We start from the raw sequence: 107,707 nt of genomic DNA, 5'->3' as shown, positions 1-107,707 counted from the left end.
GAGGCCGGTCCCCGTTGGGGGACCGGCCTCGCGCCGTTGCTCAGCCGGCGGGAGCCGGCAGCCGCTGCGTCAGGCGCGGACGCGGGTGCGGGACTGACGGCGCTTGAGAGCACGCCGCTCGTCCTCGGACAGCCCGCCCCACACGCCGGAGTCCTGACCCGAGCGCAGAGCCCAGTCGAGGCAGGACTCGACGACCGAGCAGCGGCGGCAGACCGCCTTCGCCTGCTCGATCTGCACGAGGGCGGGGCCGGTCGTCCCGATGGGGAAGAACAGCTCCGGGTCCTCGTCCCGGCAGAGCGCGCGGTGGCGCCAGTCCATGTCTGTGCACTCCTCGGTGTCGACTACATTGCTTGCGAATCGCTGACATCGGGCCGCTCGCGCGGGCGCGACACCGGTTGCCCAGCGCCTCGTTCCAGCGACCGCCCACCGCTTGTTACCGGCAGGTTGCGTTCCTCTCGCGATGTTTTCACCTGAGGAACTCGTGTCAAGCGCACCGGGGCCCTGGGTCGACCCCTCGTGAGCAAGCTCACCACGGGCGTGCTAGGGCCGCCACTCGGCGGCGTAGTGGTGCTTGACACGGGCCCCCGGGCGTGTCCTCGGGCCCGACGATCCGGCCTCGGCCCCGCTGCAGGGGCCCGCCCCGAGCGTGCGAGGGGTGGAGGGGCAGTGGGGTCCTGACCTAGGCGATGACGGACAGCGCCGACGGCACCGACCGCACGCGCAGCCCGGTCGCCGTCCCGAGGTGGTCGCCGTCGAGCTGCCAGCCCTGCGGGCGGGACGCCCGCAGCTCGAATCCGGCGAGATCGTGCAGGCGGTGCACGCCGCGGCCGCGCGCGTCGGGGCGGCGGGCCAGCACCTGCCGGGTGGTGTGCAGCATCCGCAGCACGCCCATCCGGCCGAGCGCGAACACGTCGAGGCCGGCCTCGAAGGAGGCCTCCGGGCTCGGGTTGACCGGCCGGGAGCCCAGGTAGGTCCACGGGCTGACGTTGGAGACCAGGCAGAGGAAGAGCCCGTCGAGGTCCGGGGAGCCCGGGACGCACAGCGTCACGGCGGGCCGGCGGCGCTCGCGGCCGAGGACGAACGCCCGGGTGGCCTCCCGGACGTAGAGCGCGCCGGTGGAGCGACGACCGCGCGCCCGCTGGGCCTCCACCCGCGCGATGACGTCGGCGTCGAAGCCCAGGCCGGCGGCGAAGACGAACCAGCGCGGGTCGGTCCAGCCTCGGTCGGCCGCGGCGTCGACCTCGGCGACGGTGGTCGCGGCGGCCGGGTCCACCCCCTCCGCGGGCGCGGTGCTGGTGCCGGTGGCGCTGGCGGTGCCGAGCGAGACGCGGCGGGTGCGCCCGGCGCGCAGCGCGTCGAGGATCTCGCCGGTGGCCTCGACCGGGTCGCGGGAGCGGCCCAGGGCCCGGGAGAACACGTTGGTCGAGCCGCCGGGGACGACCGCCAGCGTCGGCACGTGCTCGCCGGGCCCGTCGGCCAGCAGGCCGTTGACCACCTCGTTGACCGTGCCGTCCCCGCCGAGCGCGACGACGACGTCGAACCCGTCGGCCAGCGCGTGCCGGCCCAGCTCGCGGGCGTGGCCGCGGTGGGTGGTCTCGGCGAGGTCCACCTTGAGCTCGCTGGCCAGCGCGCCGACGAGCACGTCCCGGACCCGGCCGGTGGTCGTCGTCGCCGCGGGGTTGGCCACCACGAGCGCACGCATGCGGCCAGGCTAGCCAGCACCCGGGCGTCCGACGGGCACGGACGGGACCTGGCGTGACCGGTGACGCGTAGCCTCGCTCCTGTGACGGACGAGGACGCGACCCGCCGCCCCAGCCGGGCCGAGCGGCTCCTCGGCGGCGCCGCGCAGCCCTCCGCCCGCCCGCCGCGGCCAGCGCGGCCCGAGGCCCCGCCGGCGGTCGTCCGGGCGGCGCTGGTGGCCGCGATCGAGGCGGCCCTGCTGATCGGCGGGGCGCTGGTCCTCCTGTGGCTGACCCTCACCAGCGACCCCGACAGCGTGGCCCGCGCGCTGGCCGAGGTGGTCTACGTCGGCATCTTCGGCGCCGTCCTGGCCGCCGCCGCCGTCGGCCTGCGGCGGGTGTCGGGGTGGGCGCGGGGGCCGGTCGTCGTCCTGCAGATCCTGCTGGGGCTGTTCGGCTACAGCACCGCGTTCCCCGGCGGCCAGCCGCTGCTGGGCATCCCGCTGATCGTGCTGGCGGTCGCGGAGCTGTACCTGCTGTTCACGCCCGAGGCGCGGCTGGCCTTCCTGGACCGCTAGACGACCGGTCGCTGGACGACCAGCCGCTGGACGACCGGCCGCTGGACGACCGGCCGCTAGACGACGAGGTCGACGACGTCGGCGATCGAGTCCAGGACCCGGCTGGGCCGGAACGGGAAGCGGCCGACGTCGGCGGCGGTGGTCGAGCCGGTGAGCACGAGGATCGTCTCCAGGCCCGCCTCGATGCCGGCGACGACGTCGGTGTCCATCCGGTCGCCGATCATCACCGTGCTCTCCGAGTGCGCGTCGATCCGGTTCATCGCGCTGCGGAACATCATCGGGTTGGGCTTGCCGACGAAGTAGGGCTTGGCGCCGGTGGCCTCGGTGATCATCGCGGCGACCGACCCGGTGGCCGGCAGCGGTCCCTCCGGCGAGGGCCCGGTGACGTCGGGGTTGGTGGCGATGAACCGCGCGCCGGTGCCGATCAGCCGGATCGCCCGGGTGATCGCCTCGAACGAGTAGGTGCGGGTCTCGCCGAGGACGACGAAGTCCGGGTCGGTGTCGGTCAGGGTGTAGCCGGCCTCGTACAGCGCCGTGGTCAGCCCCGCCTCGCCGATGACGTAGGCCGAGCCCCCGGGCAGCTGGGTGGACAGGAAGTCCGCCGTCGCCAGGGCCGAGGTCCAGATCGAGGTCTCGGGCACCTGCAGGCCCGAGCGGGACAGCCGGGCGGACAGGTCGCGCGGGGTGAAGATCGAGTTGTTGGTCAGGACGAGGAACCGGCGGTCCTTGTCGACCAGGCGCGCGAGGAACTCGGCGGCGCCCGGGAGGGCCTGCCCCTCGTGCACGAGGACGCCGTCCATGTCGGTCAGCCAGCACTCCGCGGTGCCCCGCTCGATGGTCACCGCGTCAGCCTGCCGCATCGCGCCGGCCGGCCGCGAAACCGGCCAGAGCCCGATCGGTGAGCCGGAACACCGTCCACTCGTCCATCGGGACCGCGCCGGCGGCCCGGTAGAACGCGATCGACGGCTCGTTCCAGTCGAGCACCGACCACTCCAGCCGGTCGTAGCCGCGCTCGACGCAGGTGGCGGCCAGCGTGCGCAGCAGCTCCCGGCCCAGGCCACCGCCGCGGTGCTGCGGCTGGACGTAGAGGTCCTCGAGGTAGATGCCGTGGGTGCCGCGCCAGGTGGAGAAGTTGAGGAACCACAGCGCCGTGCCGACGACGGCGCCGTCGCGCTCGGCCACGTGCCCGAACAGCGCGGGGGAGTCGCCGAACAGGGCGGTGTGCAGCTGCTCCTCGGTCAGCCGCACCTCGTGCGCGGCCTTCTCGTACTCGGCGAGCTCGCGGACCAGGCCGACCACGGCCGGGACGTCGTCGGGACGGATCGGGCGGACGCTCACGTCAGCACCTCACGGAGGCGGGCCGGCACCAGCCGGGCGAGGGGGGACAGCAGGGGGACCAGGACCGGCGCCAGCAGGTAGCCGTAGGCGAGCACGCAGCCGGTGACGACGGGGACGGTGGCGAAGCCGATCACCAGCGCGACCGCCGCGGCGACCAGGCCGTAGGGCCGGCCGCTCTTCGGGCTGACCAGCGAGCGGAACGAGCGGAACCGGATGGTGCTGACCATGAGCAGCGCCGGGACGGCCACGATGAGCAGCACCCACAGCCGGTCGCGGCCCTGCATCTGGTCACCGAACGCGAACACCGAGGCCAGCACGACGCCGGCCGCGCCGGGGCTGGGCATGCCGGTGAAGTACCGCTTGTCCGCCGTCGGGTCGATGGTGGTGTTGAAGCGGGCCAGCCGGATCGCGGCGCACGCCACCCAGAGGAAGCACACGACCCAGCCCAGCGGGTCCCACTCGTCGCGGCCCTCGGAGAACAGCGTGAACGCCAGCAGCGCGGGGGCCAGCCCGAAGGACACCAGGTCGGCGAGCGAGTCGAACTGCAGGCCGAAGGCGCTCACCGCGCCGACCAGCCGGGCGACGGCGCCGTCGGTGATGTCGAACAGCACCGACAGGCCGATGAGCACCGCGGCGAGCGTGTACTGGCCGCGGATCGACACGAGGATGGCGGCGAAGCCGCACATCATGTTGCCGAGGGTGAACAGGCTGGGCAGGGTCGCCAGCGCGCGCCGGCGGCTGCCGCGCACCGACCCGCGGACGAACTCGACCGTGGCCGTGCGCCGCGTGGGGGCCGGCCGCCCCTCTCCCGAGGCGGTACTGGGCACCGCGGGCCCCTCAGCCCGCGGCGGGCCAGCGGGCGATGACGGTCTCCCCGCCGCGCACCCGCTGCCCCTTCTGCACGGTGAGCGTGCACCCGGCCGGGACGAAGACGTCCATCCGCGAGCCGAACTTCATCAGACCGAAGCGCTCGCCGGTGGCCAGCCGCCGGCCGACGCCGGTGCGCGTGACGATGCGGCGGGCCAGCACCCCGACCAGCTGCCGGAAGACGACGGTGCGCTCGCCGTCGCGCAGCCACAGCTCGCTGCGCTCGTTCCGGTGCGCCGACTCCGCGCGGTAGGCCGCCAGGAAGCTGCCCTTGCGGTAGGAGCTCTGCACCACCTCGCCGCGGTAGGGCGAGCGGTTGACGTGCACGTCGACCACGGAGAGGAAGACGCTGACCTGCTGCCAGCCGCCCTCGGGCGCGGGCTCGGGGGCGACCCCCTGCTGCGGCTCGCCGGCGACCATCACCATGCCGTCGGCGGGGGAGAGGACGACGTCGGCCGGCGGCTCCTCGCGGTCGCAGGCGCGCTCGGGGTCGCGGAAGAACAGGACCATGTAGGCCGACAGGGCGAGGAACGGCCACGCGGCGAGCCGCGCCCAGCGGCGCCCGCGGGCCACGCCGGCGGCGGCCAGCAGGGCGGCCGGGGCCAGGGGTCCGGTGATGAAGGGCCACCCGGCCCGGTCGATGCGCATCAGGGTCCGACGGTACCGGGGGCGGCCGCGCGCCCCGCCCACCCGCCGGGGAGGCCGGGGGGCGGGTCGCGGCGTCAGCTCGCGGGGGTCGCGACGTTCACCAGCCAGCGGATCCCGAACCGGTCGGTGACCTGGCCGAAGGTGTCGCCCCACACCTGCTTCTCGAGCGGGACGTCGACCTGGCCGCCCTCGGCGAGCTGCTCGAACCAGCGGGTCATGGTCTCCGTCTCGTCCCCGGACAGCGATACCGACACCTTGTCCGGCCCGCCGGCGTCGGGGTCGTGGCCGTCGGAGGCCATGAGCTCCAGGCCGTGGTCGGTGCGCAGGAAGGCGTGCATGACGCCGTCGTCGGGGAACCGGTCACCGCCCCCGCCGACGTCGCCGAAGGTCATGACCTCGAGGTGCCCGCCGAAGACGGACCGGTAGAGCTCCATCGCCTCGCGGGCGTTGCCGGAGAAGTGCAGGTAGGGGTTGAGCCGGACGGCCATCGGGTCTCCTCGGGGCTGGGGGTGGCGGGGTGCAGACCGGCCGGGGCGGCGGGACTCATCGGTCCCGGGGACGCCGACGGCCGGTGGGCGAGGTGCCCACCGGCCGTCTGGACGTCGTCCGCGCTCAGGCCGCGGCCTTGGTCTCCCAGAAGATCTTGTCGATCTCGGCGATGTAGTCGAGGAGCTTCTGGCCCTCGGCCGGGTCCATGCTGCCCTTGCCGCCGGCGGCGCCGGCCTGCTTGGTGGCCTTGTTGAACAGCTCGTGCAGCTGCGGGTACTTCTCGAAGTGCGGCGGCTTGAAGTAGTCGGTCCACAGCACCCACAGGTGGTGCTTGACCAGGTCCGAGCGCTGCTCCTTGATGAGCACGCAGCGCTGCTTGAAGACCTCGTCGTCGCTGCCCTGGTACTTCTCCTGGATGGCCTTGACCGACTCCGCCTCGATGCGGGCCTGGGCCGGGTCGTACACGCCGCACGGGAGGTCGCAGTGCGCGGTGGCCTCGACGGCGGAGAACACGCGGCTGAACAGCATGCTTGCTCCTTCGTGTGTCGATCGATCGGGTCGTCTGCGACCCTACTCGCGGTGATCAGCCCCCGTCCCGCCGAGCGACCGTTCCCACCGCTGCCCTCGGGGTGGGTCCTGGCCCGGGTGACCGGCCCGTCGATGTCGCCCACGGTCCGCCACGGCGACCGGCTGCTGGTGCGGCGGGTGCGTCCGGGCGGGGTGGCGGTCGGCGACGTCGTCCTGGCCCGCTTCCCGGCCCGCCCGGACCTGCTGGTGGTCAAGCGGGTGCACCGGCTGCTCGGCGACGGCGCGGTCGACGTCCGCGGGGACAACCCGCTGGTCACCGACGACAGCCGGGCCTACGGGCCCGCGGTCGCCGTGGGCCGGGTGGTGCTCCGGCTGCAGCCGCGCCCCGGCCGGCTGCCCGCGGCCCCCGCCCTCTAGGCCCCGGCGCGCTGCTGGGCGTACCAGGCGCGGCACTCCGCCATCGTCGGCAGGACGCCCTGCTCGCGGGCCTGCGCCAGGGTGGGGGCGGCCCGGTCCTTGTCCGAGAGCCGGACCTCGACGTCGCCCGGCCACGGCAGGTCGAGCTCGGGGTCCAGCGGCGAGACGCCGAACTCGCGACCGGGGGAGTAGCCCGTGGAGACCAGGTAGGTGACCGACGAGCCGTCCTCGAGGGAGAGGAAGGCGTGGCCGAGGCCCTCGGCGAGGAAGACCGCGCGCGGCCGCTCCGCCTCGAGCAGCACGGCGTCGGAGACGCCGAAGGTGGGCGAGCCGACCCGCACGTCGACGACGACGTCGAGCACCCGCCCCGCCGGGCAGTAGACGTACTTGGCCTGCCCGGGCGGCACGAGCGCGAAGTGCACGCCGCGCAGCACGCCGCGCGCCGAGACGCTGTGGTTGGCCTGGGCCAGCGGCAGCGCCCGCCCGGTGGCCCCGGCGAGCACGTCGGCGCGGTACCACTCGGTGAACCGGCCACGGTCGTCCCCGTGCGGCACCAGGTCGAGGACGTAGCTGTCCGGGACGGCGAGTTCTCGGATCTCCACGGCCGCACGGTAACGAGGCGGGTGCCACGGGTGCGGGGTCGGCGGCCCGGCGACGGAGGTCACAGCACTACCCTGTCGAGGCCATGAGCGCAGCGACGGGCTCCGCCGGGGACAGTGCCGACCGCTTCAGCGGGGACGCGGCGTTCGCCGTGCACGAGGGCGGCAAGCTGGTGGTCCGGCCGACCCGGCCGATCGAGTCCCGCGAGGACCTCGCGCTCACCTACACCCCGGGCGTGGCGCGCGTCTCCAGTGCGATCGCCGCGGAGCCCGCGCTCGCCCGCCGGTTCACCTGGGCCCCGCGGGTCGTCGCGGTCGTCTCCGACGGGACCGCCGTCCTGGGCCTGGGCGACATCGGCCCCGCCGCGGCGCTGCCGGTGATGGAGGGCAAGGCCTGCCTGTTCAGCGAGTTCGCCGGGCTGTCGTCGGTGCCGATCGTGCTGTCGACCACCGACGTCGACGAGATCGTCGAGGCGGTCGTCGCGATCGCGCCGTCCTTCGGCGGGATCAACCTCGAGGACATCAGCGCCCCGCGCTGCTTCGAGGTCGAGGAGCGGCTGCGCGCGCGGCTGGACGTCCCGGTCATGCACGACGACCAGCACGGGACGGCGATCGTCGTCCTCGCGGCGCTGCGCAACGCGGCGCGGGTGACCGGGCGCGCGCTCGGCGACCTGCGGGTGGTCGTCTCCGGCGCCGGGGCGGCGGGGGTCGCCTGCACGAAGATCCTGCTGGGGGCCGGCGTCGGGGACATCGCCGTCGCGGACTCCCGCGGGGTGCTGCACACCGGGCGCGAGGACCTGACGCCGGTCAAGCGGTGGGTCGCCGAGAACACGAACCGGGCCGGCCACGCGGGCACGATGACAGGCGCGCTCGAGGGCGCCGACGTGTACCTGGGCCTGTCCGGCGGCTCGGTGCCGGAGGCGGCGATCGCGTCGATGGCGGCGGACTGCATCGTGTTCTCGCTGGCCAACCCGACGCCCGAGGTGGACCCGGAGATGGCGGCGCGGTACGCGGCCGTCGTCGCCACCGGGCGCAGCGACCTGCCCAACCAGATCAACAACGTGCTGGCGTTCCCCGGGGTGTTCCGCGGCGCCATCGACGCCGGCGCCACGGCGATCACCGAGGAGATGAAGCTCGCGGCGGCCGAGGCGATCGCGGGCGTCGTCGGCGAGGACCTCGCGCCGGGGTACGTCGTGCCGAGCCCGCTGGACCGGCGGGTGGCCACCGCGGTCGCCGAGGCCGTGGCCGCCTGCGCCCGCGAGCAGGGCGTCACGAGGTAGCCGCCGCCTCCCGGCGCGGCCGGTAGACCAGGTCGAGGACGCCGGCGAGCAGCCGCTCGGCCACCGGGCGGGGGAGCGCGGCCACCAGGGCGTGCACCGGCGCCATCCGCTCGGGCAGCCGGCCGCCGCCGACGCCGGCGACCTCCAGCAGCGCGTCGACCTCGGCCACGGTGAGCGCCGCGGGGTCGATCGTCGCGGCCGCCGCGACCAGGTCCGGGTCGGCCACCGGCGGGGGCAGCGCGGCGGCCGCGCGGGCGGCGTCGGCGAGGTCGGCGAGCAGGACGTCCACCCGGCCGGCCGTGGCGCCGGTGACGGTGAGGTGCAGCGTGGCGGGCAGGCCGGCGCCGCCGGGCTGGGCGAACGGCGGCTGGGGCTGCAGCAGCCAGCCGCGGGCGGTGGCCTCGTCGGCGAGGTTGAGCACGTCGACGCCGGCCGGGCCGTCCTGCGCCAGCGCGACCAGGGTGGCGACCGGCGTCCCGACCACCCGCAGGCCGGGGATCGCCGCCGCGCCCTCGGCGAGGGCGACCGTGGCCGCCCGCGTGGCCCGCGCCAGCTCGGCGTAGCCGTCCCGGCCCAGCCACCGGTGCACGGCCCAGGCGGCGGCCATCGGCCCGGCCGGGCGGGTGCCGGCCAGCGTCGGGTTGACCACCGGGTAGCCAGGCCAGCCGGCGGTGCTGAACCAGTGCCCCTGCCGCAGCTCCGGCTCCGCGGTGAGCAGCACGGAGACGCCCTTGGGCGCGTAGCCGTACTTGTGCAGGTCCACCGACAGCGAGGTCACGCCGGGCACCGACAGGTCGAAGGGCTCGGGGACGTCGTCGAGGAAGGGCAGCACCCAGCCGCCGATGCAGGCGTCGACGTGGCAGGGGACGCCCGCGGCGGCGGCCAGCGCGGCCACCTCGCCGACCGGGTCGAGGACGCCGTGCGGGTAGGACGGCGCGCTGACCACCACCAGCGCGGCACGGGCGTCCAGCGTGGCCGCCACCGACGAGGGCAGCGCCCGGCAGGTGTCCGGGTCGACGGCGACGTCGGCGACCTCGAGGTCGAACAGGTGCGCGGCCTTGCGGAACGCGGCGTGCGCGGTGACCGGCAGCAGCAGCCGCGCCCGCCCGGTGCCGCCGCGTGCCCGCCAGCGCTCGCGGGCGGCCAGCACCGCCAGCAGGCAGCTCTCGGTGCCGCCGCTGGTCACCGTGCCGACCGTCGCCGGCCCGCCGCCGAGCAGGTCGGCCGCCGCGCCCACCAGGTCGTCCTCGATGCGGGCGACGCTGGGGAAGGCGGTCGGGTCCAGCGCGTTGGTCCACTGGAACGCGGCCTGCGCGGCGGCGGCGAGGTCCTCGACGCCGGCGAGCCCGGAGTCGTAGACGTAGGCCATCGTCGAGCCCCCGTGGGTGGGCACGTCGCCGGCCTGCAGCGCGGTGAGCTCGGCCAGCACCTCCTGCGGCGTCACGCGGGGACCTCCTGGGGCCGGGCGGGGACGGGGTGGAGCCGGTAGCGGGCCAGCACCGGCAGGCTGGCCAGCACGAGCAGCGCCGGGACGACGGTGAAGCCCAGCCGGACGGCGAGCACCGCGCCGCCGGACTGGACGGCGTCGCCGCCGGCGGAGGAGACGTAGCCGGCCGCGGCGAGCAGCAGCCCGAGCAGGCCCGGCCCCACGGCGAGGCCGAGCGTCTCGGCGGCCGTCCAGACGCCGGTGAAGACGCCGGCCCGCCGCCGCCCGGAGGCGGCCTCGTCGGCGGCGACGACGTCGGGCAGCATCGCCAGCGGGAACATCTGCATGCCCGCGTAACCGACGCCGACCAGCACCACGAGCGCGACGGCCGCCCCCGTGCCGTCGGTGCCGACCAGCGCCAGCGCCCCGGTGCCCACCGCGAACAGCGCCGAGGACGCCAGCAGCCCGGTCCGCTTGCCCAGCCGCCGGCTCACCCGCAGCCACAGCGGCATGACGAGGATCGCCGGGCCGACCAGCGCGGCGAACAGCAGCGAGCCGGCCGCGGCGTCGCCGAGCACGTGCTCGGAGAAGTAGGGCACGCCGGCGAGCATCACGCCGATCCCCAGCGCCTGGACGACGAACCCGGTGAGCAGCACCCGGAACGGCCGGGACCGCCAGGCGACGACGAGCGTCGCGCCCAGCCGGCCCTCGCTCGTCACCCGGGTGAGCGTGGGCGCCCGCCGCGTGCCGGCCACCGCGCCGAGCATCCCGGCGGCCAGCAGCACCGCCACGAACACCGCCATGGCCAGGTGCCCGGCGCGCCCGCCGCCGAACGCGTCGACCACCGCCGGCGCGCCGGCGCCGGCCAGCAGGATGCCCACCGCCAGCGCCGCCACCCGCCACGACACGAGCGTGGCCCGCTCGCCGGGGTCGTCGGTGATCTCGGCCGGCTGCGCGACGTAGGGCACCTGGAAGCAGCCGTAGGCGGTCGCCGCGAGCAGGAAGGCCACCGCCACCCACGCCGCGGCCGCCGCCGGCGGGGCGCCCGGCCCGGTGAACACGAGGACGAACAGCGGCGGCAGGGCGAGCCCGCCGGCCAGCATCCACGGCCGGCGCGGCCCCCAGCGGCCCGTCGTCCGGTCCGAGCGGCTGCCGATCCACGGGTTGAGCAGCACGTCCCAGGCCTTGGGAGCGAACACCACCAGCCCGGCCAGCCCGGCGGCGACGCCCAGCTCGTCGGTCAGGTAGTGGAGCAGCAGCAGGCCGGGCACCGTGCCGAACGCCGCCGTCCCGATCGAGCCGAGGGCGTAGCCGAGGTGGGTCCCCCGGGACAGGCGCGGTGCGACGGCGGTCACAGCGGGGGACCGTAGCCGCCGTCGGCGCGGCACGGTCCCGGAGACCTCCGCGGGGTCCACCGATGAGGGAGGCGCCGCCGGGCGGTCTCCCCGGTGTGGCCCCGCGACGGCGCCGGGCCCCGCCCGCCCAGGAGGCGACCATGGACCCCGACCCGAGCACCCCGGCCGCTCCCGAGGCCCGCGCGGCGGCGCTGCGCACCCTCGACCGGCTCGTCGGCACCTGGACCGTCTCGGGCCCCGGCGGCCCGCGCGGCCAGGTCCGCTACGAGTGGATGGACGGCGGCAACTGGCTGGTCCAGCACGTGGACCTGCGCGGCGACGACGCCACCCGCGGGGTGGAGTACATCGGCTGGGACGAGGCCGCCGGCGAGCTGCGGTCGCACTACTTCGGCGCCGGTGGGGAGCTGCTCGAGTACACCTACCGGGTCGAGGACGACGTCCTCCGGATCTGGTTCGGCGGCACCGACTCCCCGGCCCGCTACGAGGGGCGCTTCAGCCCCGACGGCACGGTCAACGAGGGCGCGTGGCGGTGGCCCGGCGGCGGCTACGAGTCCACGATGACCCGGGCCGGCTGACCTCAGCCCAGCACGGTCTCCGCGCAGTCCCCGAGGTCCTCGGGGGAGGTCGCCGCGGGGCAGTCCAGCCGCAGCCAGTCACCGGTGCCGAACCGGTCGCGGCTGCCGTCGACGAACACCTCCAGGCCGGGGAGGCCGGGCCGGGCGCGGTACCAGCTCGTCACGGGGTCGCCCTCGGTGGTCGGGCGGGTGACCTCCAGCTCGGCCTCGCCGGCGGCCAGGCACGCCAGGGCGTCCGCCGCGACCGGCTCGCCCTGGCCGAGGTCCTGGGCGGGGCAGGCGGGCAGCGCATCGCGGTCGGTGAACGCGGCCGGGGCGCCGGCCGACGGGGCGCACGCGGCACACGCCAGGGCGGTGAGCAGCACGACGGCGCGGGTCACGCGGCGAGCATGGCGCGCCCGGGTCTCGGCGCGGTCTCAGCCGCCGAGGGTGACCAGGTCGGCCAGGTAGGGGTCCAGGGCCTCGCGGACACCGGTGTTGGCGTAGACGAACCAGACCGCGACCCCGAGGAACAGGGGGGCCAGCACCGCCTTCTCCAGCGTCGTCCCGGTGCGCATCGGGGTGAGCGCGAGCCGCCGCCGCTTGGCCAGCCACAGCACCGGCAGGGGCACGCCCTGCTTGGTGATCAGGTCGCCCGCGATGTGCGTGAGGACGCCCAGCCCGACCGCGAGAGGCAGCCACGTCGGCTGCGGGATGTGCGCCAGCAGCAGCCAGGCGCCGCCGAAGGAGAGCACCAGGTTGCCGACGACGGTGTTCTCCGCGCGGCCGGGGATGACGAAGTGCAGCGCCCGCAGCGCCAGCCCGATCCCCAGCGCCATGACCACGAGGCTGGACCAGAACAGGTTGGCCGCGGCGAGCGCGAGCGCGCCGAAGGCCAGCGGCGCCAGGACGGCGTCGTGGGTGCCCCAGCGGTGCCCGCCGGCCAGCCGGCCGATCGCGCCGGAGGGCACGTCGGTGACCGGCCCCCACATGTCCGAGACCGTGGAGCCGGTGTGGTCGAGGTCGGGCAGCATGGCGAACCCGCCGACGGCGGCGACCCACGCGACCTGGGCGACGGGGCCCTCGACGGGCGCCCAGGGCAGGGCCGCCGCGCCGGCCGCGAGTCCGGACAGGGCGTGCGAGTGACCGAGCACGGACACAGCGTGCCGTCGTGCGCGGCCCGGCCGGTGCAGGCGCGCTCCACGGACGACGAGATCGGCGATCTCGCGCACTCCGGGTGGCCGGAGCGGGCGGGATCACCGATCTCGTCGTCGTGTGGTCGGGCTAGTCGAGGTCCTCGACGTCGTCGGTGCCGCCGCGCGCCAGCCACGTGGCCAGCCGCTCGATCGGCACCTCGAAGTCGGGGTGCTGGTCGACGAAGGCCTGCAGCTGGTCGGCCAGCCAGGCGAGGGTCACCTGCTCCTCGCCCCGCCGGTCGGCCAGCTCCTCCAGGCCCCGGTCGGTGAAGTACACGCTCAGTCGGCGAAGGCGCTCGCGACGAGCTCCTTCTGCTCCACCTCGTGGACCTTCGCCGAGCCGACCGCGGGGCTGGCCGAGGCCTTCCGGCTGACCCGCCGCAGCGTCCGGCCGCCGAGGTGCTCGGGGAGGTTGAGCGCCATGAACGACCAGGCGCCCATGTTCGCCGGCTCCTCCTGCACCCAGACGAGGTCCTGCGCGTTCGGGTAGCGGCCGACCGCCTCGGCGATCTGCTCGGCCGGCAGCGGGTAGAGCTGCTCGACCCGCAGGATCGCGGTGTCCGTGCGGCCCTCGTTCTCCCGCTGCGCGACCAGGTCGTAGGCGACCTTGCCGCTGCACAGCAGCACCCGGCGCACCGCGGCGTCGTCGAGCGGCTCGCCGCCGACACCGGGGTCGCCGAGCACCGGGCGGAAGCCCTCGTCGGTGAAGTCCGCGACCGGGCTGACCGCCGCCTTGGCCCGCAGCAGCGACTTCGGCGTGAACACGACCAGCGGCCGGTGCACGTCGGAGAGCGCCTGCCGGCGCAGCAGGTGGAAGTAGTTGCCCGGGGTCGAGCAGTTGGCGACGGTCATGTTGTTCTCGGCGCACAGCTGCAGGAACCGCTCGATGCGGCCGCTGGAGTGGTCCGGGCCCTGACCCTCGAGACCGTGCGGCAGCAGCATGGTCACGCCGGAACGCTGGCCCCACTTGGCCTCGCCCGAGGAGATGAACTCGTCGATGACCATCTGCGCGCCGTCGACGAAGTCGCCGAACTGGGCCTCCCAGAGGACCAGCGCCCTGGGGTTGGCCACCGAGTAGCCGTACTCGAACCCGAGGGCGGCGTACTCGGACAGCAGCGAGTCGTAGACGAAGAACTTCGCCTGGTCCTCGGCCAGGTGCGCCAGCGGCGTGTACTCGGCGGCGGTCTCCCGGTCGATGAGCACCGAGTGGCGCTGCACGAACGTGCCGCGGCGGGAGTCCTGACCGGCCAGCCGCACCGGGATGCCCTGCATGAGCAGCGACCCGAAGGCCAGCAGCTCGCCCATCGCCCAGTCGATGCCGCCCTCGCTGATCATCGCCGCGCGCCGCTCGAGCAGCCGCTTGAGCTTCGGGTGCGGGGTGAAGTCCGGCGGCAGCGAGACGTGCGCGTCGCCGATCGCCTTCATCACCTCGGGGGTGATGGCGGTGGCGACGGGGGAGACCTGCTGGGCCGGCTGGTCCATGACCGGCTGCGGCTTGGGGGTCTCGGTGACGTCGTGGGTCTCGGCGAAGGCCCGCTCCAGCTGGTCGCGGTAGTCCTTCAGCGCCTCCTCGGCCTCGGCCAGCGTGATGTCGCCGCGGCCGACCAGCGCCTCGGTGTACAGCTTCCGGACCGAGCGCTTGCGGTCGATGATGTCGTACATCAGCGGCTGGGTCATCGACGGGTCGTCGCCCTCGTTGTGCCCGCGGCGGCGGTAGCAGACCAGGTCGATGACGACGTCCTTCTTGAACGCCTGCCGGTACTCGACGGCCAGCCGGGCCACGCGGACGCACGCCTCGGGGTCGTCGCCGTTGACGTGGAAGACCGGCGCGTTGACCATCCGCGCGACGTCGGTCGAGTAGAGGCTCGAGCGCGCCGCGGCCGGGCTGGTGGTGAAGCCGACCTGGTTGTTGATGACCACGTGCACGGTGCCGCCGGTGCGGTAGCCGCGCAGCTGGGACAGGTTCAGCGTCTCCTGGACGACGCCCTGGCCGGCGAACGCGGAGTCGCCGTGCAGCAGGACCGGCAGGACGGTGAAGCCCTGCTCGCCCTTGTCGATCATGTCCTGCTTGGCGCGGGTGATGCCCTCGAGGACGGGGTTGACCGTCTCCAGGTGCGAGGGGTTGCTCGCCAGCGAGACGGCGATCTCGGCACCCGGCTTGAACGGGTTCTCGAAGGTGCCCTCGGCGCCGAGGTGGTACTTCACGTCGCCCGAACCCTGGACCGTGCCGGGGTCGATGTTGCCCTCGAACTCGCCGAAGATCTTCGAGTAGCTCTTGCCGAGGACGTTGGCCAGCACGTTGAGCCGGCCACGGTGGGCCATGCCGATCGCGACCTCGTCCAGGCCGTGGTCGGTGCCCGCGATGAGGACCTCGTCGAGGATCGGGATGACCGACTCGCCGCCCTCGAGGCTGAACCGCTTCTGGCCGACGTACTTGGTCTGCAGGAAGGTCTCGAACGCCTCAGCGGCGTTGAGCCGGCCGAGGATGTGCTTCTGCTTCTCCCGGTCGGGCTGCTCGGCCTTGAGCTCGATGCGCTTCTGCAGCCACTCGCGCTCCTCGGGGTCGGTGATGTGCATGTACTCCACGCCGACGGTGCGGCAGTAGGAGTTGCGCAGCACGCCGAGGATGTCGCGCAGCGGCATGACCTTCTCGCCGACGAACCCGCCGACGGGGAAGGGCCGGTCGAGGTCCCACAGCGTGAGGCCGTGCTGGAGGATGTCCAGGTCGGGGTGGCTGCGGACCTTGAACTCGAGCGGGTCGGTGTCGGCCATGAGGTGGCCGTTGCGCCGGTAGGACTCGATGACCTCGATGACCCGGGCTTCCTTGTCGATCTGCCCCTCGCGGCTGACCCGCACGTCCGGCATCCAGCGCACCGGCTCGTAGGGGAGGCGCAGCGACCGGAAGACCTCGTCGTAGAAGCCGTCCTCGCCGAGCAGCAGCTGGTGCAGCCGGCGCAGGAAGTCGCCGGACTCGGCGCCCTGGATGATCCGGTGGTCGTAGGTCGAGGTCAGCGTGATGATCTTCGAGACGCCGAGCTCGGTCAGCGCCTCGGGGCTCATCCCCTGGAACTCGGCCGGGTACTCCATCGCGCCGACGCCGATGATCGCGCCCTGGCCGGCGGTCAGCCGCGGCACCGAGTGGACGGTGCCGATCGTGCCCGGGTTGGTCAGGCTGATCGTCGTCCCGGAGAAGTCCTCGAGGGTCAGCTTGCCGGCGCGGGCGCGGCGGATGACGTCCTCGTAGGCGCCCCAGAACTGGGCGAAGTCCATCTGCTCGGCGGCCTTGATCGAGGCGACGACGAGCGAGCGGGAGCCGTCGGCCTTGGGCAGGTCGATGGCCAGGCCGAAGTTGACGTGCTCGGGCTGCACCAGGGTCGGCTTGCCGTCGACCTCGGCGAAGGCCGCGTTCATGTTCGGGAAGTCGTCCAGCGCCCGGACCAGCGCGTAGCCGATCAGGTGCGTGAAGGAGACCTTCCCGCCGCGCGAGCGCTTCAGGTGGTTGTTGATGACGATGCGGTTGTCGGCCAGCAGCTTGGCCGGCACCGCGCGCACGCTCGTCGCCGTCGGCACGGTGAGCGAGGCGTTCATGTTCTTGACGACGCTGGCGGCGGCGCCTCGCAGCGGCGTCCGCTTCGGGCCGTCGGCGGCGGGGGCGGGCTTCGCGGCGGCCGGGGCGGGCTTGGCCGGCGCGGTCTTCGCCGGCGCGGCCTTCTCCGTCCGGTCGGCGCGGTCGGCGGCCTGGTCGACCACGGTGGCCTCCGTGCGCTCGGGGACCGGGGTGGAGCGCGCCGGGGCCGGGGACGGCGCCACGGGGGCGGCGGTCGCGGGAGCCGAGGCGGCGGCGTCGGCGGCGGCCGGGCGCTCGGGGGAGGGCGCGGCGGCCGCGGGCGCCGGCTGGGCGGCGGCACCGTTGCCGGCTGCGGGGGCCGGCGCCTGCTCGCGGTCGTCGCTGGCGGCGACCGGGCTGCCCGGCCGGTAGTCGGCGAAGAACTCGTGCCAGGCCTGGTCCACGCTGGACGGGTCGGCGAGGTACTGCTGGTACATCTCCTCGACCAGCCACTCGTTGGTGCCGAAGCCCGCCACCGCGGAGGAGGACGAGGTGGCGGACGGCCGGGATGAGTTGTCGCGTGACACGGGGCGAGTGCCTTCTTCGTCGTCGGTGGACGTCGCTGGACCGGGGTTGGAGTCTACGCCCGTCCGGTTCTCCGGAACCGCCCGGAGCAGGCCGTCCGCGTCGCGGGAGCCGCTGGTCGGGGGCCGGTCAGTCGGCGGCGCCGGAGGCGACGAGCAGGTCGACGAGCGCGTCCCGGGCGCCCGCCTGACCTGCGTCGCGCCGGTGGCGGGCCGCCGCGATGCGGCTGATGTCGAGCGCGCTGGCGCCGTCGCTGGTGGTGGCGTTGACGTCCGCCCCGGCGGCCAGCAGCAGCCGCACGACCTCGGGCGCGTCGTCGCCCCGGCCGGCCTCGACGGCCTCGTGCAGCGCGGTGCGGCCGGTGTCGGGGTCCCGGCGGCCGACGGTAGCGCCGGCGTCGAGCAGGACGCGGACCAGGTCCGCCCGGCCGACGGCGGCCGCGGCGGCCAGCGCGCCGCCGTCGGGGTCGGCACCGCGGTCGAGCAGCAGGCGCAGCGTGCCCGGGGCGCCGCCGGCGGCGGCGAGCGTGAGCAGGTCCCAGCCGCCGGCGACGTCGGTCAGGGGCGCGCCGGCGTCGAGCTCGGCGGCGAGCCGGCCGGAGTCGTCGAGGTAGGCCGCGGCCGCGGCGTCGACGGCGGCGCCGAGCCCGGTGAGCACGGGGACCAGCTGCGGGGCGTGCTCGACGGCGACGTGCAGCGGCGTGCGGCCGGACTCGGTGCGCGCCCCCAGGTCGGCGCCGGCGTCGACCAGCACGCGCACGACGTCCTCCCGGCCCTGCGCGACGGCCAGGTGCAGCGGCGTCCAGCCGCCGTCGCCGGCGCGCTCGACCGTGCCGGTGAGCAGCCGCGGCGCCTCGGTGACGGCGCTGCGGACGGCCTCGGCGTCGCCGTCGGCCACGAGCCGGCCCAGGCGCTGCAGGGTCATGCGGGTGGTCATGCGAGGGGGACCTCTCGGTGCGGGTGCGGGGAGGCCGGCGCGGGCTAGCCGACGTCGCGGCGGACGGCCAGGAAGGTGCCGAGCAGCGCCGCCAGCAGACCGTATCCGAGCAGCAGCAGGCCGCCCTGCCACGGCTCCAGGAGGTCCGGGGCCTGGAAGTCGGAGGTGACCGCCTGCACCGCGCCGCCGGGCAGCCACTTGTACGCGCCCTGGATCGCGCCGATCGAGGAGATGATCGGCTCGGCCACGTACAGGTAGACCAGCGCGCCGACGATCGCGCCGACCTGGTTGCGCAGCAGCGCGCCGACGCCGACGCCGATGACCGCGAAGACGACGAGCACCAGCCCGGCCGCGCCCAGCGTCCGCAGGTTGTCCGCGTCCAGCGCCGGCGCCGCTCCGCGGGCACCGGCGTAGACCAGGACGACGACGGTGACGACGGCCAGCACGAGCAGCGCGAACGGGACCGCCGCGGCGGCGAAGGCGAGCAGCTTGCCGGCGACCACCCGCCCGCGGCGCGGGGTGGTGAGGAAGGTCGGCGTCGCGGTGCGGTGCCGGTACTCGGCGGTCATCCCGATGATGCCGAGGATCAGGAAGAACACGCTGGCGTTGGCCGCGACGGAGAAGACGACCTCCTCGTACTCCGGCGTCCCCACCGCGGGCAGCCCCGGCTGGCCGTCCTGCTCGACGCCGGCCAGGCCGGTGAACAGCGCGGCGAAGCCGCCGGCCATGAGGCAGGCGCCGGCCAGCAGGCCGATCCACACGCGCGTGGTGAACAGCTTGGTCCACTCGGCGCGCACCAACGCGGTCATCGGGCGGCTCCCTCGGCGGTCACGGCGGCCGGGTCGGCGGCGAACTGCTCCTGGCCGGCGGTGAGCCGGAAGTACAGGTCCTCGAGGCCGGTGGTCTCGGCGCGCAGCTCGTGCAGCTCCACCCCGGCGGCGAAGGCGCGGGCGCCGACGTCGGCCGGCGTCGTCCCGCGCACGGTGACCAGGCCGTCCTCGCCGCGGGTGGCGACGACGCCCGCCTCGGTGAGGACGGCGGCCAGCCGGTCGGCCTCGGGGCTGCGGGCCAGCACGCCGCCCCCGGACGCCCCGGCGCGCAGCTCGGCGATCGAGCCCTGCCGCACCAGCCGGCCGGCGCCGACGATGACCACGCGGTCGGCGGTCTGCTCGACCTCGGCGAGCAGGTGGCTGGAGACGAGGATCGTGCGCCCCTCGTCGTGGGCGAGGTGCCGCAGGAACCCGCGCAGCCAGAGGATGCCCTCGGGGTCCAGGCCGTTGGCCGGCTCGTCGAGCACGAGCACCGGCGGGTCGCCGAGCAGGGCGGTGGCCAGTGCCAGCCGCTGCCGCATGCCGAGGGAGTAGCCGCCGGCGCGGCGGCGCCCGGCGGCGGTCAGCCCGACCCGCTCGAGCACCTCGTCGGCGCGGGAGACGGGCAGACCGGCGGCGCGGCAGTACACGCGCAGGTGGTCGCGGCCGGAGCGGGCGGGGTGGAACGCGGTCTCCAGGACGGCACCGACGGTGCGCACCGGCTCCCGCAGGGCCGCGTAGGGCACGCCGTCGAAGGTCGCGGTGCCGGCGTCGGGCGTGACCAGCCCGAGCACCATCCGCAGCGTCGTCGTCTTGCCCGCGCCGTTGGGGCCGAGGAAGCCGGTCACCGAGCCCGGCTCCACGGTGAAGCCCAGGTCGGAGACGGCCCGCACCGTGCCGAAGGTCTTGCTCAGACCGGACACCTCGACCCGCACCGGTCCCGCGCGTCCGGGAGTCGCGCTGGTCATGGTCCTCCTCAGCCGTCGGTCCCCGTGCGGTCGCCATCCTGGCCCACGCCGGGGACGCTGCCGAGGTCGCGGGGGGACGGCGCGCCGTCCCGTCGTGCTCCGGCAACCCGCCGTCCACCAGCCGTTTCCCGCCGGCCCGATCGGGTGCCCGGCCCGTGACCGGCGGCACAGCGGCGCGGCGCGATCACTACAGTGCGCGCCGTGAGCGCCTATCGGACGGTCGTGGTCGGGACCGACGGCTCGGAGTCCTCGCTGCGCGCGGTCGCGCGGGCCGGTGCCCTCGCCGGCGCCTGCGGGGCGACCCTCGTCGTGGCCTGCGCCTACCTGCCCACCGAGGAGGACGACCGGGAGCTGTCCCGGGCCCGGGACGTGCTGGGGGAGGAGGCCTACCAGGTGGTGGGCTCGAACCCCGCCGAGGAGACCGTCCGGCAGGCCGGCGAGGTGGCGTCGGAGGCGGGCGCCGGCGACGTCCGCACGGTCGCCGTCCTCGGGTCCCCGGTGGAGGCGCTGCTCGACGTCGTCCGGCGCGAGGACGCCGACCTGCTGGTGGTCGGCAACCGCGGGCTCAACGGCATCCGGGGCCGGCTGCTGGGCTCGGTCCCGGCCGACGCCACGCGCCGCTCGGCCTGCGACGTGCTCGTCGTCCACACGACGGGCTGACCCGGGGGCGGACGTGGACCCCGGACCCGGCCCGGACCGCGACGCCGTCCGGGAGGCGCTGGAGCGGCTGCTGCTCGGCGGCCCGCGCCGGCTGACCCGGCTGCAGGTGGCCGCGGCGGCGGGCATGCCGCCCGAGCGCACCCAGCGGCTGTGGCGCGCGCTGGGCTTCCCGGACGTCGCCGACGACGACCCGGCCTTCACCCTCGCCGACGTGGGTGCGCTGGCCACCCTGTCGGCGCTCATCGACTCCGGCTTCGTCGACCCCGACACCGAGGCCTCCATCGCCCGGGCCACCGGCCAGGCGCTGTCGCGGCTGGCGGACTGGCAGACCGACCTGCTCGCCGACGTCCTCACCCGGCAGGCCCGCGAGCTCGGTCCCGAGGCCGTCGACCCGGTCGCCGCGGCCGAGGTGCTGCTGCCCCTGCTCGCCCGCACGCAGGACTACGTGTGGCGCCGGCACCTCGCGGCCAACATCGACCGGGTGCTGGCCACCGGCGAGCCCGGCGACCGCCGCGAGCTCGCCGTCGGCTTCGCCGACCTGGTCGGCTACACCACCCGCTCCCGCGGCATGGCCGGCCGCGAGCTCGGCGCGATGGTCGAGGCGTTCGAGGCGACCGCGACCGAGGTCATCGCCCGCTCGCACGGCCGGGTGGTCAAGACCGTCGGCGACGGCGTCCTCTACACCGCGGTCTCCGCCGTGGACGCGGTCGAGATCGGGCTGACCCTGCCCGAGGCCTGGGACGCCCCCGACCGGCCGCCGCTGCGGGTCGGCGCCGCCTACGGCACGGTGCTCACCCGGCTCGGCGACGTCTACTCGCCGGTGGTCAACCTGGCCAGCCGGCTGACCTCGGTGGCACACGCCGGGACGATGCTGGTCGACCGCGAGCTCGCCCGCCGCCTGCGCGGGCAGCCGCGGTACCGGGTGCGGCCGCTGCGCCGGGTGTCGGTGCGCGGCTACGACCACCTCCAGCCGTGGCTGGTCCGCCGCCGGCCGGAGGGGGAGGAGGACAACGCGCTCGAGGACATGCTCGACGACATGGCCGACGACGTCCTCGGCGAGGACCCCGACGAGGACGCCGGCGAGGACCCCGATGAGGACCTCGACGAGGACCACGACGAGGACCACGACGAGGACCACGGCGAGGACCACGGCGACGGGCCGGGCGACGGGAACGCGCGCGACGCCTGACCGGCCCGCGCGCTACGGTGGGTGCGTGCTGTGACCCCCGGAACGACGTCGACCCGACCGATCCGTCCTCCCGGGAGCACCTCCATGAGCGCCACCCTCCTCGCGCGCGGCCTGGCCGCCGGCCACGGCGCCCGCGTCCTCTTCTCCGGCCTCGACCTCGTCGTCGCGCCCGGTGACGTCGTGGGCCTGGTCGGCGTCAACGGCGCCGGCAAGTCCACGCTGCTGCGCACGCTGGCCGGTGAGCTGCCGGCCGGCTCCGGCTCGGTCACGCTGAGCCCGCCGACGGCCACCGTCGGGCACCTGCCGCAGGAGCGCGACCGCCGCGAGGGCGAGACCGTCGCCGCCGCGCTGGCCCGCCGCACCGGCGTCGCCGCCGCGCAGGCCGCGCTCGACGCCGCCACCGCCGACCTCGCCGAGGGCCGCCCCGGCGCCGACGACGCCTACGCCGAGGCGCTGGAGCGCTGGCTGGCCCTGGGCGGCGCCGACCTCGACGAGCGGCTCGAGCAGGTCCTCGCCGAGGTCGCCCCCGGTGTCGACCCGGACGCCGCGATGCCGGCGCTGTCCGGGGGCCAGGCGGCGCGGGTCGGGCTGGCCGCGCTGCTGCTGTCCCGCTACGACGTGCTGCTGCTCGACGAGCCGACCAACGACCTCGACCTGGCCGGGCTCGACCAGCTGGAGGCCTTCGTCGCCGGCACCCGCAGCGGCATCGTCGTCGTCAGCCACGACCGCGAGTTCCTCGCCCGCACCGTCACCCGCGTCGTCGAGCTCGACCTCGCCCAGCAGCTGGTGCGGGTGCACGACGGCGGCTACGACAGCTACCTGGTCGAGCGCGAGGTGGCCCGCCGGCACGCGCGCGAGGAGTACGAGGAGTACGCCGAGACGAAGGCCGAGCTGGAGGCCCGGGCGCGGATGCAGCGCAACTGGCTGGCCAAGGGCGTGCGCGACGCGGTCAAGAAGCAGAAGGACCCCGACAAGTTCATCAAGGCGCACAACCGGTCGACGGCGGAGAAGCAGGGCGCCAAGGCGAAGCAGACCGAGCGGCGGATCGAGCGGCTGGAGGTGGTCGAGGAGCCCCGCAAGGAGTGGGAGCTGCGGATGACCATCGCCGCCGCCCCGCGCGCCGGGGCCGTCGTCGCCACGCTGCGCGACGCCGTGGTGCGCCGCGGGGGCTTCACCCTCGGCCCGGTGAGCCTGCAGGTCGACTGGGGCGACCGGGTGGCGATCACCGGGCCCAACGGCGCCGGCAAGACGACGCTGCTCGGCGCGCTGCTGGGCCGGGTGCCGCTGGACTCCGGCGCGGCCTCGATGGGCCCGGCGGTGCGGCTCGGCGAGGTCGACCAGGCCCGCGGGCTGTTCACCGGCGACCGGCGGCTGCTCGACGCCTTCGCCGCCGAGGTGCCCGACTGGCCGACCGCCGAGGTGCGCACCCTGCTGGCCAAGTTCGGCCTCACCGCCGAGCACGTCCTGCGCCCGGCGGCCACCCTCTCGCCGGGGGAGCGGACCCGCGCGGCGCTGGCGCTGCTGCAGGCCCGCGGGGTGAACGTGCTCGTGCTCGACGAGCCGACCAACCACCTCGACCTGCCGGCGATCGAGCAGCTGGAGTCGGCGCTGGCCGCCTACCCGGGCACGCTGCTGCTGGTCACCCACGACCGCCGGATGCTCGAGGCGGTGGCCACCACCCGGCGGCTCACCGTCGACGGCGGCCGGGTCACGGGATGAAGGACCTCCCTGCCCCCCACTGCTCGCACGCTCGCAGCGGGGCCCTGCAGGGAGGCCGGAACAGCGGCAGGTGCTGCGCGCCGACCGTCAGCTGAGGTCCTGGCCCAGCGCCTCGTCCAGGCCGACGGTGGCCATGCCCGACCAGGTGTCGTCGACGTGGTGGGCCAGCACCATGAGGTCGCGCAGGTTCCCCTCGCGGTCCCGGACGTGGTCGCGCAGCAGCGCCTCCCCGGTGAAGCCCAGGTCGGTGAACAGCGCCAGCGCCGCGCCCTGCTCGGCGACGACCTCCACGACCAGCTTCGCCAGCCCGTCCCCGACCGCCGTCACCAGCGCCTGCCGGGCGAGCTGCCGGCCCAGGCCCTCGCCGCGCCGGGTGGGGGAGACGACCAGCCGCACCTCCCCGACGTGCGAGGACCAGCCGGGCAGCGGGCGCACCGCGACGTACCCGGCGACCTCGTCCCCGTCCAGCGCCACGAACCGCCGCCCGCCCGCGCTGCCCGACGCCCAGGACCGGACGACGTCGGGGTCGGTGACCTCCTCCTCGATGAAGGTCAGGTCGCCCTCGGGCAGGCTCCCGAAGAAGCGCAGCAGCGCGTCGCAGTGCGCCGACCCGAGCTCGACGACGTCCACGCTCAGTCCTCCCCGACCTCGTCGCTGCGCTTCCTCAGGAAGCCGATGATCTCCGGCACCGTGGTCTTCGCCGCCGTCCGGCCGACGACCAGGCCCATGTGCCCCGCGTTGAGCCGCAGCTCGTGCTTGTCCTCCGAGCCGACCAGGTCGATCAGCGGCGCGGTCGCGTCCGGCGGGACGATGTGGTCGCGGTCGGCGCGCACGGTGAGGAACGGCAGCCGGATGTCGGACAGGTGCACCGGGTCCCCGGCGACGGTCAGCCGGTCGGTGACCATCCCGTTGTCACGCACCAGCATCTGCACCGTCTCGCGGGCGGCCGCGCCGGGGAACGGGATGTGGTCGTCGGACCAGCCGGTCATCGCCTGGTAGGCCGCCACGTACTCGTCGTTCCAGAGGCGCTCCCACAGCGTCACGTACCGGGTGACCTCGGAGGTGGGGGTGAGGGTGCGGAACCCCTGGACGACGACCCGCGGCGGCACGTTGCCGTCCTCGTCGACCACGTCGTCGACGTCGAGGCCGCCGCGGAAGACGTCCGCCATCGGCCCCATCTGCGTGAAGTCGACCGGGGTGGCCAGCACGGTGAGGCTGCGGACCGGGGCGTCCGGGTGGTGGGCGGCGTAGAGCAGGGTCAGGTTGCCGCCGAAGCAGTAGCCGAACAGGTTGACCTCGTCGGCGCCGGACAGCTCGCGCACCCGTTCGACGGCGGCGGGGATGTAGTCGTCGACGTAGTCCTCGAGCCGGTTCTGCGCGTCCCGCGCGTCGGGCTCGCCCCAGTCGACCATGTAGACGTCGAACCCCGCGTCGAGCAGCTGCTCGACGAAGGAGTTCCCCGGCGTGAGGTCGAGGATGTAGCTGCGGCTGATCAGGCTGAACACGATCAGCAGCGGCGGCGAGTACCGGACCTTGTCGCTGCGGTAGTGCCACAGCTGGGTGCGGCCGCGCTCCCAGACGACGTCCTTGGGCGTCAGCCCCACGCCGGGCCGGTCGACGCCGGCGACGAGCTTGATGCCGTTACGCGCGCGGAGGGCGTTGCGCTCCACGTCGCGGCGGACGCGGTCGAGGACCGCCTGGGGACTGGGCACCGTCGGCATCGGCTTCCTCCGAGGTCGAGGGGGGCGGGACGTCCGCCGTCCGGGGACGGCGGCGCTCGTTGTCCAGCTGCACGGTCAGTCGCCGGACCTCGCGGTCAAGCGCGCCGACCTGGGCGCGCAGCCGGGCGAGATCGGTGCCGGCGGGCAGGTTGACCAGGTGCCAGGCGCGCGCGGAGACGCCGCGGGCGGTGTCCTTCGCCAGCGTCTGCGCGCGGCGCAGCAGGCCCACCCCGACGGCGAAGTACGGCGTGCGCACCAGGTTCTCCGCGTGCGGGGTCACCCGCTTCTCGGCGGCGTCGTACGCCTGCCGCCACAGCGGGGGCCCCGGCGGTGTCGGTGACGACATCGAGTTCCTCCTCAGCGGGACCGGCTACCCGCCGGGCCTCCTACCCGCCCGCGCGGTGATCTACCGCACAGCGCCGTTACGGTCCTGGGGACGGTGCGGCGCGGGAGAGGAGACCACGGTGGCGGACAGGACGATCCTGGACATGTTCCGGCTCGACGGGAAGGTGGCGATCATCACGGGGGCGTCGTCGGGGCTGGGCGTGGTGTTCGCCCGGGCGCTGGCCCAGGCCGGGGCGGACGTGGCGCTGGGCGCCCGCCGCGAGGACCGGATGGCCGCCACGAAGGAGGCCGTCGAGGCCGAGGGCCGGCGGGCGATCACCGTGCGCACCGACGTCGCCGAGGTGGAGGACTGCCAGGCGCTGGTCGACGCCACGATGGCCGAGTTCGGCCGGGTCGACGTCCTGGTCAACAACGCCGGCATCGGCACCGCGGTCCCGGCCACCCGGGAGAAGCCCGAGGAGTTCCGGTCGGTCATCGACGTCAACCTCAACGGCTGCTACTGGATGGCCCAGGCCTGCGGGCGGGTGATGAAGCCGGGCAGCTCCATCGTGAACATCTCCAGCATCCTGGGCCTGACCACCGCCGGGCTGCCGCAGGCCGCCTACGCGGCGAGCAAGGCCGGCCTCATCGGGCTGACCCGCGACCTCGCCCAGCAGTGGACCGGCCGCAAGGGCATCCGGGTCAACGCGCTGGCACCGGGCTTCTTCGCCTCGGAGATGACCGACCAGTACCCCGAGGGCTACCTCGACCAGCAGATGGGCCGGGTGCTGGCCGGCCGCGCCGGCGACCCGATGGAGCTCGCGGCCGCCCTGGTCTTCCTGGTCAGCGACGCCGGCGGCTACGTCACCGGGACGACGATCCCGGTGGAAGGCGGCATGCTCACCAGCTGACCGGGTCCCGGGGCCCCGCCCCGTGCGGCGGGGCCCCGGTCGCACTCAGCGGCCGTCCGCGCGCGCGGCGAGCTCGGTGATCCGGTCGACCAGCTGCGGCCACACCTCGCGCGGCAGGTCGTGGCCCATCCCGTCGACGACGAGCAGCTCGGCGCCGGGGATCGCGGCCGCCGTCGCCCGGCCGCCGGACACGTTGACCAGCGCGTCGTGCTCGCCGTGGACGACGAGGGTGGGGACGGCGACCCGTGCGAGGTCGGCGGTGCGGTCGGGGCTGGCCAGGATCGCGGCGAGCTGGCGGGCGACGCCGGCCGGGTTGTGGGCGCGGTCGAACGACAGCCCGGCCCGCTCCCGCAGCCCGTGCTCGTCGAACTCGAAGCCGGGGGAGCCGATGACCCGGTAGGTGTCGACCGCACGCTGCACGGCGCTCTCCCGGTCGGTGGCCGGCGGGGCGAGCAGGACGCCGATGGCGGCCTCGGCGGGCGCGCCGACGGCGGGGTCGCCCGTCGTCGACATGATCGAGGTGAGGCTGCGGACCCTCTCCGGGTGCCGGACGGCCAGCGACTGGGCGATCATCCCGCCCATCGAGGCGCCGACGACGTGGGCGCTGTCGATGCCCAGCGCGTCGAGGAGGGCGGCGGTGTCGTCGGCCATGTCGGCGAGGCGGTAGGGCACCTTCGAGTGGTCGCCGCCCATGACGGCGAGGACGTCGGGCGCCCCGGCGTCGTCGAGGTGGGTGGACAGGCCGATGTCCCGGTTGTCGAACCGGACGACGTACAGGCCGCGCTCGGCCAGCATCCGGCAGAACTCGTCGGGCCAGCCGATCATCTGCGTGGCCAGTCCCATGACCAGCAGCAGCGGCGGGTCCCCGGCCGAGCCGAAGGTCTCGTAGGCCAGCTCGACGTCGCCGGCGCGGGTGGTCTGCACCCCGGTGTGCTCCATGCTCCGCACGCTAGCCCCGGACGCGCGACCGCCCGGCACCGGACGGGACCGGTGCCGGGCGGCGCGAGGGGGCGGGACGGTCAGCGCTCGGTGACCTGCCGGCCGGGCCGGGCCTCGGCCAGCAGCTCCTGCAGGCGCTCGTAGGCCGGCTTGGGCGCGTACTCCTCGTCCATCACGGTCGCCTCGCCCTCGGCGGGGAAGAACACCGGCACCCAGGAGTACTTGTCGGTGAAGCCCCAGAGGGTGAAGGAGTTGCAGTCCTCGACGGCGAGGCACGCCTCCAGGGTCCGGCCGTAGTAGTCGGCCTGCTGCTCCAGCTGCCCGGCGGTGGGCTCGCCGCCGGGCGGCAGCACCATGCGGACGTCGAGCTCGGTGATGGCGGTCTCCAGGCCCAGGTCGTCGAAGCGCTGCAGGTTCCGCTGCAGGTCGCCCGGGAACCCGTACTGGATGCTCAGGTGCGCCTGTGCGGAGAAGCCGTCGACGGGCACGCCCTGGGCCTGCAGCTGCTGGATCAGCGCGTGGTAGGCGTTGCTCTTGGCGTTGACGCTCTCCACGCCGTAGTCGTTGAAGAACAGCTTGGCGTGCGGGTCGGCCTCGTGTGCCCAGCGGAAGGCGTCGGCGATGATCCCCGGGCCGAGCTCGCGGATCCAGATGTTCTCCTCGGTCCGGAGGTTCCCGGCCCCGTCGAAGATCTCGTTCGCGACGTCCCACTGCTGGATCTGGCCCTTGTAGCGGCCGACCACCGTCTGGATGTGCTCGCGCAGGATCTCGCGCAACTCCTCGGCCGAGAAGTCGCCCTGCTCCAGCCAGGCCGGGTTCTGGCTGTGCCACAGCAGCGTGTGGCCGCGCACGACCTGGTTGTTCTGGCGGGCGAAGGCGACGATCTCGTCGGCCGGCCCGAAGTTCCAGCGGTCGCGCTCGGGGTGGATGAACTCCCACTTCATCTGGTTCTCGGGCGACAGCGAGCTGAACTCCTCGCCCAGGATCTCGGTGTACTCCGCGTCGTCCGGGAACGGCGGGGGGTAGTCCATCGTCTCGTGGTGGCCGCCACCGGCGACGGCGCTGCCGATCACGAGGTCCTGCGGCGCGAGGCGGCGCAGGCTGTCCTGCTTGTCGTAACCGGGTGCGGCCGCGGTGCCCCCGCCCGTCGGCGCGGCCCAGGCCTGGGCGCCGGTGGACAGCAGGGCAGAGGCGGCGCACGTGGCGGCGGCCAGTCGGAGAACTCGCTTCACGGTGTCCCTCCAAGGACGTCCGGTGCGCGGGCACGGCCCTGTGGCCCGCGTCACTTCCGGAAGTTACCGGAACTCAACCGGTCATCCGCAAGGGGGGTGGGCGGAACGGGAGCGCCCGTGTTGGCCGCTCCACGGCCGTAGGCTGATCGTCGGCCCGGAGGAGGGGACGTGACGGACACCCAGCGCCATGCCGTGACGATCTCCGAGATCGCCGCGAAGGCCGGCGTGTCCGTGCCCACCGTCTCCCGGGTGCTCAACCACCGGTCCGACGTCGCGCCGCACACCCGGGAGCGGGTGGAGCGGCTGCTGCGCGAGCACGGCTACCAGCGCCGCGGCCCGCACCGGGAGGAGCGGGCGGGGCTGGTCGACCTGGTCTTCGACGACCTCGACAGCCCGTGGGCGCTGGAGGTCATCCGCGGCGTCGAGCAGGTCGCGCACGCCGCCGGGGTGGGCACCGTCGTCTCCGCCGTGCACCGGCGGCGCAGCTCGGCCCGGCAGTGGCTGGACAACGTCCGGGCGCGGGCCAGCGACGGCGTCATCCTGGTCACCACCGCGCTCGACCCGGACCTGCACACCGAGCTGCGCGGGCTGCACCTGCCGGCGGTCGTCGTCGACCCGGCCGGGCTGCCCGACCTCGACGTCCCCACGATCGGTGCGACCAACTGGGCCGGCGGGGTCGCCGCCACCGAGCACCTCACCGCCCTCGGCCACCGGCGGATCGCCCACGTCGCGGGCCGCCCGGGGCTGTGGTGCACCCGCGCGCGGCTGGACGGGTACCGGGCCGCGCTGGACGACGCGGGTCTGGCCGCGGACCCGCAGCTGGTCGTCCCCGGCGAGTTCGACTACGCCTCGGGCGCCCGGGCCGCCGCGCAGCTGCTCGAGCTGGCCGACCCGCCCACCGCGGTCTTCGCCGCCAGCGACCAGATGGCGCTCGGCGTCTACGAGGCGGTGCGCCGGCGGGGGCTGCGGGTCCCCGACGACGTGAGCGTCGTCGGCTTCGACGACCTGCCGCAGGCCGCGTGGTCCTCACCGCCGCTGACCACCGTGCACCAGCCCCTCGGGCAGATGGGGGAGCTGGCCGCCCGCACGGTGCTGCGGCTGGTCAACGGCGAGCGGCTCGAGGGACCGAAGGTCGAGTTGGCCACCCGGCTCGTCGTGCGCGACAGCACCGCGCTCCGCTGACCCGCCCCGCCCCGCCCCGCCCCGCCTCGCTGACCCGCCCCGCCGCGACTCGCCGTCCCGACCTCGCCGGACGCCTCCCACCGTCCGGCCGCGCTTGCTGATGGGTGTGACGGGTGCCACGCTCGGCCGGGTTCGTTTCCGGAAGTTCCCGGAAACGAGCCGCCCCCCGACCGTCGACAGGAGTTCCCGTGCGCCGTCCCGCCCGCCTGGTCCGCCTCGCCGTCCCCGTTCTCACCGCCGGTCTCCTCCTGGCCGCCGCGCCGCCGGCGCAGGCCGGGCAGCCCACGACCGACGTCGTGACGACGACCCGGCACGACGACCGGTCGGTCGCCCTGACCTTCGACGACGGGCCCAACCCGCCGGACACCTACCGCCTGCTCGAGGTCCTGCGCGAGCACCACGTGAAGGCGACGTTCTGCCTGTGGGGCGACCACGTCCGCGAGTACCCCGAGGTCGCCCGGGCGATCGCCCGCGACGGGCACACGCTGTGCAACCACACGATGCACCACGACGACATGGCCTCCTGGACGCCCGAGCAGGTCCGCGCCGACCTCGAGGCCACCTCGGCGGTCATCCGCGATGCGGTGCCCGGCGCCTCCATCCCGTTCTTCCGCGCGCCCTACGGCAGCTGGGGGCAGACGCCGGAGGTCGCCGCGGAGCTGGGCATGCAGCCGCTCGGCTGGGCGCTGGCCGTCGGCGACTGGGAGCCGCCGGGCACCGCCGAGCTGGTCCGCCGCGTCGTGGACGGGGTCACCCCGGGCGCCGTCGTCCTGGTGCACGACGGCGGCGGCGACCGCAGCCAGACCGTCGACGCCGTCGACCGGCTGGTCCCGCTGCTGCGCGAGCAGGGCTGGCGCTTCGACCGCCCGGCCAGGACCGCCTGAGCGCGAGCCGGCCCGGGTTTCCCGGCGACACGCCGGGCCGGCCGTCGCTACGCTCCGCCGCCACGTGGGTCGAGGAGAGCGGGGTCGCGGTGGCGGGAGCGTCGGAGGACGAGGTCAGGGAGTTCGCCGCGGGGCTTCGGTCCCTGCTCGACTGGCTGCAGCTGTCCGCGCACGGGACGGGCAACGAGGTCGTCGCGCTGGTGCAGCGGACGCTCGGCCCGGCCGGCCTCGGCCAGTCGGTCGTCGCCCGGGAGCTGCCGCCCTTCGAGCACGTCAACCTGCAGACCGCGCTCGACGCGTGGAGCGCCGCACCCGGGCGCTCCGTGGAGGTGCGCGGCGTCGTGCTCCCGCCGCACTACGTCGGCATCGACCTGCAGCAGCTGATGACCGGTGAGGCGCTGCCGCCGGTCCGGCTGAGCGCGCCCGCGGTGGTCGACCTGCCGAACGGGCCGGGGTCGACGCTGGCCTGCCTGCGCCTGGCGCTGCTGCTCGTCACCGACGACGACGGCCGCTACGTCCTGCTGGTGCAGGAGGCGGGGGAGCACCGGCCGACGATGAGCGTCGAGGTGGCCGGCCTGCCGGTGCAGCGGGCGCAGGCCGTCCTGGCCGAGCTCGACCGGCTGCGCCGCGAGCTCAACGTCTACCGGGGCCGGCTGGTGGAGGTCACCCCGACGCCGACGGGCCAGGTCGCGCTCACCTTCCTGGACCCGCCGGACCTCACCCGCGACGACGTCGTGCTGCCCGCGGCCGTCCTCGACCGCGTCGAGCGGCACGCCGTCGGGGTGGCCGGGCACCGCGCCGGCCTGCGGGCCGCCGGCCAGCACCTCAAGCGCGGGCTGCTGCTCTACGGCCCGCCGGGCACCGGCAAGACGCACACCGTCCGCTACCTGCTCGGCCGCATGGGCGACTACACCCGGCTGCTGCTCACCGGTCGCTCGCTCGGCGTCGTCGGCTCGGTCGCCGAGCTCGCCCGCGAGCTGCAGCCGGCCGTGGTGGTGCTCGAGGACGTCGACCTCGTCGCCGCCGACCGCTCCTTCGGCCCCGGCGGCAGCCCGGTCCTGTTCGACCTGCTCGACGCGATGGACGGCGCCGCGCCGGACGCCGACCTGCTGTTCGTGCTCACCACCAACCGGGCCGACCTGCTGGAGCCGGCGCTGGCGGCGCGCCCGGGCCGCATCGACGTCGCCGTCCAGGTCGACCTCCCCGACGCCGCGGCCCGCCGGCAGCTGCTGCTCCTCTACGGCCGGGCGGTGCCGTTGCGGCTGACCGACGACGACGTGACGCGCGCCGTCGACCGCAGCGAGGGCGTGACGGCGTCGTTCCTCAAGGAACTGCTGCGCCGCGCCGTGCTCGAGGCGCTGCACGAGCAGGACCCGCTCGTCGCGGTCACCGCGCAGCACCTCGACCGCGCCCTCGACGACCTGCTCGACTCCACCCAGCAGGTCACCCGCACCCTGCTCGGCGTGGGCGCCGAGGGTGCGGTGGCGGACGGCGGCGGCGCGCAGCCCGGCCTCGCGCCCGTGCACCTCGGAGGCGGCTACCGCCCCTTCCGCCCGCGCTGACCCGGGCTCCGGCGCGTCCCCGCCCCGGGGCGCACGGAACGGTTCCGGATCTGCCTCGTCACCGCTACTGTGCGTCGGGCCACCGCGACATCGCGTGGCGCAGGCACGGGGGCCGGCGTGATGGGGGACCTCGTGGGCATCACCGGTGACGGCTCGTGCGGGAACTGAGCCGACGGGCACTGTTCGGCTGGGCGGGGGCGTCCGTGCTCGCCGCCACCGGCTGCGGTGCGGGAGTGCGTTCCTTCACGGCGGCCACGGAGAGGGCGTCCGCGCCCGCCACGTCGGCTCCTCCGCGTCCCGGACCCCCGCCGGCCAGGGCACCCGCGGTGCGGCTGATCGGCGACGGGTCGACGGCCGACACCGGACCGCAGCCCCACCAGCCGGTCCCGTGGCGGCTGTCGCCCGGCGAGCGCCCGCCCCAGTTCGTCGTCTTCTCCTGGGACGGCGCGGCCAACCTGTCCACCGGTCAGTTCCCCCGGTTCCGGCGGCTGGCGCAGGAGCTCGGCGCGTCAATGACCTTCTTCCTCACGGGGCTGTACGCGCTGCCGGCCGACCAGCGGATGCAGTACGCCCCGCCGCGGCACCCGGTCGGCTCCTCCGACATCGGCTTCCTCTCGACCCAGGAGGTGCTCGACACCGTGGCCGAGGTCCGCCTCGCCTGGCTGGACGGGCACGAGATCGGCACCCACTTCAACGGCCACTTCTGCGGTGAGACCGGCGTCCGGCTGTGGTCCCCGGAGGACTGGACCAGCGAGATCACCCAGGCCAAGCGGTTCGTGCAGACCTGGAAGACCACCACCGGCCGCAGCGACCTGCCGCCGCTCCCCTTCGACTACGACGTCGAGCTGATCGGGGGCCGCACCCCGTGCCTGGAGGGCCAGGACGGGCTGCTGCCCGCCGCCGGGGCGCTGGGGTGGCGGTACGACGCCAGCTCACCCGGCGGGCAGCAGGTCTGGCCCGGGAAGAAGCTCGGCCTCTGGGACTTCCCGCTGCCGTCGGTGCCCTTCCCGGGCACCGATCCGGGCTCGAGCGGCAGCGTGCTCGCCATGGACTACAACGTCATGTACCGGCAGACCCAGGGCGACGTGTCCGGCGACCCGGCGATGTACGGCACCTGGCGGCAGCAGGCCCGGGACGCCTACCTGGCCGGGTTCGAGCGGGCCTACACGACCAACCGCGCGCCGTTCTTCGTCGGCAACCACTTCGAGCAGTGGAACGGCGGGATCTACATGGACGCCGTGGAGGACGCCCTGCGGGCCGTCGCCGGCCGGCCCGAGGTGCGGCTGGTGTCCTTCCGCCAGCTGGTCGACTGGCTGGACGCCCAGGACCCCGCCGTCCTCGACCGGCTGCGGACCCTGCCCGTGGGCACGGCTCCGGCCGGCGGCTGGGAGACCTTCCTGGCCTGAGCCCGTCCCCGGCGTCCACCGGAGTGGACCGGGCCCGGACACGACGGAGGCCCCGCAGCGACTCGCTGCGGGGCCTCCGACCCGGTGTGCCCCCGGCAGGATTCGAACCTGCGCACCCGCCTCCGGAGGGCGGTGCTCTATCCCCTGAGCTACGGGGGCTCGGGGCAGGGGAGAAGTTACCAGCCCTCCCCGCCCGTCCCGGCGGCGGGTCAGGGCGCCGGCAGCGGCGTCCCGCCCCGCGCGGTCAGCATGCCGACCATCGTCGTCACCTCGGCGGTCTGCGTCTCGGCGATCGAGCGGGCCAGCCTCCGCACGGCCGGCTCGGCGGCGTTCTCCGCGGCGTACTGCGCCATGTCGAAGCCGCCCTGGTGGTGGCGGATCATCAGCCGCAGGAACTCGACGTCGAACGCCGGCCCCGACAGCGACCGCAGGGCGGCGAGCTCGTCCTCGGTGGCCATGCCGGGCATCAGCGCGCCGCCTGAACCGGACGTCGAGGACGTGTCGTGGCCGGCGTGCCCGCCGCCCATCCACGCCATGTGCTCACCGCCGGAGCGGGGGAGACCCCACAGCGCGAGCCAGCCCTCCATCTGCCCGGCCTGGTTGGTCTGGGTGCTGGAGATGTCGAAGGCGATCTGCCGGATCTCGGGGTCGGTGCTGCGCTCGAGGGCCAGGTTGGCCATCTCCACGCCCTGCCGGTGGTGCACCGCCATGTCCCGCGAGAAGCCGGCGTCGACGGAGTCCGCCGTCGGCGTCGCCTCCTGCCCGATGCCGAGCCCCACCGCCAGCCCGCCGCCGAGCGCGACCAGCGCGACGGCGATGACGGCCAGGAGCGCGGCCCGCAGGCCGCGGCCGCGCGGGCGGGGGGCCGGCGCGGGGGTCTCCTGCCCGGGGCGGACGGCGGTGGCGGTCACGGCGCGGTCACTCCGTCGGGGACTCGGTGGAGCCGTCGGCACCCATGGTCGGCGTGGTCGGCGCGTCGGTGGTCGCGCCCGCGCCGCGGCTCGCGTCGCCGACGACGAGCGGGTCGCTGATGAAGGTCGGGTTCTCGCAGCTGGCGCCGACCTCGGGGTAGGCGCCCTCGACCTCGGAGTTGAAGGTGAGGAAGTCGGCGAACTGCTCGATCCGCGGGTCGTCGACGGAGTCGACCTTCAGCTGGTGGTTCCAGGACTGCAGGCTGACCGCGGAGTCCAGGCCGGCGTAGGGCGACAGCAGCCGGCCGGAGACGCCGTCGACCAGCTCGGCGAGCTTCTCGACGTCGTCGCCTGTGACCGCGTCCGGGTCGTACGTGATCCACACGGCGCCGTGCTCCATCGAGTGGACGGCGTTCTCGTGCCGGATGTCGACGTCGTAGACGGTGCCGGTGCAGTCGGCCCACTCGCCGTCGTGCGGCCCGCCGACCGGCGGCGTCTGCTCGTACTCCACCGGGGTGGTGACGTGCTCCTGGCCGGCGGCGTAGTCGAAGCTCTGGATGCCGGAGATCTCGTCGAGGGCGTCGATCTCCGCGGCGTCGGACTGCCGCACCTGGACGACGGCGTAGGTGATGGCCGCGGCGGCGAACACCACGACGGCGACGGCGGCGGCGATCAGGCCCCACGGCCGCTGCTGCGTCACCACCTGCGTCGGCGGGCGGGTGCGACCGCGGCCCCCCGGGCGGCCGGCGGGCGGGCGGGCCGACGACCCGCTGCCCGACTTCGCCGTCGACACCGGACGTGCGCCGGACCCGGACCGGCTCGACCCGCCTCCGGCGCGGCCGGCCTCGGGCTTGCGGTCCTTCGCCACGTGCTCTCCTCAGTGATCGTCGAGTGGTGCGTCCGCCGGTCGTGGCGCACGATGGGCGCTCCGGCGCGGCAGGCCTCGCGCCTGCCCCGGCACGCGAGTCTAGGTCGCCCGGCTGTGCGCTCCCTGGCAACGCGGGTGCGGCGGGGAACCGGGTCGCGGCCGCTGCCTACGATGACGCGGTGACACCCGAGCAGCTGCGCGACCTCGTCCGGACCGCGGTCGCGGCGGTCGTCGAGCGCGGCACGCTCGCCGTCGCCGTCCCCGACGACGTCCTCGTCGAGCGTCCCAAGAACCCCGAGCACGGCGACTACGCGACCAACGTCGCCCTGCGCCTGGCCAAGCCCGCCGGCATGCCGCCGCGCGCCGTGGCCGACCTGCTGGCCGAGGAGCTGCGCGCGCAGCCGGGCGTCGAGCGGGTCGACGTCGCCGGTCCCGGCTTCCTCAACGTCACCCTCGCGCAGGGCGCGCTGGGGCGGATCGCCGTGCAGGCGGTCACCGCGGGGGAGGCCTACGGCCGGACCGCCACGCTGGCCGGTCAGCGGCTGGACCTCGAGTTCGTCTCCGCCAACCCGACCGGCCCGGTGCACATCGGTGGCAGCCGGTGGGCCGCCGTCGGCGACGCGATCGGCCGGCTGCTGCAGGCCGGCGGCGCCGACGTGACCCGCGAGTACTACATCAACGACGCCGGCGCGCAGATCGACCGCTTCGCCCGCAGCCTGCAGGCCGCCGCGAAGGGCGAGCCGGTGCCCGAGGACGGCTACGGCGGCGCCTACATCGCCGACATCGCCGCCGCCGTCGTCGCCGAGGTCCCCGACGTGCTCGACCGGGACGACGAGGCGCAGCGGCAGGCCTTCCGCGACCGCGGCGTCGCGCTGATGCTCGACGAGATCCGCCGGTCGATGGAGGGCTTCGGCGTCGACTTCGACGTCTGGTTCTCCGAGAAGTCGCTGTACGACACCGGCGCGGTGGACAAGGCGCTGGCCCGGCTGCGGGAGCAGGGGCACGTCTACGAGTCCGACGGCGCGGTGTGGCTGCGCACCACCGACTTCGGCGACGACAAGGACCGGGTGCTGGTCAAGGCCGACGGCGAGACGACGTACTTCGCCTCCGACTGCGCCTACTACCTGGACAAGCGGGCCCGCGGCTTCGACCGGGTCGTGATCATGCTCGGCGCCGACCACTCCGGCTACGTCGGCCGGTACAAGGCGCTGGTGGCCGCGACCGGCGACGACCCGGACACCCACCTCGAGATCCTCATCGGCCAGCTGGTGAACCTGCTGCGCGACGGCGAGCCGGTCCGGATGAGCAAGCGGGCGGGCACGATCGTGCTGCTGTCCGACCTCACCGACGCGATCGGCGTCGACGCCGCCCGGTACGCCCTGGCCCGCGCCTCGGTGGACCAGACCATCGACATCGACGTCGAGCTGTGGAGCCGGCGCACCAACGACAACCCGGTCTTCTACGTCCAGTACGCGCACGCCCGGATCTCCTCGGTGCTGCGCAACGCCGCCGACCTCGGCCTCGGGCTGGGGGACGCGGACGGCGTCGACCCCGGGCTGCTCACCCACGAACGGGAGAACGACCTGCTCCGGGCGATCGGCGAGTTCCCGCGGGTGGTGTCCTCGGCCGCCGAACTGCGCGCGCCGCACCGGGTGGCCCGCTACCTCGAGGAACTGGCCGGCACCTACCACCGCTTCTACGACGTCTGCCGGGTCCTGCCCCGCGGCGACGAGGAGGCGACGCCACTGACCACCGCGCGGCTGTGGCTGTGCGCGGCCACCGCGGTGGTGCTGCGCAACGGCCTGGGCGTGCTCGGCGTCTCCGCGCCGGAGCGGATGTGAGGGCCCACCCGGCGGGGCCGCTCCACGGCGCCTTCGCCCCGGAGCCCTCGGCCGGGATGCCCCCGGCCGACCTCGGCGCACTCGACCCGCAGGTCTGGCCGCGCACGGCCCGCCGGGTCGACGGCGTGCTGCACCTGGGCGGGAAGCCGGTCACCGAGCTCGCCCGCACCCACGGCACCCCGCTGTTCGTCCTCGACGAGGAGGACTTCCGCGGCCGCGCCGCCGACTTCGCCGCCGCCTTCGACGGCGCCGACGTGCACTACGCCTCCAAGGCGTTCCTCTGCGGCCAGGTGGCCCGCTGGATCGCCGACGACGGCCTGCACCTGGACGCCTGCAGCGGCAACGAGCTCGCCGTCGCGCTGGCCGCCGGCTTCCCCGCCGAGCGGATCGCGCTGCACGGCAACAACAAGTCGCTGGTCGAGCTGCAGCTGGCCGTCGACTCCGGCATCGGCCACGTCGTGCTCGACTCCTTCGACGAGATCGACCGGCTGGTGCCCATGGCCGCGGCGAGGGTGGCCGCCGGCGGCGACCCGGTGCCGGTGCTGGTGCGCACCACGGTCGGCATCGAGGCGCACACCCACGAGTTCATCGCCACCGCCCACGAGGACCAGAAGTTCGGCTTCTCGCTGGCCACCGGCGACGCGCTGACCGCCGCGGTGCGGGTCATCCGCGAGCCCGCGCTGCACCTGGCCGGGCTGCACAGCCACATCGGCTCGCAGATCTTCGACACCGCGGGCTTCGAGGCCGCCGCGCACCGCGTCGTCGGGCTGATGGGGCAGGTCCACCAGGCCACCGGCGAGGTGCTGGAGGAGTTGAACCTCGGCGGCGGGTTCGGCATCGCCTACCTGTCCGACGACGACCCGGTCACCCCCGCCGACGTCGCCCGCCGGCTGCGCACCGTCGTCGCCGCCGAGTGCGCCGCGCTGGACCTGCCGGTGCCGCGGCTGGCCGTCGAGCCCGGCCGCGCGATCGCCGGGCCCGGCACGGTCACGCTGTACGAGATCGGCACGATCAAGCCGGTCCGGCTGGGCGGCGGCCACGGCGGCCCACAGGTCCGCAACTACGTCTCCGTCGACGGCGGGATGAGCGACAACATCCGCACCGCGCTCTACGACGCGAGCTACACCTGCGTGCTGGCCAACCGCACCTCCGACGCCGCGCCGGCGCTGTGCCGCGTCGTCGGCAAGCACTGCGAGAGCGGCGACGTGCTGGTCCGCGACCTGTGGCTGCCCTCGGACGTGCAGCCCGGCGACCTGCTCGCCGTCGCCGCCACCGGCGCCTACTGCTGGTCGATGGCCAGCAACTACAACTACCTGCTCAAGCCGCCGGTGGTGGCCGTGCGGGACGGCGCCGCCACCGAGATCGTGCGGCGTCAGACACTGTCCGACGTGTTCGCCCTGGACGCCGTGCTGGCCGCGACGCCGGCCCCGTCCCCGGCGATCGACCAGCCCGCGCCCGAGCACCCCGTGGGAGCCCGCTCGTGAAACCGCTCAAGGTCGCCCTGCTCGGCTGCGGCACCGTCGGCAGCGCGGTACTGCGGCTGGTCGACGAGCAGGCCGCCGACCTCACCGCCCGGGTCGGCCGCCCGGTGCAGGTCGCCGGGGTCGCCGTCCGCCGGCTCGACCGGCACCCCGACGTGCCCGCGGACCTGCTCACCACCGACGCGCTCGGCCTGGTCACCCGCGACGACGTCGACCTGGTCGTCGAGGTCATCGGCGGGATCGAGCCGGCCCGCACGCTGGTCCAGGCGGCCATCGAGGCCGGCAAGTCGGTGGTCAGCGCGAACAAGGCGCTGCTGGCCGAGGACGGCGTCGCGCTGCACGCCGCGGCCGCGAAGGCCGGCGTCGACCTGTACTACGAGGCCGCGGTGGCCGGGGCGATCCCGCTGCTGCGCCCGCTGCGCGAGTCGCTGGCCGGCGACCAGATCCGCCGGGTGGTCGGCATCGTCAACGGCACGACCAACTACATCCTGTCCCGGATGGCCGAGACCGGGCACGGCTTCGCCGAGGCACTGGCCGAGGCCACCGAGCTCGGCTACGCCGAGGCCGACCCGACCGCCGACGTCGACGGCTTCGACGCCGCCGCGAAGGCCGCGATCCTCGCGTCGCTGGGGTTCCACACCGCGGTCACCGCCGCCGACGTGCACCGCGAGGGCATCTCGTCGGTCACCGCCACCGACGTCGCCCGCGCCGCCGAGATCGGCTGCACGGTGAAGCTGCTGGCCATCTGCGAGCGGGTGCCGGGCAACGGGGACGGGGAGGGCGAGTCGGTCGCCGTCCGCGTGCACCCGGCGATGATCCCGACGTCGCACCCGCTGGCCGCCGTCGGCGGGGCGTTCAACGCCGTGTTCGTCGAGGCCGAGGCCGCCGGGCAGCTGATGTTCTACGGGCAGGGCGCCGGCGGCGAGCCCACCGCGAGCGCCGTGCTCGGGGACCTGGTCGCCGTCGCCCGCAACCTGGTGGCCGGCGCCGCCGGGGCCGGGCCCACCGCCTACGCCGACCTGCCGGCGCGGCCGATCGCCGAGACGCCCACCCGGTACCACGTCAGCCTCGACGTGGCCGACGTCCCCGGTGTGCTGGCGACCGTCGCGACCGCCTTCGCCGAGCACGGGGTGAGCATCGCCACCGTCCGCCAGGACGGGCACGGCGACGCCGCCACGCTGGTCATCGTCACGCACAGCGCCCCCGACGCGGCGCTGTCGGCGACGATCGCCGCGCTCCGGGAGGTCCCCGCGGTCCGCGGGGTCACCAGCGTGCTGAGGGTGGAGGGTCTGTCATGACGGGGACGCTGCGCGGTGCCGTCTCGCCGTTCTGGCCCGGGCTGATCGAGGCCTACCGGTCGCGGCTGCCGGTCAGCGACACCACGCCGGTGGTCACCCTCCACGAGGGCGCGACCCCGCTGGTGCCCGCCGTCGAGCTGTCCCGGCGCACCGGCTGCGAGGTGTTCCTCAAGGTCGAGGGCGCGAACCCGACCGGGTCGTTCAAGGACCGCGGCATGACCATGGCCATCACCAAGGCGCGCGAGGAGGGCTCGCAGGCGGTCATCTGCGCGTCCACCGGCAACACCAGCGCCAGCGCCGCGGCCTACGCCGCGCGTGCCGGGATGGTCTGCGCCGTCCTCGTGCCGCAGGGCAAGATCGCGCTCGGCAAGCTCGCCCAGGCGCTGGTGCACGGCGCCAAGCTGCTGCAGGTCGAGGGCAACTTCGACGACTGCCTCGCGCTGGCCAGCAAGCTGGCGATCGACTACCCGGTCAGCCTGGTCAACAGCGTCAACCAGTACCGCATCGAGGGGCAGAAGACCGCCTCGTTCGAGGTCGTCGACGTCCTCGGCGACGCCCCCGACGTGCACTGCCTCCCGGTGGGCAACGCCGGCAACATCACCGCCTACTGGCAGGGCTACCGCGAGTACGCCGACGACGGCACCGCGACCAGGCGCCCGCGGATGTTCGGCTTCCAGGCCGCCGGCGCCGCGCCCATCGTCACCGGCCAGGTGGTCGAGAACCCGAGCACCATCGCGACGGCGATCCGCATCGGCAACCCAGCGTCGTGGACGAAGGCGCTGGCCGCCCGCGACGAGTCCGGCGGCCGCATCGACGCCGTCACCGACCGCGAGATCCTCGCCGCCTACCGGCTGCTCGCCCGCGGCGAGGCGGTCTTCGTCGAGCCCGCCTCGGCCGCGTCGGTCGCCGGGCTGCTCAAGGTGGCCGCGGCCGGGGAGCTGGAGCCGGGGCAGCGCGTCGTGTGCACCGTCACCGGCAACGGGCTCAAGGACCCGGAGTGGGCCATCTCCGGCGCGCCCGCCCCGGTCACCGTGCCGGTCGACGCCGCCGCGGCCGCCGCGCAGCTGGGCCTCTGAGTGGCCGCTCGGTCCTCCGTGCGGGTCCGCGTGCCCGCGACCAGCGCCAACCTCGGTCCCGCGTTCGACTGCGCCGGCCTCGCGCTGACCCTGCACGACGTCGTCGAGTTCGCCGTCGCCGACTCGGGGCTCACCGTCGAGGTGTCCGGCGTCGGCGCGGGGGAGCTGCCCACCGACGAGCGGCACCTGGTCGTGCGGGCCTTCCGCGCCGCGTGCGAGCGGCTCGGCTGGACGCCGCCGGGCCTGTGCGTGCGCGCGGAGAACGCGATCCCTCAGGGGCGGGGGATGGGCTCGTCGGCCGCGGCCGTCGTCGCGGGCGTGGTCGGCGCGTTCGAGCTCTGCCCCGACGTCGACGTCCGGGACGACGACGCCGTGCTGCGGCTGGCCGACGAGCTCGAGGGGCACCCGGACAACGTCGCCGCCTGCCTGCTCGGCGGCGCGACGCTCTCCTGGACGACACCCGAGGGCGCGCGGGCCGACCGGCTGCCGGTGAGCGAGGACGTCGTGCCGGTGGTGCTGGTGCCCGGTGCGACGCTGTCGACGCACACCGCGCGCACACTGCTGCCGGCGTCGGTGCCGCACGCCGACGCCGCGTTCACCGCCGCCCGCGCCGCGCTGCTGGTGCACGCGCTCACCGCGGAGCCCGGGCTGCTGCTCGAGGCCACCGACGACCGGCTGCACCAGCGGCAGCGCGCGGCCGCGATGCCGGACACGATCGCGCTGGTCGACCGGCTGCGCACCGCCGGCCACGCCGCCGTCGTCTCCGGGGCGGGGCCCAGCGTCCTCGTGCTCGCGCGGCGGCGCCCCGGCGACGTCCCCGGCGACCCGGCGGCCGTGCGCGAGGTGACCGGGATCACCCCGGACGGGTGGCGCGTGTACCCCCTCGAGGTGGACCACGACGGCGCCTGCGTGGTGGGAGTGGCGCCTGGGGTATCGTCTTCGTAACGAGGAACACTCCGCTGGTCAGCGGTGTTGTCCCGTCCGTGGGGCGAGTCCTAGGCTTGCTGCGTAGCCGCCCCTCGGGCGAGCCTCGCGCGGAACGTGCAGACGACCTTCCTGTCGACGCTGATCCCCGCTCCGCACCCACTGGATCCGCCGTCCCCCCTGTCCCGAAACAGACGGACGGGGCGGCGCCGGGTCACCTCCTGCGCTGGTAGGCGCAGGTCACCGCAGGGAAGGACCTGTACGTGAGCGAAACCACCGACCTCGCCACCACCGGCGTCCCCGAGGGCGCTGCGGGCGAGGCACCTGCGGCCTCCGGCACGGCGGGCCGCTCCCGCCGCCGCGGCAGCGGGCTCGCCGGCATGCTGCTCCCCGAGCTGCAGCGGCTCGCGGCCGAGCTGGGCATCCCCGGCACCGGCCGCATGCGCAAGGGCGACCTCGTCGCCGCCATCTCCGCCCGCCAGGTCGGCGGCGCGGCGCCGGGCAGCGTCCCGGCGCCCGGCGCTCCGGCCGACGCGGCCCCGAACGTCCCGGCCTCGCGGGGCGCCGACACCGTCGCCGCCACCGCCACGCCGGTCGAGGCCCCCGTCTCCGGGGGCGCCAACGGCGGTCCGGTGACCGCACCGGCCACCGACGCCCCGGCCGAGGGCGCCCCGCGCCGCCGGCGCGCCTCCAGCCGCCCGGCCGGTGCCCCCACCGCGGAGGCCCCCACCGCGGAGGCGCCCGCCGCCGAGGCTCCGGCCGCCGAGGCCCCGGCCGCCGAGGCTCCTGCTGTCGCCGCGCCGGTCGCCCCGCCCGCGGAGCGGACCGAGGGCGAGCGTCCCGCCGGTGACCGCACCGACGGTGACCGCGGCGACGGCGACCGCACCGACGGCGACCGCCCGGCCCGCAACCGGGACCGCAACCGCACCCGGGACGGCCGCGACACCCGCGACGGCGACCGCGCCGAGCGCGGCACCCGCGACGGCAACCGGGACGGGCAGCGCGACGGCACCCGGGACGGCGACCGCGCCGAGCGCGGCAACCGGGACGGGCAGCGCGACGGCACCCGTGACGGCGACCGCGCCGAGCGCGGCAACCGGGACGGGCAGCGCGACGGTGCCCGCGACGGCCAGCGCGACGGCCAGCGGGACGGGCAGCGCGACGGGCGCGGCCCCGACCGCGGCGAGCGCACCGACCGCAACGCCCGGCCGGACCGCGACCGGAACGACCGCGCCGACAACCGCAACGACGAGGACGACGACGACTTCGAGGGCGGCCGCGGCCGCCGCGGGCGCCGCTACCGGGACCGCAACCGCCGCAACGGCCGGGACCGCTTCGACCAGCCGAGCGAGCCGACGGTCAGCGAGGACGACGTCCTGCTGCCGGTCGCCGGCATCCTCGACGTCCTCGACAACTACGCGTTCGTCCGGACCTCCGGCTACCTGACCGGCCCCAACGACGTGTACGTCTCGCTGTCCCAGGTGCGCCGGCACGGCCTGCGCCGCGGTGACGCCATCACCGGCGCCGTCCGCCAGCCGCGCGAGGGCGAGCGCAAGGACAAGTACAACGCGCTGGTCCGCCTCGACTCGGTCAACGGGCTGGACCCCGAGCAGGCCCGCAACCGGCCGGAGTTCACCAAGCTGACCCCGCTCTACCCGCAGGAGCGCCTGCGGCTGGAGACCGACCCGCACCAGCTGACCACCCGGGTCATCGACCTGGTCATGCCGATCGGCAAGGGGCAGCGCGCGCTCATCGTGTCGCCGCCCAAGGCCGGCAAGACGATGGTGCTGCAGGCGATCGCCAACGCGATCACCACGAACAACCCCGAGTGCCACCTCATGGTCGTCCTCGTCGACGAGCGGCCCGAGGAGGTCACCGACATGCAGCGCTCGGTGAAGGGCGAGGTCATCGCCTCGACCTTCGACCGGCCGCCGTCGGACCACACCACCGTCGCGGAGCTGTCGATCGAGCGCGCCAAGCGCCTGGTCGAGATGGGCCACGACGTCGTCGTCCTGCTGGACTCGATCACCCGCCTGGGCCGCGCCTACAACCTGGCCGCCCCCGCCAGCGGGCGCATCCTGTCCGGCGGTGTCGACTCGACGGCGCTCTACCCGCCCAAGCGCTTCCTCGGGGCCGCCCGCAACATCGAGAACGGCGGCTCGCTGACCATCCTCGCGTCGGCGCTGGTCGAGACCGGCTCGACGATGGACACGGTCATCTTCGAGGAGTTCAAGGGCACCGGTAACGCGGAGATCAAGCTCGACCGTCGGCTGGCGGACAAGCGGGTCTTCCCGGCCGTCGACGTCAACGCGTCGGGTACCCGCAAGGAGGAGATCCTCCTCTCGCCCGACGAGCTGGCCATCGTCATCAAGCTGCGCCGGGTGCTCGCCGCGCTCGAGCCGCAGCAGGCGCTGGAGCTGCTGCTCGACAAGCTGCGCAAGACGCGCACCAACGTCGAGTTCCTCATGCAGATCCAGAAGACGACGCTCGGTCCCGAGCGCGACTAGTTGAAGGACCCGCTGCCCCCCACCGCTCGCACGCTCGCGGCGGGACCCTGCAGCGGGGCCACCGTGGCAGCGGCGGCCGGCCGTCTGGGACACTGGACGGCCGAGCCCTGCTGCGCGCCCGGAATGACCGGCCGGCCGCCGGCGTTCACGACAACAGCACCGAGACGTCCCCGGAAGAGGCCCGCATCATGAAGTCCGGTATCCACCCCGACTACCACACCACCACGGTGACCTGTGGGTGTGGGAACACCTTCACCACCCGCAGCACCGCCCCCGGCGGCACGCTGACCGTCGAGACCTGCTCCGCCTGCCACCCCTTCTACACGGGCAAGCAGCGGATCCTCGACACCGGTGGCCGCGTGGCCCGCTTCGAGAAGCGGTTCGGCAAGCGCGGCGCCACCGCCGGCAAGTAGCACCCCCGACGGCGCCCGTCCCACCTCGCGTGGGGCGGGCGCCGTCGTCGTGTCCGCCCCACCCCTCCGGCAGAGATGGCCATTTCTGCCGCTCCCGCCAGGAGGCACCTCCCCGTGAGCAGCCCGACCGACGCCGCGCCCGACCGGCTGCGCGGGCTGCTCGAGGAGCACGCCGCGCTGGAGACCGAGCTGGCCGACCCCGCGGTGCACGCCGACGCCGGCCGCGCCCGGCGCCTGGGCCGCCGCTACGCCCAGCTCGCGCCCGTCGTGGAGACCGCCCGTGCGCTCGACACCGCCCGGGACGACCTCGACGCCGCCCGCGAGCTGGCCGCCGAGGACCCCTCGTTCGCCGAGGAGGCCCGCGGCCTCGAGACCCACATCGACGAGCTCACCGACCGGCTGCGCGAACTGCTGCTGCCGAAGGACCCCGACGACGACAAGGACGTCATCCTCGAGATCAAGGCGGGGGAGGGCGGCGCGGAGTCCGCGCTGTTCGCCGGCGACCTGCTGCGCATGTACCTGCGCTACGCCGAGCGCCGCGGCTGGGCCACCGAGGTCCTCGACGCCGTCCCCGCCGAGCTCGGCGGCTACAAGGACGTCTCGATCGCGGTGAAGTCCCGCACCGACGAGGGCATCTGGTCCCGGCTGAAGTTCGAGGGCGGCGTCCACCGGGTGCAGCGGGTGCCGGTCACCGAGTCGCAGGGCCGCATCCACACCTCCGCCGTCGGTGTCCTCGTGCTGCCCGAGGCCGAGGAGGTCGACGTCACCGTGGACCCGAACGACCTGCGCATCGACGTCTTCCGCTCCTCCGGCCCCGGCGGGCAGAGCGTGAACACCACCGACTCCGCCGTGCGCGTCACCCACCTGCCCACCGGCATCGTGGTCAGCTCGCAGAACGAGAAGAGCCAGCTGCAGAACCGCGAGTCGGCGCTGCGCGTGCTGCGCTCCCGGCTGCTGGCCGCCGCCCGCGAGGAGGCCGCGGCCACCGCCAGCGACCAGCGCCGCAGCCAGGTCCGCACCGTCGACCGCAGCGAGCGGGTCCGCACCTACAACTTCCCGGAGAGCCGCATCTCCGACCACCGGGTCGGCTTCAAGGCGCACAACCTCGACCAGGTCCTCGACGGCGAGCTCGACCCGGTCATCGACGCACTCACCCGCGCGCACACCGCCGAGCTGCTGGCGGCCGGGTCCTGAACACGCGCACGCTGCTCGCCGACGCCGCCCGCCGCCTGGCCGACGCCGGCGTCGAGTCGCCACGCGTGGACGCCGAGCTGCTGCTCGCCTCCGTCCTCGGGGCGTCCCGGACGGCCCTGCTCACCCGCGACGACGTCGACGACGCCGCCGCCGCCCGGTTCGCCGCGCTGCTCGACCAGCGTGCCGAGCGCGTCCCGCTGCAGCACCTCACCGGCCGGGCGCCGTTCCGCCACCTCGAGCTGGCCGTCGGCCCGGGCGTGTTCGTGCCCCGGCCGGAGACCGAGCAGCTCGTCGAGTGGGCGCTCACCCGGCTGGCGGGCGTCGACGAGCCGGTCGTCGTCGACCTGGGCGCCGGCTCGGGCGCGATCGCGCTGTCCCTCGCGCACGAGCACCCCGGGGCGCGGGTCACCGCCGTCGAGCGCGACCCGCAGGCGATCGAGTGGACCCGCCACAACGCGGGCCTGCGCGCCGCGGCGGGGGACCGGCCGGTTCCCGTGCTCGCCGGGGACATGACCGACCCGGGCCTGCTGCGCGACCTCGACGGCACCGTCGACCTCGTCGTCTCCAACCCGCCCTACGTCCCCGACGGCGCCCGGGTGCCGCGCGAGGTCGCCGACCACGACCCGCCGCTCGCGCTGTGGGGCGGCCCGGACGGTCTCGACGTCGTCCGCGGGCTGCTGCGCACCGCCGCCCGGCTGCTGCGCCCCGGCGGCGGGCTGGGCATCGAGCACGCCGACCAGCAGGGGAGTGCGCTGCCCGCGCTGGTGCGCGGCACCGGAGACTTCACCGACGTCGCGGACCACCCCGACCTCGCCGGGAGGCCGCGGTTCACGACCGCAGTCCGGGCTGGGGGAGACTGACCGCTCGTGGCCGACCTCTACGACTGCACCGACCCCGAGCAGCGCGCCGCGGGCCTCGACGCCGCCGCTGCCGCGATCGCCCGCGGCGAGCTGGTGCTGCTGCCCACCGACACCGTCTACGGCGTCGGTGCGGACGCCTTCTCGCCCGCGGCGGTCGCCGGCCTGCTGGCCGCGAAGAACCGCGGCCGGGCCATGCCGGTCCCCGTGCTGATCGGCGAGGCGTCGACGATGGCCGGGCTGACGATGAGCGTGCCGCGGGTGGCGCAGCGGCTGGCCGAGGCCTTCTGGCCGGGCGGGCTGACCCTCGTCGTCGAGCACGCGCCGTCGCTGGCCTGGGACCTCGGCGACGCCGAGGGGACGGTCGCCGTCCGCCTCCCCGACGACGACGTCGCCCGCGACCTGCTGCGCCGCACCGGCCCGCTGGCCGTCTCCAGCGCCAACCGCTCCGGCCGGCCCGCCGCCACGAGCGCGCAGGAGGCGGACGCGCAGCTCGGCGAGCACGCCGCGGTCGTCCTCGACGGCGGCCGGCGCGCCGGCTCGGCGGCCAGCACGATCGTCGACTGCACCGGTCCGGTGCCGCGCGTCCTGCGGGTGGGCGCGGTGCCGGTCGAGCGGCTGCGCGAGGTCGTGCCCGAGGTCACGGACTAGGGCCCCGTCACCGGCGGCTGCGGATCCCGCTCCGTCCGGTGACGGGGGGATACCGTGGGGGTACCGCCCGTCCCGTCCGCCCGCCGTCTCGCCCCCCGGGAGCACCGTCGCGATGAGCACGCCCGCCGCGCGCCCGGCCGGGACCCTGCGCGGTCCGCACGGGGGCTGAGCCGTGCGGGAGTACGCCGTCGTCCTGCTGACCGCGGGCCTGGTCACCTTCCTGGCCACGCCGGTGGTGCGGATCGCGGCGGTGCGGCTGCGGATGATGGCCGCCCCGCGCGAGCGCGACGTGCACGTCATCCCCACCCCCCGCGGCGGGGGCGTGGCCATGTACCTCGGGGTCGCGGCGGCGGTGATGGTGGCCACCCGGCTGCCCGCGCTGCAGCGCACCTTCGACGACTCGCAGACCGCCGCCGTCCTCGTCGCCGGCGGGCTGATCTGCCTGCTCGGCGTCCTGGACGACAAGTTCGGCCTCGACGCGCTCACCAAGCTCACCGGCCAGATCGCCGCCGCCGGCGTCATGGTGCTGCTCGGCGTCCAGCTGGCGTTCCTGTTCCTGCCGGTCGCCGACATCGGGACCATCTCCTTCGGCCCGGACGTCGGCGTGCCGCTGACCATCCTGCTGACCGTCCTCACGGTCAACGCGCTCAACTTCATCGACGGCCTCGACGGGCTGGCCGCGGGAGTCTCGGCCATCGCCGCGCTGGCCTTCTTCGCCTACAGCTACAACCTCAGCCGGGTGGGCTACGACGAGGTGGCCAGCGCCCCGGCCCTGGTGACGGCGGTGCTCGCGGGTGCCTGCCTGGGCTTCCTGCCGCACAACTTCAGCCCGGCGCGCATCTTCATGGGCGACTCGGGGTCGATGCTCGTGGGCCTGGTGCTCTCGGCCGCCGCGGTGAGCGCCACCGGCCGGGTCGACGCCCAGTCCTTCGACTCCGCCGCCAGCCTCCTGCCGCTGGCCCTGCCGCTGCTGGTGCCGGTCGCGGTGCTCTTCATCCCGTTCGTGGACCTGCTCCTCGCGGTGGTCCGCCGGACCCGGCGCGGGCAGTCGCCGTTCTCGCCGGACAAGATGCACCTGCACCACCGGCTCCTGTCCATCGGACACTCGCACCGCCGGGCGGTGCTGACCATGTACTTCTGGGCGGCTCTCCTGTCCTTCGGCGCCGTGGCCCTGTCGGTCACCGGCGGGACGGTCGAGCTGCTCGTCGTGATCGGGGTGCTGCTCGTCGTGGGTGTCGTCGTCGTCCTCGCCCCGCACGCCCGGCGTGCCGCCCGCGAGGCCCGGGCCGCCGAGATCGCCGAGCAGCGCCGCCGCAGCCGCGCCGCCCACCCGACCGCGCGGGTCCGCCGTGGCGGGCGCCGGTCCCCGGAGCCCGCGGCGTCGGCGGGTCCCGCGGTGCCGGCCGCCGGACCGGCCGCGGCGAGCACCAGCCCGACCGCACCCCGTGCGGCCGGAGCCGGTCAGGGGCTGCGGTGAGCGCGCCCCGCCCGGCCCCGCAGGTCCCGTGGGACCTGTCGTTCCTCAAGGTCGGGACGCTGGTCACCGGCACGGTCGCCGTCGTGGCGGCCCTGGTCGTCGGCCTGGTGCTCGGCTGGCCCGACGCCGTCGGGGTCCTGGTCGGCGCCTTGGTGGTGACGGCGTTCTTCGTCGTCTCGGGCGTGGTCATCGCCTGGGCCGGCCGGATCAACGACACCTTCACGCTGCCGGCGGCGCTGGGCACCTTCTTCGTCAAGGCCGTCGTGCTGTTCGGGATCCTCAGCGCCCTGCCGGAGGACGGCTGGCTCGACCGCCGGACGCTGGCGTGGACGGTGGTCGTGGGGGCCCTGCTGTGGAGCGGGGTGCAGCTGCGGTGGGTGTGGACCCGCCCGCTGTACTACGTGACGCCGCCCGCGCCACCCGGTCAGGCGACGGTCCCCCCGGCACCGGGAGGCGCCCCGACACGCGGCTGATAGTGTCCGGGCGATGGCCGAGGACGACCCCACCCGTGGGGACCCCCGGCCCCGACCTGCGCGACCAGCCCCTCGGGGCAGCGGTGCCGAGACCGGCTGGGCCGTCATCGGGACCATGATCTCCGGGATGGCCGTGTGGGGCGGAGCCGGGTGGTTGCTCGACCGGTGGTTGGACACGCGGGTGTTCCTGCCGGTCGGGATCCTCCTCGGCATCTCGGCGGCCATCTACCTGGTCGTGAAACGGTTCGGCGGGCTGCCACCAACCCCTGGTGCACCCGAGGGAAGCAACACCCCGGGCGGACGACGGAGCCGGCCCAGGACGCAGAAGGGACAACGGTGACCTCCAGCGCCCTCGCGCTCGTGGACGTGCTCGCCGCCGAGGGCGGCGGGTCCGGCGACGGCTTCCAGGCCCCCGGCCTGGGGGAGTTCTACCCGGAGCCCATCGCCGAGTTCACGCTGCTCGGCATCGACTTCGCGATCACGCGCATCACGCTCGGCCTGTGGTTCGCTACCCTGGCGATGCTCGTCTTCATGGTCCTCACGGTCCGCAAGCCGCAGATCGTGCCGGGCAAGCTGCAGTTCGTCGGGGAGAGCGGCTACTCGCTGGTCCGGGACGGCATCGCCCGCGACGTCGTCGGCCCCAAGGGGATCCCCTTCGCGCCGTTCCTCGCGTCGCTGTTCTTCTTCATCCTCGCGAACAACTTCATGTCGATCCTGCCGCTCGCGCAGATCTCCCCGATGTCGAAGTTCGCGTTCCCGTTGGTGCTCGCCGCCATCTGCTGGGTCCTCTACATCTACATCGGCATCCGCGAGCAGGGCGCCGGCCGCTACTTCAAGGACATCCTGTTCCTGCCCGGCGTGCCCAAGCCGATGTACATCCTGGTCACGCCGATCGAGATCCTGCAGAACTTCATCGTCCGGCCCTTCACCCTGGCCGTCCGGCTCTTCGCGAACATGTTCGCCGGTCACATGCTGCTGGTGGTCTTCTCCCTCGGCGCGGTCTACCTGTTCAGCCGGGACAACTTCTCGATCGTCTTCGGTCCGATCTCGGCGCTGATGGCGATCGTCATGACCTTCTTCGAGCTGCTGGTCATCTTCCTGCAGGCCTACGTCTTCACCGTGCTGATGGGGACCTACCTCAACGGCTCGATCGAGGCCGAGCACTGACCGGCTGAGCAGGCACAGCCCGGACCGCACCACCCCCCCCAAGACCCCCGCAAGCCGCCCGGAGACACCGGGCGACGACACAGGAGGAACACCCCGTCATGGATCTTCTGGCTGAGCTGTCCGGCAGCATCGGCTCCGTGGGCTACGGCCTCGCCGCCATCGGCCCGGGCATCGGCGTCGGCATCGTGTGGGCGGCCTACATCCAGGCCACCGCGCGGCAGCCCGAGTCGGCCGGCCTGACCCGTACCTACGCGTTCCTCGGGTTCGCGCTCTCCGAGGCGCTCGCGCTCATCGGCTTCGTCGTCCCCTTCGTCTTCGGCACCTGATCCGCGCCCGCGGGCCGGTACCGACTGAGACAGGGACACTGAGACCATGAACATCCTCGCAGCGGAGAGCGCGAACCCGCTCCTCCCGCCCCTCGGCGAGATCGTCATCGGGCTGATCGCGTTCGCGGTCGTCATGCTGGTCTTCTTCAAGTTCATCGCGCCCCGCTTCGAGCAGGTCTTCCGGGCCCGCCGCGAGGCGATCGAGGGCGGGATCGAGCGCGCCGAGGCCATGCAGGCCGAGGCGAAGGCCGCGCTGGAGCAGTACCGCGCCCAGCTGGCCGAGGCACGCACCGAGGCCGCGCAGATCCGGGACCAGGCCCGCGCCGAGGGCCAGCAGATCCTCGAGGAGCTGCGCGCCCAGGCGCAGGAGGAGTCGGCCCGCATCGTCGCCCGCGGCGAGGAGCAGCTGGCCGCCAACCGGCAGTCGGTGGTCAACGAGCTGCGCGGCCAGATCGGCACGCTGGCCGTCGACCTCGCCGGCCGTGTGGTCGGGGAGTCCCTGGAGGACGAGGCCCGGCGCCGCGGCACCGTCGACCGGTTCCTCGACCAGCTCGACGGCATGGCCGGCGGTGCGGCGGGCAACGGCCGCACCGGCAGCACGGTGTTCGTCCCCGGCGGCGACCGCTGATGGACGCCTCCAGCCGCGAGGCGCTCGTGGTCAGCCGCGAGCGCCTCGCCGCGACGACGGCCGGTGCCGCCGGCCCGGGCCTGCTGGCCCTGGCCGACGAGCTGTTCGCCGTCGCGCGGCTGCTCGACGGCACCGTGGCGCTGCGCCGGGCCCTGTCCGACCCGGCGGCCAAGCCGGCCGACCGGGCCGGGCTGGCCCGCCGGATCCTCGGCGGGCGGGTCTCCGAGGCCACCGTCGACCTGGTCGAGACCGCCGCCCGCCAGCGGTGGTCGCGGCCGCTGGACCTCGTCGAGGCCGCCGAGATCCTCGCCACCGAGGCCTCGCTGGACGCCGCCGAGGCGCGCGGGGAGCTCGAGGGCGTCGAGGACGAGCTGTTCCGGTTCGGCCGGATCGTCGGCGGCGACCCGGAGCTGTCCCGCATCCTCTCCGACGACTCGGCACCGGCCGAGGGACGCGCGGCGCTGCTCGACCGGCTCCTGTCGGGCCGGGTCAGCCCGGTCACCGAGCAGCTGCTGCGGAACTCGCTGACCGCCCGGCACGTCGGTAACGCGGAGAACCGTGTCGAGCGGCTGTCCGTGGCGGCCTCCGCCCGGCGCGGCCGCTCGGTCGCCCACGTGACGACGGCGGTGCCGCTGACCGTGACGCAGGAGCAGCGGCTGCGCGACGTGCTCGGCCGGATCTACGGGCGGACGATCGGCCTGCAGGTGACGGTCGACCCCGAGGTGCTCGGCGGCCTGGTCGTGCGCGTCGGCGACGAGGTCATCGACGGCAGCATCGCCAACCGGCTCGAGTCCGCCGGCCGCCGGCTCGCCGGCTGACCCGCCCCACCCCAGACCACAGACAGCACGACCCAGCAGGGAAGAGGACGCGCGCCATGGCCGAGCTGACGATCTCCGCAGACGAGATCCGCAGTGCCATCCAGAACTACGTCACCGAGTACTCCCCGGACGTGTCCCGGGAAGAGGTCGGGATCGTCACCGAGGCCGGCGACGGCATCGCCCGGGTCGAGGGCCTGCCCTCGGTCATGACCAACGAGCTGCTCGAGTTCGAGAGCGGCGTCCGCGGCCTCGCGCTGAACCTCGACGTCCGCGAGGTCGGCGTCGTCATCCTCGGTGACTTCGCCGGCATCGAGGAGGGCCAGCAGGTCCGCCGCACCGGCGAGGTCCTGTCGGTGCCGGTCGGCGACGGCTACCTCGGCCGCGTCGTCGACCCGCTCGGCAACCCGATCGACGGCGGCGGCGAGATCGCCACCACCGGCCGCCGCGCGCTGGAGCTGCAGGCCCCCACCGTCGTGCAGCGCAAGTCGGTGCACGAGCCGCTGCAGACCGGGATCAAGGCCATCGACGCCATGACCCCGATCGGCCGCGGCCAGCGCCAGCTGGTCATCGGCGACCGCCAGACCGGCAAGACGGCGATCGTGCTCGACACGATCATCAACCAGAAGCAGGCCTGGGCCACCGGCGACCCGAAGCAGCAGGTGCGCTGCATCTACGTCGCCGTCGGCCAGAAGGGCTCGACGATCGCGGCGATCCGCGCCTCGCTCGAGGAGGCCGGCGCGATGGAGTACACGACCATCGTCGCCGCTCCCGCGTCGGAGGCCGCCGGCTTCAAGTACATCGCCCCCTACACCGGCTCGGCCATCGGCCAGCACTGGATGTACGAGGGCAAGCACGTCCTGATCGTGTTCGACGACCTGTCCAAGCAGGCCGAGGCCTACCGCGCCGTCTCGCTGCTGCTGCGCCGCCCGCCGGGCCGCGAGGCCTACCCGGGCGACGTCTTCTACCTCCACTCCCGGCTGCTGGAGCGCTGCGCCAAGCTCTCCGACGACCTGGGCGCCGGGTCGATGACGGGTCTCCCGCTCATCGAGACCAAGGGCAACGACGTGTCGGCCTACATCCCGACCAACGTCATCTCGATCACCGACGGGCAGATCTTCCTCGAGACCGGTCTGTTCAACTCCGGTGTCCGCCCGGCCATCAACGTCGGCATCTCGGTGTCCCGCGTCGGCGGCTCGGCGCAGATCAAGGCGATGAAGTCGGTCGCGGGCCGCCTGCGCCTGGACCTCGCCCAGTACCGCGAGCTCGAGGCCTTCGCCTCGTTCGCCTCGGACCTGGACGCCTCCAGCCGGGCGACCCTCGACCGCGGCCAGCGCCTGGTGGAGCTGCTCAAGCAGGGCCAGTACCAGCCGTACCCGGTCGAGCGCGAGGTCGTCTCGCTGTGGCTGGGCACCACCGGCAAGCTCGACCGCGTGCCGGTGTCCGACGTCCGCCGGTTCGAGTCGGAGTTCCTCGACTACATCGGCCGCAGCGAGAGCGGCGTCTTCGACGAGATCCGCAGCTCGCGGGCCCTCGGCGACGACGCGGTGAGCAGCCTCGAGCGCGCCGTCGAGAGCTTCTACCAGCAGTTCACGACGTCGGACGGCACCTCGCTGGTCAACGAGCCCGAGGCCGAGGCCATGGACGCGTCCGAGCGTGGCCAGGAGCGCGTCCAGGTCAAGAAGGCCTGACCGGTGGCCGGTTCCCTTCGCGCGCTGCGGCGCCGCATCCGCTCCACCCAGTCGACGAAGAAGATCTTCTCGGCCCAGGAGCTGATCGCCGGCGCCCGCATCGTGCGCGCCCAGGCCCGGGTGGAGGCGTCCAAGCCGTACGCCCGGGAGATCACCCGGGTCCTGTCCGCGCTGGCGTCGTCCGCCTCGCTCGAGCACCCGCTGCTCACCGAGCGGCAGTCGACGCGGCGGGCCGCGGTCCTGGTGGTCACCTCCGACCGCGGGTTCGCCGGCTCGTACAACGTCAACGTGCTGCGGCGGACCGAGGAGCTGCTGTCGCTGCTGCGGCAGGAGGGCAAGGAGCCGCAGGTCTACGTCATCGGCCGCAAGGGGGAGACCTACTACTCCTTCCGCAACCGGCCGGTGGTGCAGACCTTCACCGGGTTCTCCGAGCAGCCGGCCTATCCCGACGCCCAGGAGGTCGGGCGCGTCCTCATCGACGCGTTCACCGCCGGTGCCGACGACGCGGACGGCGGCCCGGGTGCCGACGGCGTGGCCGGCGTGGACGAGCTGCACATCGTCTACACCGAGTTCCGGTCGCTGCTCGCCCAGGTCCCGGTCGCCAAGCGGCTGGCCCCGCTGGAGGTCGAGGAGGTCGAGGAGTTCGACTTCGAGCGGGAGGACCGCGAGGCCGGCCGCACCGGCGACTCCGGCGTCCCCACCTCGTACGAGTTCGAGCCCTCGGCCGACGCGCTGCTCGACGCGCTGCTGCCGAAGTACGTCACCACCCGCATCTACGCGGCGCTGCTCGAGGCCGCGGCCTCCGAGTCGGCGTCGCGGCGGCGGGCGATGAAGTCGGCCTCGGACAACGCCGAGGAGCTGGCGAAGAACCTCTCCCGCCAGGCCAACCAGGCGCGCCAGGCCGAGATCACCCAGGAGATCAGCGAGATCGTCGGTGGCGCCGACGCGCTGGTCGCAGCCAACGCCGACGACTGACCACCCCGGTCCCCGCCCGAGGCGGGGGCCGCAGGATCTCCGATCCACCTGACCGAGGAGCCCCCTCATGACCGTCACCGAGGACCGTCCGACCACCCAGACGACCGGCCGCGTCGTCCGGGTCACCGGGCCGGTCGTCGACGTCGAGTTCCCGCGCGACGCGATGCCCGACCTGTTCAACGCCCTGCACGTCGACGTGACCCTCGCCGACCTGGGCAAGACGCTGACCCTCGAGGTCGCCCAGCACCTGGGCGACAACGTGGTCCGCACCATCTCCATGGCCCCGACCGACGGTCTGGTCCGTGGCGCCGAGGTCCGGGACACCGGAGGCTCGATCAGCGTCCCGGTGGGCAACGAGGTCACCGGGCACGTGTTCAACGCCCTCGGTGAGTGCCTCGACAAGCCCGGCTACGGCCAGGACCTGCCGCGCTGGTCGATCCACCGGCACGCGCCGCGGTTCGACCAGCTCGAGGGCCGCACCGAGCTGCTCGAGACCGGCATCAAGGTCATCGACCTGCTCACCCCGTACGTGGCCGGCGGGAAGATCGGCCTGTTCGGCGGTGCCGGCGTGGGCAAGACCGTGCTGATCCAGGAGATGATCCGCCGGGTCGCCCAGGAGTTCGGTGGCGTGTCGGTGTTCGCCGGCGTCGGCGAGCGCACCCGCGAGGGCAACGACCTCATCACCGAGATGACCGAGTCCGGCGTCATCGAGTCCACCGCGCTGGTCTTCGGCCAGATGGACGAGCCGCCGGGCACCCGGCTGCGGGTGGCGCTGTCGGCGCTGACGATGGCGGAGTACTTCCGCGACGAGCAGAACCAGGACGTGCTGCTCTTCATCGACAACATCTTCCGGTTCACCCAGGCCGGGTCCGAGGTGTCCACGCTGCTGGGCCGCATGCCCTCCGCCGTGGGGTACCAGCCGACCCTCGCCGACGAGATGGGCGAGCTGCAGGAGCGGATCACCTCGACGCGGGGTCACTCGATCACCTCGCTGCAGGCGATCTACGTGCCCGCCGACGACATCACCGACCCGGCGCCGCACACCACCTTCGCGCACCTCGACGCGACGACGGTGCTCTCCCGGCCGATCTCGGAGAAGGGCATCTACCCGGCCGTCGACCCGCTGGACTCCACCAGCCGGATCCTCGACCCGCAGTACGTCGGGCAGGAGCACTACCAGGTCGCGCAGACGGTGAAGCAGATCCTCCAGCGCTACCAGGAGCTGCAGGACATCATCGCGATCCTCGGCATCGACGAGCTCTCCGAGGAGGACAAGGTCACCGTGCAGCGCGCACGGCGGATCGAGCGGTTCCTCTCGCAGAACATGTTCGTGGCCGAGGCCTTCACCGGTCAGCCCGGCTCGTTCGTGCCGCTGTCGGAGACCCTCGAGGCCTTCAAGGCGCTCACTGAGGGCAACTACGACCACGTGCCCGAGCAGGCCTTCTTCATGTGCGGTGGGCTCGAGGACCTCGAGCGCAACGCGGAGAAGCTCAAGCGCGGCTGATCCCGGGCTGCGCCGTCGATGGCCGGGTGTCCCGCTGGGGCACCCGGCCATCGTGCTTCCCGGGTCTCGTCGTCCGCGGCTGGCAGGATGCCCCGGCCGGTCGCGGGAGCCGGGAACGGGGAGCGTGTCAGTGCAGGAGCAGGAGGTCGTCCGAGGGGACGACGAGTCGTCGGCGACGGTGACGACGGAGCACGAGGGGCGCGACGCCGCTGCTCCAGGTGTGACGGCGGTGCTCGAGCCGCTGCCGGGCTCCGGGCCGGCGGTGCCCGGACTGCTGGCACCGGCAACCCCGGAACCGGCGCCGCGACGGTCACGCCGGTGGGTCGCGCCGGTCCTTGCAGGGGTGGTCGCACTGCTCACCGGTGGAGTCGGTGGCGGGCTCGCGGGGGCCGACGCGGCCGACGACCAGGTCCGCGTCGACGCCCTGACTGCCGAGGTGGGTGATCTGCGCCAGCAGGTGAACGGGCTGCAGACCGAGGTCGAGGACACCCGCGACCAGGCGGAGCGGGACGTCGCCGGTGCCCGTGCGGCGGCCGAGTCGGCGGCGGCCGCGGACTACGCGGCCCGGCAGGCCGAACTCGACGCCCGCTCCGCGGCACTCGACGGACGGGAGGCGGATCTCGTCGCACGGGAGGACGCCGTCTCGGTCCTCGAGCAGCAGGCCGCCGACAACCGGATCCCGGGAAGTGGTGTGCACCTCGTCGGGACAGAGGTCGCGCCGGGTACCTACCGTGCGACCGACCCGGGGGAGTGCTACTGGGAGCGGCTCTCGGGCCTGTCCGGCGACTTCGACGAGATCATCGCGAACGGCATCGGAGCCGGGGACGCCACCGTCACCATCCGGGCCGGCGACCTCGCCTTCTCCTCCGAGCGTTGCGGCTCCTGGGAGCGCATCGGCTGAGGTCCGGCCGCGACGGCCCGGTGTCCCTTGCGGGGGACACCCAGCCGTCGTGCGTCCGGGGTGCCACGTACGTGAAGAAACCGTCACGGACGGTCGGGACGGGCCAGGGCGTGGCGCGGCACGGGGTTGACGTCCCCGGCGTCGTGGGCAGGTGCCTTCCGGGCGCACCTCAAGAGCGGGAGCCTTGCTGCCGATCGGAGAGGGTGGCGCCCGGAGGGACCGGACGCGTCGTGTGGGAGAAGACCATGGAGTGGCTGGACGCGACCAGCACCGACGGCACGGTGACCCGCCTGCCGGCCGGGACCGCCGATCCAGGGTGGACCTGGCCGTCGACGTCCGTACCGCACGTGCACGACATCGCCTACGACACCGAGGAGTGGGCGCCCGCCTCGACGGTGCGTCACCCGTGGGTCCGCGTCGGTCGCTGGACCCTCCTCTACCGCCGCGCCGCCTGAGGAACGGCCACCCTTCCCCCCACGCCTCGCCAGCCCGGCGCGGGCCCCTGACGGGTGGCCGTTCCAGCACCTCACCCGGCCCGCGCCGGGTGCCGCGGGTCCCGCGGCTAGAGTGGGCCCGTCCGTCGCCGTGCCCGCTTCCCGGCCGGCGTCCCAGCACCGCCCGTCGGTGGACCCGGAGGAGTGTCGTGGCGACCCTGCAGGTCGAGTTGGTGGCCGTCGAGCGGACCATCTGGTCGGGCGAGGCGAGCATGGTCATCGCCCGCACCACCGAGGGCGAGATCGGCGTCCTGCCCGGCCACGCCCCGCTGCTCGGCGAGCTCGCTCCCGGTGGCGTCGTCACCGTCCGGACGACCGAGGGTCCGGACATGGTCGTCGCCGCCCACGGTGGCTTCCTGTCGGTGACGCCGAAGGGCGTGTCCATCCTCGCCGAGACTGCGGAGATCTCCTCCGAGATCGACGTCGAGCGGGCCCGCGAGGCACTGCGCCGCGCCGAGTCCGCCGGCGACGACCCCGAGGCCCTCGCCGCCGCCCGCCGCGCCCAGTCCCGCCTGCGGGCCGCCGGGCAGGCCGACTGAACCGACCGGACCGCGCCCGTCCCAGCCGCCGGTGACCACCGCCCTGCTCGTCCTCGCCGGGCTGCTGGTCGTCGTCCTGGTGGTCGCCTTCCTCATCCGCCGCCGGCTGCTGCTGTCCGGCCTCGGCGCGGTGACGATGTGGCTGCGCCCGGCGGGCAGCTCCCGGTGGTCGGTGGGCGTCGCCTGGTACGGGGGAGAGGCGCTGCTCTGGTACCGCGCGCTGTCCCTGTCGGTCCGCCCGCAGCAGCGGCTGTGCCGCACGGAGGTGGCGGTCGAGGGCCGGCGGGCCCCCGGGCCGGACGACGTCGCCCTGCCCGACGACGCCGTCGTCCTGACCTGCGTCACCGGCAGCGGCCGCAAGGAGCTGGCCATGGACCCCTCCACGGTGACGGGGTTCCTCTCCTGGGTGGAGTCGGCCCCGCCCGTGCACTGACGCCCGGCGTCAGCCCCGCGCGGCCCGCTGGGCGTGGACGCCGCTGTGCGCCCCGGGCTCCCACAGCACGTCGCCGTCGGGGTTGGCCGCGCGGGCGAGGATGAACAGCAGGTCCGAGAGCCGGTTGAGGTAGCGCGCGGTCTCCGGGTTGGTGCGCTCGCCGTCGGCCTCGAGCAGCGCCCACACGCTGCGCTCGGCCCGCCGGACGACCACCCGCGCCTGGTGCAGCAGCGCCGCCAGCGGCGTCCCGCCGGGCAGCACGAAGCTGGTGAGCTTCGGCAGCGCCTCGTTGTGCTCGTCGCAGGCCGCCTCCAGCCGCTCGGTGTAGGCGGCGGTCACCCGCAGCGGTGGGTGCGCGGGGTCGGGCACCACGGGCGTGGACAGGTCGGCGCCGACGTCGAACAGGTCGTTCTGCACGCTGCGCACCAGCTCCACCAGCCCCGGCGACGGCGACCCCAGCGCCAGCGCCACGCCGAGCACGCTGTTGGCCTCGTCGACGTCGGCGTAGGCGGCCAGCCGCGGGTCGGTCTTGGCCACCCGGCTCATGTCGCCCAGGTGGGTCTGCCCGGCGTCACCGGTCTTCGTGTAGATGCGGGTGAGCCGGACGGTCATGGGGCGAGCGTAGGACGCTGCCCGGAGCCGCCCGCGCACCCGCCGTAGGGTGGTCGGGTGCAGTGCTTCGAGGTGACCGGCGGCACCGCCCTCAGGGGCCAGGTTCGGGTCACGGGGGCGAAGAACAGCGCCCTCAAGCTCATGGCCGCCGCGCTCCTGGCCTCCGGGCGGACGACGATCGACGAGGTCCCCGACATCCTCGACGTCGCGATCATGAGCGAGGTGCTGCGCCGCCTCGGCTGCGACGTCGGCTACGAGCGCTCGGGGCACCCCGGGGGCGGCGGCCGGGTCGTCGTCGACGTGCCGGAGGACCCCACCACCGAGACCGACTACGACCTGGTCCGCAAGATGCGCGCCTCGATCAGCGTGCTCGGCCCGCTGGTCGCGCGCTGCGGCAGCGCCCGGGTGGCGCTGCCCGGCGGCGACGCGATCGGCTCCCGCGGGCTGGACATGCACATCTCCGGCCTCGAGCGGCTCGGCGCCTCGATCCACAGCGAGCACGGCTTCCTCGTCGCCTCCGCGCCGCGGCTGGTGGGCACCTCGATCTGGCTGGACTTCCCGTCGGTCGGGGCCACCGAGAACCTGCTCATGGCCGCGGTGCTCGCCGAGGGGACGACGGTCATCGACAACGCCGCCCGCGAGCCGGAGATCGTCGACATCTGCTCGATGCTCACCGCGATGGGCGCCCGCATCGACGGCGCGGGCACGTCCACGCTCACCGTCGAGGGCGTGGACGTGCTGTCGCCGGTGACCTACTCGACGGTGCCCGACCGGATCGTCGCCGGGACGTGGGCGATCGGCGCGGTGATGACCCGCGGCGACGTCGTCGTCGAGCGGGCCGTCCCCGACCACCTCGCCGTCCCGCTGGACAAGCTGGTGAGCGCCGGCGCCACCGTGGAGGTCGTCGAGAACGGCGTCCGGGTCGCCATGGACGAGCGCCCGCGCGGGGTCGACGTCGTCACGCTGCCGTTCCCCGGGTTCCCGACCGACCTGCAGCCGATGGCGGTCGCGCTGGCCGCGGTGTCCACCGGCACGGCGCTGATCACCGAGAACGTGTTCGAGGGCCGGTTCATGTTCGTCAACGAGCTGGTCCGCCTGGGCGCCGACGTGCGCATCGACGGCCACCACGCCGTCGTCCGCGGGCGGGAGCGGCTGTCCTCGGCACCCGTGCTGGCCACCGACATCCGCGCCGGCGCCGGGCTGGTGCTCGCCGGCCTGCTGTCCGACGGCGTCACCGAGGTGCAGGACGTGCACCACGTCGACCGCGGCTACCCGGACTTCGTCGAGCAGCTGCGCGGCCTGGGCGTGGAGATCCAGCGGGTCGAGCGCCCGGACTGACTCAGGCCGCGGGGAAGGAGGACGCCAGCGCGCGGGCGCGGGCCGCGTCCTCCGGGAAGACCAGCACGTCGGCGCGGTGCGCCTCGGGGAAGCGGACGGTCGAGCGGATCCCCGCGTCGGAGAGCACCGCGCGCAGCGCCAGCGCCGACTCGCGGCGGGACAGGGTGGCGACCCGGGTGAGCAGGCCGTCGTTGGCAGGCGAGGGGCGGCGCCGGCGCATGCCGCCGGTGGAGCTCCCGCCGAAGGCCCAGCGCATGAAGAGGGCGAGCAGCACCATGACGACGATCGCGATGACCGGTCCGGCGATGTAGCTCAGACTGCCCGGCTGCAGCACGGCGCCTCCCCTCGGCGGGTGGCGTCCGGGCCCCTCCCGGCCCGGTCGCACACGACCGAGTGTGCCACCGCGGGGCTCCCGGACCGGTGCTGCTACTGGTCGGTAACACCCTTACACTCCGCTGGCATGCCGTTCCCTTCATCGCCGAAGGAGCGCGACCGCCCCTGGGTCATGCGCACCTACGCCGGCCACTCCTCGCCGGCCGAGTCCAACGCGCTCTACCGCCGGAACCTGGCGAAGGGGCAGACCGGCCTGTCGGTCGCCTTCGACCTGCCGACGCAGACCGGTTACGACCCCGACGACGAGCTCGCCGTCGGGGAGGTCGGCAAGGTCGGCGTCCCGGTCACGCACCTCGGCGACATGCGGGCGCTGTTCGACGGCATCCCGCTCGACGAGATGAACACGTCGATGACGATCAACGCCACCGCCATGTGGCTGCTCGCGCTCTACCAGGCGGTCGCCGAGGAGCACGGGCACGACGTCGCGGAGCTCGCCGGGACGACGCAGAACGACATCATCAAGGAGTACCTGTCGCGAGGGACCTACGTGTTCCCGCCCGGGCCCTCGATGCGGCTGATCACCGACACGGTCGCCTACACCGTGACGGCCATGCCCAAGTGGAACCCGATCAACATCTGCAGCTACCACCTGCAGGAGGCCGGCGCGACGCCGGTGCAGGAGATCGCCTACGCGATGAGCACCGCGATCGCCGTCCTGGACTCGGTGCGCGACTCCGGCCAGGTGCCGCAGGAGCGCTTCGGCGAGGTGGTCGCGCGCATCTCCTTCTTCGTCAACGCGGGCGTCCGCTTCGTCGAGGAGATGTGCAAGATGCGCGCCTTCACCCAGCTCTGGGACGAGCTGACGCAGGAGCGCTACGGCGTGCAGGACCCCAAGCACCGCCGGTTCCGCTACGGCGTGCAGGTCAACTCCCTGGGCCTCACCGAGGCCCAGCCGGAGAACAACGTGCAGCGGATCGTGCTCGAGATGCTCGCGGTCACGCTGTCCAAGGACGCCCGCGCCCGCGCGGTGCAGCTGCCGGCGTGGAACGAGGCGCTGGGCCTGCCCCGGCCGTGGGACCAGCAGTGGTCGCTGCGGCTGCAGCAGGTGCTCGCCTATGAGACCGACCTGCTCGAGTACGACGACCTGTTCACCGGGTCGGTCGTGGTGGAGCGGAAGGTCGCCGAGCTGGTCGAGGGCGCCCGTGCCGAGATCGCCCGGGTGCAGGAGATGGGCGGGGCGGTGGCCGCCGTCGAGTCCGGCTACATGAAGGGGCAGCTCGTCGCCTCGCTGGCCGAGCGGCGGCGCCGGATGGAGAACGGCGAGGACGTCGTCGTCGGGGTCAACCGGTTCGAGGGCACCGAGCCCAACCCGCTGCTGGCCGACCTCGACGCCGCCATCCAGGTCGTCGACCCCGCCGTCGAGAGCGCCGCCCGGGAGGCGGTGCGGAAGTGGCGGGCCGAGCGCGACCCGGCGCCGGTGGAGGCCGCGCTGGCCGCCCTGCGGGAGGCCGCCGGCAGCGACGTCAACCTCATGGAGGCGACCCTGCGGTGCGCCCGGGCGGGCGTGACGACGGGGGAGTGGGCCGGCGTCCTGCGCGAGGTGTTCGGCGAGTACCGCGCCCCCACCGGCGTCGCCGCGGCCACCGGCGGCGGCGAGGCCGACGAGACGCTGGGTCGGGTCCGCGAGCGGGTGCGGGCCACCGGCGAGGAGCTCGGCGGGCGGCTGCGGTTCCTGGTCGGCAAGCCGGGGCTGGACGGGCACTCCAACGGCGCCGAGCAGATCGCCGTCCGCGCCCGCGACGCCGGGTTCGAGGTGGTCTACCAGGGCATCCGGCTCACGCCTGCGCAGATCGTGTCGGCCGCGATCGAGGAGGACGTGCACGTCGTCGGGCTGTCGGTGCTGTCCGGCTCGCACCTGCAGGTGGTCCCGGCGGTGCTGCAGGGCCTGCGGGAGGCCGGCCTGGACGACGTCCCGGTCGTCGTCGGCGGGATCATCCCCGACAGCGACGCGCGCCGGCTGCGCGAGCAGGGCGTGGCCCGGGTGTTCACGCCCAAGGACTTCGGGCTCACCGACATCATGGGCCAGGTCGTCGACGTCGTCCGCGAGGCGAACGGCCTGGACGAGAAGGTGCCGGCCTCCGTCTGAGCCGCCGGCCGGCGCCGCTCACGCGATCGGCGCCGGCCGGCCGAACAGGTGGCCCTGCCCGTAGCGGACGCCGCGGGTGAGCAGGGCGTCGCGCTCGGCGGTGGTCTCGATGCCCTCGGCCACGAGCGTGGCACCGGTGTCGGCGGCGAAGGCCACCATCGCCGCGGTCATCGCCTGCCGGGCCGGGTCGACGTCGACCCCGCTGACCAGCGCGATGTCGAGCTTGATGGTGTCCGGCCGCAGCCGCAGGATGTGCCGCAGGCTGGCGTAGCCGGCACCGGCGTCGTCGATGCTGAGCCGGATCCCGGCCGCCCGCAGCGGCGCCAGGGCGCCCAGGACCGGCCCGTAGTCCGCGATCGGGCTGTGCTCGGTGATCTCCACGGTCAGCGCCGTCCGCCGGACGCCGGCGAGCAGCGCCTCGCCGACCTGGGGGGACAGCAGCGCCTCGGGGGAGAGGTTGACCGCCATCCGCCGGCCCCGCGGCAGCCGGTCCCCGGCCTCCAGGGCGGCGTGCACGGCCAGCAGCTCCAGGTCCACGCCCAGGCCGACGACCGCGGCGTCGGCGAACAGCGTCGCCGGGCCGCCCTCGCTGCCGGGGAAGCGGGACAGCGCCTCGTGGGCGACGACGGTGCCGCTGTGCATGTCGACGACCGGCTGGACGTGCACCTCCAGCGCCCGACGCTCCAGGACGTCGCAGACCCGCGCGCGCCGGGTGGCCAGCTCGGCCTCGGCGGCCTCCTCGGCGGTCAGCCGCTCGCCGATCAGCTCGGCGAGCAGCTCCACCGTCCGCACCGACGAGCCGTCCAGCTGCTCGCCGGCGTCCCGGCTGATGCAGCACAGCATCCCGAGCGGGCGCCGGTCGTCGCCGCGCACCGGGGCGCCGACGTAGGAACCGATCCCCAGCTGGTGGGTGACGGCGAGCTCGCGGGTGACCGGGTTGCGGTCGGCGCCGGTGACCACCGGCGGCAGCTGACCAGAGAGCACCCGCACGCAGAAGGACTCCTCGAGCGGCATCGACATGCCCTCGGAGACGTTCATGGCACCGAGCGCGCCGGTGGCCGAGGCGATCTCCTGGCGGTCCTGGGTGAACACCGACAGCCAGGCGACGTCCATGCCGAGCCGGGCGCGCGCGAGGTCGAGCAGGCGGTGCACCCAGTCCCCGCCGGCGTCGTCGGTCGTCGGGTCGGCGGTCGCGACGGGCTGCGGTGCTCCCACCCGGGCAGTGTCGCCGCTGTGCGCCGTCTTGCCCAGGGGGTTGCGGAACGGCTCCGTGCGTCAGACGCGGGGGCCGAAGCGGACGTCGACGCCGGGGGAGAACAGCACGCTGTCCGGCGGGCCGCCGACGCCGGGCAGCCCGGCCGCGGCGAGCAGGTCGCCGTCCCAGGCCAGGAGCTCGGCGCGGTGCAGCGGCCAGGCCGGGTGCTCGTTGGGCCAGTACCGCGTGCGGCCCCGGCTCGTCTGGTGCAGCCCCCAGCGGCCGGTGAGGAAGCGCTCCAGCGGACCGGGCCGCTCCAGCCGTGGGCCGACCCGCACCTGGACGCGGCCGCCGGCGCCGCGCGGGCCGGGCCAGCGCCGCCGGGAGGTGTAGGTCAGCAGGTCGCCGTCGCGGCTCAGGCGCATCCGCGACCAGAGGTAGGGCAGCCCGGCGGCGCGGGCGACCAGGACCGGGAGCAGCCGGTCGGCGTCGAGGGACCGGAAGACGACGCCGCGCCGGCCCCGCCCGTCCACGGAGTACAGCCGCACGTTGGTCTCGAGGAAGGAGCCGACGTAGGGGAGGCCGGGCGAGCCGAGGACGCCGGTGCGGCGCATGCGGAAGGGCACCAGCCCGACCCAGCTGCGCCCGTCCGGGGTGGTGTCCGGCCGGGTGCCCGGCGGCAGCAGCGGCGCGACGACGTCCGGGTCGACCGCCCAGTGGAGGAACGCGACGTCCCGCCAGCCCTGGCTGAACAGCGTCCGCCCGGCGGCGCGCGGCGCGGTGTCGGTGACCTCCTCGACGTCCCTCCCGGTGTCCACCCCTCCAGCGTCCCAGCCGCGTTGCGGCCGACCGGCCGCCCGTGGTGAGGTCGGTCACGTGACCGCCGAGGGAGCTCCCCGCGTCGAGCGCGACGAGGACGTCGTCCGCATCACCATGTGCCGGCCGCAGCGGCGCAACGCGCTGTCCCGCGACCACCTGACCCTGCTGCTGGCCGCCGTCACCGAGGCCGGCGGCACCGACGCGGCGGGCATCGTCCTGGGCGCGGAGGGGCCGGTGTTCAGCGCCGGGCACGACTTCCGGGACGTCGTGGACCGGCCGGTGACCGAGGTGCGCAGCCTGCTCGCCCTGTGCACCGAGCTGGTGCAGACGCTGCAGGACGTGCCGCAGGTCGTCGTCGCGCGGGTGCACGCCCTGGCCACCGCCGCGGGCTGCCAGCTCGTGGCCTCCTGCGACCTCGCGGTGGCCGCGGAGTCGGCCGGCTTCGCCGCCCCGGGCGGCAAGGGCGGCTGGTTCTGCCACACGCCGATGGTGGCCATCGCCCGCAACGTCGGCCGCAAGCGGGCGATGGAGCTCGCGCTCACCGGCGACGTCATCGACGCGCGGACCGCGCTGGACTGGGGCCTGGTCAACCGCGTGGTGCCCGACGGCGAGCTCGACGCCGCCGTCGACGAGCTCATGGCGCGGGCCACCCGCGGCTCCCGGGCCAGCAAGGCGTGGGGCAAGCAGACGATGTACGCCCAGCTCGACCGGCCCGAGCGGGACGCCTACGGCGTCGCCGTCGAGGTGATGGCGTCGGCCAGCCAGATCGACGGCGCCCGCGAGGGCATGCGGTCGTTCCTGGAGAAGCGCCCGCCGGTCTGGGAGGACTGAGAGGACCCCGTCCTCCCCACCCTCCGCAGGCTCAGGGCGGGCCCCGGGACGGGGCCGGACCGAGCGGAAGAGCCTCAGTCCAGGTCCGCGCAGCCGGTCTCGTGCGGCAGCACCGGCCGGAACGCGATCGACCAGCGGGTGCCGTCCGGCGTGGTCCACGGCGTGAGCACGTTCGCCGGGGCGGCCGCCGCGAGCACGTCGGCCGCCTGCTGCCCGGTGGCGCTCACGCAGGTCAGGCCGGCGCCGATCGGGGTGCCGGGCAGCCCGGGCCCGGGCCAGGCGACGTCGGGCTGGGGGAACTCCGGGTCGCCGCCGGTGTAGGGCTGGACCACCGCGGCCACCGTCTGCGGCACGTAGGACTCCGCCGGGCCCGCGGCGGCCAGGCCGGTGAGCTCGTCCACCAGGTCGTGGAGCCGGCCGCGGGCCTCGGCCTGCTCCGGGGTCAGGGACTCGTCGGGGGTCTCGGCCAGCGCGTAGACCTCGCGGACCGCGGTGCCCTCGGCGGTGGTCAGGGTGATGCGGGTGGTGGGCGCGTCGGCCACCGGCGGCTCGCCGAGGTCGGCGTCGTCGGTCACCCCGGCGTCGACGGCGCGGTCGAGCAGGTCGCGGACGGTGGCCTCGTCGACCTCGGTCACCTGCACGTTCGGCAGCGCGGGGGAGGGCCAGATCTCGATCTGCGGGCCCTCGGTGAACACCCGGCCGTCGCCGTGCACGGTGACCAGCGGCAGCCGGGTGGCCAGGTCCTCCGGGGGCACGAAGCCGCCGGTGTGCTCGACCTGCAGCACGGGCCCCGCGGGCAGGGGGTCGGGCGACGGCGCCGCGGCGTCGGTCCCGTCCCGCGCACACCCCGCCAGCGCCAGCGCACCGGCCAGCAGGGCGGCCGCGCGCACCGTCGACGTCGTCGTCACGGTCCTGCGACGCGCGACCCGGCGCCGCGGTTCCCGTCGTGACCGGACCGGTACCGTCGGCCCCCGTGCGTCTGGTCATCGCCCGCTGCTCGGTCGACTACATCGGGCGGCTGACCGCCCACCTGCCCATGGCCTCGCGGCTGCTGCTGGTCAAGGCCGACGGGTCGGTGTCGGTGCACGCCGACGACCGCGCCTACAAGCCGCTGAACTGGATGAGCCCGCCGTGCACCCTGAAGGACGAGCTGGTCGACGGGTCCGGCACCTGGACGGTCACCAACAAGGCCGGTGAGCAGCTGGTCATCACCATCGAGTCGGTCGAGCACGACTCCGCGCACGAGCTGGGCGTGGACCCCGGCCTGCAGAAGGACGGCGTCGAGGCCGAGCTGCAGCGGCTGCTCGCGCTGCACGTGGAGACCTTCGGGCAGGGCTGGTCGCTGGTCCGCCGCGAGTACCCGACGGCGATCGGCCCGGTCGACCTGCTCTGCCGCGACGCCGACGGGCGCACCGTCGCCGTGGAGGTCAAGCGGCGCGGCGAGATCGACGGCGTCGAGCAGCTGACCCGCTACCTCGAGCTGCTCAACCGCGATCCGCTGCTGGCCCCGGTCAAGGGCGTGTTCGCCGCGCAGGAGATCAAGCCGCAGGCGCGGGTGCTGGCCGGCGACCGCGGCATCGAGTGCGTGACGGTCGACTACGCCGTCCTCAAGGGCACCGACGACCCCACCCAGCGGCTGTTCTAGGGCGCTACCCGCCGGTAGGCCGGCCTCCCGTGGGGTGGGAGACTGCCCCGGTCAACGCACGGGAGGAGATGGCAGCGTGGCCAGAGAACTGACCGAGGTCGGCGTGGTGGGCCTGGGCACCATGGGTGCGGGCATCGCCGAGGTGCTGGCCCGCGCGGGCCTGTCGGTGACCGCCGTGGAGGTCGGGGACGAGGCGCTGGCCCGCGGCCGCGGGCACGTCGAGCAGTCCACCGGGAAGGCGGTCGCGCGCGGCAAGCTCGACGACGCCGAGCGCGAGGCGATCCTCGGCCGCATCCGCTTCACCACCTCGCTCGAGGACCTCGCCGCCGCGGAGCTGGTCATCGAGGCCGTCCCGGAGCGGATGGAGCTCAAGACCGAGCTGTTCGCGAAGCTGGACAAGATCTGCCCGCCGGACACCATCCTCGCGACCAACACCTCCAGCCTGTCGGTGACCGAGCTGTCGGTGGCCACCGGCCGGCCGAGCAAGGTCATCGGGATGCACTTCTTCAACCCGGCGCCGGTCATGAAGCTGGTCGAGGTCGTGCGCACCGTCGTCACCGAGCCCTCGGTCATCGAGGACGTCGAGGCCCTGGCCGAGCGGCTGGGCAAGGTCGACGTGACCATCGGCGACAAGGCCGGCTTCATCGCCAACGCGCTGCTGTTCGGCTACCTCAACCACGCGGTCTCGATGTACGAGAACCGCTACGCCAGCCGCGAGGACATCGACGCCGCCATGCGGCTGGGCTGCGGCCTGCCGATGGGCCCGCTCGCGCTCATGGACCTCATCGGCATCGACACCGCCTACGAGATCCTCGACACGATGTACAAGCAGTCGCGCAACCGGCTGCACGCGCCCAGCCCGGTCATCAAGCAGATGATGACCGCGGGCCTGCTGGGCCGGAAGTCCGGGCGCGGCTTCTACACCTACGCCGAGCCCGGCTCCGCCGAGGTCGTGCCCGACGAGCGCACCCCGGCCGCCGGCGGTGCCGCCCAGGGCGCCCGCCCGGTGTCGAAGGTCGGCGTCGTCGGCTCCGGGACGATGGCCACCGGCATCGTCGAGGTCGCCGCCAAGGGCGGCTACGAGGTCGTCTTCGTCGCCCGCACCCTCGACAAGGTCGAGGCCGTGCACACCGCGCTGCGGAAGTCGCTGGACAAGCAGGTCGCCCGCGGCCGGCTCGACGAGGCCGGCCGGGACGAGGTCCTCACCCGGGTCACCGGCACCGCGTCGCTGGACGACCTCGCCGACGTCGACCTGGTCATCGAGGCCGTCGTCGAGCACCTGGCCACCAAGCAGGCGCTGTTCGCCAACCTCGGTGAGATCTGCAAGCCCGGCGCGGTGCTGGCCACGACGACGTCGAGCCTGCCGGTCATCGAGTGCGCCAAGGCCAGCGAGCGCCCCGCCGACGTCGTCGGCCTGCACTTCTTCAACCCCGCACCGGTGATGAAGCTGGTCGAGGTGGTCAGCACGATCGCCACCGCTCCCGACGTCGCGGCCACCGCGCACGCGGTCTGCGCCCGGCTGGGCAAGCACGCGGTGTCCTGCACCGACCGGGCGGGGTTCATCGTCAACGCGCTGCTGTTCCCCTACCTCAACGACGCGGTGAAGATGCTCGAGGCGCACTACGCGACCGCCGACGACATCGACGCCGCCATGAAGGTCGGCTGCGGCTACCCGATGGGCCCGTTCGAGCTGCTCGACGTCGTCGGTCTCGACGTCTCGCTGGCCATCGAGCGGGAGCTGTACACCGAGTTCCGCGAGCCCGGGTTCGCGCCGGCCCCGCTGCTCGAGCACCTGGTCACCGCCGGCTACCTGGGCCGCAAGACCGGCCGCGGGTTCCGGGACTACTCCCGGCGCTGAGGTGCCCCGCAGGGGACGACGCAGCGGGGGGCGGCCGGCCGGCCGCCCCCCGCTCCCGCGCCGGGGCGAGGACGTCGAGGAGGCCGCCGACGGCGACTGGGTCGTCCGCCGGCTGACCGGGGCGGCGAGCACCAAGCCCTACCGCTGCCCGGGCTGCGACCAGGAGATCCGGCCGGGCACGCCGCACGTGGTCAGCTGGCCGGCCTACGCCCGCGACTCGGACCTCGAGCCCTGGGACACCGACTCCGCCGCCGACCGGCGCCGGCACTGGCACACCGCCTGCTGGCAGGCCCGCGATCGCCGCCGCTGATCGAAGGGTCACCTTGCCCCCGCCACTCGCGAGCTCGCGGCGGGCCCCTGCAGGGAGGCCGCGCCGATCGGGCGAGTCATCCCGTCTGCGCGAACACCACCACGTTGTCCTCGTAGCTGCGCACCGCGCGGTCGAAGTCGCCGCCGCAGGTCACCAGCCGCAGCTGGGCGTCGGCGGTCGGCCGGTACACCGCGTCGGTCGGGAACGCGTCCTTCGGGTGCCGCTCGACCCGGGTGACGGTGAACCGGGCGGTGCTGCCGTCGGCGCGGTCGACGAGCACCTCGTCGCCGGAGGTGAGCTCGCGCAGGCGCCAGAAGACCGCCGGGCCCCTGCGGGAGTCGACGTGCCCGGCCAGCACCGCCGGCCCGACGTCGCCCGGTGCCGGGCCGCCGGTGTACCAGCCCGCCGTCGCGGGGTCGGCCGGGGCCGCCAGCGCGCCGGTGGCGTCGAGGCCCAGGTCGACCAGCCCGCTGTCGAGACCGATGGCCGGCGCCCGCACCCGGACGGGCGCCGCGGCCGCGGGGGCGGACCGCTGCGCCAGCACGACCGGCCCCGGCACGGCCGCAGTGCCCGTCCCGGCGGTGGCCGGCGGGGGAGCGGCCGGCCCCAGCAGCGCGACCGCCGCCGCGGCGAGCGCGAGGACGGCCAGTGCGGGCCGCAGCAGGCCCGCCCGGCTCCGTGGCGCGCGGTGCCGGGACCGGCGCCCGGGCGCTCGGTGGCGGGCGGCCGGCCCGGTCACCGGCGCCGGCGGCCCGCGGCGTGCCGGCCCGGCGCGGCGCCGGCCGCCGTCCGCCGCGGGGCGAGCAGGACCAGGCTCGCGCCGGCGGCGAGGACGGCGGCACCGGCCACGGCCAGGACGGGCGGCGACGCGGTGCCCGCCGCGCCGCCGGCGCCGGCCTCCACCCCGCCCGTGGGGACGACCCCGGGGCCGGCGGCGTCGAGGGCGGTCCGGACGGTCAGCCCGCCGCCGGCCCGGTCGAGCACCAGCACGCTGTACACCGACCCCGCGTCGACGTGCACCGGCAGGTCCGTGGCCTGGCCGCCCTGCGGCGTCACCGTGACCGCCGTGGCGCCCGCGGGCACGTCGACGTAGCCGGTCGTGTCGGCGAAGGCCAGGCCGGTGGCCAGCGACGGCCCGCCGGGGACGGCGACGTCGAGGGTCTGCGCGCCCGCCGCCGCGGCGACGACCCGCATCCGCGCGGTACCCGGCGGCGGCGGGGTGAGGTCGTCGTCGAGCACCTCGAGGCCGAGGTCGGCGAAGGGGCCGACGCCGGCCACGGTGTGCGCGCTGTCCGCGCCGACCTGCACCGTCGTCGACAGCACCGGCGGGCTCTCCGGGTCCGCACCGGCGGCCCGCATGCTGACCGCGTAGGTGCCGGCCGGGACCGACCGGTAGTCCGACACCGTGCCGTAGCCGACCGCGGGGAACACCTGGCCGGCCGCGGGGTCGGCGACCGAGTCGACGTAGACGTCGACGGCGGGGGTGTCGGGCGACAGGTGCGCCAGCCGGAGCAGGCCGCCGTCGTCCGCGGCCGCCGGGCCGGCGGGCAACCCCGCCACGGCCGCGGTCAGGGCCACCACTGCCAGGACCCGGCTCGTCCTGCTCACTCACGCCTCCCGGTGCAGGGTCGGACCCCGCCGTCGTCAGGGGATGACTCCACGTCTACCTCGTCCGCCCGGGGGCCACACCCGCGGGGGTCCGCCGGGCGCGCCGTCAGCCGGTGGCGGCCGTCACCAGGGCCTCCGGGGCGGAAACGTAGCGGAAGGACACGAGCACCCCGGCGTCGGTCACCTCGACGTCGTCGGGCGCGAACGGCGCGAGCTGGGCGGCGAGCCACGCCCGGAGCCGCTCGGTGGCCTCCGGGTCCCCGGGCACCGGCGCGCCGCCGACGGCGTCGACGAGCGCCCGGCGGGCCGGCGCCTCGGCGCCCTCCTCGCCCGGCAGCGCGGGGAACGACGCGATGCCGACGCCCTCGGTGGCGGCGACGGCGGCCAGCACGGTGAGCAGCCGCTCGTCGACGGCGGCGTCCTGGAGGACGGCGGCCGCCGCGCCCACGGCCCGGGTGGTCGGGTTGGCGAGCAGCGCCCGGGCGAGGTCCTGCCGGCGGGCCAGCTCCCCGGCGGTGGGCTCGCCGGGCGCGGGGTCGACGACGAGCAGCTCGCTGCCGTCCCCGTGCCGGTCGAAGCGGGCCACCACGCGCGAGCCGGCCGGCGCGGCGCCGACGACGGCGAGCAGCGTGCCGGCCGGGACGCCGCCCTCGGCCGGACGCAGCCGGTCGGCCGGGACGCCGGCGTCGGTGAGCTCCCGCCGGACGGCGGCCGTGCCGGCCAGGTCGGTCTGCGGCGGGAGCGCGGCACCGAGCCAGCCGGCCACCGGCTCGGCGCCGTCCGGGGGCGTCGCGTCGTCCCCCGGCGCCGAGGCGCTCGCGGCGGACGGGCGGGCCGCCGGGCCGGCGTCGTCGCGGCCGGCCTGCACCAGCCCCATGCCGCCCAGGAGGGCGGCCAGGCCCGTGGCGAGCAGGGTGCCGCGGACGGCGGGACGCCGCAGGCCCGAGGGCTGCGCGCGGTGCCGGTGCCGGTCGCGCCGCCGGCGGGGGACGGCAGGTGGGGCGTCCGGACCGGGGGCACCCGGTCCGGACACGTCTGCCACGTGCCCTGCCTACCTCGCCGCGGGCCGCGGCGCGCGGGCAGGAGTCAGTGACGCCCGGGGACGGCGGGCTGGCCGCCGGTGTCGCCGCTGCGGACGGCAGGCTGCACCGCGGTCTGCGGGCCCTGGGACTCCGGGGCGCCCTCGGGGGACGGCTGCTCGGCGCGGCTCGACCCGCCGACCTGCCGGCCCTCCTCCTGGCCCGCGGTGTGCACCGGGCGGATCTGCTGGGTCTCGGCCACCGAGGGCCGGCCGGGCTCCTGCGCGGCCGGCGGCTGCACGGCGGGCATCGTCTGCGGCGACGACGGCCGGGTGGGCTGTCGGGCGGCGGCGGCCTCGCCGGCCGGGGCCTCGGCGGGCCGGGTGTGCGGCGTCGGGCGCGGCGCCGCCGGCTGCCCGCCGCTCTGCGGGCCGACGGCGCGCTGCACGGCCGTCTGCGGCCCGACGGCGGGCTGCACGAGCGTCTGCGGCTCCCCGGCGGGGCGGCCGACGGCCGGCTGCACCGCGGTCTGCGGGCCGTCGACGTCACGGCGGGCGGCGGGCTGCTGCTCCTGCGGCGGCTGCGGGGCCGGGGGCGCCGGCTGGGGCGCCTGCGCGGCGGGCTGCGGGGCCTGCGCCGCGGGCTGGGGCGCCGGGGCGGCCGGCTGACGGTCCTGCGGCGCGGCCGGTGGGCGGGCGGCCTGCTGCGGCTGCGCACCCGGGCGCTGCGGCTGGGGCTGGGGCCGGTCGGCCAGGTCCGGCAGGGTGGCCAGCACCCGCCGGGCCTCGTTGAGCCGGGCGGTGAGCTCGTCGCGCACCCGGCGGACGGCGGCGGCGGAGGCCTCGGCGTCGGCGACGACGCCGGTCGCGTGCGCCTCGGCGGCGGCGACGCGCTCCTGCGCGGCCCGCACCGACTGCTGGTCGCGCTCCTCCTCGATCCGCGCGGCCTCGGCGCGGCGGGCGCGCTGCGCGATCTCGAAGTCCTCCTCGATCTTCGCGCGGCGGGCCTGCGACTCGGCGTCGAGCCGGGCGACCTTCTCCTGCGCCTTGGCCACCAGCTCGTCGGCGCGGATCTGCGCCTTGCTGGCGATCTGCTCGGCGTTCTGGCGGGCCTCGGCGAGCATCCGCTCCACCTCGGCCCGGCCCGCCGCGTGCCGCTCGAGCATCGCGCGCTCCTCGGCGGCGGTCTGCTCGCGCAGCGCCCGGGCCTCCTGCTCGGCGGCCGCGCGGATGTCGGCGGCCTCCTCCTCGGCCAGGCGGAGCATGTGCGAGATGCGCTCGCTCATGTTCTCGAAGGTGGCCGGGCCGGAGGTGGCGGCCTTGCGGCGCAGCTGGTCGATCTCCGCGTGCATCGCCGACAGCTGGCCGGCCAGGTCGCTGACGCGGGCGGCCGCGGCGTCCCGGTCGGCGAGCGCGACCCGGATGTCGGCCTCGAGGCGCTCGATGGTCTCGGCCACCTGGTGGCGGTCGTAACCCCGCAGCACCACGTCGAACGAGTGCTGGGCCTCGCGCATCGGCAGCAGGTCGCGGCGGGGATCGGTCATGCGGGTCATCCTCGCAGAGTCGGGGGAGGGTCGTCAGCGTGTCGAGGCGGTCCGGCCGTTCGGCGTGTGGCGCCCCGGGTGGTGCCGGTGGGGCCCCCGGACCGCGCCCCGTCGGACAACGAGGCGGCTCCCCCCAGGGTGCCCGGACGCCGCGGTGGCGTCCGGGCACCCCCGTCCGGGGACCCGTCGGATCAGATCCCGCGGAAGCGGTTGATCGCGGGCAGGTGCTTCTCCCGCTTCTCGGTGTCCTTGACGCCGAGGCCCTCCTCGGGGGCGAGGGTCAGCACGCCGACCTTGCCCTGGTGGAGGTTGTGGTGGACGTCGTAGGCGGCCTGGCCCACCTCGTCCATCGCGTAGGTCTTCGACAGCGTCGGGTGGATCAGCCCCTTGTCGATGAGCCGGTTGGCCTCCCACGCCTCCTTGTAGTTGGCGAAGTGCGACCCGACGATCCGCTTGAGGTTCATCCACAGGTAGCGGTTGTCGTAGGAGTGCATGTAGCCGCTGGTGGAGGCGCAGGTGACGATCGTGCCGCCCTTCTTGGCGACGTAGACGCTGGCGCCGAAGGTCTCCCGGCCGGGGTGCTCGAAGACGATGTCGACGTCGTCCCCGCCGGTCAGCTCGCGGATCCGCTTGCCGAACCGCTGCCACTCCCGGGGGTCCTGGGTCTGCTCGTCCTTCCAGAACCGGTAGCCCTCGGCGGAGCGGTCGATGACCAGCTCGGCGCCCATCCGCCGGACGATGTCGGCCTTCTCCGGGCTGGACACCACGCACACCGGGATGGCGCCGCCGTTGAGGGCCATCTGGGTGGCGTAGGAGCCCAGCCCACCCGACGCCCCCCAGATCAGGACGACGTCGCCCTGCTTCATGTCCGCGCCGTTGCGGGACACGAGCTGCCGGTAGGCGGTGGAGTTGACCAGCCCGGGGGCGGCCGCCTCCTCCCAGGACAGGTGCGCGGGCTTGGGCATGAGCTGGTTGCTCTTGACCAGCGCCAGCTCGGCGAGGCCGCCGAAGTTGGTCTCGAAGCCCCAGATCCGCTGCTGCGGGTCCATCATCGTGTCGTCGTGACCGGCCGGGTCCTCGAGCTCGACCGACAGGCAGTGCGCGACGACCTCGTCGCCGGGCTTCCACTTGTTCACGCCGGGGCCCACCCGGAGCACGACGCCGGCCAGGTCGGAGCCGACCACGTGGTAGGGCAGGTCGTGCCGCTTGGTCAGCTCGGAGACCCGGCCGTAGCGCTCGAGGAACCCGAAGGTCGAGACCGGCTCGAAGATCGACGTCCAGACGGTGTTGTAGTTCACCGACGACGCCATGACGGCGACGATCGCCTCGCCCGGGCCGAGCTCCGGGGTGGCGACCTCCTCCACGTGCAGCGACTTGCGCGGGTCCTTCTCCTTGGTCGGCATCCCCGCGAACATGTCCTGCTCGTCCTTGCGGACGAGGACCGCCCGGTAGGACTCCGGCACCGGCAGACCGCCGATGTCGCTGAGCTGGTCGGCGAGGATGGCGTCCCTGATCTCGTCCACGTGTCTCTCCCGGGTCTTCGTCGGCTCGGAGGGGTGGTAGCGCGGTGCGCGGCAGGTTACCGGCCGGTAACCCACGGGTCGTGCGCAGGTCGGGGTGGTCCTCCCCGGGTGGGTCAGTGCGGGGTGCGGGCGGGCTCGACCAGCTCGACCAGCACTCCGCCGGCGTCCTTGGGGTGCACGAAGTTGACGCGGCTGTCCGACGTGCCGCGCTTCGGGGTGTCGTAGAGCAGCCGCAGGCCGCGCTCGCGCAAGGTGGCGCTGACCGCCTCGACGTCGTCGACGCGGAAGGCGAGCTGCTGCAGGCCCGGGCCCGACCGGCCGATGAACCTGGCGATCGTCGACTCCGGCGTCAGCGGGGCGAGCAGCTGGATGCGGGTGTCGCCGGAGCCGACGGCGAGCATCGCCTCGCGGACGCCCTGCTCCTCGTTGGTCTCCTCGTGCACGGAGCGCACGCCGAAGGCCTGTGCGTAGAAGGCGATCGCCTCGTCCAGGTCGGGGACGGCGATGCCCACGTGGTCGATGGTGGTGAACAGCTCGGCGGGCAGGCCCGCGGGAGCAGTCGCGTCGGCGGTCACCGCGTCATCCTGACGCAAGACGTCTGAGACGACTCCCCGGTGTGGCGACCATCACGTCACCGGTTCGCCGAGCGCGACAGGCCCGTGTCGCACCCCGCCCGGCACCGGAGCGGGCCGTCGACCCCGGTTGGAGAACCGATCTATCCTGTCCGGCAGCCCGACCGCCGCGACCCGCCCGCCCGGCGCGGCCCGACCCGCGGTCGCCAGCGTCGGCGACCCGCACTGGAGGCAGCATGTCCCGCTCGGTCATCGTCAGCGGCGCCCGGACCCCGATGGGCCGGCTCCTCGGCTCCCTCAAGGACTTCTCCGCCGCCGACCTCGGCGGCATCGCCATCAAGGCCGCCCTCGAGCGCGCCGGCATCTCCGGCGACCAGGTCGACTACGTGATCATGGGTCAGGTCATCCAGGCCGGCGCCGGCCAGAACCCGGCCCGCCCGGCGGCGGTCGCGGGCGGCATCCCGATGTCGGTGCCGTCGTTCACCCTCAACAAGGTGTGCCTGTCGGGCATCGACGCGATCGCCCTGGCCGACCAGCTCATCCGCGCCGGCGAGTTCGACGTCGTCGTCGCCGGGGGCATGGAGTCGATGACCCAGGCGCCGCACCTGCTGCCCAGCTCGCGCACCGGCACCAAGTACGGCGACGCCACGCTGGTCGACGCCATGGCCCACGACGGTCTGTCCGACACCTTCGACCAGGTCGCCATGGGCGCGCTGACCGAGCAGGCCAACGCCCGCTACGACCTGACCCGCGAGGAGCAGGACGCCTTCGCCGCGGCCAGCCACCAGCGCGCGGCCGCCGCGGCCAAGAACGGCCTGTTCGACGACGAGGTCACGCCCGTGTCCATCCCGCAGCGCAAGGGCGACCCGATCGAGTTCCGCGACGACGAGGGCATCCGCGCCGACACCACGGTCGAGACCCTCGCCAAGCTCCGGCCGGCCTTCGCCAAGGACGGCACGATCACCGCCGGCACCGCCTCGCAGATCTCCGACGGTGCCTGCGCGGTCGTCGTCATGTCCGCCGAGAAGGCCGCCGAGCTGGGCCTGACCCCGATCGCCGAGATCGGCGCGCACGGCGTCGTCGCCGGTCCCGACGCCACGCTGCAGCAGCAGCCGTCGCGGGCGATCGCCCGGGCCTGCGAGCGCGAGGGCATCTCCCCGGCCGACCTCGACCTGGTCGAGATCAACGAGGCGTTCGCCGCGGTGGGCATCGTGTCCACCCGCGAGCTCGGCCTGGACCCGGAGAAGGTCAACGTGAACGGCGGCGCGATCGCGCTGGGCCACCCGATCGGCATGAGCGGCGCCCGGATCGTGCTGCACCTGGCCCTCGAGCTCGGCCGCCGCGGCGGCGGCGTGGGTGCCGCGGCCCTCTGCGGAGGCGGCGGCCAGGGTGACGCGCTGATCCTGCACGTGCCCGCGAAGGCGTGATCCCGGAGGGCATCGCCGTCCGGACCGCCGCCCCCGCCGCCCCCCGCGGGCGGCGGGGGCGGCGCGCCGTCGACGTCCCCGACCTGGTCGCCCGCGCCCGCGACGGCGAGGCCCGCGCGGTGGCGCGGCTGATCTCGCTGGTCGAGGACGCGAGCCCGGTGCTGGGCGAGGTCGCCGCCGCGCTGGCCCCGCACACCGGGCACGCGCAGGTCATCGGCCTGACCGGCGCCCCGGGGGTGGGCAAGTCCACGACGACGACGGCGCTGGTGCGCGCGCTGCGGGCGGCCGGCCGGCGGGTGGGCGTGCTCGCCGTCGACCCGTCGTCGCCGTTCTCCGGCGGGGCACTGCTCGGCGACCGGGTGCGGATGCAGGACCACGCCGGCGACCCCGGCGTCTACATCCGCTCGATGGCCTCGCGCGGGCACCTGGGCGGCCTGGCCTGGGCGACGCCGCAGGCGCTGCGGGTGCTCGACGCGGCCGGCTGCGACGTCGTGCTGGTCGAGACGGTCGGCGTCGGGCAGTCGGAGCTGGAGATCGCCTCGCTGGCCGACACCACGCTGGTGCTCGTGGCGCCGGGCATGGGCGACGGCATCCAGGCGGCCAAGGCGGGGATCCTCGAGGTGGCCGACGTCCTCGTCGTCAACAAGGCCGACCGCGACGGCGCCGACCGCACCGTCCGCGACCTGCGGTACGCGCAGTCGCTGGGCGGGCGGCACACCGGGCCCGGCGCCTGGAAGCCGCCGATCGTGCGGACCGTGGCCGCCCGCGGCGAGGGGGTCGACCGGCTCCTCGCCGAGGTCGAGGCGCACCGCCGCTGGCTCGACGACTCCGGGGAGGGCACCCGGCGCCGCGCCGAGCGGGCCGCCCGCGAGATCGAGGCGATCACGCTGGCCGGGCTGCGCGAGCGGATCGGCGAGGTGCGCGGGTCCGCGGCGCTGGCCGCGCTCGCCGACGAGGTGGTGGCGGGGGAGACCGACCCCTACCGCGCGGCCGACCGGCTCCTCGCGCAGCTCTGACCTGCCCCGGGCAGACTGGCCCGGTGAACGGACTGTGCCCATGAACGGCAGAGCGGACGCCGTCGTCGTGGGGGCCGGGCCGAACGGCCTGGCCGCCGCCCTCCGGCTGGCCGCCGCCGGCCTGCGCGTGCAGGTGGTCGAGGCGGCGGAGAAGCCCGGCGGCGGGATGCGCACCGAGGAGCTCATGCGGCCGGGGTACCGGCACGACGTCTGCTCGATCGTGCAGCCGATGGCCGCCGCGGCGCCGTTCTTCCGCGAGTTCGACCTGCCCAGCCGGGGCGTGCGGCTGGTGCAGCCGGAGGTCAACTTCGCGCACCCGCTCGACGGCGGGCGGGCCGCGGTCCAGTACCGCTCGCTGGAGGAGACCGCGGACGCGCTCGGGCCCGACGGGGCGGCCTACCGCCGGCTGTTCGAGCCGCTGGTGGCGCACGGGCAGGACGTCGTCGACTTCTTCCTGACCAGCCGGCTGCGACGGCTGCCGACCCGCAGCGTGCCGCAGATCGTGCACTTCGGGCTCAACGGGCTGCCCAACGTGAGCTGGCTGGCGCGCCGCTACTTCGACACCGAGGAGGCCCGCGCGCTGCTGGGCGGGGCCGCCGCGCACGGCATGCTCGACCTCAGCCAGCCGCTGACCTCCGCGCTCGGGATGCTGCTGACGATGCTCGGCCACCACGTCGGCTGGCCGCTGGTCGAGGGCGGGTCGCAGAACCTGGCCGACGCGATGGTCACCGCGCTGGAACAGCAGGGCGGTGAGGTGGTCACCGGGCACCTGGTGACCGACCTGCGGGAGTTCGACGGCGTCCCGGCGGTGCTGCTGGACACCTCGCCCGAGGCGTTCGTGGCGATGGCCGGCGACCGGGTGAACGAGGGCTACCGGCGGTGGGTGCGGCGGTACAAGCACGGCGCCGGGGTGTTCAAGATCGACTGGATCCTGTCCGAGCCGGTGCCGTGGACCCACCCCGACGTCCGGCGGGCCGGGACGCTGCACATCGCGGGGACGCTGGAGGAGACGATCGCCGGCGAGCGGGCCCCGAACCAGGGGAGGGCCGCCGAGCGCCCGTACGTGCTCGCCGTCCAGCCGACCGTGCCCGACCCGACCCGCGCGCCCGAGGGCGGGCACGTGTTCTGGGCCTACGTGCACGTGCCGCACGGCTCCGACGTCGACATGACCGCGGCCATCGAGGACCAGGTAGAGCGGTTCGCGCCGGGCTTCAAGGACACGATCGTCGACCGGGTCACCAAGAACGCCGTGCAGATGGAGGCGTGGAACCCGATGTACGTCGGCGGGGACATCTCCAACGGCCAGGCGACGCTGCGGCAGATGCTGTTCCGCCCGGTGCCGCGGTGGAACACGTACAAGACGCCGGTCGACGGCGTGTACCTCGCGTCCTCGGCCACCCCGCCCGGGCCCGCGGTGCACGGCGCCTGCGGGGACAACGCCGCGCAGGTGGCGCTGCGCGAGGTGTTCGGCGTCCGCGAGGTGCCCCGCCTGCGCCCGGCTGCAGCGACTTCAGCGCCGGGATCCGCCTGAGGGTCATCCGCCGTCGGCTGACGACCCTCAGGAGGTCCCGGTGAGGCGAGAAGCGGCTGCAGGCGGTCGAGCAGGGCCTCGGGTCGCTGCAGGTCCGCAGCGGTGACGAAGACGACGCGCCAGCCGGCCGCGGTGAGGCGGTTGAGTCGCTGCCGGTCGGCGCGGAACTGCGCGGGGGCGGCGTGCCAGACGCCGTCGTACTCGACCGCGATGCGCCGGTCGGGCCGGGCGAGGTCGACCCGGGCGACGAACCGCGAGCCGTCACGGACGACGTACTGGGCGACGGGCGGCGCCAGTCCCGAGCGGAGCAGGAGCAGCCGCAACCTGGTCTCCTGGGGTGACTCGGCCATCCCGTCGGCCAGCGCCAGGACGCGCCGGACGTGGCGGCAGTCCCGGCCGGTGAGGGTGCCCGCCGCCTCCCGCACCGACCCGAGGTCGACCAGACCACTGCTGAGGAACCGGTCGACGTCGACGACCGCGTCCTCGAGCGGGCGGGTGCGGGCCAGGTCCAGGGCCGTGCGCAGAGGCGTGGCGACCCGGGTGCCTCGCCGGGTCGTCGACTCGTCCGCGCGGAGGCTCCGCCGGGTGAGGACGACACCGGGCACCTCACCCGCGCGGACGGTGGGCACGACGGTGCAGGTGACGTCGTCGTCGGCGTCCGCCAGGGCCGCACCCCACAGGACCGCGGCACTGCGTCCGCTCACGACGGCGCCCGGGAGCAGCAGTCGGCTGACCGCCAGTGCACGGACGGCGTGGTCGACCTGCACGGTGGTACAGGCGTAGACGTCCGGGAACAGGCGACGCCAGGCCGAGGTCCTCAGCTGCGAGCGCGTGAGGAGCCCCGCCCGGACGACCGTGGAGCCGCGGAAGACCCGGTCCGCCAACTGAGGCGGACGGACCGGCGGTCGGGACACGGGCGGGCATGCTGCCGGAGCCGGCCGCCGTGGCGCTCGGGCTGTCCACAGCCGGCGCCGAGATGCGCTCCAGGGCGGTCATCCGGGGCTCGGTGCCGACCCTGAGCCGCATCTCACCGGGGTACGGACGCCGGGGCAGGTAGCGTCGGGCGCATGGTCCGGGCGCTGGGGCTGCCGTTCGACCCGATCGAGCGGGCGGGGGAGACCTGGGAGCACCGCTTCGGTCCCGCCGCGGCGATGCGCGCGGCGACGTCGGTGTTCCGGGTCCAGCAGATCCTGCTCGCCCGCTTCGATGAGGTGCTGCGCCCGCACGGGCTGACCTTCGCCCGCTACGAGGTCCTCGTGCTGCTCACCTTCAGCCGCACGGGGCAGCTGCCGCTCAAGGTGATCGGCAGCCGGCTGATGGTGCACCCGACCAGCGTCACCAACGCCATCGACCGGCTGGTCGCGGCCGGGTTCGTCGACCGCCGGCCCAACCCCGCCGACGGCCGCGGCGTCCTGGCCGGCATCACCGACCGCGGCCGCGAGGTCGTCGAGGTGGCCACCCGCCAGCTCATGGCCCTCGACTTCGGCCTCGGCGACCTGCCCGAGGCCGAGCAGGCGCAGCTGTTCGACCTGCTGCGACGGGTCCGCCTCGGCGCCGGCGACGTCGCGGACGTCGACCCGGCCCCGTCCGCCGAGGGCTGACACCACACCCGCCCGCCGGTGGGATCATGGGGGCATGCAGCCCACCCGTCCCGGACGTCCCGACCCGCGCGCGCAGGCCCAGCAGGCGCAGCTGGCCGCCTCCCTGGCCGGTGCGGTCGACCTCGCCGCCGTCAAGGCGCGCTCCGAGGCCGCCGCTCGGGCCCAGGCCGCCCCGCCGCCGAGCGCCGCCGCGCCGGCGGGTGCCCCCGGCTCGGCCGTCGTGGACGTCACCGAGGCCACCTTCCAGACCGAGGTCCTCGACCGCTCCTTCCAGGTGCCGGTCGTCCTCGACCTGTGGGCCGAGTGGTGCGGGCCGTGCAAGCAGCTGTCCCCGGTCCTCGAGCGGCTGGCCGCCGAGGGCGGCGGCTCGTGGGTGCTGGCGAAGGTCGACGTCGACGCCAACCCGGCGCTGGCCCAGGGCCTGCGGGTGCAGGGCATCCCGGCGGTCAAGGCCGTCTGGCAGGGGCAGCTGGTCGCCGAGTTCACCGGCGCCATCCCCGAGGAGCAGGCCCGCCAGTTCGTCACCGAGCTGGTGCGCGCCACCACCGGCGGCGCGGTGCCCGGCGCGGAGGGCGCCGAGGACGAGGGCCTCGACGACCCGCGCCTGGACGCCGCCGAGGCCGCCCTCGAGCGCGGGGACCTCGAGGCCGCCGAGGCCGCCTACCGGGCCATCGTCGACGCCGAGCCCGACCACCCGGTCGCCGGCCTCGCGCTGCGTCAGGTGCAGCTGTTCCGCCGCGCCGACGCCGCCGGCCCCGACGCGCTCGCCGCGGCCGACGCCGCCCCCGACGACGTCGCCGCCCAGACCCGGGCTGCCGACTTCCTGCTCGGCACCGGTGACGTCGAGGGCGCCTTCACCCGGCTGGTCGACGTCGTCCGCCGCACCGCCGGCGATGACCGCGACGCGGCGCGGAAGCACCTGGTCGAGCTGTTCGACGTCGTGGGCGCCGAGGACCCGCGGGTGATCGCCGCCCGCCGCCAGCTGATGGCCGCGCTCTACTGAGGTCGTCTTCCTCTCAGGAGGCCCCGTCCGGAGGCTCGCCGCGAGCTCGCGAGCGGTGAGGGGGACGGGGTCCTTCGTCTAGGCCCCGACGTCGCAGGCGGCGGCGCCCTGCAGGAACCCGGCGCGGAACACGTCGACGAGCTGGAAGCCGGTCAGCTCGACGTCGGCCAGCACGTCGGGGTCGTTGCCGTACTCGAGCAGGAACTGCACGCTCTCGTCGATGTCGCCCGGTGAGATCCGCACCGACTCGAGCTGGTTGTTGTAGACCTGCGCGGAGTACCAGCCGGTCAGGCACACCGCCGACTGCAGGGCCGCGGTGTCCTCGGTGGACAGGTCCAGCTGGTCGCGCGCCGCCAGGGCATAGGGGATGGCCACCCCGGTGACGACGGCGAAGTCGCCGAGCTCGTAGACCTGCTGGGCGAAGTCCCCGTCGTAGGCGACCAGCCCGGAGCTGCCGCCGTCGGGGCAGTAGACGAGCGCGACGTCCTCCGGGGCGCAGTCCGGCGGGCTCGAGGTGGTCTCCAGCTGCGGCTCGCTGAAGTCGGCGTCCAGCACCTCGGTGAACGCGCGGCCCCAGAACTCCGGCAGGGACTGCTCGATGATCCGCAAGGTGGTCGCGAAGTCCTCGTTGCCGCCGGAGGCGAAGTCCTCGTCGGAGGTGAACTCGCCCTGGGTGAAGACGCGGTCGGGGCCGTAGTTGTCCCGGCACGCCTCGGCGCCGTCGTCGAACCCCTCCTGGAACGCGGACACCCGGTCGAAGTAGGAGCCGTGCGCCTGTTGTGCACCCGTCCCCCTGCCCACCGGGTCGCGCAGCAGGAAGTAGCCGCGCAGCAGCTGGTCGAGGTCGTCGGTGTCCACGGAGGAGTACTCGGCGTTGCCGTCGGCCACCCACGCGGTCCACGCGCCCGCGAGGCAGTCGGCCTGGGTCTCGATGGCGATGGACAGCTGCTGCGGATCCCCGACCCGGGCCTGGACGGCGTGACCGAACTCGTGCGCCATGACCAGCTGCGGCAGCACCTCGCCGTACTGCGCGGCCAGCTCGCCGAGGAAGGCGCGGTCGTAGCTGATCGAGTCGGAGTTGGGGACGCCCGGCGCGGCGCAGTAGAAGGCGTTGTTCTCCAGGTTCCGCGGGTCCTCGCCGCAGCCGATGCCCTGGGGGTAGGCGGCCGGGTCGACGTCGTCCGGGTCGACGCTGAAGTAGCCGCCGGCCAGCGGCACGAACTGCTCCCCGAAGACGGCCGGGAAGGTGTCCGACCAGAACGTCTGCAGGTCGGCCAGGGCGTTGCGGGCGAGGGTGTCGATCGGCCCGTCGGTGGCGCCGACGACGCGCAGGGTGTCGTCGCCGACCGACTGCGACGGCTGGCCCTGCGAGCGGGCCTGCCCGATGACGACGTACGAGCACCCCGACGTCAGGAGGACGCCGAGCGCCACGACGACGGCGAGTGCGCCCCGGGAGCGCGTGCGGAGGTCCATCGGGGGAGCCTCTACCCGCCGTCGGCCTGCGTGAACGCGGACGGCGCCCGCCCCCCGGGGGGAGGCGGGCGCCGTCACGGGTGGTGCGTCGTCAGAGACCGATCTCGCAGCCGGCGCCGCCGTTGAGGAAGCCGTCGCGGAAGGCGTCGACCATCTCGAAGCCGGACAGGTCGGTGTTCGGGAAGACGCTCTCCTGCTGGCCGTAGGTGAGCAGGAAGATCGCCGCCTCGTCGACGTCGCCGGGGGACAGGGCGCCGACGTCCTGGAAGTCGCCGGTCCAGAACCGCCCGGCGTACCAGCCGGTCAGGCAGACCGCCGAGCTGACGGCGGTGGCGTCGTCGATGGACAGGCCGAGCTCGGCGCGCGCGGCCTGGGCGTAGGCGAGGGAGACGGCGGTGGCGACCGCGAAGTCGCCGATGCCCTCGTACGCCGGGCCGAGCAGGTCGGTCTCGTCGACGTACACGGTGCCGTCGGCCTCGCAGAACCCGAGGTCGCGGTCCTCGGCGCCCATGTCGCCGCAGTCGGGCGCGGTGCCGTCGAAGACCTGGACGGTCGGCGCGGTGAAGTCCTCGCCGAGGCCGGGGAAGACCTGGTCGTAGAACAGCGGCAGCGTCTGCTCGGTCAGCCCGGAGATGTCCTCGTACGGGGCGTTGCCCTCGTTGTCGAGGTCGTCCTGGGTGGTGAACTCCGTGGCGACGAACAGCCGCTGCTCGGTGAAGTCGTCGCGGCAGGTGCCCACGCCGCCGTCGTAGCCGGCGTAGAAGCCCGACAGCCGGTCGAAGCCCGAGCCGTGCGCCCGGTCGTCGTCGGGGGAGGACCCGACCGGGTCGCGCAGGCCGATGAACCCGAGCACGACCTGGTCGAGCTCGGAGACGCGCAGCGCGATGTGCTCGGCGTTGCCGTCGATCACCCACCGGGTGAAGGCACCGGCCAGGCAGTCGGCCTGCGTCTCGACGACGATCGTCGAGTCGGCGAAGCCGAACCGGCCCTGCATGGCGTGGCCGATCTCGTGCGCCATGACGGCGGGGCCGAGGTAGGGCCCGAACTCGGCGCTGAGCTGGTCGAGCAGCGCGCGGTCGTAGGCGACGACGTCGCAGTTGGGATCGTAGTGGGCGTTGTTCGCCACGCCGTCGGGGTCCTCGGGCGCCCGTTCGCAGCCGATGCCGGTGCTCGGGTAGGCGGACTCGTCGATGTCCGTCGAGTCGACGGAGAAGTAGCCGCCGGTGATCGGCTGGTACTCCTCGCCGAAGAACTCGGGGTAGGCCTCGCTCCAGAAGGTGTCGAGGTCGGCCAGGGCGTTGCGCGCCAGCCGGTCGGCCTCGGTGTCCGCGGACCCGGTGATGGGGAACTCGCCGTCGGACACGTCGACCGGGACGCTCGCGCCGCGGGAGGCGGCGCCGACGACGGTGCTCGAGCAACCGGTGAGCAGCACGCTGCCCGCCGCTGCCGCGACGATCGCGCGGCGCAGACCATGCCTCATGGAGCTGGGGTTCCTTCTCTGCCGGGGTGCGGGCGCCCGAGGGAGCCGGGGCCGGCCCGCGCCACCGGGGCGCGGAGCCGGGCCATGATGCACGGGCGGGCAGCGGCTGGGAACGGGTCCGCGCGCGACGACGGCCGGGCCGCTCCACCGTGGGAGCGACCCGGCCGTCGCAGGTCAGGGCCGGGGGATCAGCCCTCGGGATCAGCCCTCGTGGAGCAGCCAGAGGGTGCCCAGCGGCGGGGCGGAGACGGTGGCCGAGAACGGCTGGCCGTGCCAGGGCTCCTCGACCGCGTCGACCCCGCCGTAGTTGCCGACCCCGGAGCCGCCGTAGCCCTCGGCGTCGGTGTTGAGCACCTCGCGCCAGCGGCCGCCGCGCGGCAGGCCGATCCGGTAACCGTGGTGCGGGGTGCCGGAGAAGTTGCAGACGACGGCGAGCACCTGGCCCGGCGTCTGCCCGCCGCCCTCGACGACGGCGGCCTCGGTGCCGCTCTCGGCGGCCTCGGTCGGCGTCGGGACGTCGGCGACCTTCGGCCGGCCGTAGCGCAGGAAGGTGATGACGTTGCCCGACGCGTCGTTGGCGTCGATCCACTGGAACCCGGCCGGGTCGACGTCGAGCGACCACAGCGCCTCGGTCTCCCGGTACCGGGCGTTGAGGTCGGTGACCAGCTGCAGGACGCCGCGGTGCGCGGGGTCGTCGAGGTGCCACCAGTCCAGCGAGCGGCTCTCGGCCCATTCGCCGTCCTGGGCGAACTCCGAGCCCATGAACAGCAGCTGCTTGCCGGGGTGGGCCCACATGTAGGCGAGGTAGCCGCGCACGCCGGCCAGCTGCTGCCACCGGTCGCCCGGCATCTTCCGCAGCAGCGAACCCTTGCCGTAGACGACCTCGTCGTGGCTGATCGGCAGCACGTAGTTCTCGGAGTAGGCGTACATCATCGAGAACGTCAGCTGGTTGTGGTGGTAGCTGCGGTGCACCGGCTGGCGCTGGACGTAGGCCAGCGAGTCGTGCATCCAGCCCATGTTCCACTTGAAGCCGAAGCCCAGGCCGCCGAGGTAGGTGGGCCGGGTGACGCCGGGCCAGGCGGTCGACTCCTCGGCGATGGTCACCACGCCCGGCACCTCGCGGTAGACGGTGGCGTTGACCTCCTGGAGGAACGACACCGCCTCGAGGTTCTCCCGCCCGCCGTGGACGTTGGGGATCCACTCGCCGTCCTCGCGCGAGTAGTCGAGGTAGAGCATCGAGGCGACGGCGTCGACCCGCAGCCCGTCGACGTGGAACTCCCGGGCCCAGAACAGCGCGTTGGCGACCAGGAAGTTGCGCACCTCGGTGCGGCCGAAGTTGAACACGAACGTGCCCCAGTCCGGCTGCTCGCCGCGGCGCGGGTCGTCGTGCTCGTACAGCGCGGTGCCGTCGAACCGGCCCAGCGCCCAGGCGTCCTTGGGGAAGTGCGCCGGCACCCAGTCGACGATGACGCCCAGGCCGGCCTGGTGCGCCCGGTCGACGAGGTACCGGAAGTCGTCGGGGCTGCCGAACCGCGACGTCGGGGCGTAGTAACTGGTGACCTGGTAGCCCCACGAGCCGCCGAAGGGGTGCTCGGCGACCGGCAGGAACTCCAGGTGGGTGAACCCGGCGGCGACGGCGTAGTCGACGAGCTCCTCGGCCAGCTGGCGGTAGGACAGGCCCTGCCGCCACGAGCCCAGGTGCACCTCGTAGACGCTCATCGGCCGCTCGTGCCAGTTGCCGCGCTCGCGCTCGGCCAGCCAGGCGTCGTCGTTCCACTCGTGGGTGGACTCGACGACGACGGAGGCGTTGGCCGGCGGCACCTCGGTGGCGAAGGCCATCGGGTCGGACTTCTCCCGCCAGACGCCGTCGGCGCCCAGGACGTGGAAGCGGTACCGGGTGCCGGCCTGCACGCCCGGGATGTAGATCTCCCAGACGCCGATCGAGCCGAGCTGGCGCATCGGGTAGGCGCGGGCCTCCCAGTAGTCGAAGTCGCCGGTGACCTTCACGCCCTGCGCGTTGGGCGCCCAGACGGCGAAGGAGACGCCCTCGACGGTGCCGCGCGGGGTCTCGTAGCGCCGCACGTGCGCGCCGAGCGCCTCCCACAGCCGCTCGTGCCGGCCCTCGCCGATCAGGTACATGTCCAGGTCGCCGAGCGTGGGCATCCAGCGGTAGGGGTCGTCGACGGTGAAGGTGTCCCCGCCGTAGGTCACCTCGACCCGGTAGTCGCCGGGCTGCTGCGGCAGCGTGGCCTCGTAGATGCCGCCGCCGTGGATCCGCCGGGCCTCGTAGCGGGAGTCGTCCTGGTCGACGACGACCACCGCGGACGCGTCGGGCCGCAGCGTGCGCACCACCCAGCCCGTGGCGGTGGCGTGCGCGCCGAGCACCCGGTGCGGGTCGCGGGACCAGCCGTCGACGATCGCCCGCAGGTCCTCCTCGGTGACCTCCTCGGGGGCGTCGTGCTCGCCCCCGCCGCCGGCGCCGCTGGTCAGACCGCCCTCCTCGGCGCCCGGCGGCGTCGGCTCGGGGGCCTGCGCGACGGCGGTCCCGGCGACGTCGGTCGACGGTTCAGCGGCCGGCTCCTGCTCGGGCGCCTGCGGCGTCGAGGGCTCGGCCGGGTCCGGCGAGGGCGGCTCCGGCTGCCCGGCGGGCGCCCCCGAGGGAGAGCCGGGCTCGGCGATCGGCGCGGGCGCGACCACCGGCGTCGCGGTGCCGCCCTGCTCGGCGACCACCTCGGCGGCGGGCTGGGCGGCGCTCTCCGCGGCCGTCTTGCGCGGTGCGCGCTTGCGGGTGGCCTTGACCGGCGCCTCGCCGTCGGCGGTGGCCGGTGCGGCCTTCCTGGCGGCCCGCTTCGTGGTCTTCTTCGCCGCCGCGGGCTCCGCGGCGCCGTCGCCGCCGGCCGCCGCGGCGGTGGTCGCGTCCGCGGCGGGGGCCTTCTCCGCCGCGGCCTTCTTGGCCGGGGCCTTCTTCGCGGCGGCCTTCTTGGCCGGGGCCCGCTTGCGCGCCGGGGTGGGGTTCACGACCGGCTCGCTCTCGGCGGCCTCGGCCTGCGCGGTCATCGCCTCGACCGCCTGCTGCAGCTGCTCCTTGGTGGCCGGCGAGTCAGCGGTCTCGGCGGCCGCCCCGCTCGCGGGTGTCGGGTCGCTCGTCGTCATCGTCGCGTTGCCGTCCTCTTCGTCGTCTGCTGCGTCGTCTGCTGCGTCGTCGTCGTCTGGTGGGGGGTCAGGTGTTCGCGGCGGTGAGCCGGGACAGCGAGTGCAGCGGGATCATCAGCCAGTTCGGCCGGTTGCGCGCCTCGTAGACGCACTCGTAGACCGCCTTGTCCGCCTCGAAGGCCCGCAGGAGGGGGGAGTCCCCGCACGGGTCGATCCCGCTCGCCGCCGAGTAGCCCGCACAGAAGGCACCGCGGTTGCGCTCGGCCCACTCCTGCGCCCGGTACGCGCGCTGGGGGTCGTCGGGCTGCTCCACGAGCATGTGCCGGGCGGCGTAGTCGAAGCTGCGCAGCATCCCCGCGACGTCGCGCAGCGGGCTGTCGAGCTGCCGCCGCTCGGCCAGCGGCCGGGCCGGCTCGCCCTCGAAGTCGAGCACCACCCAGCCGGTCGCCGTCCGCAGCACCTGGCCGAGGTGGAAGTCGCCGTGCACCCGCTGGCGCACCACCTCCTCCGGGCTGTCGGCCACCGCGGCGTACACCGCGCGCAGGCTCTCGAGGTGCTCCTCCAGCTGCGGGACGACGGCCAGCGCCGCCTCCAGCCGGTCGGTCATCGCCCGCGCGGTCGCGGCGAACCACTCGCGGTCGGCCGGCTCGGTGGCCAGGACCCGGGCGAGGTCGGCGTGCACCGAGGCGGTCGCCGCGCCCAGCCGCTCGCTGTCGGCGGCGAAGTCGCCGCCCACCTCGTCGGCGTGCAGGTCGCCCTCGGCGTAGAGGTCGCGGACGCTGGCGGTGGCCAGCCGCCACCCGTCGCTGGCGCCGCGGACGAACGTCTGCAGCATCGCCGCCGTGGCCGGCTCGCCGCCGTCGGGGTCGTCGATCTCGATGTAGCCGAGCAGCGGTGCGATGTGCGGGTTCTCCGTCCTGCGCAGCGCCTGGCCGATCTCGACGTCGGGGTTGAGCCCGGGCTCGAGCCGGCGGAACAGCTTGAAGATGGCGTCCTGGCCGTAGACCAGCGAGGTGTTGCTCTGCTCGGTCGAGACGACGTCGCCGGGCACGCCCTCGGGGATCGGCGCGAGGCCGGCGGGGTGGAAGTGCATCGGCCCCACCGTCGAGGCGGCCACCAGGTGCGTGAGCCACGGTGGGGTGGCGTCGCGGTCGCGCAGCGCGTCGTAGGCGTAGTTCTCGCGGTCGGTCCCGTCCGCGCCCTTGGCCGGGACGGCGCCCACGAGCGCCGCGGACAGGTCCTCCTCCGGGTGCGCCCGCCACGACAGCGGCACCAGGTAGGTCTCGACGGCGCCGTCGGCGTAGGTCACCCGCACGCGGTGCACCGACAGGACCGGCTCGGACCGCGAGAGGAAGAAGCCCTCCTCGGCGACGTCGGCCCACTCCCGGCCCTTGCCGCCGAACCAGCGCTGGTGCGGCATCCACTCGCGCAGGACGTCGGCCAGGGCCTTGCTCATCGGGGTCCTCCGGTGCTGGGCGGGACGTCGTCGCCGGTCCTCGTGTCGCTGTCGCCGGGGATCTCCTCGGCCTCGCTGACCAGGCCGGCGGCCAGCAGCGAGTCGGCGACCGGACTGGTGGCGGTCTCCGGCTCCGCGGCCGGCTCCTCGACCGGCTCCACCGGCTTGGCCAGCTCGAACCAGTAGAAGCCGTGCCCGGCCAGGGTGAGCATGTAGGGCAGCACGCCGATCTGCGGGAACTCGACCCGGCCGGTGAGCTCGATGGGGGTGTACCCCTCGAACCGGCGCAGGTCCAGCTCCACCGGCTGCGGGAAGCGGGACAGGTTGTTGACGCACAGCACCACGTCGTCGCCGAACTCGCGGACGAACGACAGCACCGTGGGGTTGCGCGACCCGACCTCCTCGTAGCTGCCCAGGCCGAAGGTGGGGTGCTCCTTGCGGACGGCGATCATCCGGCGGATCCACTGCAGCATCGAGTTGGTGTTGCGCAGCTGCGCCTCGACGTTGGTGGTCTGGTAGCCGTAGACCGGGTCCTGGTTCAGCGGCAGGTACATCCGCTGCGGGTCGGCGGTGGAGAAGCCGCCGTTGCGGTCGGGCGTCCACTGCATCGGCGTGCGGACGCCGTCGCGGTCACCGAGCCAGATGTTGTCGCCCATGCCGATCTCGTCGCCGTAGTAGAGGACCGGCGAGCCGGGCAGCGAGAGCAGCAGCGCGTTGAACAGCTCGAGGGTGTTGGTGTCGTTCTCCAGCAGCGGCGCCAGCCGGCGGCGGATGCCGATGTTGGCCTTCATGCGGGGGTCCTTGGCGTACTCCGCCCACATGTAGTCGCGCTCCTCGTCGGTGACCATCTCGAGGGTCAGCTCGTCGTGGTTGCGCAGGAAGATGCCCCACTGGCAGTTGTCGGGGATCGGCGGCGTCTGGGCCATGATCTCCGAGATCGGGAACCGCTGCTCCCGGCGGGCGGCCATGAACAGGCGCGGCATCACCGGGAAGTGGAAGGCCATCTGGCACTCGTCGCCGTCCTCGCCGAAGTACTCGACGACGTCGGCCGGCCACTGGTTGGCCTCGCACAGCAGTACGCGGTCGGGGTAGTCGGCGTCGACGACCTTGCGGACGTGCTTGAGGAACTCGTGGGTGCGGGGGAGGTTCTCGCCGTTGGTCCCCTCTTCCTCGAACAGGTAGGGGACCGCGTCCAGCCGGAAGCCGTCGATGCCCAGGTCCAGCCAGAAGCGCAGGGCGTCGATGATCGCCTCCTGCACCTTCGGGTTCTCGAAGTTGAGGTCCGGCTGGTGCGAGAAGAAGCGGTGCCAGAAGTACTGCTTGCGCACCGGGTCGAACGTCCAGTTGGACGACTCGGTGTCGACGAAGATGATCCGCGCGTCCGCGTAGCCGGTGTCGTCGTCGGCCCACACGTAGAAGTCGCCGTAGGGGCCCTCGGGGTCGCTGCGGCTGGCCTGGAACCAGGGGTGCTGGTCCGAGGTGTGGTTCATGACGAAGTCGATGATCACGCGGATGCCGCGGGCGTGGGCGGCGTGCAGCAGGGCGCGGAAGTCCTCGATGTCGCCGAACTCCGGCAGCACCGCGGTGTAGTCGCTGACGTCGTACCCGCCGTCGCGCAGCGGCGAGGCGAAGAACGGCGGCAGCCAGAGGCAGTCGACGCCGAGCCACTGCAGGTAGTCGAGCTTGTCGAGCATGCCGCGGAGGTCGCCCACGCCGTCGGCGTTGCTGTCGGCGAAGCCGCGGACGAGCACCTCGTAGAAGACGGCGCGCTTGTACCAGAGCGGGTCGGAGCCCCGCGGTGGCAGCGCGGAGCCCGCGTCGGGGGAGTCGGGCACGGGGAGCGTCATCGGTGCGGGGAGCCTCGCTGGTCGTCGTGGGTGGGGGATCAGCTGACCGGCGGCGGCCAGGTCACCGGCCGGGGCAGGTGGACCGAGAACACGTGCGCCGGCTCCCAGTAGGGGTCCAGCTCGACGTAGTTGAACTGGCCCCAGTCGTAGCGGGCGCCGGTGATCTCGTCGGTGACGCCGAACCGCTCGTGCCAGTCCAGCCCGAGGGTCGGCATGTCCAGCGCCGTCGTCCCGATCTGCCGGTTCTGGCTGTCGAGGGCGCAGACCACCAGGACGGCGTCCTGCGAGCCCGGGTCGGTCTTGGAGAAGCAGATGAGGTTCGGGTTGTCGACCGGGTGGAACCGCAGCGTCCGCAGCTGCTGCAGCGCCGGGTGCCGGCGGCGGATCTCGTTGAGCGTGCGCAGGTAGGGCGCCAGGCTCCGGCCGGCCGCCTCGGCACCGGCCCAGTCGCGCGGGCGCAGCCGGTACTTCTCGCTGTCGAGGTACTCCTCGCTGCCCGGCCGCACCGCCACGTGCTCGTAGAGCTCGTACCCGGAGTAGACGCCCCAGGTCGGGCTCATCATGGACGCGAGCACCGCGCGGATCTTGAACATCGGCGGCCCGCCGTACTGCAGGCTCGCGTGCAGGATGTCCGGGGTGTTCACGAAGAAGTTCGGCCGCATGTAGTGCGCGCTGGTGGCGAGCTCGCGGCCGTAGTCCTCGATCTCGCCGCGCGCGGTCCGCCACGTGAAGTACGTGTAGGACTGGGTGAACCCGAGCCGCGCCAGCTGGTGCATCATCGCCGGCCGGGTGAAGGCCTCGGCGAGGAAGAGCACGTCCGGGTCGGTCTCCTTGACCTTCCAGATCAGCCAGTGCCAGAAGTCCAGCGGCTTGGTGTGCGGGTTGTCGACCCGGAAGATCCGCACGCCGGCGTCCATCCAGACCCGCACCACCCGCAGCACCTCGGCGTAGATGCCCTCGGGGTCGTTGTCGAAGTTGACCGGGTAGATGTCCTGGTACTTCTTCGGCGGGTTCTCCGCGTAGGCGATGGTCCCGTCGGGCTTGGTGGTGAACCACTCCGGGTGCTCCTTGACCCACGGGTGGTCCGGCGCCGCCTGCAGCGCGAGGTCCAGCGCCACCTCCATGCCCAGGCCGCGGGTGCGGGTGACGAAGGCGCGGAAGTCCTCCATCGTGCCCAGCTGCGGGTGGACGGCGTCGTGGCCGCCCTCCTCGCTGCCGATGGCCCACGGCGAGCCGACGTCGTCGGGCCCGACCTCGTGCGGGTTGCCGCCGGGGAACTGCGGCGTGTTCGGGCCCTTGCGGTTGACCTTGCCGATCGGGTGGATCGGCGGCAGGTAGACCACGTCGAAGCCCATCTCGGCGACCGCCGGCAGCCGGTCGCCCGCCGTCTGGAACGTCCCGTGCGCGGGGACGCCGCCGACGACGGGGCCCTCGGAGCGGGGGAAGAACTCGTACCAGGAGCCGTAGAGCGCGCGCGGCCGGTCGACCCACACCTCGTACTCCGGCGTCGGGGTGACCAGCTCGCGGACCGGGTGCTCGTCGAGGTAGCGCTGCACCGCGGCGGCCAGCGCCGGCGCGACCCGGTCGGGCAGCGTGCGGGAGGTGTCGCGCAGCGCCGCGACGGCGTCGCCGAGGCGGCCGCGCCACTCGTCGTCGGCGTCCTCGGCCACCCGCTCGAGCAGCCGGGCGCCCTCCTCGAGGTCGTTGGCCAGCTCCCCGGGGCCCTGGCCGGCCTCGATCTTCACCTCGACGGCGTGGTGCCAGGTGGCCAGCGGGTCGCTCCACGCCTCGACCCGGAACGTCCAGCGCCCCTCCCGGTCGGGCACCACGGTGGTGATCCACCGGTCGGGCTCCGCGCCGAAGCGGCGCATGCGGTTGAGGGGACCCCGGGTGCCGTCCGGAGCGGTCCAGACGACGTCGGCCGCGACGGCGTCGTGGCCCTCCCGGAAGACGGTGGCGGTGACCGGCAGGTGCTCGCCGACCACGGCGCGGGCCGAGAACGACCCGCAGGACACGACGGGGGCGACATCGGTGATGCCGAGGCGGAGGTCAGCGCGGCGAGTCATCCCGGCCACGCTATCCAGGTCCGGGACCGGTCACACCTCGGCCGCCGAGACGCCCCCGGCCGGGTGCACCGCCCCCGACCGGGTGGTGCACCCGACCTGTCCGGACGCGCCCCGCTGGCTAGGCTCCCCGCGTGCGAGCTCTGCGTCGGTTCACCGTCCGGGCGGCCCTCCCCGAGGCCCTGATGCCCCTGTCCCAGCTGGTCATGAACCTGCGCTGGTCCTGGCACCCCGAGACCCGCGACCTGTTCGAGGCGCTGGACCCCGAACTGTGGCGGACCTGCAACAACGACCCGGTGAAGGTCCTGGGCGAGGTGTCGGCCGAGCGGCTGGCCACGCTGTCGACCGACCGCCGGTTCCTCCGCCGCCTCCAGGACGTCGTCGACGACCTCGACGACTACCTGTCCTCCGAGCACTGGTACCAGTCGCTGGGGCCGGAGGCGCCGCGCAGCATCGCCTACTTCTCCGCCGAGTTCGGCATCACCGAGGTGCTGCCCCAGTACTCCGGCGGCCTGGGCATCCTCGCCGGCGACCACCTCAAGGCCGCCTCCGACCTCGGGGTGCCGCTGATCGGCGTCGGCCTGCTCTACCGGGCCGGCTACTTCGAGCAGGGGCTGTCGGCCGACGGCTGGCAGCTGGAGCACTACCCGTCGCTGGACCCGCACGGCCTGCCGGTCAAGCTGCTGCGCCAGCCCGACGGGTCCGCCGTCGTCATCACCGTGCCGCTGCCCGAGGGCCGCACCCTGCACGCGCACGTGTGGCGGGCGCAGGTGGGCCGGGTGTCGCTGCTGCTGCTCGACAGCGACATCGAGGAGAACGCCCCGGCCGAGCGCGGGGTGACCGACCGGCTCTACGGCGGCGACGAGGACCACCGGCTGCGCCAGGAGATGCTGCTCGGCATCGGCGGGGTCCGGGCGCTGCGCGCCTGGTGTCAGCTCACCGGCACCCCGCAGCCGGAGGTGTTCCACGCCAACGAGGGCCACGCCGGCTTCCAGGGGGTCGAGCGGATCCGCGAGCTCACCGAGTCGCACGGGCTGACCTTCGCCGAGGCGCTGCAGGCCGTCCGCGCCGGCACGGTGTTCACCACGCACACGCCGGTGCCCGCCGGCATCGACCGGTTCCCGCGCGCGCTGATCGAGCGCTACTTCGCCGGGTTCGGCGTCCCGCTCGAGCACCTCATCCCGCTCGGCGCCGAGGACGACCCGACGAAGTTCAACATGGCGCACATGGGCCTGCGGCTGGGGCAGCGGGCCAACGGCGTCAGCGAGCTGCACGGGCACGTCAGCCGGTCGATGTTCAACCCGCTGTGGCCGGGCTTCGACGAGGCCGACGTCCCGATCACCTCGATCACCAACGGCGTGCACGCGCCGACCTGGACCGCGCGGGAGCTGGTGGAGCTGGGCACCCAGGCCTCCAGCGACGGCGACCCGTTCGAGGGCACCGGGCCGGCGTCCTTCGACGGCGTCGACCGGATCCCGGCGCTGGAGCTGTGGAACACCCGCCGGATGCTGCGCGGCCGGCTGGTCGAGGAGGTGCGCCGCCGGCTGCGGGAGACGGCGCGCTCGCGCGGCGCGGCCGAGGCCGAGGTGCGCTGGACCGACACCGCCTTCGACCCCGACGTCCTCACCATCGGCTTCGCCCGCCGGGTGCCGTCCTACAAGCGGCTGACGCTCATGCTGCGCGACCCGGACCGGCTGCGGGCCCTGCTGCTGGACGAGGAGCGGCCGGTCCAGCTGGTCATCGCCGGCAAGAGCCACCCGGCCGACGACGGCGGCAAGCAGCTGATCCAGCAGATGGTGAAGTTCGCCGACGACCCGGCGATCCGGCACCGCATCGCGTTCCTGCCCGGCTACGACATCGGGATGGCCCGCTACCTGTACTGGGGCTGCGACGTCTGGCTGAACAACCCGCTGCGGCCGCTGGAGGCCTGCGGCACCTCGGGGATGAAGGCCGCGCTCAACGGCGGGCTCAACCTCTCCATCCGCGACGGCTGGTGGGACGAGTGGTTCGACGGCCAGAACGGCTGGGCGATCCCCACCGCCGACGGCGTCACCGACCCCGAGCGGCGCGACGACGTCGAGGCGCGGGCCATCTACGACCTGCTGTCCACCCAGGTGCTGCCGCGGTTCTACGAGACCGACCGCGACGGCATCCCCACCCGCTGGGTCGAGATGGTGCGGCACACGCTGCGCGAGACCGGCCCGAAGGTGCTCGCCACCCGGATGGTGCGCGACTACGTCGAGCGGCTGTACGTGCCGGCGGCGGGCTCCTCGCGGACGATGGCCGACGGCGGGTACGGGCCGGCGCGGGCCGAGGCGCAGTGGCGGGCGCACCTGCTGGAGAACTGGTCGGGCGTGCGGGTGGCGCACGTCGAGGCCACCGGCGCCGGCGACACCCCGGAGATCGGCTCGACCCTGGCGCTGCGCGCGGAGGTGGAGCTGCCGCACCTCGCCCCGGCCGACGTCGAGGTGCAGGCCGCCTACGGGCGGGTCGACGACGCCGACGGCCTGCACGAGGTGACGACGGTGCCGATGCGGCACGAGCACACCGAGGGCTCCCGGCACTGGTTCACCGCCACCCTGCCGCTGGAGCGCACCGGCGCGTTCGGGTACACGGTGCGCGTGCTGCCGCACTCCGAGCACCTGGCCGATCCCGCGGAGCTCGGGCTGGTCCGCTCGGCGTAGCCGCAGGCTCACCAGTCACGCCGGTCGCAGCGTCCCCACCGGCGGCGTGGCGGTGCGGCCGGACCACGCACAGCGGCGCGCGGTCACTAGGCTGGCGCGCATGCCCGACCGCTGTGAAGTCCTGCCCGGAGACGCCCTCGTGGCCCGTCGCGGCGGGGGACTGCTCTGGGTCGACGCTCCCGGCTCGCCGGCCCTGGTCGCCGCGCTGCACGCCTGCCTGGGCGTGTCCGGCCCCGGCGCCGACCGCGTCCTCGCGGCGGTCGCCGCCCAGGTGCCCGCGCTGGGGGGCGGCTCGGCCTCCTTCGCGCTCGTCCTCGTCGACACCAGCGGCGGCACGGGCACCGGCGTCGCGCTGTGGTCCGGCAAGGGCCAGCCGGCCGTCGACGGCGTCCCCGTCTCCGGCCAGCCGGCCGACGGGTGCAGCCTGGCCGCCGGGTTCCCGCTCGGCGCCACCCTCTACGTCGGCCCGGGCCAGGCCACGCCGCAGATGCCGCCGGGTGTCGCGTACGACCTCGTCGAGGGGGCGGTCCCCGGGGCCGGTGCGCTGCTGCAGCTCGCGGCGGCCTCCTCCGCCCCGGCCGCGGTCCCGCCGGCCACCCACACCCCGGCGTCGTCGTTCAGCGCCGGCTCGGACGCCGGCTTCGCCGCCGCGCCGTCCTACGGCGCCTCCGTGGGGTCCTCGCCGTCGGGCCAGGGGTCCACCCGCGTCGACGACGGCGGCGAGGAGACGGCGTTCTGGAAGCCCGACGCCGCCGCCGCGCCGGTGCTGCGCTTCGACGACGGCCTGGTCGTCACCGTCGACGAGGACCTCGTCCTCGGCCGCCGCCCCGACAGCCACGAGCTGGTGACCGCCGGCAACGCCCGGCCGGTACCGATCGCCGACACGCAGAACGTGCTCTCCTCGGCGCACGCGGCCATCCAGCGCTCCGGCCGCGAGGTCACGCTCACCGACCTCGGCTCGCTCAACGGCACCCACGTCGCGGGGCCCGAGGCCACCGAGTGGACGCAGCTCGAGCCCGGCGTCGCCCACCCGCTCTCCGACGGCGACCGCCTCCTGCTCGGCTGGACGGTCATCACCTACGAGCAGCCCCAGGACTGAACGACACGGCGAGAGCCCCGGCCCTCCAGGGACCGGGGCTCTCGCCGTTCCCGGGGGCGGGGCACGGGAAGCGATGCGCACGCCCGGAGGGCCGGGACGTGCGCATCGCTTCCTCCACCCTTCAGGGGCGGCGCAGGACGCGCAGCAGCCAGACGGTCCGCGGCGGCACCTCGATCGGCCCCGGCGCGACGACGCTCGGCCGCGGCGGCGCCCCCGTCGGGTACTCGGTGCTCAGCACGAACTCGTAGCCGTCGGACCAGGGCGCGCCGGGCAGCTGCACCGTCACCGGCTCCGGCCCGGCGTGCAGCTGCACGAGGTAGGAGTCGTCGACGACCGGGCGGCCGCGCTCGTCGCGGTGCCGGATGCCGCGGCCGTCGAGGTACATGCCGACCGTCTGCAGGCCGGTGTCGAACCAGTCCGCGGTGGTCAGCTGCCCGCCGTCGGGCGCGAACCAGGCCAGGTCGCGGGTGCCGCCGGTGCCCGGGATCTCGTGGCCCTCGAAGAACGCCTCCTGGCGCAGCACCGGCGCGTCGCGGCGCAGCCGCACCAGCCGGCGGACGAAGGCGAGCAGGTCCCCGTCGACGGCGTCCCAGTCGATCCAGGACACCTCGCCGTCCTGGCAGTAGGCGTTGTTGTTGCCGCCCTGGGTGCGGCCGAGCTCGTCGCCGGCGGTGAGCATCGGCACGCCGGTCGACAGCAGCAGCGTCGTCAGCAGGTTGCGCACCTGGCGGCCGCGCAGGGCCTGCACCTCCGGGTCGTCGGTGGGCCCCTCGACGCCGCAGTTCCAGTTGCGGTTGTGGCTCTCGCCGTCCCGGTTGTCCTCGCCGTTGGCCTCGTTGCGCTTGTGCTCGTAGGTGACCAGGTCGGCGAGGGTGAACCCGTCGTGGGCGGTGACGAAGTTGACGCTGGCGAACGGGCGGCGGCCGTCGGAGCGGTAGAGGTCCGAGGAGCCGGTCAGCCGGTAGGCCAGGTCGCGGACGCCGACGTGCGAGCCGGCCCACACGTCCCGCACGGTGTCGCGGTAGCGGCCGTTCCACTCGGTCCACAGCGGCGGGAAGTTGCCCACCTGGTAGCCGCCCTCGCCGACGTCCCACGGCTCGGCGATGAGCTTCACCTGGCTGATCACCGGGTCCTGGTGCACGACGTCGAAGAAGGCCGAGAGCCGGTCGACGTCGTGGAAGGAGCGGGCCAGCGCCGCGGCGAGGTCGAACCGGAAGCCGTCGACGTGCATCTCGGTGACCCAGTACCGCAGCGAGTCCATGAGCATCGCGAGCACCTGCGGCCGGCGGACGTCGAGGGTGTTCCCGCAGCCGGTGTAGTCGGTGTAGCGGGCCCGGTTCTCGCCGTCGAGCCGGTAGTAGCCGGGGTTGTCGATGCCCTTGAGCGACAGTGACGGCCCGGTGTGGTCACCCTCGGCGGTGTGGTTGTAGACGACGTCGAGGACCACCTCGATGCCGGCCGCGTGCAGCGCCTTGACCATCGCCTTGAACTCGGTGACCTGCGCCCCGCCGGACCCGGCCGAGCTGTAGGCGGCGTGCGGCGCGAAGTAGCCGAGGGTGTTGTAGCCCCAGTAGTTGGTCAGCCCGCGGCGCAGCAGGTGCGGCTCGCTGACGAAGTGGTGCACCGGCAGCAGCTCGACGGCGGTGACGCCCAGGGACACCAGGTGCTCGACGAACGCCGGGTGGGCCAGCCCCGCGTAGGTGCCGCGCAGCGCCGGCGGGATGTCCGGGTGGCGCATGGTCGCGCCCTTGACGTGCACCTCGTAGACGACGGTGTCCGACCACGAGGTGGCCGGCCGCCGGTCGCCGTCCCAGGGGAAGGAGTCGTGGACGACGACGCCGCGCGGCACGTACGGCGCGGAGTCCCGCGGGTCGGCCGGTCCGGTGTCGGGGCCGTCGGCGCGGTAGGCGAACAGCGCGGGGTGCAGCGCCAGGTCGCCGTCGACGGCGCGGGCGTACGGGTCCAGCAGCAGTTTCGCCAGGTTCCACCGGTGCCCGGCGCCGGGGTCCCACGGCCCGTGCACCCGGTAGCCGTAGCGCTGGCCGGGGCCGACGCCGGGCAGCCGCCCGTGCCAGACCTGGTGGGTGGTCTCCTGCAGCCGGTGCCGGTGCTCGAAGCCGTCGTCGTCGAACAGGCACAGGTCGACGGCGGTGGCGCCGGCCGACCACAGCGCGAAGTTCGTGCCGGTGCCGTCCCAGTGCGCGCCCAGGGGAGCGGGGGAGCCCGGCCAGACCTCGACGTCCTCGCTGGTGGTCCTCACCGGGCGATCGTGCCAAGACCGCCACCTCCCCGGGTGCAGGCGGGCGGGTTGGTTGGATGGGGTCGTGTCGAGCAGTGCCGCCGTCGGCGGAGCAGAACCGGTCGTCGAGATGAGCGGCGTGGACGTCGTCCGCGGGCAGTCGCACCTGCTGCGGGGGGTCGACTGGACCGTCCTGCCCGACCAGCGCTGGGTGGTGCTCGGCCCCAACGGCGCCGGGAAGACGACGCTGCTGCAGTTGGCCGGGGCGCACATGCACCCGACGCGCGGCGAGGTGCGGCTGCTCGGCGAGACGATGGGCGCGGTCGACGTCTTCGAGCTGCGCCCGCGGATCGGCCTGACCAGCGCGGCGCTGGCGCAGCGGATCGAGGCGGGGGAGCGGACCGGTGACGTCGTCCTGTCCGCCGGGTACGCGATCGTCGGCCGCGCCAAGGAACGCTACGACATCCACGACCTCACCCGGGCCGCGACGCTCATGCAGCAGTGGGGCGTGCAGCGGATCGCGCACCGGCCCTTCGGCACGCTCAGCGAGGGGGAGCGCAAGCGGGTCCAGATCGCCCGCGCGCTCATGCCCGACCCGGAGCTGCTGCTGCTCGACGAGCCCGGCGCGGGCCTGGACCTCGGCGGCCGCGAGGACCTGGTGGGCCGGCTGGCGGACCTCGCCACCTACCTCTACGCCCCGGCGCAGGTGCTGGTCACCCACCACGTCGAGGAGATCCCGCCGGGCTACACGCACGCGCTGCTGCTCCGCCAGGGCGCGGTGGTCGCCGCGGGTCCGCTGGGTGAGGTGGTCACCGCCGAGCTGCTGTCGGAGACCTTCGGCCTGCCGCTGGCGCTCGAGCGCTCCGACGGCCGCTACACCGCCCGTCGCCGGGGGTGACCTGCGGCCTCTGGTTAGGGTCCAGGCGACGACGTCGTCCCCTCGCTGGAGGCCGTGCATGGCAGCGCCCGAGTTCGTGACCCTGTCGGTGGAGGACGGGGTGGGCACGATCCGCCTCGACCGGCCCAAGATGAACGCGATCGACGAGCAGCTGCACACCGAGGTGCGGGCCGCGGCGATCGAGGCGACCGAGCGCGCGGACGTGCGCGCCGTCGTCCTCTACGGCGGCGAGCGGGTGTTCGCCGCCGGCGCCGACATCAAGGCCATGTCGCAGCTGACCGGCAGCTCGATGGTCGCCTGGGGCCGCGAGCTCACGCACAGCTTCACCACGGTCGCCCGCATCCCCAAGCCGGTCATCGCCGCGATCACCGGCTACGCCCTCGGCGGCGGCTACGAGCTCGCGCTGTGCGCCGACTTCCGGGTCATGGGCGCGGGCGCGAAGGTCGGGCAGCCGGAGATCCTGCTCGGCGTCATCCCCGGTGCCGGCGGCACCCAGCGGCTGGCCCGCCTGGTCGGCCCGGCGAAGGCCAAGGAGCTGGTGTTCACCGGCCGGCACGTGGGCGCCGAGGAGGCGCTGGAGACGGGCCTGGCCGACGCCGTCGTCCCGGACGCCGAGGTGTACGACACCGCCGTCGCCATGGCGCGGAAGTTCGCCGCCGGCCCCCCGCTCGCGCTGGCCGCGGCGAAGCAGGCGATCGACGAGGGCCTCGACGGGCCGATCGAGCAGGGCCTGGCGCTGGAGAGCCGGCTGTTCGCCGGGCTGTTCGACACCGAGGACCAGAAGACCGGGATGCGCTCCTTCCTCGAGAACGGGCCCGGCAAGGCGACCTTCACCGGGCGCTGACCTCCGGCGTCCCCCGGACGTTCTCCGGACCGTCACCGGAACCGGCCCTCCGGACCGTCCGGTTCTGTCACCATCTGCGAGCCCTCCCGGACGGCGTCCCGCCGGGACCCGGAGGGCGGCCGACCGCTCCCGAGGAGGACCCGTGCGCTCCACCCCCACCCTGAGGACCGCGACCGTGCTGGCGGCCGCGACCCTCGTGCTGACCGCCTGCGGCGGCGGCGACGACGGCGGCTCCGGAGGGGGAGGTGGCGGCTCGGACGCGGCCAGCGCCCGCTCCGCCGAGGACCTCGGCGGCATGGACGCCCTCGTCGAGGCGGCGCAGGCCGAGGGCGAGCTCAACGTCATCGCGTTGCCGCCGGACTGGGCGAACTACGGCGAGATCATCTCCGCCTTCGAGGAGGAGTACGGGATCACCGTCAACAGCGCCTCGCCCGACGGCACCAGCCAGGACGAGCTCAACGCCGTCGAGAGCCAGCGCGGCCAGGACCGGGCGCCCGACGTCCTCGACCTGGGCACCGCCTTCGCCCGCCAGGGCCAGGCGCAGGACCTGCTCGCGCCCTACCGGGTGGAGACCTGGGACGACATCCCCGAGGGCCAGAAGGACCCCGAGGGGTACTGGTACAACGACTACGGCGGCTACATCTCCATCGGCTGCAACGCCACGGCGATCGCCGAGTGCCCGACCAGCTTCGAGGACCTGCTCGACCCGCAGTACGCCGGCCAGGTGGCGCTCAACGGCAACCCGACGCAGGCCGCGGCCGCCTTCGCCGGCGTCTGGGCGGCGTCGCTGGCCAACGGCGGCAGCCTCGACGACATCGGCCCGGGCATCGACTTCTTCGCCCAGGTCAAGGAGGTCGGCAACTTCAACCCGGTCGAGATCACCCCGGCCACCATCCAGAGCGGCGAGACGCCGCTGGCCATCGACTGGGACTACCTCAACGCCGGCCTGACGGGGACCCTCGCCGAGCAGGGCGTCGAGTGGCAGGTCGCCGTCCCCTCCGACGGGCTGTTCGGCGGCTACTACAGCCAGGCGATCAGCGCCTACGCCCCGCACCCGGCCGCCGCGCGGCTGTGGCAGGAGTTCCTGTACAGCGACCGCGGCCAGAACCTGTACCTGGCCGGCGGCGCCCGGCCGGTCCGGCTGCCGGCGATGCAGGAGGCCGGGACCGCCGACGCCGAGGCGCTGGCCGCCCTGCCGCCGGTCGAGGGCACCGCGGACTTCCCGACCCAGGAGCAGGAGAGCGCCGCCCAGCAGGTGGTCGCCACCCGGTGGAACCAGGAGATCTCCGGCTGAGCACCGCACCCGCCCCCACCGCGCCGGCGTCCCGCAGGGGACGCCGGCGCGGTGCGCTGCTGCCCGCGCTGGGCGTCCTGCCGTTCCTGCTCTACGTCGCGGTCTTCCTGCTGCTGCCGGTCGGCGTGCTCGCCGTGGAGGCCTTCCGCGCCACCGACCCGGTCACCTTCGAGGAGACCTGGTCGACGGCGAACATCGGCACGGTCACCGGCGGCGCCTACGCCCGCGCCTACCTCGGCAGCCTGCAGCTGTCGGCCGTCACCGCGGTGCTGGGCGCGGTGCTCGGCCTGGCGCTGGCCTTCGCCGTCGTCGGCACCCGCCGCGGCCGGGTGCTGCGCCGCCTGGTGCTCACCGCCTCGGGCGTGCTGGCCAACTTCGGCGGCGTCCCGCTGGCGTTCGCGTTCATCGCCACCATCGGCACCTCCGGCGTCGTCACCGCCCTGCTGACCGACGCGCTCGGCCTCGACGGCTTCTCGCTGTACTCGATGACCGGCCTGGCGCTGGTCTACCTGTACTTCCTGGTGCCGCTGATGGTGCTGACCATCGTGCCGGCGGTCGAGGCGCTGCGACCGCAGTGGCGGGAGGCCTCCGACGTCCTCGGCGCCAGCCGCCGGCAGTACTGGCGTCACGTCGGCGGTCCGGTCCTCCTCCCGCCGGTGCTGGGCGCCACGATGCTGCTGTTCGCCTCCGCGTTCGCCGCCTACGCCACGGCCAAGGCGCTGGTCGGCTCGAGCCTGCCGCTGGTGACGCTGCAGATCGCCGACTCGCTGTCGAGCAACGTCGTCGTCGGCGCGGAGAACCTGGGCAAGGCGCTGGCCCTGGGGATGGTCGTCCTCGTCGGGCTGGTGATGGTCTTCTACACCTGGGTGCAGCGACGCACGTCGCGGTGGCTGGCGTGAGCGCCACCGCGACCGGCCTGTCCACCGCGGCCGTGACCGGCGGCGTCGAGCCGGAGACCCCGGTCCGGGCCCGCCGGCGGAGCCGTGGGGGGTGGCGGTGGGCCGTCTTCGCCGTCCTCGGCCTGTACTTCCTCGTGCCGCTGGGCGCCTCGGTGTGGTTCACCGTCCGGGGCCGCGACGGGGTCACCGCCGACGCCTACACCGGCATCCCGGGCGCCGAGGGGTTCGCCGAGAACTTCGGCCGCTCGCTGCTGCTCGGGGTGCTCACCGTCGCGATCGCGCTGCTGCTCGTGGTGCCCACGGTGGTGCTCGTCGAGCTGCGGCTGCCGCGGCTGCGCCCGCTGGTCGAGTTCCTCACCCTGGTGCCGCTGCTGCTGCCGCCGATCGCGCTGGTCGTCGGCGTGCGCAGCGTGCTGGCCTGGGCGCCCGACCACTTCTACGGCACCCCGCTCGCCGAGGCGTTCTTCGCCCTCCAGGAGCCGGCGCTGCCGTGGATCCTGGTGCTCGTCTACGCCGTGCTGGCGCTGCCGTTCGTCTACCGGGCGCTCGACGCCGGCGTCCGCGGCGCCCAGCTGCGCACGCTCACCGAGGCCGCGCGGGTGCTCGGCGCCTCCTGGCCGCGGGTGATGACCTCGGTCGTCCTGCCCGTGCTGCGGACGTCGGTGCTCAACGCCGCCTTCCTCACCCTGGCGCTGGTGCTGGGCGAGTTCACCGTCGCCAACATCCTCGGCTTCGAGACCTTCCCCACCTGGATCGTGCGCATCTCCGGCTCGCAGACGCGGCTGTCGGTGGCGGTCTCGGTGCTCTCGCTGCTGCTCACCTGGGTGCTGCTGCTGCTCATCTCCGCGCTGGACCGCCGGCGCCGCGAGGAGGACCCCGCATGACCGCCGTCCCCACGGCCGCCCGCGCGGCCGCGCCCGCCGACCTGCGCGAGCAGACGCCGGTCGCGGTCCGCCTGGAGGGGCTGACCCGCCGCTACGGCTCGCTGCTCGCGCTCGACGGGCTCGACCTGGAGATCGGGGGAGGGGAGTTCCTCGCCCTGCTCGGGCCGTCGGGCTGCGGCAAGACGACGGCGCTGCGCGCGATCGCCGGCTTCGAGGTGCCCGACGCCGGGCGGGTCTGGTTCGACCGCCGCGACGTCACCGGGATCCCGCCGTCGAAGCGCGACGTCGGCATGGTGTTCCAGGCCTACAGCCTCTTCCCGAACATGACCGTGGCCGAGAACGTCGCGTACGGGCTGCGGGTGCGCCGCCGGGGCAGGGAGGAGCGCGCCGGACGGGCCGCGGAGCTGCTGGAGCTGGTCGGGCTCGCCGACCGCGGGCAGCGCTACCCGCACCAGCTCTCCGGCGGCCAGCAGCAGCGGGTGGCGCTGGCCCGCGCGCTCGCCGTCGCGCCACAGGTGCTGCTGCTCGACGAGCCGCTGTCGGCGCTGGACGCCCAGGTGCGCGTGCAGCTGCGCGAGGAGATCCGCCGCATCCAGCTCGAGCTGGGCACCACCACGGTGTTCGTCACCCACGACCAGTCCGAGGCGCTGTCGGTGGCCGACCGGGTCGGCGTCATGCGCGCCGGCCGGCTCGAGCAGGTGGCCTCGCCCGACGAGCTCTACGAGCGCCCGGCGACGGCGTTCGTGGCGGGCTTCGTCGGCACGATGAACCGCATCCCGGCCGTCCTCGGCGACGGCGACGTCGAGTTCCTCGGCGTGCGCCGCGAGGTGCTCGGCGCCGCCCCGCCGTCCGGTCCCGCATTCGCGTTGGTGCGGCCCGAGGCGCTGGAGGTCGTCGAGGACCCGCGCGGGGTGGGCCGCGTGGTCACCCGCACGTTCTCCGGCGCCACCACCCGCCTGGCGGTCGCGCTGCCCGACGGCGTCGAGGTGCAGGCCGACGTCCCCAGCGCCGGGAGCCAGGGCCTCACGCCGGGGACGGCGGTCACCGTCACCCCGGCCGAGCGCCCCGCCCTGGTCGAGCCCGCGGGGGAGTGCCCGGCGGCCGGCTGAGGTGCACGAGGATGGCCGGGTGAGCGAGCGCCCGCCCCCCGAGGTCACCGACGTCGACCGGTCCGACCCCGCCGGGCGGGCGTGGGTGGAGCGGGCGATCGCCGTCGTCGAGGCCGACGCCGTGCGCAGCGCCGACACCCACCTGCTCGTCTACCCGCTGCCGCCGGAGTGGGGCGTCGACCTCTACCTCAAGGACGAGTCGACCCACCCGACCGGCAGCCTCAAGCACCGGCTGGCCCGCTCCCTGTTCCTGCACGCGCTGTGCTCGGGCTGGATCACCGAGGGCAGCACCGTCGTCGAGGCCTCCAGCGGGTCGACGGCGGTCAGCGAGGCCTACTTCGCCCGGATGCTGGGCCTGCCGTTCGTCGCGGTCATGCCCGCCTCGACCAGCCCGGAGAAGGTGGCGCTCATCGAGTTCGCCGGCGGGCGCTGCCACTTCGTCGACCGCGCCCCGGACGTCTACGACGAGGCGCGCCGGCTGGCCGCCGAGTGCGGCGGGCACTACCTCGACCAGTTCAGCAACGCCGAGCGGGCCACCGACTGGCGGGGCAACAACACCATCGCCGAGTCGGTGTTCGAGCAGATGGCGCTGGAGCGCCACCCGGTGCCGGAGTGGGTCGTCGTCGGTGCGGGCACCGGCGGCACCAGCGCGACCTTCGGCCGCTACCTGCGCTACCGGCGGCACCCCACCCGGCTCGCCGTCGTCGACCCGGAGAACTCCGCGTTCTTCCCCGGCTGGGTGGAGGACGAGCCGGCCTGGACCACCGGGATGCCGTCGCGGATCGAGGGGATCGGCCGGCCGCGGGTCGAGCCGTCGTTCCTGCCCTCGGTGGTCGACCGGATGATCCGCGTCCCCGACGCCGCGTCACTGGCGGCGGTGCGGCACCTGGAGCGGGTGACCGGCCGGCTCGCCGGCGGCTCGACCGGCACCAACCTGTGGGGCGCGTTCCGGCTGGTCGCGGAGATGGTCGCCGAGGGGCGGACCGGCAGCGTGGTCACCCTGCTCTGCGACGGCGGGGAGCGCTACGCGCACACCTACCACTCCGACGTCTGGGTGGCCGAGCACGGACTGGACCTCGAGCCCCACCGGGCGGTCCTCGAGGAGTTCACCGCCACCGGCCGCTGGACGGCGTGACGGGGCTCACCGGCACCCCGGTGAGCCGCCCCGTTACCCCGCAGTAACCTCCACTATCGGAGCCAGGCGGGCCGCGGCCCGCGTCCCCCATGACCGACTGCGGAGGTAGGTCTGGCGATGAACATCGTCGTTCTGGTCAAGCAGGTCCCCGACTCGGGCACCCAGCGCTCGCTGGACCCGTCGGACAACACCGTCGCCCGCGCGACCGCGGACAACGTCATCAACGAGATCGACGAGTACGCGATCGA

At 74.7% G+C, this 107,707-nt stretch carries 100 protein-coding genes and 1 tRNA gene (1 of these 101 running past the window's edge); 57 read left to right on the top strand and 44 right to left on the bottom strand.

Annotated features, from left to right (window positions below; genetic code table 11):
• Window positions 1–69: 69 nt before the first annotated feature.
• Window positions 70–318, bottom strand: a complete 249-nt coding sequence (locus ACI796_RS05980) for a WhiB family transcriptional regulator (RefSeq protein ID WP_387990201.1) — start codon at window positions 316–318, stop codon at window positions 70–72.
• A gap of 361 nt (window positions 319–679) precedes the next feature.
• Window positions 680–1,702, bottom strand: coding sequence for a diacylglycerol/lipid kinase family protein (locus ACI796_RS05975; RefSeq protein WP_456940319.1), 1,023 nt, complete (start codon window positions 1,700–1,702; stop codon window positions 680–682).
• 81 nt (window positions 1,703–1,783) lie between these two features.
• Between ACI796_RS05975 and ACI796_RS05970 the strand changes: the two genes are divergently transcribed.
• Window positions 1,784–2,257, top strand: a complete 474-nt coding sequence (locus ACI796_RS05970) for a hypothetical protein (RefSeq protein WP_456940318.1) — start codon at window positions 1,784–1,786, stop codon at window positions 2,255–2,257.
• A gap of 56 nt (window positions 2,258–2,313) precedes the next feature.
• On the opposite strand, the gene ACI796_RS05965 is transcribed toward ACI796_RS05970, so the two are convergent.
• The 6 genes from ACI796_RS05965 to sodN form a co-directional block, all read right to left on the bottom strand.
• A complete protein-coding gene (locus ACI796_RS05965) occupies window positions 2,314–3,099 on the bottom strand; it encodes an HAD-IIA family hydrolase (protein WP_456929289.1) in 786 nt (261 codons plus the stop codon).
• 4 nt (window positions 3,100–3,103) lie between these two features.
• Entirely contained in the window at window positions 3,104–3,595 is a 492-nt protein-coding gene (locus ACI796_RS05960; protein WP_456940317.1) for an N-acetyltransferase family protein, read from the bottom strand.
• Window positions 3,592–4,422 carry a CDP-diacylglycerol--serine O-phosphatidyltransferase gene (gene pssA, locus ACI796_RS05955; protein ID WP_456940316.1) on the bottom strand — a complete coding sequence of 277 codons (831 nt, stop codon included), beginning with the start codon at window positions 4,420–4,422 and terminating at the stop codon, window positions 3,592–3,594. Before pssA ends, ACI796_RS05960 begins: the two co-directional genes overlap by 4 nt.
• Window positions 4,423–4,432: 10 nt before the next feature.
• Window positions 4,433–5,110, bottom strand: coding sequence for a phosphatidylserine decarboxylase (locus ACI796_RS05950; protein WP_456940315.1), 678 nt, complete (start codon window positions 5,108–5,110; stop codon window positions 4,433–4,435).
• A gap of 74 nt (window positions 5,111–5,184) precedes the next feature.
• On the bottom strand, window positions 5,185–5,598 hold the full coding sequence (locus tag ACI796_RS05945; RefSeq protein WP_456940314.1) for a VOC family protein: 414 nt from the start codon (window positions 5,596–5,598) through the stop codon (window positions 5,185–5,187).
• A gap of 124 nt (window positions 5,599–5,722) precedes the next feature.
• The gene (gene sodN, locus ACI796_RS05940; RefSeq protein WP_456940313.1) at window positions 5,723–6,127 is read right to left on the bottom strand and encodes a superoxide dismutase, Ni; all 405 of its coding nucleotides are present in this window, start codon (window positions 6,125–6,127) and stop codon (window positions 5,723–5,725) included.
• Window positions 6,128–6,178: 51 nt separating this feature from the next.
• On the opposite strand from sodN, the gene ACI796_RS05935 reads away from it, so the two are divergent.
• The gene (locus tag ACI796_RS05935) at window positions 6,179–6,544 is read left to right on the top strand and encodes a S24/S26 family peptidase (RefSeq protein ID WP_456940312.1); all 366 of its coding nucleotides are present in this window, start codon (window positions 6,179–6,181) and stop codon (window positions 6,542–6,544) included.
• On the opposite strand, the gene ACI796_RS05930 is transcribed toward ACI796_RS05935, so the two are convergent.
• Window positions 6,541–7,146, bottom strand: a complete 606-nt coding sequence (locus tag ACI796_RS05930; RefSeq protein ID WP_456940311.1) for a dTDP-4-dehydrorhamnose 3,5-epimerase family protein — start codon at window positions 7,144–7,146, stop codon at window positions 6,541–6,543. The two genes, ACI796_RS05935 and ACI796_RS05930, sit on opposite strands and share 4 nt — an antisense overlap.
• Window positions 7,147–7,229: 83 nt before the next feature.
• On the opposite strand from ACI796_RS05930, the gene ACI796_RS05925 reads away from it, so the two are divergent.
• Window positions 7,230–8,423: an NAD(P)-dependent malic enzyme gene (locus tag ACI796_RS05925; RefSeq protein WP_456940310.1), complete on the top strand. Its 1,194-nt coding sequence runs from the start codon at window positions 7,230–7,232 to the stop codon at window positions 8,421–8,423.
• Here ACI796_RS05925 and ACI796_RS05920 read toward each other — a convergent pair.
• Both ACI796_RS05920 and ACI796_RS05915 read right to left on the bottom strand, forming a co-directional pair.
• Window positions 8,413–9,867 carry a pyridoxal phosphate-dependent decarboxylase family protein gene (locus ACI796_RS05920; protein ID WP_456940309.1) on the bottom strand — a complete coding sequence of 485 codons (1,455 nt, stop codon included), beginning with the start codon at window positions 9,865–9,867 and terminating at the stop codon, window positions 8,413–8,415. The two genes, ACI796_RS05925 and ACI796_RS05920, sit on opposite strands and share 11 nt — an antisense overlap.
• Window positions 9,864–11,204 carry an MFS transporter gene (locus ACI796_RS05915; RefSeq protein ID WP_456940308.1) on the bottom strand — a complete coding sequence of 447 codons (1,341 nt, stop codon included), beginning with the start codon at window positions 11,202–11,204 and terminating at the stop codon, window positions 9,864–9,866. Before ACI796_RS05915 ends, ACI796_RS05920 begins: the two co-directional genes overlap by 4 nt.
• A gap of 140 nt (window positions 11,205–11,344) precedes the next feature.
• Between ACI796_RS05915 and ACI796_RS05910 the strand changes: the two genes are divergently transcribed.
• A complete protein-coding gene (locus tag ACI796_RS05910; RefSeq protein WP_456940307.1) occupies window positions 11,345–11,779 on the top strand; it encodes a hypothetical protein in 435 nt (144 codons plus the stop codon).
• A gap of 2 nt (window positions 11,780–11,781) precedes the next feature.
• Here the strand turns inward: ACI796_RS05910 and ACI796_RS05905 are convergent, their stop codons facing one another.
• The 7 genes from ACI796_RS05905 to ACI796_RS05875 form a co-directional block, all read right to left on the bottom strand.
• Entirely contained in the window at window positions 11,782–12,159 is a 378-nt protein-coding gene (locus ACI796_RS05905; protein WP_456940306.1) for a hypothetical protein, read from the bottom strand.
• Window positions 12,160–12,195: 36 nt separating this feature from the next.
• Window positions 12,196–12,912, bottom strand: a complete 717-nt coding sequence (locus ACI796_RS05900; RefSeq protein ID WP_456940305.1) for a metal-dependent hydrolase — start codon at window positions 12,910–12,912, stop codon at window positions 12,196–12,198.
• Window positions 12,913–13,042: 130 nt separating this feature from the next.
• Window positions 13,043–13,231, bottom strand: a complete 189-nt coding sequence (locus tag ACI796_RS05895; protein ID WP_456937677.1) for a DUF6104 family protein — start codon at window positions 13,229–13,231, stop codon at window positions 13,043–13,045.
• Between the two features lie 2 nt (window positions 13,232–13,233).
• On the bottom strand, window positions 13,234–17,037 hold the full coding sequence (locus tag ACI796_RS05890; RefSeq protein WP_456940304.1) for a multifunctional oxoglutarate decarboxylase/oxoglutarate dehydrogenase thiamine pyrophosphate-binding subunit/dihydrolipoyllysine-residue succinyltransferase subunit: 3,804 nt from the start codon (window positions 17,035–17,037) through the stop codon (window positions 13,234–13,236).
• Window positions 17,038–17,215: 178 nt separating this feature from the next.
• A complete protein-coding gene (locus ACI796_RS05885; RefSeq protein ID WP_456940303.1) occupies window positions 17,216–18,022 on the bottom strand; it encodes an ankyrin repeat domain-containing protein in 807 nt (268 codons plus the stop codon).
• A gap of 44 nt (window positions 18,023–18,066) precedes the next feature.
• The gene (locus tag ACI796_RS05880) at window positions 18,067–18,831 is read right to left on the bottom strand and encodes an ABC transporter permease (protein ID WP_456940302.1); all 765 of its coding nucleotides are present in this window, start codon (window positions 18,829–18,831) and stop codon (window positions 18,067–18,069) included.
• Window positions 18,828–19,799, bottom strand: a complete 972-nt coding sequence (locus ACI796_RS05875; protein WP_456940301.1) for an ABC transporter ATP-binding protein — start codon at window positions 19,797–19,799, stop codon at window positions 18,828–18,830. Before ACI796_RS05875 ends, ACI796_RS05880 begins: the two co-directional genes overlap by 4 nt.
• Before the next feature lie 201 nt (window positions 19,800–20,000).
• On the opposite strand from ACI796_RS05875, the gene ACI796_RS05870 reads away from it, so the two are divergent.
• The 3 genes from ACI796_RS05870 (at window position 20,001) to ACI796_RS05860 (ending at window position 23,367) form a co-directional block, all read left to right on the top strand.
• Window positions 20,001–20,459: a universal stress protein gene (locus ACI796_RS05870; RefSeq protein ID WP_456940300.1), complete on the top strand. Its 459-nt coding sequence runs from the start codon at window positions 20,001–20,003 to the stop codon at window positions 20,457–20,459.
• A 13-nt stretch (window positions 20,460–20,472) separates the two neighbouring features.
• On the top strand, window positions 20,473–21,648 hold the full coding sequence (locus ACI796_RS05865) for an adenylate/guanylate cyclase domain-containing protein (RefSeq protein ID WP_456940299.1): 1,176 nt from the start codon (window positions 20,473–20,475) through the stop codon (window positions 21,646–21,648).
• An 84-nt stretch (window positions 21,649–21,732) separates the two neighbouring features.
• The gene (locus ACI796_RS05860) at window positions 21,733–23,367 is read left to right on the top strand and encodes an ABC-F family ATP-binding cassette domain-containing protein (RefSeq protein ID WP_456940298.1); all 1,635 of its coding nucleotides are present in this window, start codon (window positions 21,733–21,735) and stop codon (window positions 23,365–23,367) included.
• Between the two features lie 87 nt (window positions 23,368–23,454).
• Here ACI796_RS05860 and ACI796_RS05855 read toward each other — a convergent pair whose 3' ends face one another.
• The 3 genes from ACI796_RS05855 to ACI796_RS05845 are packed head-to-tail and all read right to left on the bottom strand — an operon-like array spanning window position 23,455 to window position 25,434.
• On the bottom strand, window positions 23,455–23,997 hold the full coding sequence (locus tag ACI796_RS05855) for an N-acetyltransferase family protein (protein WP_456940297.1): 543 nt from the start codon (window positions 23,995–23,997) through the stop codon (window positions 23,455–23,457).
• A gap of 2 nt (window positions 23,998–23,999) precedes the next feature.
• A complete protein-coding gene (locus ACI796_RS05850; protein ID WP_456940296.1) occupies window positions 24,000–25,088 on the bottom strand; it encodes an alpha/beta fold hydrolase in 1,089 nt (362 codons plus the stop codon).
• Entirely contained in the window at window positions 25,009–25,434 is a 426-nt protein-coding gene (locus tag ACI796_RS05845) for a hypothetical protein (protein ID WP_456940295.1), read from the bottom strand. The genes ACI796_RS05850 and ACI796_RS05845 overlap by 80 nt, the downstream gene beginning before the upstream one ends.
• A gap of 118 nt (window positions 25,435–25,552) precedes the next feature.
• Between ACI796_RS05845 and ACI796_RS05840 the strand changes: the two genes are divergently transcribed.
• Window positions 25,553–26,323, top strand: coding sequence for an SDR family NAD(P)-dependent oxidoreductase (locus tag ACI796_RS05840; protein WP_456940294.1), 771 nt, complete (start codon window positions 25,553–25,555; stop codon window positions 26,321–26,323).
• Between the two features lie 45 nt (window positions 26,324–26,368).
• On the opposite strand, the gene ACI796_RS05835 is transcribed toward ACI796_RS05840, so the two are convergent.
• On the bottom strand, window positions 26,369–27,262 hold the full coding sequence (locus ACI796_RS05835; RefSeq protein ID WP_456940293.1) for an alpha/beta fold hydrolase: 894 nt from the start codon (window positions 27,260–27,262) through the stop codon (window positions 26,369–26,371).
• 80 nt (window positions 27,263–27,342) lie between these two features.
• Window positions 27,343–28,494, bottom strand: a complete 1,152-nt coding sequence (locus ACI796_RS05830; protein ID WP_456940292.1) for an endo-1,4-beta-xylanase — start codon at window positions 28,492–28,494, stop codon at window positions 27,343–27,345.
• Between the two features lie 168 nt (window positions 28,495–28,662).
• Here ACI796_RS05830 and ACI796_RS05825 point away from each other — a divergent pair, with 168 nt between their 5' ends.
• From ACI796_RS05825 to ACI796_RS05810, 4 genes are all read left to right on the top strand, one after another.
• Window positions 28,663–29,676 carry a LacI family DNA-binding transcriptional regulator gene (locus ACI796_RS05825; RefSeq protein WP_456940291.1) on the top strand — a complete coding sequence of 338 codons (1,014 nt, stop codon included), beginning with the start codon at window positions 28,663–28,665 and terminating at the stop codon, window positions 29,674–29,676.
• A 188-nt stretch (window positions 29,677–29,864) separates the two neighbouring features.
• A complete protein-coding gene (locus ACI796_RS05820; protein WP_456940290.1) occupies window positions 29,865–30,560 on the top strand; it encodes a polysaccharide deacetylase family protein in 696 nt (231 codons plus the stop codon).
• Between the two features lie 89 nt (window positions 30,561–30,649).
• Window positions 30,650–32,122, top strand: a complete 1,473-nt coding sequence (locus tag ACI796_RS05815; protein WP_456940289.1) for an AAA family ATPase — start codon at window positions 30,650–30,652, stop codon at window positions 32,120–32,122.
• A 326-nt stretch (window positions 32,123–32,448) separates the two neighbouring features.
• The gene (locus tag ACI796_RS05810; protein ID WP_456940288.1) at window positions 32,449–33,528 is read left to right on the top strand and encodes a hypothetical protein; all 1,080 of its coding nucleotides are present in this window, start codon (window positions 32,449–32,451) and stop codon (window positions 33,526–33,528) included.
• An 87-nt stretch (window positions 33,529–33,615) separates the two neighbouring features.
• Here the strand turns inward: ACI796_RS05810 and ACI796_RS05805 are convergent.
• The 3 genes from ACI796_RS05805 to ACI796_RS05795 form a co-directional block, all read right to left on the bottom strand.
• Window positions 33,616–33,687, bottom strand: a tRNA-Arg gene (locus tag ACI796_RS05805).
• 50 nt (window positions 33,688–33,737) lie between these two features.
• Window positions 33,738–34,439, bottom strand: a complete 702-nt coding sequence (locus ACI796_RS05800) for a DUF305 domain-containing protein (RefSeq protein ID WP_456940287.1) — start codon at window positions 34,437–34,439, stop codon at window positions 33,738–33,740.
• A 7-nt stretch (window positions 34,440–34,446) separates the two neighbouring features.
• Window positions 34,447–35,307: a DUF3105 domain-containing protein gene (locus ACI796_RS05795; protein WP_456940286.1), complete on the bottom strand. Its 861-nt coding sequence runs from the start codon at window positions 35,305–35,307 to the stop codon at window positions 34,447–34,449.
• Between the two features lie 179 nt (window positions 35,308–35,486).
• Between ACI796_RS05795 and argS the strand changes: the two genes are divergently transcribed.
• The 24 genes from argS to ACI796_RS05675 all read left to right on the top strand — a co-directional run bounded on the left by argS (window position 35,487) and on the right by ACI796_RS05675 (window position 58,972).
• The gene (argS, locus tag ACI796_RS05790; RefSeq protein WP_456940285.1) at window positions 35,487–37,148 is read left to right on the top strand and encodes an arginine--tRNA ligase; all 1,662 of its coding nucleotides are present in this window, start codon (window positions 35,487–35,489) and stop codon (window positions 37,146–37,148) included.
• Complete coding sequence (lysA, locus tag ACI796_RS05785) at window positions 37,145–38,632, top strand: diaminopimelate decarboxylase (protein ID WP_456940284.1); 1,488 nt, start codon at window positions 37,145–37,147, stop codon at window positions 38,630–38,632. The genes argS and lysA overlap by 4 nt, the downstream gene beginning before the upstream one ends.
• On the top strand, window positions 38,629–39,927 hold the full coding sequence (locus ACI796_RS05780) for a homoserine dehydrogenase (protein ID WP_456940283.1): 1,299 nt from the start codon (window positions 38,629–38,631) through the stop codon (window positions 39,925–39,927). The genes lysA and ACI796_RS05780 overlap by 4 nt, the downstream gene beginning before the upstream one ends.
• On the top strand, window positions 39,924–41,003 hold the full coding sequence (gene thrC / locus ACI796_RS05775; RefSeq protein WP_456940282.1) for a threonine synthase: 1,080 nt from the start codon (window positions 39,924–39,926) through the stop codon (window positions 41,001–41,003). Before ACI796_RS05780 ends, thrC begins: the two co-directional genes overlap by 4 nt.
• A gap of 30 nt (window positions 41,004–41,033) precedes the next feature.
• Entirely contained in the window at window positions 41,034–41,948 is a 915-nt protein-coding gene (gene thrB / locus ACI796_RS05770) for a homoserine kinase (RefSeq protein WP_456940281.1), read from the top strand.
• A gap of 242 nt (window positions 41,949–42,190) precedes the next feature.
• Entirely contained in the window at window positions 42,191–44,434 is a 2,244-nt protein-coding gene (gene rho / locus ACI796_RS05765) for a transcription termination factor Rho (protein WP_456940280.1), read from the top strand.
• 188 nt (window positions 44,435–44,622) lie between these two features.
• Window positions 44,623–44,847: a 50S ribosomal protein L31 gene (rpmE, locus tag ACI796_RS05760; RefSeq protein WP_387992433.1), complete on the top strand. Its 225-nt coding sequence runs from the start codon at window positions 44,623–44,625 to the stop codon at window positions 44,845–44,847.
• A 114-nt stretch (window positions 44,848–44,961) separates the two neighbouring features.
• Complete coding sequence (gene prfA, locus ACI796_RS05755) at window positions 44,962–46,041, top strand: peptide chain release factor 1 (protein WP_456940279.1); 1,080 nt, start codon at window positions 44,962–44,964, stop codon at window positions 46,039–46,041.
• Window positions 46,038–46,901, top strand: coding sequence for a peptide chain release factor N(5)-glutamine methyltransferase (gene prmC, locus ACI796_RS05750; RefSeq protein WP_456940320.1), 864 nt, complete (start codon window positions 46,038–46,040; stop codon window positions 46,899–46,901). Before prfA ends, prmC begins: the two co-directional genes overlap by 4 nt.
• Window positions 46,902–46,907: 6 nt before the next feature.
• Window positions 46,908–47,549 (top strand): L-threonylcarbamoyladenylate synthase, encoded by a 642-nt coding sequence (locus ACI796_RS05745; RefSeq protein ID WP_456940278.1) that lies wholly within the window; start codon window positions 46,908–46,910, stop codon window positions 47,547–47,549.
• Window positions 47,550–47,721: 172 nt separating this feature from the next.
• The gene (locus ACI796_RS05740; protein WP_456940277.1) at window positions 47,722–49,026 is read left to right on the top strand and encodes a glycosyltransferase family 4 protein; all 1,305 of its coding nucleotides are present in this window, start codon (window positions 47,722–47,724) and stop codon (window positions 49,024–49,026) included.
• On the top strand, window positions 49,023–49,499 hold the full coding sequence (locus ACI796_RS05735) for a hypothetical protein (RefSeq protein ID WP_456940276.1): 477 nt from the start codon (window positions 49,023–49,025) through the stop codon (window positions 49,497–49,499). The genes ACI796_RS05740 and ACI796_RS05735 overlap by 4 nt, the downstream gene beginning before the upstream one ends.
• Before the next feature lie 13 nt (window positions 49,500–49,512).
• Entirely contained in the window at window positions 49,513–49,839 is a 327-nt protein-coding gene (locus ACI796_RS05730; protein WP_456940275.1) for an AtpZ/AtpI family protein, read from the top strand.
• Window positions 49,836–50,666: a F0F1 ATP synthase subunit A gene (gene atpB, locus ACI796_RS05725; protein ID WP_456940274.1), complete on the top strand. Its 831-nt coding sequence runs from the start codon at window positions 49,836–49,838 to the stop codon at window positions 50,664–50,666. Before ACI796_RS05730 ends, atpB begins: the two co-directional genes overlap by 4 nt.
• Window positions 50,667–50,764: 98 nt before the next feature.
• Entirely contained in the window at window positions 50,765–50,992 is a 228-nt protein-coding gene (atpE, locus tag ACI796_RS05720; protein ID WP_387992453.1) for an ATP synthase F0 subunit C, read from the top strand.
• Window positions 50,993–51,038: 46 nt separating this feature from the next.
• Window positions 51,039–51,620, top strand: a complete 582-nt coding sequence (locus ACI796_RS05715; RefSeq protein WP_456940273.1) for a F0F1 ATP synthase subunit B — start codon at window positions 51,039–51,041, stop codon at window positions 51,618–51,620.
• Window positions 51,620–52,438 carry a F0F1 ATP synthase subunit delta gene (locus ACI796_RS05710; protein WP_456940272.1) on the top strand — a complete coding sequence of 273 codons (819 nt, stop codon included), beginning with the start codon at window positions 51,620–51,622 and terminating at the stop codon, window positions 52,436–52,438. Before ACI796_RS05715 ends, ACI796_RS05710 begins: the two co-directional genes overlap by 1 nt.
• A gap of 56 nt (window positions 52,439–52,494) precedes the next feature.
• Window positions 52,495–54,126, top strand: coding sequence for a F0F1 ATP synthase subunit alpha (gene atpA, locus ACI796_RS05705; protein WP_456940271.1), 1,632 nt, complete (start codon window positions 52,495–52,497; stop codon window positions 54,124–54,126).
• A 3-nt stretch (window positions 54,127–54,129) separates the two neighbouring features.
• A complete protein-coding gene (locus ACI796_RS05700; protein ID WP_456940270.1) occupies window positions 54,130–55,101 on the top strand; it encodes a F0F1 ATP synthase subunit gamma in 972 nt (323 codons plus the stop codon).
• A gap of 67 nt (window positions 55,102–55,168) precedes the next feature.
• Window positions 55,169–56,605 (top strand): F0F1 ATP synthase subunit beta, encoded by a 1,437-nt coding sequence (gene atpD, locus ACI796_RS05695; RefSeq protein ID WP_456929340.1) that lies wholly within the window; start codon window positions 55,169–55,171, stop codon window positions 56,603–56,605.
• Window positions 56,606–56,948: 343 nt separating this feature from the next.
• Window positions 56,949–57,506, top strand: a complete 558-nt coding sequence (locus ACI796_RS05690) for a hypothetical protein (protein ID WP_456940269.1) — start codon at window positions 56,949–56,951, stop codon at window positions 57,504–57,506.
• Between the two features lie 245 nt (window positions 57,507–57,751).
• Window positions 57,752–57,961, top strand: coding sequence for a hypothetical protein (locus tag ACI796_RS05685; protein WP_456940268.1), 210 nt, complete (start codon window positions 57,752–57,754; stop codon window positions 57,959–57,961).
• Window positions 57,962–58,149: 188 nt separating this feature from the next.
• The gene (locus ACI796_RS05680; RefSeq protein ID WP_387992473.1) at window positions 58,150–58,539 is read left to right on the top strand and encodes a F0F1 ATP synthase subunit epsilon; all 390 of its coding nucleotides are present in this window, start codon (window positions 58,150–58,152) and stop codon (window positions 58,537–58,539) included.
• Between the two features lie 31 nt (window positions 58,540–58,570).
• Window positions 58,571–58,972 (top strand): DUF2550 domain-containing protein, encoded by a 402-nt coding sequence (locus ACI796_RS05675; RefSeq protein WP_456940267.1) that lies wholly within the window; start codon window positions 58,571–58,573, stop codon window positions 58,970–58,972.
• Between the two features lie 9 nt (window positions 58,973–58,981).
• Here ACI796_RS05675 and ACI796_RS05670 read toward each other — a convergent pair whose 3' ends face one another.
• Window positions 58,982–59,584: a cob(I)yrinic acid a,c-diamide adenosyltransferase gene (locus tag ACI796_RS05670; RefSeq protein ID WP_456940266.1), complete on the bottom strand. Its 603-nt coding sequence runs from the start codon at window positions 59,582–59,584 to the stop codon at window positions 58,982–58,984.
• 57 nt (window positions 59,585–59,641) lie between these two features.
• Here ACI796_RS05670 and murA point away from each other — a divergent pair, with 57 nt between their 5' ends.
• Window positions 59,642–60,922 (top strand): UDP-N-acetylglucosamine 1-carboxyvinyltransferase, encoded by a 1,281-nt coding sequence (gene murA / locus ACI796_RS05665; protein WP_456940265.1) that lies wholly within the window; start codon window positions 59,642–59,644, stop codon window positions 60,920–60,922.
• A gap of 1 nt (window position 60,923) precedes the next feature.
• Here the strand turns inward: murA and ACI796_RS05660 are convergent, their stop codons facing one another.
• The gene (locus ACI796_RS05660) at window positions 60,924–61,256 is read right to left on the bottom strand and encodes a hypothetical protein (RefSeq protein ID WP_456940264.1); all 333 of its coding nucleotides are present in this window, start codon (window positions 61,254–61,256) and stop codon (window positions 60,924–60,926) included.
• A 126-nt stretch (window positions 61,257–61,382) separates the two neighbouring features.
• On the opposite strand from ACI796_RS05660, the gene ACI796_RS05655 reads away from it, so the two are divergent.
• Window positions 61,383–63,401 (top strand): protein meaA, encoded by a 2,019-nt coding sequence (locus ACI796_RS05655; RefSeq protein ID WP_456940263.1) that lies wholly within the window; start codon window positions 61,383–61,385, stop codon window positions 63,399–63,401.
• Between the two features lie 18 nt (window positions 63,402–63,419).
• Here the strand turns inward: ACI796_RS05655 and ACI796_RS05650 are convergent, their stop codons facing one another.
• Both ACI796_RS05650 and ACI796_RS05645 read right to left on the bottom strand, forming a co-directional pair.
• A complete protein-coding gene (locus tag ACI796_RS05650; RefSeq protein ID WP_456940262.1) occupies window positions 63,420–64,616 on the bottom strand; it encodes a sensor domain-containing phosphodiesterase in 1,197 nt (398 codons plus the stop codon).
• A gap of 60 nt (window positions 64,617–64,676) precedes the next feature.
• The gene (locus ACI796_RS05645; RefSeq protein WP_456940261.1) at window positions 64,677–65,414 is read right to left on the bottom strand and encodes a YqjF family protein; all 738 of its coding nucleotides are present in this window, start codon (window positions 65,412–65,414) and stop codon (window positions 64,677–64,679) included.
• A gap of 58 nt (window positions 65,415–65,472) precedes the next feature.
• Here ACI796_RS05645 and ACI796_RS05640 point away from each other — a divergent pair, with 58 nt between their 5' ends.
• Window positions 65,473–66,246: an enoyl-CoA hydratase-related protein gene (locus ACI796_RS05640; protein ID WP_456940260.1), complete on the top strand. Its 774-nt coding sequence runs from the start codon at window positions 65,473–65,475 to the stop codon at window positions 66,244–66,246.
• A 74-nt stretch (window positions 66,247–66,320) separates the two neighbouring features.
• Here ACI796_RS05640 and ACI796_RS05635 read toward each other — a convergent pair whose 3' ends face one another.
• Window positions 66,321–67,154: a hypothetical protein gene (locus tag ACI796_RS05635; RefSeq protein ID WP_456940259.1), complete on the bottom strand. Its 834-nt coding sequence runs from the start codon at window positions 67,152–67,154 to the stop codon at window positions 66,321–66,323.
• 65 nt (window positions 67,155–67,219) lie between these two features.
• Between ACI796_RS05635 and nucS the strand changes: the two genes are divergently transcribed.
• From nucS to ACI796_RS05620, 3 genes are all read left to right on the top strand, one after another.
• On the top strand, window positions 67,220–67,891 hold the full coding sequence (nucS, locus tag ACI796_RS05630) for an endonuclease NucS (protein WP_456940258.1): 672 nt from the start codon (window positions 67,220–67,222) through the stop codon (window positions 67,889–67,891).
• Between the two features lie 76 nt (window positions 67,892–67,967).
• Window positions 67,968–69,749, top strand: a complete 1,782-nt coding sequence (locus tag ACI796_RS05625; RefSeq protein ID WP_456940257.1) for a 3-hydroxyacyl-CoA dehydrogenase family protein — start codon at window positions 67,968–67,970, stop codon at window positions 69,747–69,749.
• A 1-nt stretch (window position 69,750) separates the two neighbouring features.
• Window positions 69,751–70,059, top strand: a complete 309-nt coding sequence (locus tag ACI796_RS05620; RefSeq protein WP_456940256.1) for a hypothetical protein — start codon at window positions 69,751–69,753, stop codon at window positions 70,057–70,059.
• Between the two features lie 76 nt (window positions 70,060–70,135).
• Here ACI796_RS05620 and ACI796_RS05615 read toward each other — a convergent pair whose 3' ends face one another.
• The 6 genes from ACI796_RS05615 to mce all read right to left on the bottom strand — a co-directional run bounded on the left by ACI796_RS05615 (window position 70,136) and on the right by mce (window position 76,327).
• A complete protein-coding gene (locus ACI796_RS05615) occupies window positions 70,136–70,798 on the bottom strand; it encodes a class F sortase (protein WP_456940255.1) in 663 nt (220 codons plus the stop codon).
• Window positions 70,795–71,667 (bottom strand): DUF4397 domain-containing protein, encoded by an 873-nt coding sequence (locus ACI796_RS05610; RefSeq protein WP_456940254.1) that lies wholly within the window; start codon window positions 71,665–71,667, stop codon window positions 70,795–70,797. The genes ACI796_RS05615 and ACI796_RS05610 overlap by 4 nt, the downstream gene beginning before the upstream one ends.
• A 106-nt stretch (window positions 71,668–71,773) precedes the next feature.
• Window positions 71,774–72,709: a hypothetical protein gene (locus ACI796_RS05605; protein WP_456940253.1), complete on the bottom strand. Its 936-nt coding sequence runs from the start codon at window positions 72,707–72,709 to the stop codon at window positions 71,774–71,776.
• 44 nt (window positions 72,710–72,753) lie between these two features.
• Window positions 72,754–74,229 (bottom strand): hypothetical protein, encoded by a 1,476-nt coding sequence (locus tag ACI796_RS05600; protein WP_456940252.1) that lies wholly within the window; start codon window positions 74,227–74,229, stop codon window positions 72,754–72,756.
• Between the two features lie 191 nt (window positions 74,230–74,420).
• On the bottom strand, window positions 74,421–75,752 hold the full coding sequence (gene ccrA / locus ACI796_RS05595) for a crotonyl-CoA carboxylase/reductase (protein WP_456940251.1): 1,332 nt from the start codon (window positions 75,750–75,752) through the stop codon (window positions 74,421–74,423).
• A gap of 113 nt (window positions 75,753–75,865) precedes the next feature.
• The gene (gene mce / locus ACI796_RS05590; RefSeq protein ID WP_456940250.1) at window positions 75,866–76,327 is read right to left on the bottom strand and encodes a methylmalonyl-CoA epimerase; all 462 of its coding nucleotides are present in this window, start codon (window positions 76,325–76,327) and stop codon (window positions 75,866–75,868) included.
• A 233-nt stretch (window positions 76,328–76,560) separates the two neighbouring features.
• Between mce and ACI796_RS05585 the strand changes: the two genes are divergently transcribed.
• The 5 genes from ACI796_RS05585 (at window position 76,561) to ACI796_RS05565 (ending at window position 82,902) form a co-directional block, all read left to right on the top strand.
• A complete protein-coding gene (locus ACI796_RS05585; protein ID WP_456940249.1) occupies window positions 76,561–77,751 on the top strand; it encodes an acetyl-CoA C-acetyltransferase in 1,191 nt (396 codons plus the stop codon).
• On the top strand, window positions 77,748–78,767 hold the full coding sequence (gene meaB / locus ACI796_RS05580; protein ID WP_456940248.1) for a methylmalonyl Co-A mutase-associated GTPase MeaB: 1,020 nt from the start codon (window positions 77,748–77,750) through the stop codon (window positions 78,765–78,767). Before ACI796_RS05585 ends, meaB begins: the two co-directional genes overlap by 4 nt.
• Before the next feature lie 40 nt (window positions 78,768–78,807).
• Complete coding sequence (locus ACI796_RS05575) at window positions 78,808–80,298, top strand: phytoene desaturase family protein (protein ID WP_456940247.1); 1,491 nt, start codon at window positions 78,808–78,810, stop codon at window positions 80,296–80,298.
• Between the two features lie 1,067 nt (window positions 80,299–81,365).
• Entirely contained in the window at window positions 81,366–81,899 is a 534-nt protein-coding gene (locus ACI796_RS05570) for a MarR family winged helix-turn-helix transcriptional regulator (protein ID WP_456940246.1), read from the top strand.
• 34 nt (window positions 81,900–81,933) lie between these two features.
• Window positions 81,934–82,902, top strand: coding sequence for a tetratricopeptide repeat protein (locus ACI796_RS05565; RefSeq protein WP_456940245.1), 969 nt, complete (start codon window positions 81,934–81,936; stop codon window positions 82,900–82,902).
• 78 nt (window positions 82,903–82,980) lie between these two features.
• Here the strand turns inward: ACI796_RS05565 and ACI796_RS05560 are convergent, their stop codons facing one another.
• The 6 genes from ACI796_RS05560 to ACI796_RS05535 form a co-directional block, all read right to left on the bottom strand.
• Entirely contained in the window at window positions 82,981–84,375 is a 1,395-nt protein-coding gene (locus ACI796_RS05560) for a neutral zinc metallopeptidase (protein WP_456940244.1), read from the bottom strand.
• A 91-nt stretch (window positions 84,376–84,466) separates the two neighbouring features.
• Window positions 84,467–85,855 carry a neutral zinc metallopeptidase gene (locus tag ACI796_RS05555; protein WP_456940243.1) on the bottom strand — a complete coding sequence of 463 codons (1,389 nt, stop codon included), beginning with the start codon at window positions 85,853–85,855 and terminating at the stop codon, window positions 84,467–84,469.
• A gap of 201 nt (window positions 85,856–86,056) precedes the next feature.
• Window positions 86,057–89,008 carry a 1,4-alpha-glucan branching protein GlgB gene (glgB, locus tag ACI796_RS05550; protein WP_456940242.1) on the bottom strand — a complete coding sequence of 984 codons (2,952 nt, stop codon included), beginning with the start codon at window positions 89,006–89,008 and terminating at the stop codon, window positions 86,057–86,059.
• A gap of 67 nt (window positions 89,009–89,075) precedes the next feature.
• Window positions 89,076–90,464: a maltokinase N-terminal cap-like domain-containing protein gene (locus tag ACI796_RS05545; protein WP_456940241.1), complete on the bottom strand. Its 1,389-nt coding sequence runs from the start codon at window positions 90,462–90,464 to the stop codon at window positions 89,076–89,078.
• On the bottom strand, window positions 90,461–92,311 hold the full coding sequence (treS, locus tag ACI796_RS05540) for a maltose alpha-D-glucosyltransferase (protein ID WP_456940240.1): 1,851 nt from the start codon (window positions 92,309–92,311) through the stop codon (window positions 90,461–90,463). Before treS ends, ACI796_RS05545 begins: the two co-directional genes overlap by 4 nt.
• 38 nt (window positions 92,312–92,349) lie before the next feature.
• On the bottom strand, window positions 92,350–94,377 hold the full coding sequence (locus ACI796_RS05535; RefSeq protein ID WP_456940239.1) for an alpha-1,4-glucan--maltose-1-phosphate maltosyltransferase: 2,028 nt from the start codon (window positions 94,375–94,377) through the stop codon (window positions 92,350–92,352).
• A 131-nt stretch (window positions 94,378–94,508) separates the two neighbouring features.
• On the opposite strand from ACI796_RS05535, the gene glgP reads away from it, so the two are divergent.
• Together glgP and ACI796_RS05525 are read left to right on the top strand one after the other, a co-directional pair.
• Entirely contained in the window at window positions 94,509–97,058 is a 2,550-nt protein-coding gene (glgP, locus tag ACI796_RS05530; protein WP_456940238.1) for an alpha-glucan family phosphorylase, read from the top strand.
• A gap of 100 nt (window positions 97,059–97,158) precedes the next feature.
• Complete coding sequence (locus ACI796_RS05525; RefSeq protein ID WP_456940237.1) at window positions 97,159–98,157, top strand: FHA domain-containing protein; 999 nt, start codon at window positions 97,159–97,161, stop codon at window positions 98,155–98,157.
• Window positions 98,158–98,278: 121 nt separating this feature from the next.
• Here the strand turns inward: ACI796_RS05525 and glgX are convergent, their stop codons facing one another.
• Window positions 98,279–100,417, bottom strand: coding sequence for a glycogen debranching protein GlgX (gene glgX, locus ACI796_RS05520; RefSeq protein WP_456940236.1), 2,139 nt, complete (start codon window positions 100,415–100,417; stop codon window positions 98,279–98,281).
• Window positions 100,418–100,481: 64 nt separating this feature from the next.
• On the opposite strand from glgX, the gene ACI796_RS05515 reads away from it, so the two are divergent.
• The 8 genes from ACI796_RS05515 to ACI796_RS05480 form a co-directional block, all read left to right on the top strand.
• On the top strand, window positions 100,482–101,294 hold the full coding sequence (locus ACI796_RS05515) for an ABC transporter ATP-binding protein (protein ID WP_456940235.1): 813 nt from the start codon (window positions 100,482–100,484) through the stop codon (window positions 101,292–101,294).
• Between the two features lie 58 nt (window positions 101,295–101,352).
• Window positions 101,353–102,138 carry an enoyl-CoA hydratase/isomerase family protein gene (locus ACI796_RS05510; RefSeq protein ID WP_456940234.1) on the top strand — a complete coding sequence of 262 codons (786 nt, stop codon included), beginning with the start codon at window positions 101,353–101,355 and terminating at the stop codon, window positions 102,136–102,138.
• 142 nt (window positions 102,139–102,280) lie between these two features.
• On the top strand, window positions 102,281–103,432 hold the full coding sequence (locus ACI796_RS05505) for an ABC transporter substrate-binding protein (RefSeq protein WP_456940233.1): 1,152 nt from the start codon (window positions 102,281–102,283) through the stop codon (window positions 103,430–103,432).
• A complete protein-coding gene (locus tag ACI796_RS05500; protein ID WP_456940232.1) occupies window positions 103,408–104,331 on the top strand; it encodes an ABC transporter permease in 924 nt (307 codons plus the stop codon). Before ACI796_RS05505 ends, ACI796_RS05500 begins: the two co-directional genes overlap by 25 nt.
• Entirely contained in the window at window positions 104,328–105,215 is an 888-nt protein-coding gene (locus tag ACI796_RS05495; RefSeq protein WP_456940231.1) for an ABC transporter permease subunit, read from the top strand. Before ACI796_RS05500 ends, ACI796_RS05495 begins: the two co-directional genes overlap by 4 nt.
• A complete protein-coding gene (locus ACI796_RS05490) occupies window positions 105,212–106,324 on the top strand; it encodes an ABC transporter ATP-binding protein (protein ID WP_456940230.1) in 1,113 nt (370 codons plus the stop codon). The genes ACI796_RS05495 and ACI796_RS05490 overlap by 4 nt, the downstream gene beginning before the upstream one ends.
• Window positions 106,325–106,343: 19 nt before the next feature.
• The gene (cds1, locus tag ACI796_RS05485) at window positions 106,344–107,459 is read left to right on the top strand and encodes an L-cysteine desulfhydrase Cds1 (protein ID WP_456940229.1); all 1,116 of its coding nucleotides are present in this window, start codon (window positions 106,344–106,346) and stop codon (window positions 107,457–107,459) included.
• A gap of 117 nt (window positions 107,460–107,576) precedes the next feature.
• Window positions 107,577–107,707 carry the start of an electron transfer flavoprotein subunit beta/FixA family protein gene (locus tag ACI796_RS05480; RefSeq protein WP_456940228.1) on the top strand. 649 nt of this gene lie beyond the right edge of the window, so the window shows 131 of its 780 coding nt (coding positions 1–131); the start codon lies at window positions 107,577–107,579; its stop codon lies off the right edge, out of view.

This window comes from Geodermatophilus sp. SYSU D00525 (assembly GCF_054050475.1).
This window is presented reverse-complemented; position numbering and strand designations above follow the sequence as displayed.

Excerpts from the sequence above, each read along its gene's own strand:
- ACI796_RS05975 (WP_456940319.1), bottom strand. The coding sequence starts at position 1,702 with ATGCGTGCGCTCGTGGTGGCCAACCCCGCGGCGACGACGACCACCGGC.
- ACI796_RS05885 (WP_456940303.1), bottom strand. The coding sequence starts at position 18,022 with ATGACCACCCGCATGACCCTGCAGCGCCTGGGCCGGCTCGTGGCCGAC.
- ACI796_RS05525 (WP_456940237.1), top strand. The coding sequence starts at position 97,159 with ATGCCCGACCGCTGTGAAGTCCTGCCCGGAGACGCCCTCGTGGCCCGT.
- ACI796_RS05950 (WP_456940315.1), bottom strand. The coding sequence starts at position 5,110 with ATGCGCATCGACCGGGCCGGGTGGCCCTTCATCACCGGACCCCTGGCC.
- ACI796_RS05880 (WP_456940302.1), bottom strand. The coding sequence starts at position 18,831 with ATGACCGCGTTGGTGCGCGCCGAGTGGACCAAGCTGTTCACCACGCGC.
- ACI796_RS05600 (WP_456940252.1), bottom strand. The coding sequence starts at position 74,229 with ATGACCGATCCCCGCCGCGACCTGCTGCCGATGCGCGAGGCCCAGCAC.
- ACI796_RS05655 (WP_456940263.1), top strand. The coding sequence starts at position 61,383 with ATGCCGTTCCCTTCATCGCCGAAGGAGCGCGACCGCCCCTGGGTCATG.
- sodN (WP_456940313.1), bottom strand. The coding sequence starts at position 6,127 with ATGCTGTTCAGCCGCGTGTTCTCCGCCGTCGAGGCCACCGCGCACTGC.
- ACI796_RS05555 (WP_456940243.1), bottom strand. The coding sequence starts at position 85,855 with ATGAGGCATGGTCTGCGCCGCGCGATCGTCGCGGCAGCGGCGGGCAGC.
- ACI796_RS05685 (WP_456940268.1), top strand. The coding sequence starts at position 57,752 with ATGGAGTGGCTGGACGCGACCAGCACCGACGGCACGGTGACCCGCCTG.
- ACI796_RS05670 (WP_456940266.1), bottom strand. The coding sequence starts at position 59,584 with ATGACCGTCCGGCTCACCCGCATCTACACGAAGACCGGTGACGCCGGG.
- ACI796_RS05575 (WP_456940247.1), top strand. The coding sequence starts at position 78,808 with ATGAACGGCAGAGCGGACGCCGTCGTCGTGGGGGCCGGGCCGAACGGC.
- atpD (WP_456929340.1), top strand. The coding sequence starts at position 55,169 with ATGACCGTCACCGAGGACCGTCCGACCACCCAGACGACCGGCCGCGTC.
- ACI796_RS05945 (WP_456940314.1), bottom strand. The coding sequence starts at position 5,598 with ATGGCCGTCCGGCTCAACCCCTACCTGCACTTCTCCGGCAACGCCCGC.
- ACI796_RS05835 (WP_456940293.1), bottom strand. The coding sequence starts at position 27,262 with ATGGAGCACACCGGGGTGCAGACCACCCGCGCCGGCGACGTCGAGCTG.
- ACI796_RS05980 (WP_387990201.1), bottom strand. The coding sequence starts at position 318 with ATGGACTGGCGCCACCGCGCGCTCTGCCGGGACGAGGACCCGGAGCTG.
- treS (WP_456940240.1), bottom strand. The coding sequence starts at position 92,311 with ATGACGCTCCCCGTGCCCGACTCCCCCGACGCGGGCTCCGCGCTGCCA.
- ACI796_RS05570 (WP_456940246.1), top strand. The coding sequence starts at position 81,366 with ATGGTCCGGGCGCTGGGGCTGCCGTTCGACCCGATCGAGCGGGCGGGG.
- ACI796_RS05565 (WP_456940245.1), top strand. The coding sequence starts at position 81,934 with ATGCAGCCCACCCGTCCCGGACGTCCCGACCCGCGCGCGCAGGCCCAG.
- ACI796_RS05535 (WP_456940239.1), bottom strand. The coding sequence starts at position 94,377 with ATGACTCGCCGCGCTGACCTCCGCCTCGGCATCACCGATGTCGCCCCC.
- ACI796_RS05910 (WP_456940307.1), top strand. The coding sequence starts at position 11,345 with ATGGACCCCGACCCGAGCACCCCGGCCGCTCCCGAGGCCCGCGCGGCG.
- rpmE (WP_387992433.1), top strand. The coding sequence starts at position 44,623 with ATGAAGTCCGGTATCCACCCCGACTACCACACCACCACGGTGACCTGT.
- ACI796_RS05730 (WP_456940275.1), top strand. The coding sequence starts at position 49,513 with ATGGCCGAGGACGACCCCACCCGTGGGGACCCCCGGCCCCGACCTGCG.
- ACI796_RS05560 (WP_456940244.1), bottom strand. The coding sequence starts at position 84,375 with ATGGACCTCCGCACGCGCTCCCGGGGCGCACTCGCCGTCGTCGTGGCG.
- ACI796_RS05850 (WP_456940296.1), bottom strand. The coding sequence starts at position 25,088 with ATGCCGACGGTGCCCAGTCCCCAGGCGGTCCTCGACCGCGTCCGCCGC.
- ACI796_RS05510 (WP_456940234.1), top strand. The coding sequence starts at position 101,353 with ATGGCAGCGCCCGAGTTCGTGACCCTGTCGGTGGAGGACGGGGTGGGC.
- ACI796_RS05715 (WP_456940273.1), top strand. The coding sequence starts at position 51,039 with ATGAACATCCTCGCAGCGGAGAGCGCGAACCCGCTCCTCCCGCCCCTC.
- ACI796_RS05585 (WP_456940249.1), top strand. The coding sequence starts at position 76,561 with ATGTCCCGCTCGGTCATCGTCAGCGGCGCCCGGACCCCGATGGGCCGG.
- ACI796_RS05710 (WP_456940272.1), top strand. The coding sequence starts at position 51,620 with ATGGACGCCTCCAGCCGCGAGGCGCTCGTGGTCAGCCGCGAGCGCCTC.
- ACI796_RS05860 (WP_456940298.1), top strand. The coding sequence starts at position 21,733 with ATGAGCGCCACCCTCCTCGCGCGCGGCCTGGCCGCCGGCCACGGCGCC.
- ACI796_RS05545 (WP_456940241.1), bottom strand. The coding sequence starts at position 90,464 with ATGAGCAAGGCCCTGGCCGACGTCCTGCGCGAGTGGATGCCGCACCAG.
- atpA (WP_456940271.1), top strand. The coding sequence starts at position 52,495 with ATGGCCGAGCTGACGATCTCCGCAGACGAGATCCGCAGTGCCATCCAG.
- thrC (WP_456940282.1), top strand. The coding sequence starts at position 39,924 with ATGACGGGGACGCTGCGCGGTGCCGTCTCGCCGTTCTGGCCCGGGCTG.
- ACI796_RS05845 (WP_456940295.1), bottom strand. The coding sequence starts at position 25,434 with ATGTCGTCACCGACACCGCCGGGGCCCCCGCTGTGGCGGCAGGCGTAC.
- ACI796_RS05490 (WP_456940230.1), top strand. The coding sequence starts at position 105,212 with ATGACCGCCGTCCCCACGGCCGCCCGCGCGGCCGCGCCCGCCGACCTG.
- ACI796_RS05925 (WP_456940310.1), top strand. The coding sequence starts at position 7,230 with ATGAGCGCAGCGACGGGCTCCGCCGGGGACAGTGCCGACCGCTTCAGC.
- atpE (WP_387992453.1), top strand. The coding sequence starts at position 50,765 with ATGGATCTTCTGGCTGAGCTGTCCGGCAGCATCGGCTCCGTGGGCTAC.
- glgB (WP_456940242.1), bottom strand. The coding sequence starts at position 89,008 with ATGACGACGAGCGACCCGACACCCGCGAGCGGGGCGGCCGCCGAGACC.
- ACI796_RS05875 (WP_456940301.1), bottom strand. The coding sequence starts at position 19,799 with ATGACCAGCGCGACTCCCGGACGCGCGGGACCGGTGCGGGTCGAGGTG.